This is a genomic window from Pantoea sp. KPR_PJ, from assembly GCF_041386365.1.
GTDB lineage: Bacteria > Pseudomonadota > Gammaproteobacteria > Enterobacterales > Enterobacteriaceae > Pantoea.
In genome coordinates this window covers 56806-172148 of the sequence record NZ_JABMIK010000003.1, presented here as the reverse complement: position 1 = coordinate 172148, position 115343 = coordinate 56806, and the positions used below count along the sequence as shown (strand labels likewise).

107 protein-coding genes, 4 tRNA genes and 2 pseudogenes (2 of these 113 only partly in view) are annotated in these 115343 nt (G+C 54.6%); 37 read left to right on the top strand and 76 right to left on the bottom strand.

What is annotated here, in order from left to right:
- The 6 genes from proY to phoB all read right to left on the bottom strand — a co-directional run.
- Positions 1 to 194, bottom strand: partial view of a proline-specific permease ProY gene (gene proY / locus HP564_RS09255; RefSeq protein ID WP_371242311.1) — the beginning only. It extends 1156 nt beyond the left edge of the window; 194 of the gene's 1350 nt are visible here — the first part of the coding sequence; its start codon is at positions 192 to 194; its stop codon lies off the left edge, out of view.
- Positions 195 to 262: 68 nt separating this feature from the next.
- Positions 263 to 1582 (bottom strand): branched-chain amino acid transporter carrier protein BrnQ, encoded by a 1320-nt coding sequence (brnQ, locus tag HP564_RS09250; RefSeq protein WP_371242309.1) that lies wholly within the window; start codon positions 1580 to 1582, stop codon positions 263 to 265.
- Between the two features lie 401 nt (positions 1583 to 1983).
- A complete protein-coding gene (locus HP564_RS09245; RefSeq protein ID WP_371242307.1) occupies positions 1984 to 3087 on the bottom strand; it encodes a cobalamin-independent methionine synthase II family protein in 1104 nt (367 codons plus the stop codon).
- A 163-nt stretch (positions 3088 to 3250) separates the two neighbouring features.
- On the bottom strand, positions 3251 to 4186 hold the full coding sequence (locus HP564_RS09240; RefSeq protein ID WP_371242305.1) for a PstS family phosphate ABC transporter substrate-binding protein: 936 nt from the start codon (positions 4184 to 4186) through the stop codon (positions 3251 to 3253).
- Between the two features lie 18 nt (positions 4187 to 4204).
- Positions 4205 to 5518, bottom strand: coding sequence for a phosphate regulon sensor histidine kinase PhoR (gene phoR, locus HP564_RS09235; protein ID WP_371242303.1), 1314 nt, complete (start codon positions 5516 to 5518; stop codon positions 4205 to 4207).
- 14 nt (positions 5519 to 5532) lie between these two features.
- Entirely contained in the window at positions 5533 to 6222 is a 690-nt protein-coding gene (gene phoB, locus HP564_RS09230; protein ID WP_371242301.1) for a phosphate response regulator transcription factor PhoB, read from the bottom strand.
- Between the two features lie 195 nt (positions 6223 to 6417).
- Between phoB and sbcD the strand changes: the two genes are divergently transcribed.
- Genes sbcD through HP564_RS09215 form a run of 3 tightly spaced genes read left to right on the top strand, consistent with a single transcriptional unit; the run spans position 6418 to position 11656 of the window.
- Positions 6418 to 7617 (top strand): exonuclease subunit SbcD, encoded by a 1200-nt coding sequence (gene sbcD / locus HP564_RS09225; RefSeq protein WP_371242299.1) that lies wholly within the window; start codon positions 6418 to 6420, stop codon positions 7615 to 7617.
- Positions 7614 to 11297 carry an SbcC/MukB-like Walker B domain-containing protein gene (locus tag HP564_RS09220; protein WP_371242298.1) on the top strand — a complete coding sequence of 1228 codons (3684 nt, stop codon included), beginning with the start codon at positions 7614 to 7616 and terminating at the stop codon, positions 11295 to 11297. Before sbcD ends, HP564_RS09220 begins: the two co-directional genes overlap by 4 nt.
- Positions 11297 to 11656 (top strand): cell envelope integrity protein TolA, encoded by a 360-nt coding sequence (locus HP564_RS09215; protein ID WP_371242296.1) that lies wholly within the window; start codon positions 11297 to 11299, stop codon positions 11654 to 11656. Before HP564_RS09220 ends, HP564_RS09215 begins: the two co-directional genes overlap by 1 nt.
- A 1-nt stretch (position 11657) precedes the next feature.
- Here HP564_RS09215 and mak read toward each other — a convergent pair whose 3' ends face one another.
- Positions 11658 to 12569, bottom strand: coding sequence for a fructokinase (gene mak, locus HP564_RS09210; RefSeq protein WP_371242294.1), 912 nt, complete (start codon positions 12567 to 12569; stop codon positions 11658 to 11660).
- 146 nt (positions 12570 to 12715) lie between these two features.
- Here mak and rdgC point away from each other — a divergent pair, with 146 nt between their 5' ends.
- Positions 12716 to 13627 carry a recombination-associated protein RdgC gene (rdgC, locus tag HP564_RS09205; RefSeq protein ID WP_371242292.1) on the top strand — a complete coding sequence of 304 codons (912 nt, stop codon included), beginning with the start codon at positions 12716 to 12718 and terminating at the stop codon, positions 13625 to 13627.
- 185 nt (positions 13628 to 13812) lie between these two features.
- Here the strand turns inward: rdgC and ppnP are convergent, their stop codons facing one another.
- From ppnP to aroL, 7 genes are all read right to left on the bottom strand, one after another.
- Positions 13813 to 14103, bottom strand: coding sequence for a pyrimidine/purine nucleoside phosphorylase (ppnP, locus tag HP564_RS09200; protein ID WP_371242290.1), 291 nt, complete (start codon positions 14101 to 14103; stop codon positions 13813 to 13815).
- 106 nt (positions 14104 to 14209) lie between these two features.
- The gene (locus tag HP564_RS09195) at positions 14210 to 14887 is read right to left on the bottom strand and encodes an AroM family protein (RefSeq protein ID WP_371242288.1); all 678 of its coding nucleotides are present in this window, start codon (positions 14885 to 14887) and stop codon (positions 14210 to 14212) included.
- Positions 14887 to 15819: a DUF1177 domain-containing protein gene (locus tag HP564_RS09190; RefSeq protein ID WP_371242286.1), complete on the bottom strand. Its 933-nt coding sequence runs from the start codon at positions 15817 to 15819 to the stop codon at positions 14887 to 14889. Before HP564_RS09190 ends, HP564_RS09195 begins: the two co-directional genes overlap by 1 nt.
- Before the next feature lie 12 nt (positions 15820 to 15831).
- A complete protein-coding gene (locus HP564_RS09185; RefSeq protein ID WP_371242284.1) occupies positions 15832 to 17388 on the bottom strand; it encodes an OPT/YSL family transporter in 1557 nt (518 codons plus the stop codon).
- A gap of 161 nt (positions 17389 to 17549) precedes the next feature.
- Positions 17550 to 18311, bottom strand: a complete 762-nt coding sequence (locus tag HP564_RS09180) for an IclR family transcriptional regulator (RefSeq protein WP_371242282.1) — start codon at positions 18309 to 18311, stop codon at positions 17550 to 17552.
- Positions 18312 to 18584: 273 nt separating this feature from the next.
- Positions 18585 to 18776, bottom strand: a complete 192-nt coding sequence (locus HP564_RS09175; protein ID WP_371242280.1) for a YaiA family protein — start codon at positions 18774 to 18776, stop codon at positions 18585 to 18587.
- A gap of 121 nt (positions 18777 to 18897) precedes the next feature.
- On the bottom strand, positions 18898 to 19422 hold the full coding sequence (gene aroL, locus HP564_RS09170; protein WP_371242278.1) for a shikimate kinase AroL: 525 nt from the start codon (positions 19420 to 19422) through the stop codon (positions 18898 to 18900).
- Positions 19423 to 19703: 281 nt separating this feature from the next.
- Here aroL and HP564_RS09165 point away from each other — a divergent pair, with 281 nt between their 5' ends.
- The gene (locus HP564_RS09165; RefSeq protein ID WP_371242276.1) at positions 19704 to 20396 is read left to right on the top strand and encodes a DUF2076 domain-containing protein; all 693 of its coding nucleotides are present in this window, start codon (positions 19704 to 19706) and stop codon (positions 20394 to 20396) included.
- Between the two features lie 2 nt (positions 20397 to 20398).
- On the opposite strand, the gene HP564_RS09160 is transcribed toward HP564_RS09165, so the two are convergent.
- Genes HP564_RS09160 through HP564_RS09150 form a run of 3 tightly spaced genes read right to left on the bottom strand, consistent with a single transcriptional unit; the run spans position 20399 to position 21820 of the window.
- Positions 20399 to 20848, bottom strand: a complete 450-nt coding sequence (locus tag HP564_RS09160) for a YaiI/YqxD family protein (RefSeq protein WP_371242274.1) — start codon at positions 20846 to 20848, stop codon at positions 20399 to 20401.
- A 9-nt stretch (positions 20849 to 20857) separates the two neighbouring features.
- Positions 20858 to 21301 carry a DUF421 domain-containing protein gene (locus tag HP564_RS09155; protein ID WP_371242272.1) on the bottom strand — a complete coding sequence of 148 codons (444 nt, stop codon included), beginning with the start codon at positions 21299 to 21301 and terminating at the stop codon, positions 20858 to 20860.
- A gap of 9 nt (positions 21302 to 21310) precedes the next feature.
- On the bottom strand, positions 21311 to 21820 hold the full coding sequence (locus HP564_RS09150) for a hypothetical protein (protein ID WP_371242270.1): 510 nt from the start codon (positions 21818 to 21820) through the stop codon (positions 21311 to 21313).
- 87 nt (positions 21821 to 21907) lie between these two features.
- On the opposite strand from HP564_RS09150, the gene proC reads away from it, so the two are divergent.
- Positions 21908 to 22720: a pyrroline-5-carboxylate reductase gene (gene proC, locus HP564_RS09145; protein WP_371242738.1), complete on the top strand. Its 813-nt coding sequence runs from the start codon at positions 21908 to 21910 to the stop codon at positions 22718 to 22720.
- 35 nt (positions 22721 to 22755) lie between these two features.
- Here proC and HP564_RS09140 read toward each other — a convergent pair whose 3' ends face one another.
- The 4 genes from HP564_RS09140 to iraP form a co-directional block, all read right to left on the bottom strand.
- Positions 22756 to 24282, bottom strand: coding sequence for an FAD-dependent oxidoreductase (locus HP564_RS09140; protein ID WP_371242268.1), 1527 nt, complete (start codon positions 24280 to 24282; stop codon positions 22756 to 22758).
- Between the two features lie 165 nt (positions 24283 to 24447).
- A complete protein-coding gene (lpxO, locus tag HP564_RS09135) occupies positions 24448 to 25359 on the bottom strand; it encodes a lipid A hydroxylase LpxO (protein WP_371242266.1) in 912 nt (303 codons plus the stop codon).
- Positions 25360 to 25555: 196 nt separating this feature from the next.
- Positions 25556 to 25864, bottom strand: coding sequence for a PsiF family protein (locus HP564_RS09130; protein WP_371242264.1), 309 nt, complete (start codon positions 25862 to 25864; stop codon positions 25556 to 25558).
- A 108-nt stretch (positions 25865 to 25972) separates the two neighbouring features.
- Positions 25973 to 26227, bottom strand: coding sequence for an anti-adapter protein IraP (iraP, locus tag HP564_RS09125; RefSeq protein ID WP_371242262.1), 255 nt, complete (start codon positions 26225 to 26227; stop codon positions 25973 to 25975).
- Positions 26228 to 26836: 609 nt separating this feature from the next.
- On the opposite strand from iraP, the gene HP564_RS09120 reads away from it, so the two are divergent.
- Entirely contained in the window at positions 26837 to 29962 is a 3126-nt protein-coding gene (locus HP564_RS09120) for a beta-galactosidase (protein ID WP_371242260.1), read from the top strand.
- Here the strand turns inward: HP564_RS09120 and HP564_RS09115 are convergent.
- Positions 29847 to 31118, bottom strand: coding sequence for a multidrug efflux MFS transporter (locus tag HP564_RS09115; RefSeq protein ID WP_371242258.1), 1272 nt, complete (start codon positions 31116 to 31118; stop codon positions 29847 to 29849). The genes HP564_RS09120 and HP564_RS09115 overlap by 116 nt on opposite strands.
- Positions 31119 to 31545: 427 nt before the next feature.
- Here HP564_RS09115 and HP564_RS09110 point away from each other — a divergent pair, with 427 nt between their 5' ends.
- Positions 31546 to 31794, top strand: coding sequence for a biofilm development regulator YmgB/AriR family protein (locus tag HP564_RS09110; protein ID WP_371242256.1), 249 nt, complete (start codon positions 31546 to 31548; stop codon positions 31792 to 31794).
- Positions 31795 to 31936: 142 nt separating this feature from the next.
- Here HP564_RS09110 and HP564_RS09105 read toward each other — a convergent pair whose 3' ends face one another.
- Complete coding sequence (locus HP564_RS09105; protein ID WP_371242254.1) at positions 31937 to 32233, bottom strand: I78 family peptidase inhibitor; 297 nt, start codon at positions 32231 to 32233, stop codon at positions 31937 to 31939.
- 264 nt (positions 32234 to 32497) lie between these two features.
- Positions 32498 to 35101: an EAL domain-containing protein gene (locus HP564_RS09100; RefSeq protein WP_371242252.1), complete on the bottom strand. Its 2604-nt coding sequence runs from the start codon at positions 35099 to 35101 to the stop codon at positions 32498 to 32500.
- A gap of 217 nt (positions 35102 to 35318) precedes the next feature.
- On the opposite strand from HP564_RS09100, the gene HP564_RS09095 reads away from it, so the two are divergent.
- From HP564_RS09095 to HP564_RS09085, 3 genes are all read left to right on the top strand, one after another.
- A complete protein-coding gene (locus HP564_RS09095) occupies positions 35319 to 35966 on the top strand; it encodes a lysostaphin resistance A-like protein (protein ID WP_371242250.1) in 648 nt (215 codons plus the stop codon).
- 109 nt (positions 35967 to 36075) lie between these two features.
- Complete coding sequence (locus tag HP564_RS09090; protein WP_371242246.1) at positions 36076 to 36246, top strand: hypothetical protein; 171 nt, start codon at positions 36076 to 36078, stop codon at positions 36244 to 36246.
- A gap of 107 nt (positions 36247 to 36353) precedes the next feature.
- The gene (locus HP564_RS09085; protein WP_371242244.1) at positions 36354 to 36590 is read left to right on the top strand and encodes a hypothetical protein; all 237 of its coding nucleotides are present in this window, start codon (positions 36354 to 36356) and stop codon (positions 36588 to 36590) included.
- Positions 36591 to 36706: 116 nt separating this feature from the next.
- On the opposite strand, the gene yniD is transcribed toward HP564_RS09085, so the two are convergent.
- The 5 genes from yniD to HP564_RS09060 form a co-directional block, all read right to left on the bottom strand.
- Complete coding sequence (gene yniD / locus HP564_RS09080) at positions 36707 to 36814, bottom strand: small membrane protein YniD (protein ID WP_371242242.1); 108 nt, start codon at positions 36812 to 36814, stop codon at positions 36707 to 36709.
- A gap of 113 nt (positions 36815 to 36927) precedes the next feature.
- Positions 36928 to 37356 (bottom strand): OsmC family protein, encoded by a 429-nt coding sequence (locus tag HP564_RS09075; RefSeq protein ID WP_371242240.1) that lies wholly within the window; start codon positions 37354 to 37356, stop codon positions 36928 to 36930.
- 44 nt (positions 37357 to 37400) lie between these two features.
- Complete coding sequence (gene lldD, locus HP564_RS09070; RefSeq protein WP_371242238.1) at positions 37401 to 38588, bottom strand: FMN-dependent L-lactate dehydrogenase LldD; 1188 nt, start codon at positions 38586 to 38588, stop codon at positions 37401 to 37403.
- A 16-nt stretch (positions 38589 to 38604) separates the two neighbouring features.
- A complete protein-coding gene (gene lldR, locus HP564_RS09065) occupies positions 38605 to 39372 on the bottom strand; it encodes a transcriptional regulator LldR (protein ID WP_371242236.1) in 768 nt (255 codons plus the stop codon).
- A 252-nt stretch (positions 39373 to 39624) separates the two neighbouring features.
- Positions 39625 to 39837 carry a hypothetical protein gene (locus HP564_RS09060; protein ID WP_371242234.1) on the bottom strand — a complete coding sequence of 71 codons (213 nt, stop codon included), beginning with the start codon at positions 39835 to 39837 and terminating at the stop codon, positions 39625 to 39627.
- Positions 39838 to 40245: 408 nt separating this feature from the next.
- Here HP564_RS09060 and dbpA point away from each other — a divergent pair, with 408 nt between their 5' ends.
- Positions 40246 to 41628 (top strand): ATP-dependent RNA helicase DbpA, encoded by a 1383-nt coding sequence (gene dbpA / locus HP564_RS09055; protein WP_371242232.1) that lies wholly within the window; start codon positions 40246 to 40248, stop codon positions 41626 to 41628.
- Positions 41629 to 41667: 39 nt separating this feature from the next.
- Here dbpA and HP564_RS09050 read toward each other — a convergent pair whose 3' ends face one another.
- Complete coding sequence (locus tag HP564_RS09050) at positions 41668 to 42060, bottom strand: YgiW/YdeI family stress tolerance OB fold protein (protein ID WP_371242231.1); 393 nt, start codon at positions 42058 to 42060, stop codon at positions 41668 to 41670.
- Positions 42061 to 42239: 179 nt separating this feature from the next.
- On the opposite strand from HP564_RS09050, the gene HP564_RS09045 reads away from it, so the two are divergent.
- Both HP564_RS09045 and HP564_RS09040 read left to right on the top strand, forming a co-directional pair.
- Positions 42240 to 43202, top strand: a complete 963-nt coding sequence (locus HP564_RS09045) for a chemotaxis protein (RefSeq protein WP_371242229.1) — start codon at positions 42240 to 42242, stop codon at positions 43200 to 43202.
- Positions 43203 to 43600: 398 nt separating this feature from the next.
- Positions 43601 to 45169 (top strand): methyl-accepting chemotaxis protein, encoded by a 1569-nt coding sequence (locus HP564_RS09040; RefSeq protein ID WP_371242227.1) that lies wholly within the window; start codon positions 43601 to 43603, stop codon positions 45167 to 45169.
- 103 nt (positions 45170 to 45272) lie between these two features.
- Here the strand turns inward: HP564_RS09040 and HP564_RS09035 are convergent, their stop codons facing one another.
- From HP564_RS09035 to HP564_RS09015, 5 genes and pseudogenes are all read right to left on the bottom strand, one after another.
- Positions 45273 to 46268, bottom strand: coding sequence for a glycosyltransferase family 2 protein (locus HP564_RS09035; protein WP_371242225.1), 996 nt, complete (start codon positions 46266 to 46268; stop codon positions 45273 to 45275).
- Between the two features lie 16 nt (positions 46269 to 46284).
- Positions 46285 to 47574 (bottom strand): oligosaccharide flippase family protein, encoded by a 1290-nt coding sequence (locus HP564_RS09030; protein ID WP_371242223.1) that lies wholly within the window; start codon positions 47572 to 47574, stop codon positions 46285 to 46287.
- Positions 47571 to 48560: a glycosyltransferase family 2 protein gene (locus HP564_RS09025; RefSeq protein ID WP_371242221.1), complete on the bottom strand. Its 990-nt coding sequence runs from the start codon at positions 48558 to 48560 to the stop codon at positions 47571 to 47573. Before HP564_RS09025 ends, HP564_RS09030 begins: the two co-directional genes overlap by 4 nt.
- A 707-nt stretch (positions 48561 to 49267) precedes the next feature.
- Positions 49268 to 49657 (bottom strand): acyl-CoA thioesterase, encoded by a 390-nt coding sequence (locus HP564_RS09020; protein WP_371242219.1) that lies wholly within the window; start codon positions 49655 to 49657, stop codon positions 49268 to 49270.
- Between the two features lie 130 nt (positions 49658 to 49787).
- Positions 49788 to 50788: pseudogene (locus HP564_RS09015) on the bottom strand (alpha/beta hydrolase).
- A gap of 579 nt (positions 50789 to 51367) precedes the next feature.
- Between HP564_RS09015 and HP564_RS09010 the strand changes: the two are divergent.
- The 3 genes from HP564_RS09010 to HP564_RS09000 are packed head-to-tail and all read left to right on the top strand — an operon-like array spanning position 51368 to position 53568.
- Positions 51368 to 52396 carry a site-specific integrase gene (locus HP564_RS09010; RefSeq protein WP_371242736.1) on the top strand — a complete coding sequence of 343 codons (1029 nt, stop codon included), beginning with the start codon at positions 51368 to 51370 and terminating at the stop codon, positions 52394 to 52396.
- A gap of 10 nt (positions 52397 to 52406) precedes the next feature.
- Positions 52407 to 53354, top strand: coding sequence for a hypothetical protein (locus HP564_RS09005; protein ID WP_371242217.1), 948 nt, complete (start codon positions 52407 to 52409; stop codon positions 53352 to 53354).
- A 13-nt stretch (positions 53355 to 53367) separates the two neighbouring features.
- On the top strand, positions 53368 to 53568 hold the full coding sequence (locus HP564_RS09000) for an antitoxin VbhA family protein (protein WP_023338108.1): 201 nt from the start codon (positions 53368 to 53370) through the stop codon (positions 53566 to 53568).
- 14 nt (positions 53569 to 53582) lie between these two features.
- On the opposite strand, the gene HP564_RS08995 is transcribed toward HP564_RS09000, so the two are convergent.
- Positions 53583 to 53774, bottom strand: a complete 192-nt coding sequence (locus HP564_RS08995; RefSeq protein WP_371242734.1) for a hypothetical protein — start codon at positions 53772 to 53774, stop codon at positions 53583 to 53585.
- Between the two features lie 108 nt (positions 53775 to 53882).
- Complete coding sequence (gene trbL / locus HP564_RS08990) at positions 53883 to 55277, bottom strand: P-type conjugative transfer protein TrbL (protein WP_371242215.1); 1395 nt, start codon at positions 55275 to 55277, stop codon at positions 53883 to 53885.
- 89 nt (positions 55278 to 55366) lie between these two features.
- Between trbL and HP564_RS08985 the strand changes: the two genes are divergently transcribed.
- Both HP564_RS08985 and HP564_RS08980 read left to right on the top strand, forming a co-directional pair.
- A complete protein-coding gene (locus HP564_RS08985) occupies positions 55367 to 55783 on the top strand; it encodes a hypothetical protein (protein WP_371242213.1) in 417 nt (138 codons plus the stop codon).
- Positions 55784 to 56282: 499 nt separating this feature from the next.
- Positions 56283 to 57521 carry a deoxyguanosinetriphosphate triphosphohydrolase family protein gene (locus HP564_RS08980; RefSeq protein WP_371242211.1) on the top strand — a complete coding sequence of 413 codons (1239 nt, stop codon included), beginning with the start codon at positions 56283 to 56285 and terminating at the stop codon, positions 57519 to 57521.
- Positions 57522 to 57904: 383 nt separating this feature from the next.
- Here HP564_RS08980 and HP564_RS08975 read toward each other — a convergent pair whose 3' ends face one another.
- From HP564_RS08975 to HP564_RS08965, 3 genes are all read right to left on the bottom strand, one after another.
- On the bottom strand, positions 57905 to 58153 hold the full coding sequence (locus HP564_RS08975) for a hypothetical protein (protein ID WP_080625682.1): 249 nt from the start codon (positions 58151 to 58153) through the stop codon (positions 57905 to 57907).
- A 1248-nt stretch (positions 58154 to 59401) separates the two neighbouring features.
- Positions 59402 to 61171 carry a hypothetical protein gene (locus HP564_RS08970; RefSeq protein ID WP_371242209.1) on the bottom strand — a complete coding sequence of 590 codons (1770 nt, stop codon included), beginning with the start codon at positions 61169 to 61171 and terminating at the stop codon, positions 59402 to 59404.
- Positions 61172 to 61435: 264 nt separating this feature from the next.
- The gene (locus HP564_RS08965; protein ID WP_032260995.1) at positions 61436 to 61900 is read right to left on the bottom strand and encodes a helix-turn-helix domain-containing protein; all 465 of its coding nucleotides are present in this window, start codon (positions 61898 to 61900) and stop codon (positions 61436 to 61438) included.
- Between the two features lie 239 nt (positions 61901 to 62139).
- Here HP564_RS08965 and HP564_RS08960 point away from each other — a divergent pair, with 239 nt between their 5' ends.
- On the top strand, positions 62140 to 62637 hold the full coding sequence (locus HP564_RS08960) for a membrane protein (protein WP_032260981.1): 498 nt from the start codon (positions 62140 to 62142) through the stop codon (positions 62635 to 62637).
- Between the two features lie 50 nt (positions 62638 to 62687).
- Here the strand turns inward: HP564_RS08960 and HP564_RS08955 are convergent, their stop codons facing one another.
- From HP564_RS08955 to HP564_RS08945, 3 genes are all read right to left on the bottom strand, one after another.
- Complete coding sequence (locus HP564_RS08955) at positions 62688 to 63536, bottom strand: hypothetical protein (RefSeq protein ID WP_032260982.1); 849 nt, start codon at positions 63534 to 63536, stop codon at positions 62688 to 62690.
- A 13-nt stretch (positions 63537 to 63549) separates the two neighbouring features.
- On the bottom strand, positions 63550 to 64110 hold the full coding sequence (locus tag HP564_RS08950) for a recombinase family protein (protein ID WP_032260983.1): 561 nt from the start codon (positions 64108 to 64110) through the stop codon (positions 63550 to 63552).
- Positions 64111 to 65583: 1473 nt separating this feature from the next.
- On the bottom strand, positions 65584 to 65877 hold the full coding sequence (locus HP564_RS08945) for a hypothetical protein (protein WP_371242206.1): 294 nt from the start codon (positions 65875 to 65877) through the stop codon (positions 65584 to 65586).
- A 360-nt stretch (positions 65878 to 66237) separates the two neighbouring features.
- Between HP564_RS08945 and HP564_RS08940 the strand changes: the two genes are divergently transcribed.
- Complete coding sequence (locus tag HP564_RS08940) at positions 66238 to 66570, top strand: NIPSNAP family protein (RefSeq protein ID WP_369137842.1); 333 nt, start codon at positions 66238 to 66240, stop codon at positions 66568 to 66570.
- 257 nt (positions 66571 to 66827) lie between these two features.
- Complete coding sequence (locus HP564_RS08935; protein WP_371242204.1) at positions 66828 to 68003, top strand: HNH endonuclease; 1176 nt, start codon at positions 66828 to 66830, stop codon at positions 68001 to 68003.
- Between the two features lie 327 nt (positions 68004 to 68330).
- On the opposite strand, the pseudogene HP564_RS08930 reads toward HP564_RS08935, so the two are convergent.
- The 11 genes and pseudogenes from HP564_RS08930 to proB all read right to left on the bottom strand — a co-directional run bounded on the left by HP564_RS08930 (position 68331) and on the right by proB (position 78038).
- A pseudogene (locus tag HP564_RS08930) lies at positions 68331 to 70271 on the bottom strand (tyrosine-type recombinase/integrase).
- Positions 70272 to 70358: 87 nt separating this feature from the next.
- A tRNA-Thr gene (locus HP564_RS08925) sits at positions 70359 to 70434 on the bottom strand.
- A gap of 191 nt (positions 70435 to 70625) precedes the next feature.
- The gene (locus HP564_RS08920) at positions 70626 to 72374 is read right to left on the bottom strand and encodes an amylovoran biosynthesis protein AmsF (RefSeq protein ID WP_371242202.1); all 1749 of its coding nucleotides are present in this window, start codon (positions 72372 to 72374) and stop codon (positions 70626 to 70628) included.
- Positions 72375 to 72416: 42 nt separating this feature from the next.
- Positions 72417 to 72566, bottom strand: a complete 150-nt coding sequence (locus HP564_RS08915; protein WP_371242200.1) for a hypothetical protein — start codon at positions 72564 to 72566, stop codon at positions 72417 to 72419.
- Positions 72567 to 72570: 4 nt separating this feature from the next.
- The gene (locus tag HP564_RS08910; protein WP_371242198.1) at positions 72571 to 72864 is read right to left on the bottom strand and encodes a hypothetical protein; all 294 of its coding nucleotides are present in this window, start codon (positions 72862 to 72864) and stop codon (positions 72571 to 72573) included.
- Positions 72861 to 73208: a hypothetical protein gene (locus HP564_RS08905; protein ID WP_371242196.1), complete on the bottom strand. Its 348-nt coding sequence runs from the start codon at positions 73206 to 73208 to the stop codon at positions 72861 to 72863. The genes HP564_RS08910 and HP564_RS08905 overlap by 4 nt, the downstream gene beginning before the upstream one ends.
- Positions 73205 to 73672, bottom strand: a complete 468-nt coding sequence (locus HP564_RS08900) for a hypothetical protein (RefSeq protein WP_371242194.1) — start codon at positions 73670 to 73672, stop codon at positions 73205 to 73207. The genes HP564_RS08905 and HP564_RS08900 overlap by 4 nt, the downstream gene beginning before the upstream one ends.
- 202 nt (positions 73673 to 73874) lie before the next feature.
- Positions 73875 to 74153, bottom strand: coding sequence for a hypothetical protein (locus HP564_RS08895; RefSeq protein WP_371242192.1), 279 nt, complete (start codon positions 74151 to 74153; stop codon positions 73875 to 73877).
- A 423-nt stretch (positions 74154 to 74576) separates the two neighbouring features.
- Positions 74577 to 75308, bottom strand: coding sequence for a S24 family peptidase (locus tag HP564_RS08890; protein ID WP_371242190.1), 732 nt, complete (start codon positions 75306 to 75308; stop codon positions 74577 to 74579).
- A gap of 361 nt (positions 75309 to 75669) precedes the next feature.
- The gene (gene proA / locus HP564_RS08885) at positions 75670 to 76923 is read right to left on the bottom strand and encodes a glutamate-5-semialdehyde dehydrogenase (protein ID WP_371242188.1); all 1254 of its coding nucleotides are present in this window, start codon (positions 76921 to 76923) and stop codon (positions 75670 to 75672) included.
- Positions 76924 to 76934: 11 nt separating this feature from the next.
- The gene (gene proB / locus HP564_RS08880) at positions 76935 to 78038 is read right to left on the bottom strand and encodes a glutamate 5-kinase (RefSeq protein WP_371242186.1); all 1104 of its coding nucleotides are present in this window, start codon (positions 78036 to 78038) and stop codon (positions 76935 to 76937) included.
- A 253-nt stretch (positions 78039 to 78291) separates the two neighbouring features.
- Here proB and ompC point away from each other — a divergent pair, with 253 nt between their 5' ends.
- Entirely contained in the window at positions 78292 to 79404 is a 1113-nt protein-coding gene (gene ompC / locus HP564_RS08875; RefSeq protein WP_371242184.1) for a porin OmpC, read from the top strand.
- Positions 79405 to 79870: 466 nt separating this feature from the next.
- On the opposite strand, the gene crl is transcribed toward ompC, so the two are convergent.
- The 3 genes from crl to gpt form a co-directional block, all read right to left on the bottom strand.
- Positions 79871 to 80272, bottom strand: a complete 402-nt coding sequence (crl, locus tag HP564_RS08870; protein WP_371242182.1) for a sigma factor-binding protein Crl — start codon at positions 80270 to 80272, stop codon at positions 79871 to 79873.
- 58 nt (positions 80273 to 80330) lie between these two features.
- On the bottom strand, positions 80331 to 81578 hold the full coding sequence (gene frsA / locus HP564_RS08865) for an esterase FrsA (RefSeq protein WP_371242180.1): 1248 nt from the start codon (positions 81576 to 81578) through the stop codon (positions 80331 to 80333).
- A 105-nt stretch (positions 81579 to 81683) separates the two neighbouring features.
- Positions 81684 to 82145 carry a xanthine phosphoribosyltransferase gene (gene gpt / locus HP564_RS08860; protein WP_371242178.1) on the bottom strand — a complete coding sequence of 154 codons (462 nt, stop codon included), beginning with the start codon at positions 82143 to 82145 and terminating at the stop codon, positions 81684 to 81686.
- 255 nt (positions 82146 to 82400) lie between these two features.
- Here gpt and pepD point away from each other — a divergent pair, with 255 nt between their 5' ends.
- The 4 genes from pepD (at position 82401) to HP564_RS08840 (ending at position 87711) form a co-directional block, all read left to right on the top strand.
- Positions 82401 to 83858: a beta-Ala-His dipeptidase gene (pepD, locus tag HP564_RS08855; RefSeq protein ID WP_371242177.1), complete on the top strand. Its 1458-nt coding sequence runs from the start codon at positions 82401 to 82403 to the stop codon at positions 83856 to 83858.
- Between the two features lie 259 nt (positions 83859 to 84117).
- The gene (locus HP564_RS08850; protein WP_371242175.1) at positions 84118 to 85623 is read left to right on the top strand and encodes a sugar ABC transporter ATP-binding protein; all 1506 of its coding nucleotides are present in this window, start codon (positions 84118 to 84120) and stop codon (positions 85621 to 85623) included.
- Entirely contained in the window at positions 85620 to 86621 is a 1002-nt protein-coding gene (locus tag HP564_RS08845; protein WP_371242173.1) for an ABC transporter permease, read from the top strand. The genes HP564_RS08850 and HP564_RS08845 overlap by 4 nt, the downstream gene beginning before the upstream one ends.
- A gap of 25 nt (positions 86622 to 86646) precedes the next feature.
- A complete protein-coding gene (locus HP564_RS08840) occupies positions 86647 to 87711 on the top strand; it encodes a sugar ABC transporter substrate-binding protein (protein WP_371242171.1) in 1065 nt (354 codons plus the stop codon).
- Positions 87712 to 87738: 27 nt separating this feature from the next.
- On the opposite strand, the gene HP564_RS08835 is transcribed toward HP564_RS08840, so the two are convergent.
- The 6 genes from HP564_RS08835 to HP564_RS08810 all read right to left on the bottom strand — a co-directional run bounded on the left by HP564_RS08835 (position 87739) and on the right by HP564_RS08810 (position 94727).
- Complete coding sequence (locus tag HP564_RS08835) at positions 87739 to 88881, bottom strand: glycerate kinase (protein WP_371242169.1); 1143 nt, start codon at positions 88879 to 88881, stop codon at positions 87739 to 87741.
- 81 nt (positions 88882 to 88962) lie between these two features.
- The gene (gene garR, locus HP564_RS08830) at positions 88963 to 89847 is read right to left on the bottom strand and encodes a 2-hydroxy-3-oxopropionate reductase (protein ID WP_371242167.1); all 885 of its coding nucleotides are present in this window, start codon (positions 89845 to 89847) and stop codon (positions 88963 to 88965) included.
- A gap of 19 nt (positions 89848 to 89866) precedes the next feature.
- Entirely contained in the window at positions 89867 to 90637 is a 771-nt protein-coding gene (gene garL / locus HP564_RS08825) for a 2-dehydro-3-deoxyglucarate aldolase (RefSeq protein WP_371242165.1), read from the bottom strand.
- A 45-nt stretch (positions 90638 to 90682) separates the two neighbouring features.
- Complete coding sequence (gene gudD / locus HP564_RS08820; RefSeq protein WP_371242163.1) at positions 90683 to 92014, bottom strand: glucarate dehydratase; 1332 nt, start codon at positions 92012 to 92014, stop codon at positions 90683 to 90685.
- 10 nt (positions 92015 to 92024) lie between these two features.
- A complete protein-coding gene (locus tag HP564_RS08815) occupies positions 92025 to 93371 on the bottom strand; it encodes an enolase C-terminal domain-like protein (protein ID WP_371242161.1) in 1347 nt (448 codons plus the stop codon).
- A gap of 9 nt (positions 93372 to 93380) precedes the next feature.
- Positions 93381 to 94727, bottom strand: a complete 1347-nt coding sequence (locus HP564_RS08810) for an MFS transporter (protein ID WP_371242159.1) — start codon at positions 94725 to 94727, stop codon at positions 93381 to 93383.
- 506 nt (positions 94728 to 95233) lie between these two features.
- On the opposite strand from HP564_RS08810, the gene garD reads away from it, so the two are divergent.
- Positions 95234 to 96793, top strand: a complete 1560-nt coding sequence (garD, locus tag HP564_RS08805; protein WP_371242157.1) for a galactarate dehydratase — start codon at positions 95234 to 95236, stop codon at positions 96791 to 96793.
- 41 nt (positions 96794 to 96834) lie between these two features.
- On the opposite strand, the gene HP564_RS08800 is transcribed toward garD, so the two are convergent.
- The 4 genes from HP564_RS08800 to syd all read right to left on the bottom strand — a co-directional run bounded on the left by HP564_RS08800 (position 96835) and on the right by syd (position 99524).
- Positions 96835 to 97281, bottom strand: coding sequence for a flavodoxin (locus HP564_RS08800; RefSeq protein ID WP_371242155.1), 447 nt, complete (start codon positions 97279 to 97281; stop codon positions 96835 to 96837).
- Positions 97282 to 97292: 11 nt separating this feature from the next.
- Positions 97293 to 98069 carry a tRNA pseudouridine(65) synthase TruC gene (gene truC / locus HP564_RS08795; RefSeq protein ID WP_371242153.1) on the bottom strand — a complete coding sequence of 259 codons (777 nt, stop codon included), beginning with the start codon at positions 98067 to 98069 and terminating at the stop codon, positions 97293 to 97295.
- On the bottom strand, positions 98069 to 98392 hold the full coding sequence (locus tag HP564_RS08790) for a YqcC family protein (protein WP_371242151.1): 324 nt from the start codon (positions 98390 to 98392) through the stop codon (positions 98069 to 98071). The genes truC and HP564_RS08790 overlap by 1 nt, the downstream gene beginning before the upstream one ends.
- A gap of 568 nt (positions 98393 to 98960) precedes the next feature.
- The gene (gene syd / locus HP564_RS08785) at positions 98961 to 99524 is read right to left on the bottom strand and encodes a SecY-interacting protein (protein ID WP_371242149.1); all 564 of its coding nucleotides are present in this window, start codon (positions 99522 to 99524) and stop codon (positions 98961 to 98963) included.
- Between the two features lie 64 nt (positions 99525 to 99588).
- Between syd and queF the strand changes: the two genes are divergently transcribed.
- The 3 genes from queF (at position 99589) to xni (ending at position 102783) form a co-directional block, all read left to right on the top strand.
- Positions 99589 to 100434: an NADPH-dependent 7-cyano-7-deazaguanine reductase QueF gene (gene queF / locus HP564_RS08780; RefSeq protein WP_371242147.1), complete on the top strand. Its 846-nt coding sequence runs from the start codon at positions 99589 to 99591 to the stop codon at positions 100432 to 100434.
- A 170-nt stretch (positions 100435 to 100604) separates the two neighbouring features.
- On the top strand, positions 100605 to 101966 hold the full coding sequence (gene ppnN, locus HP564_RS08775) for a nucleotide 5'-monophosphate nucleosidase PpnN (RefSeq protein ID WP_371242145.1): 1362 nt from the start codon (positions 100605 to 100607) through the stop codon (positions 101964 to 101966).
- 40 nt (positions 101967 to 102006) lie between these two features.
- Complete coding sequence (gene xni / locus HP564_RS08770; RefSeq protein ID WP_371242143.1) at positions 102007 to 102783, top strand: flap endonuclease Xni; 777 nt, start codon at positions 102007 to 102009, stop codon at positions 102781 to 102783.
- Between the two features lie 3 nt (positions 102784 to 102786).
- On the opposite strand, the gene rlmM is transcribed toward xni, so the two are convergent.
- From rlmM to HP564_RS08750, 4 genes are all read right to left on the bottom strand, one after another.
- On the bottom strand, positions 102787 to 103887 hold the full coding sequence (gene rlmM, locus HP564_RS08765; RefSeq protein ID WP_371242141.1) for a 23S rRNA (cytidine(2498)-2'-O)-methyltransferase RlmM: 1101 nt from the start codon (positions 103885 to 103887) through the stop codon (positions 102787 to 102789).
- The gene (locus tag HP564_RS08760) at positions 103880 to 104275 is read right to left on the bottom strand and encodes a DUF423 domain-containing protein (RefSeq protein WP_371242139.1); all 396 of its coding nucleotides are present in this window, start codon (positions 104273 to 104275) and stop codon (positions 103880 to 103882) included. Before HP564_RS08760 ends, rlmM begins: the two co-directional genes overlap by 8 nt.
- A gap of 50 nt (positions 104276 to 104325) precedes the next feature.
- The gene (locus tag HP564_RS08755) at positions 104326 to 105243 is read right to left on the bottom strand and encodes a transcriptional regulator GcvA (RefSeq protein WP_371242137.1); all 918 of its coding nucleotides are present in this window, start codon (positions 105241 to 105243) and stop codon (positions 104326 to 104328) included.
- Positions 105244 to 105593: 350 nt separating this feature from the next.
- Entirely contained in the window at positions 105594 to 105815 is a 222-nt protein-coding gene (locus HP564_RS08750) for a YgdI/YgdR family lipoprotein (RefSeq protein WP_371242135.1), read from the bottom strand.
- Between the two features lie 197 nt (positions 105816 to 106012).
- Here HP564_RS08750 and csdA point away from each other — a divergent pair, with 197 nt between their 5' ends.
- Positions 106013 to 107224, top strand: a complete 1212-nt coding sequence (gene csdA, locus HP564_RS08745) for a cysteine desulfurase CsdA (RefSeq protein WP_371242133.1) — start codon at positions 106013 to 106015, stop codon at positions 107222 to 107224.
- On the top strand, positions 107224 to 107676 hold the full coding sequence (csdE, locus tag HP564_RS08740) for a cysteine desulfurase sulfur acceptor subunit CsdE (RefSeq protein WP_371242131.1): 453 nt from the start codon (positions 107224 to 107226) through the stop codon (positions 107674 to 107676). The genes csdA and csdE overlap by 1 nt, the downstream gene beginning before the upstream one ends.
- 2 nt (positions 107677 to 107678) lie before the next feature.
- On the opposite strand, the gene tcdA is transcribed toward csdE, so the two are convergent.
- The gene (gene tcdA / locus HP564_RS08735; protein ID WP_371242129.1) at positions 107679 to 108482 is read right to left on the bottom strand and encodes a tRNA cyclic N6-threonylcarbamoyladenosine(37) synthase TcdA; all 804 of its coding nucleotides are present in this window, start codon (positions 108480 to 108482) and stop codon (positions 107679 to 107681) included.
- Between the two features lie 47 nt (positions 108483 to 108529).
- Positions 108530 to 109681: a murein transglycosylase A gene (gene mltA, locus HP564_RS08730; protein ID WP_371242732.1), complete on the bottom strand. Its 1152-nt coding sequence runs from the start codon at positions 109679 to 109681 to the stop codon at positions 108530 to 108532.
- Positions 109682 to 109887: 206 nt separating this feature from the next.
- On the opposite strand from mltA, the gene HP564_RS08725 reads away from it, so the two are divergent.
- The 3 genes from HP564_RS08725 to HP564_RS08715 all read left to right on the top strand — a co-directional run bounded on the left by HP564_RS08725 (position 109888) and on the right by HP564_RS08715 (position 110214).
- A tRNA-Met gene (locus HP564_RS08725) sits at positions 109888 to 109964 on the top strand.
- 50 nt (positions 109965 to 110014) lie between these two features.
- A tRNA-Met gene (locus HP564_RS08720) sits at positions 110015 to 110091 on the top strand.
- 46 nt (positions 110092 to 110137) lie between these two features.
- A tRNA-Met gene (locus HP564_RS08715) sits at positions 110138 to 110214 on the top strand.
- Positions 110215 to 110293: 79 nt separating this feature from the next.
- Here HP564_RS08715 and amiC read toward each other — a convergent pair.
- Positions 110294 to 111538: an N-acetylmuramoyl-L-alanine amidase AmiC gene (amiC, locus tag HP564_RS08710; RefSeq protein ID WP_371242127.1), complete on the bottom strand. Its 1245-nt coding sequence runs from the start codon at positions 111536 to 111538 to the stop codon at positions 110294 to 110296.
- A gap of 237 nt (positions 111539 to 111775) precedes the next feature.
- Between amiC and argA the strand changes: the two genes are divergently transcribed.
- Positions 111776 to 113104: an amino-acid N-acetyltransferase gene (gene argA / locus HP564_RS08705; RefSeq protein WP_371242125.1), complete on the top strand. Its 1329-nt coding sequence runs from the start codon at positions 111776 to 111778 to the stop codon at positions 113102 to 113104.
- 26 nt (positions 113105 to 113130) lie between these two features.
- On the opposite strand, the gene recD is transcribed toward argA, so the two are convergent.
- Both recD and recB read right to left on the bottom strand, forming a co-directional pair.
- The gene (gene recD, locus HP564_RS08700) at positions 113131 to 114969 is read right to left on the bottom strand and encodes an exodeoxyribonuclease V subunit alpha (protein ID WP_371242123.1); all 1839 of its coding nucleotides are present in this window, start codon (positions 114967 to 114969) and stop codon (positions 113131 to 113133) included.
- Positions 114966 to 115343, bottom strand: partial view of an exodeoxyribonuclease V subunit beta gene (gene recB / locus HP564_RS08695; RefSeq protein ID WP_371242121.1) — the final stretch only. It continues 3159 nt past the right edge of the window; only the last 378 of its 3537 coding nucleotides appear in the window; its start codon lies beyond the right edge, outside the window; the stop codon is at positions 114966 to 114968. Before recB ends, recD begins: the two co-directional genes overlap by 4 nt.

The following is a 115343-nucleotide window of genomic DNA, read 5'->3' as shown; positions in this document are numbered from 1 at the left end:
ATTTCACCCAGCGCGCGCATGATAATGTAGGCCACTGCGCCGCCGATGATATAGGCGAGCAGCACGCTTGGTCCCGCCATCCTGATGGCATCCGCTGACCCGTAAAACAGCCCGGTGCCAATCGCCGATCCCAGCGCCATAAAACGGATGTGGCGCGTGCTCAGTCCGCGTTTGAGCTTATTGGTTTCTTGCATAACAACCTGTACCTGTGAAAAGAAAAACCACGGGCAAGCCCGTGGTCAGAGAAAAACAGCCGTGGTGATCAGGAGTGAACCGTAACCTGCTCGCGTCCTTTAACGCGATCCACAATCGCCGCGACCAGCAGCATCACCAGCGCAGGCGGTAGCCAGGCAAGCCCCTGATCCGCCAGCGGCAGATGCTGGCTGAACGCCGGCAGCATATCTTTAAAACCTGTGGTTTTCACACCGTCAATGATGCCAAAAATCAGGCTGACCAGCATCGCAGGCGCAATAATGCGGCTGCTCTTATTCCACCAGTTCAGGGTAAAGCTCAGCACGACCAGCACAATGCACGGTGGATAGATTGCCGTCAGCACCGGAATTGAAATCTGGATCAGATGGCTCAGGCCGAGATTCGACACCACCATGGAGAACAGCCCCAGGATAAAGACCAGTGCTTTATACGACAACGGCAGGTATTGCGCAAAAAATTCCGCACAGGCGCAGGTCAGGCCCACCGCCGTCACCATACAGGCGACAAAAATCAGCGCGGCCAGGAAGAAGCTGCCCGTTGCGCCAAAGGTCTGCTGAACATAGGCGTGCAGGATCGCCGCGCCGTTTGCACCTTGCTCAACCAGCGCGCCACTGCCGTTACCCAGCTTAAACAGGCTCAGATAGACCAGCGTCAGGCCAATACCGGCAATCAGACCGGCCAGTACCGTATAGCGCGTCAGCAGGCTGGCGCTCTCAACGCCGCGCGAACGCGCCGCATTGACGATAACGATGCCGAACACCAGCGCGCCAAGGGTATCCATGGTGAGATAGCCGTTGATGAAACCGCTGGAGAACGCCGCGCGCTGATAATCTGCGGTCGCAGGCGCGACCGTGCCCGCTGGCCAGAGCAGCGCGGCCACGCCCAGCACCGTCAGCGCAATGATTTTCAGCGGAGCCAGAAAATGGCCCACGGTATCCAGCAACTTGCCTGGATAGAGGGAAATGCCGATCACCAGCGCAAAGTAGATCACGCTGTAGACCAGCAGCGGCAGCGCGCCGTCACCCGTCAGCGGTGCAATGCCGACTTCAAAGGATACGGTCGCGGTACGCGGGGTAGCAAACAGCGGTCCCACGGCCAGATAGCAGACGGTCGCCAGTACCAGCCCCGCCGCTTTGCCGATTGGCGAGCTGAGCGCGTCAATACCGCCGCCTACGCGCGCCAGCGCAACAACGGTGATAACCGGCAGACCCACAGCGGTAATCAGGAAGCCCATAGCGGCAGTCCAGACGTGCTCGCCTGACTGAATACCGACCATCGGCGGGAAAATAATGTTACCCGCGCCAACAAACAGGGCAAACGTCATGAAGCCCAGCGCGAGAATGTCCTTCGAGGTTAAACGGTGTGTCATACAACTGTATAGCCTGTAACGAATGTTGCGGTGGAAGTTGGGTTTACGTTGTCCCCAAACCGCGCGTTGACAACGACTTAGCCTGCAATGCCAGAGCATTATGCTTGCTGTAATCGTGTCGCGCAGGTGATTTGAGCTGATTTTGTTCTGTTCACAAGTGGGATGATGCGACAACGGCCGTAAGTAGAACGTTTATAGCGAAGAAAGGCAATACGGGATCGGAAAACCGGAAGGATATGACGCAAAACCGGGCAAAAGCAGTGAAAACCACGGTTATATCAACGCAGGACATCAGATGATGTGCTTATTTTTCATCCATAGCATAAGAAATTTCAGCATTGAAACCCTTTTTCATGCACAAAAGGCGCGTTTTACGCGCCTGTTTGCATAAGTTTACAGCTTTACCACACCTGGCCAGCGATATCGACCACCAGACGGATCTTCGCCCACTGCTGCTCTTCGGTCAGGCTGTTGCCCTCTTCGGTAGAGGCAAAACCACACTGCGGGCTGAGGCAGATCTGATCCAGGCTGACAAACTTCGCCGCTTCCTGCAGACGGGCTTTCACCTGCGCCGGATCTTCCAGCTCGCCGTTCTTGGTGGTGACCAGGCCGAGCACCACTTTTTGATGGCCAGGCTTGATAAAGCGCAGAGGTTCAAAACCGCCGGAGCGCTCGTTGTCATACTCCAGGAAGAAAGCATCGATATTCACTCCGCCAAACAGGATTTCTGCCACCGGCTCATAGCCGCCTTCAGAGATCCAGGTAGAGCGGAAATTGCCGCGACAAACGTGCAGGCCCACGGTGAGATCGGCCGGTTTGCCTTCCAGCGCTTTATTCAGCACGCGGGCATAGGTTTGCGCCAGCTGCTGAGGATCGTCGCCGCGCTCGCGGATCTGACGCTTTTGATCTTCTGAGCAGAGGTAGGCCCAGACGGTATCATCCAGCTGCAGATAGCGGCAGCCCGCCTCATAAAAGGCGTTAATTGCCGTTTTATAGGTTTCAGCCAGATCGTCAAAATAGTCGGCCAGATCGGGATAGACCGTCTCATCAATTACCTTACGGCCACCGCGAAAATGCAGCACGCTCGGGCTGGGAATGGTCATTTTTGGCACCGCGTCGCCCGCAATACTTTTCAGAAAGCGGAAGTGTTCCAGCATCGGATGGTCGCTGAATCCCAGCTTGCCCACCACGCGCACGCCGTGTGCTTTGGTCTGCACGCCGTTAAACTGGATGCCCTGCTCCGCTTCAAACAGCTCAACGCCGTCCAGCCCGCCAAAGAAGTCAAAGTGCCACCATGCGCGACGAAACTCCCCGTCAGTAACAACCTGAAGGCCACTGGCGATCTGTTTGCTCACCACATCGCGAATCGCTTCATCTTCGATGCGGGTCAGCTGAGTCTTATCGATCGCGCCGGCAGCGTACTGCTCGCGTGCGCTTTTAATGGCGGTGGGACGGAGAAAACTGCCGACGGTATCGGCGCGGAACGGGGCAATTTGTGTGGTCATCTCTACTCCTGGCACCCTGGAGACTAATCACCTCAGGGAATAATTTCGCAAAGTTATGTACAGCCATCTGGATGGCTAAACGTCTGAATGCAGAGTGACATGAGTCGGCCCGATGTGCAACAGAAGAAATTTCAGCGATGATGAAAAAAATTCATGATGCCTCCTAGCGAGCGTCAATGGCGGCCAGCGCCTGCTCGCGCTGCGCTGCGGAGAGCGGCAGATAACCCGCCTCGCTTACACGCTGCTGTCCCTGAGGTGAGAGCACCTGATGTAAAAATGCATTTACCAGCGGGGGCAAGGGTTTGCCGGGCGGCTTGTTCACGTAGATAAAGAGCGGGCGCGCCCAGGGATAGCGGCCGCTGCGGATAGAGTCAGCATCGGGCGCAACGGCTCTGCCCTGCCCCTCCGCCACCGACAGCATCTTCACGCCGCTAAGGTGAAAGCCAAAGCTGGCGTAGCCGATGCTGCGCGGGTTGGCGGCAACGGCCTGCACCACCGCGGCTGAGCCGGGAAACTCAGCCACGTCAGCGCGAAAGTCGCCGTTGCACAACGCCTGCTGCTTAAAGAAGCCCCAGGTGCCCGACGCCGAGTTGCGCCCGTAGCGCTGAATCGGTCGCAACGCCCAGTCAGTCTGCTTCCCTCCTACATCGCCCCAGCGCGCGGGCACCTGCGTCGCGCCACACAGGCGCGTCACTGAGAAAATACTATCCAGCTGGCGCGCGTCGATCTGCGTCAGCGGGTTGCGCTGATTTACCACCACCACCAGCGCATCGAGCGCAACCGGCACGGCAAGCGGCGCATAGCCGTAGCGTGCCTGAAAGGTTTGCCGCTCTTCTGCCTGCATCGGGCGGCTCATCGGGCCGAGCTGGGCGGCACCGGCGGCCAGCGCTGTCGGTGCCGTCGAAGAGCCTGACGCCTGCACCTGAAGGTTAACGCCCGGTGCCAGCGTGCTGAAATCCTCGCTCCACAGCATCATTAGCGTGCCCAGCGTGTCAGAACCCACGCTGCTGAGGTTACCGGTGAGCATTTCAGGCGAAGGCGCAGTCGCCAGCACCACGGCGGGCATAAACAGGGAGAGCAACAGCAGCCTGGGGTGCATAAAAAATTCCATTAACGGTTAATGGAGAGCATTCTCCTGCAACCCCGCGCTGGCGATCAACCTTGACGGCAGCGTGAAGCTAAAACAGGTCTCTTTGTCAGGAAGACTGGTGATCTCCAGCCGCGCGTTATGGTGGCTGAGCGCATGCTTGACGATGGCCAGTCCCAGCCCGCTGCCGCCGGTCGCGCGCGAGCGCGCCTTATCGACGCGATAGAAGCGTTCCGTCAGGCGCGGCAGATGCTCAGCAGCGATCCCCGGTCCGTTATCGCAGACGCTAAACTGTGCGCCCTGACGGTTACGAAGCCAGCTGATGTCGATGCGCGTCCCCTCTGGCGTGTGGTTAACGGCGTTATACACCAGGTTGGAGATAGCACTGCGCAGCTGATCATCGTCACCGCGAACTTTAAGGTGGGGATCGGTGTGGAAATGGATCTCGTGTCGCCCGCCGCTCAGCGTCTCCGCTTCGCGCTGAAGCAGGTGCAGCATCATCGGCACATCGACCGTCTCTTTCATATCGATGGCGGGTGCCGCCTCAATGCGTGACAGCGTCAGCAGCTGGCGCACCAGACTGTCCATGCGCCGCGTCTGCTCCTGCATGGTCTGCAACGCCTTACCGCGTGAACGCTCATTCATCACCGAATCGTTCATCATCTCCAGATACCCCTGGAGCACCGTCAGGGGCGTACGCAGCTCATGGCTGACGTTGGCAAAGAAATTACGGCGTGCCCCCTCCAGCTGATGCATCTGCGTGACGTCGCGCGCCACCATCAGCCACTGCCCTTCGCTGTAGGGCATGACGCGGAACTCCATATGGTGCTGGTTATTGAGGATCAGCGTAAGCGGCTTATTGAAATCGCGCTGGCGGATATAGCGGGAAAACTCGGGATAGCGCAGCAGGTTAAGGATGTTCTGCCCGTTATCTTCTGGCCAGCGCAGGCCAAGGTGCTGCTGCGCCAGCCCGTTGCACCAGAAAATGGTGCCTTCTTCGGTGGTCAGCACCACCGCATCGGGCAGGGTTTCGGCACCGCTGCGAAAGCGCTTAATCAGGTTGCCCAGTTCGCGCCGCCGCCGCCGGTTGCGCATCTGCATCTGGTAGAGACCATAAAACAGCGGTTCCCAGCTCGCCCGTCCGGCAGGCGGGGTCATGGTGCGATCCAGCCATAGCCAGTGCGACAGCCGCATTAAATTATGGAAATGCCAGAACATAATGCCGAGCACGCTGGCCAGCAGCAGCCAGGGCAGATAGCCAATAATCAGGCCGATAATCAGCGCGGGCAGGCAGGCCAGCGCCAGCTCAGAGAGTAGCCTCTTCCAGGAGAGTCGTTCCAGCACGGTAAAGACTCCGTTTAATAGCGGGCGGAGAAACGATACCCCGTTCCGCGCACGGTTTGAACCATGCGATCGTGGCCGGAAACTTCCAGCGCCTTGCGCAGGCGACGGATATGAACGTCAACGGTGCGATCCTCAACATAAACATTGGTGCCCCAGACGTGGTTCAGCAGTTGCTCGCGGCTGTAAACGCGCTCCGGGTGGGTCATAAAAAAGTGCAGCAGTTTGTATTCCGTTGGCCCCATCTCCAGCGGCGTTGAATCTGACATCACGCGGTGTGACGACGGATCCAGGCTCAGTCCCTGCATCTCGATCACCTCTTCCACCGCCATCGGCGAAATGCGGCGCATGACCGCCTTGATGCGCGCCATCAGCTCTTTAGGTGAGAACGGCTTGGTAATGTAATCATCCGCGCCCACTTCCAGACCGCGCACGCGATCTTCCTCTTCACCGCGAGCTGTCAGCATCATAACCGGAATATCGCGGGTCAGCGCTTCCCGCTTGAGATGTTTGATAAACTGAATGCCGCTACCGCCCGGCAGCATCCAGTCCAGCAGAATCAGATCTGGCCAGGGTTCGATCAGTTTCCCTATCGCGCTGTCATAATCTTCGGCCTCAATGGGCTGGTAGTCATTCTGCTCCAGAACGAAACACAGCATTTCTCGGATAGGGGCTTCATCTTCCACAACCAAAATGCGCTTAGCCATTGTAACTCCTGCTGATGTAACCACTGTCACCGTTATATGCGGCGTCATTATGCGTCAGATTTATGACACTTTTATGAAAAACATAGCGGCTTAATCAGCGCTTTAATATCGCGGTATGCGCGCAACAGCGGCTTTTTTTGCTTTTGTGGCATAGCCGTTATAATCGTCCGGCAAACCGTTACGGCAGGGAGTTTTATGCGCATCATTCACACCGCGGACTGGCATCTCGGTCAGTTTTTCTATAACAAAAGCCGGGCGGCCGAGCATCAGGCCTTTCTTGACTGGCTGCTGGCGCGCATTGAAGAGCATCAGGTTGATGCCCTGATCGTGGCGGGCGATCTTTTTGATAGCGGCACGCCGCCAAGCTATGCCCGCGAGCTGTTTAACCGGTTCGTCGTGGCGCTACAGCCCACCGGCTGCCAGCTGGTGGTGCTGGCGGGCAACCACGATTCGGTGGCAACGCTTAACGAGTCGCGGGCGCTGCTCGCCTGTCTTAACACGCAGGTTATCACCACGCCGCAGGCGGACCATAACCTGCTGCTGCTCAACACGCGTCAGGGCGAGCCCGGCGCGCTGCTGTGCGCCATCCCCTATCTGCGGCCGCGCGATATTCTGCGTAGCCGCGCGGGCCAGTCAGGACGCGAAAAACAGCTCAGCCTGATGGAGGCGATAGCCGCGCACTACCAGCACAGCGTCGAAGCGGCACGCGCGCATCCGCTGGCGCTACCGGTGATCGCCACCGGCCACCTCACGACCGTCGGCGTCAGCAAAAGCGACTCGGTGCGCGATATTTATATCGGCACGCTGGACGCCTTTCCCGCGTCAGCGTTTCCCGACGTTGACTATGTGGCGCTCGGCCATATCCACCGTGCGCAGCGCGTCGCCAACAGCGATCATATTCGCTACAGCGGCTCGCCCATTCCACTCAGTTTTGATGAGCTGGGCAGTGAAAAAAGCGTATTTCTGCTGGAGCTGGACCGGTCTGGCCTGCGGGCCGTCACGCCGCTACCCGTTCCGCTGTTCCAGCCGATGAAAATGCTAAAAGGCTCGCTGGCGCAGATTGAAGATCAGCTTGCGCCCTTTGCCGCGCACCAGGGTGAAAAAGCAGTCTGGCTCGATATTGAAGTCACCACCCAGGAGTTCCTCAGTGATTTGCAGCGCCGCGTCGAGGCGCTGACCGCCGATCTGCCGGTCGAGGTGCTGCTGCTGCGTCGCAGTCGAGAGCAGCGACAGCACAGCCTGGCGCAGCTAAAAAATGAAACCCTGAGCGAGCTGAAGGTGGAAGAGGTTTTCGCCCGCCGCGTCGCGCTGGCAGAGGATATGGATGAATCGCAGCAGGCACGGCTCAGCGCGCTGTTTCGCGCGACGCTGGCATCCCTCGAGGAGAGCGAATGAAAATCCTGACGCTACGTTTTAAGAACCTCAATGCGCTGAAGGGCGAATGGTTTATCGACTTTCGCACCGAACCCTTTGCCAGCAATGGTCTGTTCGCGATTACCGGCGCGACCGGCGCGGGCAAAACGACCCTGCTCGATGCCATCTGCCTGGCACTCTACCACCAGACGCCGCGTCTCGGCGTTCTGTCGCAGACGCAAAACGGGCTGATGACGCGCGACACTGCGGAATGCCTTGCTGAAGTGGAGTTTGAGATCAAGGGCGAGGCCTGGCGCGCCTTCTGGAGCCAGAACCGCGCACGTGGTGCGGCCGATGGCAAACTCCAGGCACCGCGCGTTGAGCTGGCGCGCTGCGCGGACGACAAGATTTTTGCCGACAAGGTCAACGACAAGCTCAGGCTGATTGAGTCGCTGTCGGGACTCGACTTCGAGCGCTTTACCCGCTCCATGATGCTGTCGCAGGGGCAGTTTGCCGCCTTTCTCAACGCGAAGCCCGGCGAACGTGCCGAGCTGCTGGAAGAGCTGACCGGCACTGAAATTTACGGTCAAATTTCGGTGGCGATTTATGAGCAGCACAAGACGGCACGGCAGGCGCTGGAAAATCTGCGCAGCCGTGCCGGGACAATGGCGCTTCTCGATTCCGAGGCGCGTGCCGCGCTGCAACAGCAGCTGACCGCGCTAACCGAAGCGGAGCAGGTACTTACTCAGCAGAGTGAACAACTGCGCCACCAGCATCAGTGGCTAAACCAGGCCGCGCAGCTGGAGAGCGATATTCAGGCCGCGCAAACAGCGCTTGAGGCGGCGGAGCAGGCGTGGACCGCCGCCGAGACAGATCGTCAGCGCCTGGCGCGCAGCGAGCCGGCAGAAAAGCTACGCGACAAGCTGCAGCAGCGTGACGGCCTGCTGCAGCAACAGCAACAGCTGCAGCAGGCGCAACAGCAGCTCAGTGCGCAGCGCCAGGTGGCTGAGCAGCAGATGCAGAGCGCCCGGCAGCATCGGGATAAGGCACAGGCCGCACGCGAGGCTGCACTGCGCCAGCAGCAACAGCAGGAAACGCTGCTGACAGAGCAGATCATCCCGCTGGATCAGCAGATTGCCGCGCTGCATGCGCAGTCGGTCCAGCAGCAGCGCGAAGCTGACCAGCAGCAGCAGAGCCTGAGGCAGAGCCAGATCGCGCAACAAAATGAGGTAGCGCAGCGCGACGAGCTATACGCCACGCTGGCAGAACAGCAGCAATGGCGCGCGGCACAGGGCACTCTGCCGCAGTGGGGAGCGTCGCTGGCGCTGTGGCAGGAGCGCTTTGCCCAGCTCGCACAGCAGGAAAGCGTGCTGGAGAGCCTCAACGCGCAGCAACGTCAGCAGCAGCAGGCGCTGATCCGGCAGCAGGCGGAGATCGCCAGGCTCACTCAGCAGGCAGAGCCGCTCAGCCAGGCGGAGCGCCGCGCGGCCAGCGCGCTTCAGGCAGCGGAGCAGGCGCTCGCCGGGCTGGAGCAGGCACATCCGGCGCAGACATTACAGGCGCATCTGGCCAGATTTGAGGCGAGCCGTCCACTGCGCCAGCAGCTGGCGGTCCTCGCTTCGCAGTGGGCACCGCTGCAACAACAGCTTACCGCAAAGCAGCAGCGCCTCGCCGCGCTGGAAACATCGCGTCAGCAGGATGAAGAAGCGCTCAATACGCTGCGTACCACCTTTGCGCGGGAAAAGAGCGCGCTGGCGGACATCAGCAAGATCTGCGAACTGGAGCAGCATATCGCTGATCTTTCAGCCTATCGCGCCCGTCTTGAGCCAGAGCAGCCCTGCCCGCTCTGCGGCTCCTGCCAGCATCCGGCGGTAGAGCGCTATGCCACGCTGGAGCTAAGTGACAATCAGCGGCGGCGAGCGGAGCAGGAGCAGCGGGTGGAGGCACTGCGCGAACAGGGAATTAAGAAAGGCGAAGCCGTTAAGCTGGCGAAGGCTGAAGAGCAGCGGCTGCGCGATGAGCTGGCGGCTGAAAACCAGCAAATCGACAGAGTAAATCAGCAGTGGCAAGCGTTACAGAGTGAGTTATCACTTACATTTTCTGCTGGTGACAGCGCTGCGCTCGACGCCTGGCAACAGCAGCAGAGTCGTGAAGAGCAGTCGCTTCAGCAGCTTGCCCGCCAGCAGGAAGCTGCCGCTCGCCTGCGCCAGCAGGTAAAAGATGAATACCTGCAACATCAGCAGGCGCTCCAGCAGCATCAGCAGCAGCATCTGCTGGCCCAGCAAACACTTACTAACCTGCAAGAGAGCGCGGCTACGCTGGCGCAGCGTATTGAGCAGGAGAGGCGCGGCGGGCAGCAGCGCAGCGAGGCCCTGCATCAGGCGCTGACCGAGGCCGGTCTCGCCCTGCCCGAGGCATCAGCGCGTGACGGCTGGCTACAGCAGCAGCAGCAGCGCTGGCAGCGCTGGAATGAGAGTGAGCAGCTGCTTACCACGCTCCAGCCGCAGCTGGCGCGCGCTGACGCGCAGTGCAGCAGCCTGCAACAGCGCGTGGCAAGCGAACAGCAGCGGCTCGACGCCCTGCTCCAGCTGCATGCACAAACCGAAACCGCTCTGGCGCAGCAGCGTGCACAGCGTCAGGCGCTGTTCGGCAATCGCGAGGTCGCCGACGCGCGGCGGCAGATGCAGGCGCAGCTGCAGCAGCAGGAGAGCACGCTCGCCGCGGCACTGGAGGCGCTGCAGCAGAGCCAGAGTCAGCTCAGCCTGCTGGGTGGCCGCGCGGCGGAGCTGGAGGCGCAGCAGGATGCTCTTAGCCAGGCATTGAGCACGGCACAGCAGCGGCTGGTCACCGCACTGGCTGCGGCATCCTTTCGCGATGAGGCCAGCCTGCGCGCCGCACTGCTTGAAGAAGAAGAGGCACGAACGCTGCGCACGCGGCTACAGCAGCTTGATCAGCAGCGCCAGACGTGGCTGAGTCAGCGAGAGCAACTGACGCAGCGCCGTGCCGCGCATCAGCAGAGTCAGCCCGATAACCAGGCGCAAAGCCTCGCCACGCTGGAAGTGCAGCTGGAGCAGCTACGCCTTGCGCTGCGTGACAATGCGCGCCAGCAGGGCGAAGCGCAGCAGCAGCTTCAGAGCGATGCTCACCTGCGCGCGCAGCAGCAGAGCCTGATGACGCAGATCGAAGAGGATGAGGCGGCGCTGGTGCACTGGAGCCAGCTGAACGATCTTATTGGCTCGGCCAGCGGCGATAAGTTCCGCCGCTTCGCGCAGGGACTGACGCTGGATCACCTGGTCGCGCTGGCCAATCGACAGCTCGATCGGCTTCACGGCCGCTACCTGCTGCAACGCCGCGCCAGCGACGCGCTGGAGCTGGACGTAGTGGATACCTGGCAGGCGGACGCGGCGCGCGATACGCGCACCCTCTCCGGTGGCGAAAGTTTTCTGGTCAGTCTGGCGCTGGCGCTGGCGCTTTCAGATTTAGTCAGCGTGAAAACCCGTATAGAGTCTTTGTTTCTCGATGAGGGCTTCGGTACGCTGGACGCCGAAACGCTCGACACCGCGCTGGATGCGCTCGACGCGCTTAACGCCAGCGGCAAAACCATTGGCGTTATCAGTCACGTCGAGGCGATGAAAGAGCGCATTCCGGTGCAGATCCGGGTGCGCAAAATTAACGGGCTGGGCTACAGCAAGCTGGAACTGCCCCGCGCTCAGGAGGCGTAATGAAAACAGGCATAGTGCTGCTGCTCGCCAGCGCGCTGCTGGCAGGATGCAGCAGCAAAACCCCAGGCAATCAGACCTGCAACAGCCACTATACGGCCGCGCAGTGCCGCTATCTGCACGCTGTACAGCGGCAGCTGGTCGACAACTTTAATGCAACCGTTGCGCCACGCTATGCAGGCCAGTCCTGCCTGGTGTCGGCGCACCGCCGCGCCGACGGCGGCTACAGCGTACTGCGCACCGAAGGTGACGAGGCGCTCTGCCTGCGCGCCTGGCAGCAGGTAAGCAGCGCGCGTAATCTGCCGCTGCCCCCGGTCGGCGTGCCAGAAGACTGGCAGTTCGCCTTTGGCTCAACGCCGTAACTTACCCTTTCAGCGGCCAGAGCCAGGCCGCGCCGCGTACCCCGCTCGAATCGCCGTGTTTTGCCTTCAGCACCGGCGTTTCGCATTCGCCACCAAACACCCACTGCTTCATCAGCGTCGGCACCGTCTGGTAGAGGCGATCGTTATTGCTCATGCCGCCACCGAGCACGATCACATCGGGATCCAGCAGGTTCACCACCTGCGCCAGCGACTTCGCCAGTCGGGTTTCGTAGTGGCGCATCGCCTGCTCTGCGATCGGATCCTGCTGGGCAATCAGCTTCACGATCTCCGCGCCCTTCAGGGCCTGGCCGCTCAGCCGGCGATAGTCGATACCGAATCCGGTGCCGGAGACAAAAGTCTCAATACAGCCCTTCTGACCGCAGTAGCACGGCACCTCCTCACGATAGCGCAGCTCCTCTTCATCCATCCACGGCAGCGGGTTATGGCCCCACTCGCCTGCATTTCCGTTGCCACCGATACGCGCCTCGCCATTGATCGCTATGCCCGCGCCCGATCCGGTGCCGATGATCACCGCGAACACCAGCGGCTGGCCGGCGCCCGCGCCGTCTATGGCTTCAGAGACTGCCAGACAGTTGGCATCGTTAGCGATGCGCACCTCGCGCTGTAGCGCCTGCGCCAGATCGCGATCCAGTGGCTGGCCGTTAAGCCAGGTGGAGTTGGCGTTTTTGACCCGATGCGAATAGGGCGACAGGGTACCGGGAATGCCCACCCCTACGCTCCCCTTCTGCCCGGTCTCTGTCTCAGCAAGATGCACCAGATCGGCAATGGCCTTCACCGTGGCGGCATAATCGTCGCGCGGCGTATCTACGCGATGACGAAACAGCGCATTTCCCTCGTCAGACAGAGCGATCACTTCCACTTTGGTGCCGCCTAAATCAATACCTATACGCACGTCTTATTCCTCATTCTTCGTCGGGGTGAGAGATACAGTAGGAGCGACGTCGGGGAAAGGCAATGAAACCCTTCTGATGTTTCGCTATCATGCGCGCTGACCTCTCGACTTGTGCGCCCGATCGCGCGCCCCGGTAAGGAATTGTGATGTTGTGGTTTAAAAATATGATGGTTTATCGTCTGAATCGTGAGATCCCGCTCTCCGCAGACGAGATGGAAAAACAGTTAGCGGCTTACACCTTTTCGCCGTGCGGCAGTCAGGATATGAGCAAAACCGGCTGGGTATCGCCGATGGGCAACCGTAGCGAGGCGCTGACCCACATAAACAACGGCCAGATCGTGATTTGCGCCCGTAAAGAAGAGAAGATCCTGCCGTCACCGGTGGTTAAACAGGCGCTGGAAGCGAAGATTAGCAAGCTGGAAGCGGAACAGAGCCGCAAGCTGAAAAAGACCGAAAAAGACGCACTGAAAGATGAAGTACTGCACAGCCTGCTGCCCCGCGCCTTCAGCCGACTCAGCCAGACCTTTATCTGGGTCGACACCGTTAATCACCTGATTATGGTCGACTGTGCCAGCGCGAAGAAGGCTGAAGATACGCTGGCGCTGCTGCGTAAAAGCCTTGGCTCGCTGCCGGTGGTGCCGCTGACGCTGGAAAGTCCGATCGAACTGACGCTGACCGAATGGGTACGCTCTGGCGACCTGCCTGCCGGCTTTGCCCTGATGGATGAGGCCGAACTGAAAGCGATCCTGGAAGACGGCGGCGTCATCCGTTGTAAAAAGCAGGATCTGGTGTGCGACGAGATCGCCAACCATATTGAAGCAGGCAAGCTGGTGACAAAACTGGCGCTCGACTGGCAGGAACGCATTCAGTTCGTGCTGGCGGATGATGGCTCGGTGAAGCGTCTGAAGTTCAGCGACACGCTGCGCGAGCAGAACGACGACATCGACCGCGAGGATTTTGCTCAGCGCTTTGACGCCGACTTTATTCTGATGACCAGCGAGCTTGCTGCACTCATCAGCAGCCTGACAGACGCGCTGGGTGGCGAAGCTAAACGCTGAGACGGCCTGAAACCAGCGCGGTGCGGTGGAAGGATCCCCCTCTGCTGCGCGCGTCCACGCGTAGCCGCGCGCCACGGCCGGGCAGGCCACCGCGCATCCAGATGTTCAGGCAAAACGACGCGTGGCCGGGCGTCATCGTGACCCTCAACCATAATAAAAACGGGCCGCTAACCGGCCCGTTTTTATTACTCTTTCAGATAGCGGCAGAGATAGGCGCTCGGCTCGCCCACCTGGAGATGAAACTCGCTGTGGCCCGGCACGTTAAACACCGATCCCGCCTCAAACCATTGCCACTCGGTTTCACCCGGCAGCAGCACCTTCAGCGATCCGCTCACTACGGTCATCTCTTCGGGCTGCGCAGTGCCAAAGGTGTATTCACCTTCCGCCATTACGCCAACGCTGGCACGGCCGGTGCTCGCACTGTCGAAACCAATTGATTTCACTTTTCCGTCAAAATACTCACTGATATTGAGCATGTTACTTCCTCGCAGCACATTAAAGGTGTCTGGCAGTGTAGAGTGGAACTCGCTGATCTGTCACGTGAATTGCAGAGCCACCTCCGGGTTTGTGATCCTGCCCGTCTCAGACAATCAGTTCGGCGGCCAGTTTTGCCACCAGCACGTTAGAGAGCAACACCGGGATGCCCAGCAGCTTCTGCAAAAATTCGCGATGCGTCTGGTTGTAGCCGATACAGTCGAGAACCACGACGTCTGCTCCCTGCTCCTGTAACGAGAGCGCCGCGTCGGTAAGCGCTTCGTTATCGGCAACATAGGGGCTGGCAACAGCGAAACAGGGCCGACGCTGGAGATTACGCCACTTGTTCGCCTGCTCGCGGATCTGCTCCGCCACCGGTACCACAATGCCAACCTGATGGTCGTGCACAATCGCAGAGACCAGCGGCGGAATAATACGATTCGGCTCCAGCAATAGCGCGCTCTGGCTGGTCAGTGCGTTAAATTCGCCGGTGCACAGCAGCAGAATCGTGCTGTAACCCTCCGCTTCCAGCGCGCTGATTTTTGCCTGTAATCCCTGCTCGACCCTGGCTGTAGCCAGCCGCACCTGAGTGCCATTTTGCAAGCGCGATACCAGCACGCTGTCGCCCTCACCGGGCGCAAACTGCGCGGCAATCTCCGCCTCGCTCAGCCCGTCCAGCAGACCCACGTGATCGGTCTCATCAACCGGCAAACAGGCGAGCAGCAGCGGCATAATATCGCTACGCGGCGACTGACCTATGGTCAGGGTAACCAGGGATTTAGTCATTATTCCTCACGTTTACGCAGATGGCTCAGGCTGCCATAGAGTGCCAGCAGACGATCGTATTCATCTGCATCGTAGAAATGGCAGGTCTCACGGCCAAACTCTTTTGCTACTTCTACCGCAAACTTTGCCGCCGCCGCAATATCCACTTCGTGGCTTGCCCCCGTGCCACAGCCCGGTACCACCGATTCAGCCGTGATTGCCACGCCAACGACCGGCACATCCGTCGCCGTTGAGGGCTGCAAAATACTGTTGAGGTGGTAAATGCCGTTGCCGTAAGGGGTAATGTCCTGTGTGGTAATCGGGAAGGTCACCGCCGGGCGGCCGGTGGTCATCTCCATGATGCGCAGCAAATCCTCCGACACGCGCAGGATGTAGCCCTCTTTAACCGTGGGCGACAGCGCAAATCCCTTGTGGTTAATAATGCGGTTCCCTTTGGTGGTATCGATTGACAGGATAGCGTCCACCTCCTGCACCACCTCATTGTCGTTCATGGTGACGTCATCAATCGGCGAATCCATAAAATCGACCGGCTCATGCGGGCGCGTCGGTGCGTCAGGGCAAATGTGCGTAGTCACGATAACGTCACCCGCCAGCCTGTCGCCCTTGACCTGCATGATGGCCAGCTTCAATGCGCTGCTTACCGCCGCCACGGCACCATCAGCGTCAGAGACCATGCCGATGCGCGTCGGGCGCGCGCCGATGCCGCCGAGACGACCAATTATGCCGAGCGTCGGCGCACTGCCGCCGCTGGCTTTGCCTTGTGCGCCTGGAATATCAATACGGACAAAATCGGTACGTCCCTTCGGGCCGCTGACGCGCTTACTGCTGGCCGTGACGCCGGGAAAATCAGCAAACAGATCGACCACCTGCTGCCCGTCGATAAAGGCGCTGTCAAACAATTCAAATACCTGTAACGTCTGTTGCAGACTCATGGGAACCCTTAATTATTTTTTGCCGCTGGCAAACAGCGAATGGAAGAAACTGTAAAGCGCATCGCCCGCAATAAAGCCTGCCGCCATCACCTCCATTGGCGAACGGCCGCGCTCACCCCAGATGCGGATAATCACGATGCGTAGCGCAATACCCACCATGACCGCCCAGCCCGCCATGGCGTTATTGATCAACAGGCCGGTGGCCAGCAGCACGCCGAGCTGACGTTTAGGCCCGCCGATCAGCTGAATAATGGCACCCGGAATCGCCCATATCAGCAGGCTGCCTGCAATGCCTGGCTCGGCACCTGCCTGAATCGTTTTGGCATAGACGCGCGCTACCGGCGGCAGCAGGTTGTCAGCAAAGAAGAGATTATGGGCGTACCACACCACCGGAATCGCCACCACAAACGCAATCAGAGCGGCAATTAACTGGATGCGTCGTCCCCACAGCTCCTGCTGCAAATCTGCGCCATTGCCGCGCAGGATAAAGCCCGCTTTCAAATCGTAGCCCATGTCAGCAAAGGCCGGCCCGGTGGCGGCCGTGAAACCGCACAGCAGGCAGAGCGCCAGCGGCGGAAAGCCGAGCAGGATGCCGACAATCAGGGTAATCAGCGCAACGGCAAAGGCCGGGAACCAGCCGGAGTGCATGGCGGCGATGCCCACAATCAGCTCATGCACAAAAGCAGCAAAAGCGGCATAGAGCACAAACAGCAGCAGCATTGGCAGGCTCATCTCGCTCCACAATCCGCCCACCAGTGCCAGCAGCGCCGAGATAGCCAGGTAGCCGACACCGCCGAGGCTAAGCGCCCGCTTCACTTCGCTGCCGCCACGGGTGACCAGTTGGTCGCTGGTGCGACGGCTGCGGATCACCATGACAACCTGAATCAGCGCAACCAGTCCCGCCCCTACCATGACACCATGCGGCAGATAGAGCGCATTGATGTCGATATCTGCCACCGGCTGGGCATAGGCGCGCACCAGAAAGCCGATGCCAAGCATGGTCAGCGCCCAGATATTGCCGATAAAAGCGGTGCCAAAAGCGGACATGGGGATCGCCAGCATCGAACCGGCGATACCGCCTGCGATCCCAGCCACCAGCAGCCAGGCCTGGCGTCCCCCTTTATCGCCCGCCTTGATCGCCTCAGCCGCGGCCACGCCAGGCGGCCAGGCATTGCTGGCGGGAAATACCCGGGTGTCGAACAGGCGATAGAGCAGATACGCATCCAGCAGCATGGCAGCGCTGACGCCACAGAACATTGGCAGCACCAGCTGCGGCTCTCCCAGCGCCCAGGGCACGGCGATCGGCATCAGTAAGCTGTTTGCTGCTCCAAAGGTCGCAGAAGAGATCGCGGTCTGAGCAAGGTTCTGAATTTCAACAGATCGATAGCGGCGAAAGGCCTGGAGCGGAATACGTGCCAGTAGCATGGCAAACAGTGCGCCGATAATAGAGGTGTTCGGCGTAACGCCGATAGTGGTAATAAGCTGCACGCCAATAATTGCGCCTGCAATCGACAAGGCAATTAATACAATCGCCACGCCAGCCTGCTTCAGTGGATTAACCTTCTCCATACTGTCCCCGTCAGGAATACCGGTAGAAATGAAATGACGCTTCACGAGCCTGAATAAGGCTCGCTTACGTCGTTTTTTTATTTCGTCCGTGAGTGTGAATAAACAGGCCCGAAGGCCTGGTGTTTTCCCGGTGTGGCGAAAGTATTACGCCGATAAAAAAATCAGAGTGGCATTGCGCCATATTTTTCGGCCACGTCACGGGCCGTATTCCGTAATTCATCCAGCAGTGCGGCAGGATAATTTTGCGCCCCCTCCTGTGATAAAAAGGAGAGGCAAAGCGCCGCCGTGTCACCGTGATATTTATTATGGAGTGCCACGGAAATAGAACTGATACCCGGCAGCGTTTCATTTTGTGCCAGCGACCAGCCCTGCTGCCGAATCTCCTCCAACTGCGCACAGAGAGCGTCAAGCGTTTGCGGCGAATTTGGCGGCAATGTCTGCCAGCGGCTTGCGAAGCGCTGGCGCACCTCTTCGTTACTCAGCTGCGCCAGTAGCACCCGCCCGGTTGAGGTGGCGGCGGCAGGCATCCGGCTGCCCGGCGGCGTAACCAGCTGCGTAAAGTGGCGGCCGTGAAACATGCGCAGCACAATCAAATCACAGCCGTCGAGCTGCGAGATATAGCCTATACAGCCGGTTTTATCGGCCAGCCGTGCCATCGCGGGCGAGGCGTTATCCACCAGCGGAGTAGAGAGATAGTGTCCGGCTACCGACAGCAGTACGCGACCAATATGAAAACAGCGGCTGTCTGTATCGCGCTCCAGCATTCCCTGACCTTCCATCGTCGCCAGCAGGCGCGATACGGTACTTTTCGGCAGGCGCAGTGCCTCCACAACGTCGGTAAAGGTCAGTCCCGGGTGCCCCTGCATGACGCCTTTTTGCTGAAACAGCTTTAATACCGCTGCGGCATTTTCGAGTGTGGTCATAATGGAAGTTTCATTATATGGAACTGAGTTCCTGCTTCGATGCATTAAAACTAAAGCGCAGGGAATCTGTGGTCAAGCAGCAATTTGTGAGAGGCAAAAAAGGGCGTAGTCAAATAACAGGAAGAACCGTACAGAGGGATAATTTTATATTGCCGCAAGAGGTAATAGCAGAATGGATATGTCTCCTGCGGCGCAGAAACAGGGTATAACAGCAAACAGAATTAACGGAAAAATAAGCCAGACGTTGCTGGCGTCCTTGCCAGAGAGATTGCCTTACTCTTTTTCCACATCTTCATAACGGACTTTGGCATCCTGCGCTTCCGATTCCGTTTCGTGCTCGCTAATTAAGGTATTGGGCGAGGGGTGGTCAGCACGTAATTCCCATGAGGTAACGGTGCTACCCTGCGGTCCTTTTTCAACGGCGACAACGCGGGCTTCGCGTGGATAGGGTGGTCTGGTTGGCATAGTAATCCCTCCTGGCTAGCGGTATTCCACTTGACGAGACGATTCCCGTCTGAGAACAAGTATAGCCAGGCTTAGCGCCCCAGGACGTAAAGCGGGAAGAATCTGAGAAAAAGCGCGACGGTTAGCTGGCGCGCGCCAGCGAAAGCGACTGCATAATCTGGTCTACCACGCAGTCTGGCGTCTGCATGGCGTTAATTTCATGATGTGCGGCGTCGCGATAGAGATGCGCACGTTCGCGCAGAATATCGTCCATCTCCTCCGCAATCGGGCGGCCGGTTAATGTGGGCCGCTGCGCCGCTTCCGGCTGACTTTCCAGCCGCTGCGCCAGAATATGCGACGGCGCGCTGAGCCAGATGACCTGCCCATGCTCACGCATAAAACGTCGGTTCGGCTCAGCCAGCACCATCCCTCCGCCCGTTGCAATGACCGTGGCAGGTGCCGTCACTGCCCGCAATGATTCCGTTTCGCGGGCGCGGAAGCCGTCCCATCCCTCTTCTGCCACAATCTGGGCCACGCTGCGCTGCGTGCTGCGTTGCAGATGATGATCGGTATCGCAAAAGGTATAGCCCAGCGCGCGCGCTAAGGCTTCGCCTACGGTAGTTTTGCCGCAGCCGCGTGCGCCGATCAGATAAATAGGTCGAGACATCAGGGCAGTTCCTCCGCCGTTGCAGGGCTTAAAACGCGGTGTAGCGCTGGATAATGCGAGGCATGATAGCCGGAAACCGCCAGCGCCTCTACCCGCGAAGCAAGAAATGCGCATGCTTTTCCCGCTTTCCCAGGCAATTCTTTGTTTTTTAAACGCTTAACCCTGCGCGTTTCGTGCAGATCGCGTATTGTTAACCGGCAGCAACATTTGCTTACCTGGCAGATTTTACTTTGTTGTCCGCCGCCCCCATATACTTATGAAGTCGTAACAGGAGAGCCATCATGTATAGCCAGGAACACCAATTGATTGAAGGTCTGTTCAGCCGTCTGAAACAGGCCGAAAGCCAGACCGGACCGCGTGATGCAGCGGCGGAGCAGCTGATTAAAGAGCACCTGCAACAGCAGCCCGGCGCGCCTTACTATATGGCGCAGGCGATCCTGATTCAGGAAGCCGCAATGAAGAAACTTAACGATCGCATCACCGAGCTGGAAAGCCGCCTGGCGCAGCAGCAGCAGCCCCAGCAGCCCCAGCAGAGCAGCGGCGGGTTTCTGTCGAGCCTGTTCGGTGGAGGTTCGCGTCAGCAATCCGTTCAGCAGCAGCAGCAGCCAGTATGGAACAGTGCGCCGCCGCAGCAGCAGCCGCAGTACAGCAATGCGCCGGCTGCCCCGGCGCGCGGTACCGGCTTTCTGGGCGGTGCACTGCAAACCGCCGTTGGCGTAGCGGGAGGTGTGGTGATGGCGGACATGCTGACCAGCCTGTTCCACCATTCGCAGCCGGAAGAGATTGTGAATATCATTAACGAGCCACCGTTGCCGCAGGTCGATGATAATCTCGATACCTTTAACAGCGGCGGCAGTGGTTTTCTTGACCAGAACAACGGCTGGGATAACAACTACGCGGACAATAACGACTTCAACGATCTGGGCAATGACGGCTTCGACGACTTTAATAACGATGACGACAGCTTTGTCTGATTTCAGCGCTGTCGACGCGTCAGCCAGCTATCCAGCGCGTTAGCAAACTGCTGGCGGTCACGCGGACTCATGGCCGCTGGGCCGCCCGTTTGCACGCCACTGGCGCGCAGGGTATCCATAAAGTCGCGCAGGGTAAGTTTTTCGCGAATGGTGGCGGGTGAATAGCGCTCACCACGCGGGTTTAACGCCTCCCCCCCTTTCTCCAGCACCTCGGCCGCCAGCGGAATATCGGCGGTGATCACCAGGTCTCCCGCTTCGACACGCTTCACAATCTCATTATCCGCCACGTCAAACCCGGCCGGTACGCGCAGTGTTTTTAACCAGGGCGACGGCGGTACGCGCAGTGACTGATTGGCGACAAAGGTCACCTGCGTTTTCGTGCGATCCGCTGCACGGTAGAGCACCTCTTTAATAACGTTGGGGCAGGCGTCGGCATCAACCCAGATAACCATTTTCTTTCCTTACTCTTTGGGAATAATAGAGATCTTGCCGGTCTTCTCCAGAATGGCAAACTTTATTTGGTCCAGCCGCTCCAGCCCCTGCGTACTGCGTGCGCTTTGCAGAATGTCCTCTTCGTCGATGCCAGCCCGCCTCGCCCGCTGGCGCAGCAGTTTGCCTTCCTCCACCAGAATCAGCGATGAGCCATCAATCAGCCGCTCCACACGAGGAAAGTGCGTTTTCAGCGTGCCAAACAGCATATCGATCACGACGAGCGTGATGATGGTTAAGCCGGCACCGGTAACAGAGAAATCATCACCCAGCAGCGCCTGCTGCGTTGCTTCGCTGATGATCAGGAGCAAAATCAGGTCGAAAGAGGTCATCTCCATCAGCGTACGACGCCCGGCGATTTTAAACACCACCATCAACAGCAGATACATACTGACTGCGCGCAAAACGGTTTCCATAGTGAGCTCCTAGGGGTAAACAAACTGGCTGAACTGCACGCGCGAAGTATCATCCAGCGTGACGATAATATCGTAACGACCAAAATCCTGCGGCTGCGTGCCGATCCAGACCGTCGCCTCCTGCTGATCCGCGCGGCGATGCCAGCGCAGCACCAGGCTGTCGCTGGTACTCCAGGCTTCATCCGGCTGCGGCTGGAGCGTCTGCAACTGTATCGCGTCCAGCTGCGGGCCGCGCAGCCGGATTTCGTAGCGGTTACCGCGCAGCTGTTTCAGGCGCAGCGTCATATCCATGTTGCTTTCCCGCCGCCCAAAGCGCTCATAGTCCACCTCCAGGCGGCTATCCGCGCTGGCTGCACGCTGATTGCTCAGCCATCCTTTGGAGAAAAGGCCCACTGCACCCGCCAGCACTAACAGCAGTAGCAGTACAAAACCGACGCGCTGAATGTGCCACTCCAGCCGCTGCCACGGCATGTTCTCTTTAACCGGGTAGTGCCGGCTCTGATTTTCGTTATCTGCCATCCAGCCTCTCCTTTACTGACTTGTTATTAATCCTGGCTGAAGTAAGCTAACGCGTTAAGATTTTCGAACATGCTTAAGGAAACGGCGATGCTGGAGAAGAAAATTGGATTTATTGGCGGCGGCAATATGGCCAAAGCCATTATTGGCGGAATGGTTAAAAGTGGCCAGGTGGCACCGTCCAACATCTGGGTTTTTGATCGTAAAGCCGAAACCAACCAGGCGCTGGCGCGCGAGCACGGCATTCACGCCGCTGAAAGCGCAGAGGCGCTGGCGCGCGAGGTGGATATCCTGTTCGGCGCGGTCAAACCAAACGTTATCCTGAAAGTGCTGAAAGATCTGGCGGGCCAGCTGAAAAAAGAGGCGCTGGTGGTCTCGATTGCCGCTGGCGTGACGCTTGATTCCCTGGCAACGGTGCTGGGCCACGACCGGAAGATCGTGCGCGTTATGCCAAACACCCCGTCACTGGTCAATGAAGGCATGACCTCAGTAACGCCCAACGTGCTGGTTGAGCAGCCAGAGGTGGACGATGTGGTCGCCATATTTGAAAGCTTCGGCAAGGCAGCGGTAGTCAGCGAATACCTTATCCACTCGGTGGTCGGCGTCAGCGGCTCAGCCCCCGCCTATGTATTTATGTTTATTGAAGCGATGGCTGACGCCGCAGTGCTTGGCGGTATGCCGCGCGCCCAGGCCTACCAGTTTGCGGCACAGGCGGTGAAAGGCTCGGCGCAAATGGTGCTGGAAACCGGCAAACATCCCGGCGAGCTGAAAGATATGGTCTGCTCGCCCGGCGGCACCACCATTGAGGCAGTGAAGGTGCTGGAAGAGAAGGGCTTCCGGGCGGCAGTAATGGAAGCGATGCAGCAGTGCATGGCGAAGTCTGAAGCGCTGAGCAAAAAGTAGTGCGCAGGCGGAGCCGCTTTTGGCTCCGCCCTCAGCTACGCCTGCGAGCTCTCCACCCGCGCCAGCGCCTGTTCCATCGTCATCGGCTGCTGCATCTCCTCTGTCAGCGACGCCGTCAGGGTATATTTACCGCAGGAGAAGATGGCAGCCAGCTTGCCCTGCTGCCCATAAAGCGCAATAAAGTTTTTTTCCTCCAGCGAGCCAATAAGCCGGTATTCATCCCACTTTTCCGCATGGCCAAGATACTCGTAGCGCGTACCGAAATGCGTGGTCCAGAAAAACGGCACGCGGTCATACACCATGCGCTTGTCCAGCATGTTGAAAGCGGCGATGCGCCCCTGCTGATGGGCGACGCGATAGTGTTCAACACGCAGTGGTCCCTGCGGCGTCAGATAGCTGGCAATATCGCCCGCCACCCAGACGTTCTCAGTGACCCGCAGCTGGCTGTCAGCGAGCAGGCTGCCATCCTCACGCAGCGGCAGATCGTGAATAAACCCGGTAGCCGGCTTAATGCCGGTAGCCAGTAGCACCACATCGGCCTTAATGCGCTGGCCATCCTGCATCCGCAGCGCGGTAACATGATGCTCGCCTTCCAGCGCGGCCGGATCGCCATCAACAAACTGAACGCCGTTGCCCCGATGCAAATCACGAAAGTAGTGGCCAATCTGTTCACCAAACTGCTGTGCGAACGGCAGCGGATGACGTGCGACCACCGTGACCTCGACGTCGCGGTCACGCAGCGCTGAGGCCATTTCCATGCCAATGAAGCTGTTGCCAATAATGACCAGCTGCTGGCTTTTATCCACCTCTTTCAACAGTTCATCAGCCTGATGCCGCGAGCGCAGCAGATGCACGCCTGCCAGGTCGCTGCCGGGCAGCTCAGGCCGCTGCGGAGCCCCTCCAGAAGCGATAAGCAGTTTGTCGTAAAACAGCGACGCACCGTCAGCAAAATGGAGACGCTGCTCGCGCGTATCCAGCCGCGTCACCTCACCCTGTACGCGATCAACGTGCTGCAATATATCCTCTTTCAGGATGCGCGGTACTTCACTGATATCCATCTTGCCGGAGGGGACAAATTTGGTCAGCGCCGTGCGGTCGTAAGGCGCATCCGATTCGCGCTCTACCAGCACAATCTTTCCTTTAAACCCGTCACGACGCAGCGTCCAGACAGCCGCGCTGCCCGCCGCGCCGCCGCCGAGCACCGCATAGACTGGCGCATCAGCGCCGCTGCCGATGGGCGTCGCAGAGGACATCGCTTTGGGATTCACCTGTACAATGCCGTTTTCAACGCGCAGCGGATACTGTTTCAGATCAGCCAGGGCCAGCGGTTCACACATGTGCCCCTCTTCCAGCGAAAACACCGCCTTGTGCCACGGGCAGACCAGCTTGTCATCGCAGACAGCGCCCTGCTCCAGCGGTGCGCCCGCATGAGGACAGGTGGCCTGAAAGGCGCGCACCTTCTCGCCATCGCGGATCAGCACGATATCGGTGTCGGCGACGTTGACTTTCACAGGCTGGCGCTCAGGCAGATCGTTTAATGCCGTAACGGGCTGATAATTCATGACGTGGCTCCTTCGTTGTTATGGATACGCACGGCATCAGGCCGGCGCGTTTACCCCTGTAAAAAGTAAGTGTGGCAAAGGAAAACGAAAGGCTGGGTCCGAAAATAAAAAAAGCGGCTAACCTGTTGTTTAGCCGCCTGTTTAAATTCTTAACAAGTATGAATATCAAAGAAAAAGGCTGGGAATAATAATCAGCGCAAAGATCGCGGCGATTAAGCCATGCTTGACCCAGTAATAGAGTTTACGGTTGCGTTTTTTCAGTCTCTGCCCGGCATCGCGCAGCGCATAAACATATTTGAAAATGCGGTTGATAAAGCCGGTGCGGTCATTCTCATCATTAGGTGAAGCGGCGGCTGACATCAGAGCGCTGCCGACCCAGTGATTGACCGACTGCGCCCAGCGCCACTTCATCGGGCGTTCAATGTCACAAAACAGAATAATACGCGTCTGCTCGCTCTGATTCTGCGCCCAGTGCACGTAAGTTTCATCAAAGATCACCGCCTCGCCGTCGCGCCAGCTATGGCGCTGGCGATCAACTTCAATAAAGCAGCGATCGTCATTAGGCGTATGCAGTCCAAGATGATAGCGAACCGATCCGGCATAGGGATCGCGATGTTTGCCCAGGTGACTACCGGCTGGCAGCTCCGCGAACATCGCCGCCTTAACAGAAGGAATGCGGCTGACCAGCTCGGTTGTTATCGGGCACAGTTCGCGCGCGGAGGGATGTGCATCGCTATACCATTTCAGGTAAAAGCGCTTCCATCCGCGCTTAAAGAAGGTGTTAAAACCGGCGTCGTTATTGGTTTGTGCCGCTTTGATATGATCCTGCAGGCGCAGCGCCTCTTCCCGAATGACCTGCCAGTTATCCGTCAGCTGACGCAGCTCAGGAAAATCTTCCGTGGGAAAATAGGGTTGTTTACGCGGCAACGTTGAGAGCCCGGTCATAAACATGTTGATCGGTGCCATGAAGGTCGAATGATCGAAAAGCTGGCGCGAAAACTTCTGTTTTTCTACGCCGCGGGAGTGAGCATAGCAAACGCTGATAATAAAGATACCGATAATAATTATCGCAACCATACAACGGGTTCCTGTGTTGCATTAGAGAAATCGCCGCTGCGCGAAGCGTAGCGGAGAGAGAGACGATAATCATTAGACAGGTTTTCGCTTCTTTTTTGGCAACGCGTGCGGCCATATTTATATGTTTAAACGCAGGTTAACCAGGGAAAGTGCAAGAAGAGAACACGGCCGCTGTGCGACCGTGCCAGATAAAGGATCAGGCTTTTTTCAGGCAGGTGCTCATAAAGGTTTTCCGTGCATCTCCGCTCAGCTTTTTATCGCCCGCTTCGGTATTGCAACTTTTCATTTTCATCTGCTGTGGTGTCATGCCCGACATTTTACTCTCTTTTTTCAGGCACTCGCTCATAAAGGATTTGCGCGCGTCGCCTTTCAGGTTTTGCGACGTGGCATGCTGGTTACACTGGGTCATTTTTTGCTGCTGGGCGGTTTTCTCGGCGGCTTGTGCCACGCCGACACTACTGACCAGAATGGCGGAAACCATTGCTACGGTTAAACACACTTTCATGGCGGAAACTCCCTTAATAAGTCACGCGTTAATTTTGGCACGAGGTAAATGAAGCGGTAAAGATTTGTAGAAATCTGCAGCCCCGATCGCACTACAACGGCGGTCTGTTCAGACGCGTGGATGATTGAGTAATTTATCCAGATAATTGCGCAGCAAAAGGGCATCTTCGCTGTGGGTGTCAGTATTTGCATTATGCATGGCATCATCAATGCCTGCCGCAATCGCCTGCTGTTGTTCTGGCTCAAGCTTACGCAGCATCGCGGTAACAATAATTTCCAGCGCCTCGACCTGAGCAACCAGCTCTTTTGACTCTTCTTCTTTAGCCGCCAGTTTCACCAGCAATTCTGCGATAAGGTTTTTCATGCCCTTGTCCCATGGGTAAACAAAAGCAGAAGTTATCATCGGCCAAAATAAAAAAACAGCCTTTTTCAACAGATTTAAGCCCACTGTTTTATTTCACTTTTTATTAAAACAGCGGACAAGAAGCATATTTAAGAAAAGCGAAACGTTTTGCCGTTAATTAAGCGAAACGTAAATCGTTTCAGCCTGAGTAATAGTGACGCTTTATAGATATTAGCGTGGGCCATTGAAACCGTGGCCGTGCCCTCCTCCACCAGGACCACCCCAGCCACCACCCGGCGGAGGAAACATACAGCCGCTCAGCGCAGCAATCAGTGCAGTAACAGCGGCCAGTTTGACGATTCGTACCATAATCACCTCAGATTCACCTAAAACGGCCTGAGTGTATGAGCGAGAAAATCGGGCGACAAGAGAGAATACTCTTACTCCACGCGGTATTAATCCTTGCATACCATGCTTAACTGTTCCCTGGCACAAAAGTGACAAAAAAGTGTGTGCCAGACGAATGGTTGTCCTGCTCAGAAAAAAATAGTGCCGTTTGCGTCACAGCAAGCCTTTACAGATGACGTAAAAAACACCATTGTGAGCGCAATACATTCAGAGGGTTTCGCTATGCCAGCATCAGAGGTTTCACTGAGCACTATTCTTGCCCGACGCGACTGGGAAAATCCGGTCATCACCAGCCTTAATCGCCTTGATGCTCATCCTCCCTTTGCCAGCTGGCGTAGCGAAACGGCGGCACGTGACGAGACCGTTTCGCCCTCGCTGCGCAGCCTGAACGGTCAGTGGACTTTCAGCTATTTTACCCGGCCTGAGGTTGTGCCCCAAAGCTGGCTGCTTCAGGATCTGCCCGACGCTGATACCCTTCCGGTGCCTGCCAACTGGCAAATGCATGGCTATGACGCGCCCATTTATACCAACGTGCAATATCCTGTCCCGGTTAATCCACCTTACGTGCCCTGCGACAACCCGACAGGATGTTACTCGCTCACATTCGAAGCCGATCAGAGCTGGCTTGCGTCAGGTCAGACACGCATTATTTTTGATGGAGTCAACTCGGCTTTTTATCTCTGGTGCAATGGTCAGTGGATAGGCTATTCGCAGGACAGCCGTCTGCCTGCTGAATTCGACCTCAGCGCGGCACTGGTCAGCGGCACGAACCGCCTGGCGGTGATGGTGCTGCGCTGGTGCGACGGCAGCTACCTTGAGGATCAGGATATGTGGCGCATGAGCGGTATCTTCCGTGATGTCTCGCTGCTGCATAAGCCTGCGGTGCACCTCGCCGATATCCAGCTTGAAACGCTGCTTAGTCCGGAGTACCGCAGCGCACAGCTACTGGCGCGAGTGCGCGTGACGGCGCAAGATGCCGCCCTGAAACTGCGGCTGACGCTATGGCGTGATGGAACGAAAACCGGTGTAACAGAGCAGTCGACAGGCAGCGCCATTATTGATGAGCGTGGCCATTATGCGGATCGCGCTGAGGTGTGCCTGCATGTTGAGGCACCGGAACTCTGGAGTGCCGAAGTCCCTGCCCTCTATCGAGTCACCCTGGCGCTGCTTGATGCACAGGGAGAGGTGCTGGAGGTGGAGGCATATGATATTGGCTTTCGTCGCGTCGCCATTGAGAATGGCCTGCTCTGCCTGAACGGTAAACCGCTGCTGATACGTGGCGTAAACCGCCATGAGCATCATCCGGAAAAAGGCCAGGTGGTGGATGAAGCGACCATGCGTCGTGATATTGAACTGATGAAGCAGCATAATTTCAACGCGGTGCGCTGTTCCCATTACCCTAACCATCCGCTCTGGTATCGCCTGTGTGATCGGTACGGCCTGTATGTGGTAGATGAGGCCAATATCGAAACGCACGGCATGCAGCCGATGAGTCGCCTGGCGGACGATCCACGCTGGTTTGCCGCCTTCAGTGAACGGGTCACGCGTATGGTGCAGCGTGACCGCAACCATTGCAGCATCATTATCTGGTCGCTGGGCAATGAATCGGGACACGGCAGTACCCATGACGCGCTCTACCGCTGGGTGAAAAGTGCAGACTCAACGCGTCCGGTTCAGTATGAAGGGGGCGGCGCGAACAGTCTGGCGACGGATATTGTTTGCCCGATGTATGCCCGCGTCGATGAGGATCAGCCTTTTCCCGCCGTACCAAAATGGTCGTTGAAAAAGTGGCTCAGCCTGCCTGGTGAAAATCGTCCGCTGATCCTGTGTGAATATGCACATGCCATGGGCAACAGCCTGGGGGGATTTGCCAAATACTGGGCGGCATTTCGCCAGTTTCCTCGCCTGCAGGGCGGCTTTGTCTGGGACTGGGTTGACCAGAGCCTGACGCGTTATGACGCGGCAGGTCATCCCTGGCAGGCTTACGGTGGCGACTTTGGCGACACGCCCAACGACCGACAGTTTTGCATGAACGGGCTGGTCTTTTCTGACCGCACGCCTCATCCCGCGCTCTATGAAGCACAGCGCGCGCAGCAGTTCTTTCACTTCTCGCCAGACGCGCGCGATCCCTGGCAGTTTAGCGTCAGCAGCGACTATCTGTTTCGCCACAGTGATAATGAGGTGCTGCGCTGGCGCATCGAGCAACAGGGTGAGGTCGTGGCGCAAGGTGACGTTGCCCTGGAGCTTGCCCCGCAGGGCACTCAGCTTATCCGCCTTACACCGGTTAACAATCTGTCAGGTGAATGCTGGCTGAACGTGGCCGTACATCAGCGCAACGCGACCGCCTGGTCAGAAGCCGACTGCCTTGTCGCCTGGCATCAGTGGCGGCTGCCCGCCGCGCTGCACCTGCCCGCCACGGCGGCAAGCGGCGAGCCACCGACGTTGACGGTCGGCGACGATCTGATTGCCGTCGCGCACCGCCGTCAGCGCTGGCATTTTTCCCGCCATAGCGGCGAGCTGGTGCAGTGGATTATTGATGAGCAGGAGATGCTGCTGTCACCGCTGCAAGACTGTTTTATTCGCGCGCCGCTGGATAACGACATCGGCACCAGTGAGGCGGAGCGCATCGATCCTGATGCCTGGTCAGAACGCTGGAAGGCCGCCGGTTATGACACCCTGACCTGCCGCATTGAGCGGACAGAGACAGGGGCGCTGCCGGAGGCGGTTGAGCTGACCGTGCTGCACGGCTGGTATGCCAGAGAGAAGCTGGCGTTTATCAGCCACAAGCGTTACCGCATTGATGCACAGGGTGTGATGAAGGTGGAAGTTGAGGTTGAACAGGCTGCCGGATTGCCCGCACCCGCACGCATCGGTCTGCGCTGCCAGCTTGCCAGCCCCCCTCAGCAGGTAAGCTGGCTGGGACTTGGCCCGCATGAAAACTATCCTGACCGCCAGCTGGCGGCGCAGTTTTCGCGCTGGCAGCTGCCGTCAGAAGCGCTGCATACGCCCTATGTCTTCCCCAGTGAAAACGGCCTGCGCGGCGGCACGCGCCAGCTTGAGGCTGGCCACTGGCAGGTCAGCGGTGACTTCAGCTTTGCGTTAAGTCGCTACAGCCTGGAGCAACTGCGTGACACCTCGCATCGCCACCTGCTGCACGCGGAGCCCGGATGCTGGCTACATCTCGACGCTGCACATATGGGCGTGGGGGGCGACGACTCGTGGAGCCCGAGCGTCAGCGCAGAGTATCTGTTGACTCAGCAGCGCTGGCGTTATGCGCTTCTTTTTTCTCCGTCGACGCCAGGAGCGTGCGCGGACGACGATAAAAACGCGCCAGCAGCAGCACGTTAAGCAGCACCACCAGCGCCGTGGCAAAAAAGACCCAGCGGTAGCCGGTCAGCGCCGACACCGCCGCGCCAAGCAGTGGACCGGCGACGTTGCCAAGATACATAAACGACTGGTTGTAGCCGAAGATACGGCCGGTGATGTTATCGCGGGAGTGACGCACCAGCAGCGTTTGCACCGCCGGCATCATCGCGCCATCGGCAAAGCCGAGCAGAAAGCGCAGCACGCCAAGCTGGGTGACGCTGGTGACAAAAGACATGGCGAGCAGCAGCAGCAGCGACACGACCATGGTGGCCAACAGGATGCGCTGAGTACCGATGCGGTCGCCCAGGCGTCCAAGCCGCGGTGCGGCAATCAGCGCTGAAACACCCGGTAGCGCGGCCACCACCCCGCTCAGGAAAGCGATATTCTCCGCTGTCGGTGCCAGCTCGCGCACAAACAGCGTCAGGATGGGGTTGACCGAGCCGTTACACATCTGAATCACCAGGGTGGTGATAAACAGGCACAACATCAGCTTCGGGTTATCCAGCGAGGCAAACACCTCGCGGCCGCTTAGCTTCGCCTTTTTGCTAACCGGCGTGTAGCCCGTCTCTTTAATCAAAAACAGCGTCACCAGAAAACTGACAAGCAGCAGCGCGGCGGTCACGATAAAAACCATGCGCAGCCCCACCCAGTCAGCCAGCAAGCCGCCCAGCATCGGACCGAGGATCACGCCGCTAATCTGCCCGGTTGACACGCAGCTCAGCGCCCAGCCGCTGCGTTCACGCGGTACCTGTGCCGCCACCAGCGCCATGGCATTGGGGATATAGCCAGAGGTTAAGCCCATCAGCGCACGCAGCAGCAGCAGCTGCCACGCCTGCGTAACAAACGCCTGTAGCAGGATCACCACCCCCATACCGAAGGCGGCGCGCAGTAGCATCAACTTGCGCCCTTTCCGGTCGGCGAGACTGCCCCACAGCGGCGCGACAGCGGCCGAGACGATAAAGGTGATGCTAAACGTTAGTCCTGACCAGATGCTGAGCGCATCGCCGCCAGAGATGCCCAGTTGCTCAATATAAAGCGGCAAAAAGGGAATGATCTGGCTGATAGCCAGCCCGGTAAAAAAGCAGCCGAACCAGACCGAGATAAGATTAATTTTCCAGGATTCGATTGTGCGTGGCATGAGCGAGCAGACAATAGCGGAAGAAGAGGTGAGTCTAACAACGCCTTTAAAACAGCGAGCGGCAAATAATGGCACAAAATGAAAAAAACCATTTTTTACTGCACAGCGGCCTTTTTCACTGCGATAAATAGAGAGTTAACGTCGGTTTTCAGTGAATATCTGCCGCTTTTTAAGCGCAACCGCGTCGAATCTTCAGTCAGCGATAAAGGAGGATAAAAAAATATTTCATTCTGTTACTGACAAGAGCTGGCGTCAGTTCTATGTTTAAAAAAACGCCAGTTCTCACTGACGTCGGTGTGCTGTCCCGGCCACGCTAACGCCTCTGCCCGAGCCTGATGCGGCGAGGTCCACAATATCAAACCATGTTGGCCATCACGCTGCTTCGGCACGTCGTGACAGGCATGCTGTCGCCTTAGAAGAGGTGAATATGAGAGCTCAAAACAGTGCCAGCCGTGCGATTGTGGACTACTTCAACAGCCCTGCGTGGCATGCCCCACAGGAGTCAGATCTGCTGGCAGTTATCCTGCGCGAGCTGATGGAAGCAGGTCAGCCCGCCACTAACAAGGCGGTGATTGCGCGCGTGATACAGCGGCTCGAAGTCGAAGGCGATGCGCGCCGCCTGCATAATTACCGCCAGCTGCTGGCGCAGCTTATGGAAATGGGTCCGCAGGATTAAGGCAAAAAAATTCCCGCCGAAGCGGGAAAATAAAACGAGCAGTGCACAGTGAGAGTAACGGGGAAATCTCTGTTATCCACGCCTTATTCTCGTCGCTGTCGATGACAGCCGCATGACAATGCTGCGCCTCTTTTATGACGCGTCAGCCGCAGTAAACTTTGCTGATGGTGTCACTCTTGTCCGCCAGAAAATTTATCCGACGCAGATTGAAATCCATGGTGACCGCGCTGTTCCAGGGAATGGCGCGCACCGGCGTGTCGAAACGCAGACTGCTGACGGCGCTGAGCGGCTTGCCCACATAGCTCTGATACTGCGAAGCGCCGCAGATATCGTTTTCCGCGTCAGCTCCCGCCGCAGCGGTTTCTGTTTTACCGGAGGACTGACAGGCGGCCAGGACCAGCACACCCAGCGCCAGCAGCGCTTTTCCGTAATTTTTCACGTTTTCTCCTCATTGACGTGGTGAACACGAGCCAAAGAGTAGCAAAGCCTCGCTTCCGACTTAAGCTCATCGCACTGAAAAGGGCGACGCTGTAGCCGGGCGGTGTCGACCGCCTTCACATTTTTCAGATAATTCGCACTTCCTGTCCAACGCTTCTGCCTGGGATCGCTAGAATTATTAGGAGTAATCTGAGGAGAAAAGTATGGAACTGGCAATCTTTGTGGGCTTTGCCGTTCTGATGACCGCCGTGGCGGTTAAAGTCCGTTAAGCCCGAATCTGTGTAGTTTGAGATGTTGTTTCCAGAAGCGCAGTAAAGGCCACCAGCGGCATGGGCCGCCCTAAAAAGTAGCCCTGCCCCTCTTCACACGAGAGCCGCTTTAACTGGTCGAGCTGCGCTTCTGTCTCAATCCCTTCTGCCGTAATCGTCAGCGCAAATGCATGCGCCAGCGCGATAATGCCTGCCACCACCGATTCCGCCTGCTGCGACTCCGGGAAATCCTTCATCCACGAGCGGTCGATCTTGAGCCCATTGAACGGGAACGTTTTCAGATAGCCCAGCGCGGCATAACCGGTACCAAAATCATCCACCGTCAGCCGCACGCCAAGTGCACGCAGCCCCTGCATAACCTCCAGCGCCTGTTGAGGATGTTCAAAGGTGACGTTCTCCGTAATCTCCAGTTCTAGCCGCGTGGCGGGCAGCCCGCTGTGCTCCAGCGCACGTGCGACCCGCTGTACCAGGTCGGTGGTGCGAAATTCCACCGGAGAAATGTTGACCGAAACATATCGCTCTGCGCCCCATGCGCTGGCATCTCCGCAGGCACGCGCCAGCACCCAGTCACTGATGGCAACGATCAGTCCATTTTCCTCTGCAAGCGGAATAAAGCGATCGGGTGCCACTGGCGGCCCCGAGGCGGGTTGCCAGCGGATCAGCGCTTCCGCGCCCGCCAGACGGCCGTTTTGCAACTGGTAACGCGGCTGATAGTGCAGGATAAACTCATCATTATGCAGTGCCTGTTCAATGCGCTGCGCCATTTCGCGTTTGTGGTCGTGCTGGCTGGCCATATTACTGGCGTACCAGACCCAGCGGTTGCGCCCTGCGGCACGTGCTTCATTGAGGGCAATATCGGACAGTCGCAGCAGCGCCTCCGGCTGGCTGGCATCCTGCGGCGCGCGAGCAATACCGATGCTGGCAGTCAGATAATGGGCGTGCTGGCCGGTATAAACGGGCTGCTGCACCTCATGCAGCAGCCTTGTGCAGCGATGCGCGATGGCGTCAGCCTCCCCCTCTTGTAGCACCAGTACAAATTCATTGCCGCCCAGCCGCGCCGCCAGCTCATCTGCACCCACCTCGCGTTGCAGACGCTGCGCTATCTGGTTCAGCACCAGGTCGCCCACCGCATGACCCCAGGTGTCATTCAGCGGTTTAAACTGATCGATGTCGAGACTGACAATTGTCAGCGGGATAGCCTCATGGGCCGGTTCAAGATGTTGCGTAAGAAAGGCCCGCAGCTGGGCGCGGTTTGAGAGTCCGGTCAGTGGGTCATGGTGCGACAGGAACTCAATGCGCGCTTCCGCCTCCATGCTCTGGGTTATATCAGAGACCGTGCCGCGAAAACCGACGCGGCGGCCCTTATGCCAGACCGTTTTTGCCACCAGATAGCCAATGCGGCGTTCTCCCTGTGCGCTCATAAACTGACAGCGCAGCGGCGAAGAGGCGCTGTTTTCCTCCTGCCGCATCAGCCAGGCCACCAGGGAATGGCTGGGATGGGTTAACAGACGATCGATGTGCTGTCCGGTCCAGTCCCCAATAAGATGGCCGGTTACTCGCTGAAAGCGGGAGGAGAGATAGATGAGATGCCCCTGCTCATCTGTTTCCCAGATCCAGTCCGATGCAGCTTCGGCCAGATCGCGAAAGCGCGCTTCGCTGCTGGCGAGCTCCTGCTGGCTGAGGGCCAGCATGGCGAAACGGCGATCGGAGAGTGCGGCATTGTTGAGCGCGTGACGGCTGACGCGGCACGCAATCCAGCCCGTGATCAGCGCCAGTGCCGCCAGAATCGGCAGCAGCTGTAACAGCAGGCGTGTACCGGGCATTTTCGGCTGCCAGCGCAGCACCACAGGCGTGCCATCCCCCGTCTCCTGCCTCAGCCCCGGCTGCAAAGCCGCGTCCTGGCGGTCAGTTGCGTCGCGAAGTGCCCGGACGTCAAGCATTTTCCCCAGCGTCTGCAGTTTCTCTGGCGTAAACAGGTTAACGAAAACCATCACCGACGGCGCACCAGCGACCTCAGGCAGATGTGGCACTTTTCCCATGGTAACCGGCGCAGCCACCAGAATACCGGGCTGCTGACTGACCACCACGTTACGCGCCAGCGCCCTGTGGTTCAGTTTGCGCGCGTCATGCAGCAGCGCAGCGGCTGGCTGACCCAGCCACGCCTCCAGCGATACTTCCGCGAGTTTGCCATTCAGCATGGCGTAGCGCGTACGCCCCTGGCCGTCGATAATGAAAACACCTTCGTAGTGATACTGGTTATAGAGATCCGGCCCAAAGTTCGCCTCATCCCACGCCCAGGTTTTATTCACCGAGGCGTGCAGGTTGCGCCAGGCTTCACCCCAGAAGGCATAGTCGCGCACATCGGTCAGCATGGTTTCCTGGCGCGACTGCCACATCTGGCGTAGCAGCTGACGATCGCGATCGGTCGCGTCATGATTCTGCCGCTGAGCAATGATGATCACCATGACGACAGAGAGCATCAGCACGCCGGTGAGCAGCAGCGTCAAAATGCGCAGGCTACGACGCGTGTTACGCAGCGTGCGATCTTCAGCCGTCAGCGCCAACAGGCGCGACGGCAATTCCGGTGGAACAAAAGTCATCAGGGGCGCTCACAACAAAGCGGTAACATTCGTTGGGCTGACGCACGATCTTCTGCTGGCGCAGCTTTTACGAACAGGCTTAAGTCGTTATCGGCGCGCGGCGGCATGGTTTTAGCCTGAGGGCAGAATTTCCTGCCGGAAGTTTGTGCGCGTGCCTCCCTCGACAGGGATCGGGCGCATTGCTACTATGCGCTTTCCTTCAATGGCTGGGTCGCCTATGAACACCAATCCCGACAGAGTGACGTTGACGCTGTTCTACGTCGGCAGCTTTGTGGTCTATTACCTCGTGACGATGCTGATTACGCTGTTTCCCAATTACAGCGTGTTGCGCAATGACGGGTTACTGGTGCCGGTGCTCTGCCTGTTTGAATTTGCCGTGATCTATCCGCTTTATCGCTTTTACTGCCAGCGCCGCAACGATCTCCCCCTGGGTGAGTTGCGTATTCGTCAGACGCTGCTGTTTATCCTGGCGCTGTTTGGGCTGATGGCGGCGCAGACGCAGTTTTTGCAGCCGGAGGGCTGGCTGGTTGAGCAGGCGCAGCAGGGACGCAATTCAATGCTGATCCTGCTGCTGACTGCCGTGCTGCTGGCACCGGTGTTCGAAGAGGTTTTGTTCCGCGGCTTTTTACTACAGGGTTTTCTGCTGTGGGCACCGCGCAGCCGCTTTGCCTGTATGCTGTTGACGTCACTGCTGTTTGCCGCAATGCATACGCAGTATGTACACTGGGAAACGCTGGTCGCGCTGACGCTGTTCTCGCTGCTGCTTTGCTATGCCCGCCTGCGTAGCAATAGCCTGGCACTGCCCATCTTTCTGCATACGCTCAATAATCTTATTGCCCTGCTGCCTGCCTGGTTTTTTTCCTGATTGTTCAGGCTGATAGCGTCCTGCCGACACGTTTGTCTATACTGGATCGTAAAAAAGGATCAAATGCATCACAGTCCGTACCAACGAGACGGTGTAAAAGGAGTCGAGTATGTTGATTGGATTTGTGTTGTTAGTGAGCGCCTGCGGCCACGATGCCTGCGATGCCCTGCCGGTGTCGGAGCGCATCTATCCGGATAAAGCAGCCTGTGAAACCATGGCCGATCGTATTCATAAAGTTCGGCCTAATGTGGTCTTGCTGTGCGGTGAAGTGCACCGCTAATCCGTGCCAGCGTTAGGTAAGGATAAAAAATAAGCAGATTTCACATTGCAGCCTGCGCCATCAGCGTTCAAAATATAAGCTGCTTTGAACTTATCGTTGTGATCCCCATGAAAACAGTACGCCCCCGTCGTCCAACAGGACGCTGGGTTTATTACATTTTATATGATGGCATTCTCTGGCCCTGCCCGGTGCGCTGGGAATGGGAGAGCGGTTTCGGCGGCTGGCTGCCGTTTTACTATTCGCCGACCTTTGAGTTTGTGGCAGGCGATCCCGGCAAAGCATACCGTATTGCCCGAAGCGACGTGCGCGCTAAGCGCCGCGAACAGGCGCGGGAATATGTGTGATGCTGCTCAGTGGGCGACCCAGGGCAGCCATGATGACGTCAGCAGAAAGTGAGCCAGCTCCAGGACCAGCACGATCATCACCAGCAGGCCCAGCTTATGACGGCAAATCCACGCTTTTATGCCCATATCATCGCCGCCCATCGAATCAGCATTAACGCGCCACAAATACAGAGCAGCACCAGCACCATTTTCCAGTGTTTTTTCGCTGACAGAAAGTTTGCCACGCTTAGCCTCCTTCCGCAGAAAGAAAAGATGCGCCTCAGGGCGCATCCATTGCGGTTCGTCAGAACCCTTTAGCCAGCATAGCGTGGCCGCCCTGTCAGGGCGACCAGCTGGATCAATTATTCAGGGTATAGTCGAGCGTAATCTCAGCGTTTAACAGCTGAGAGACCGGGCAGCCCGCTTTTGCTTTCTGAATGATTTCATCAAAGGCTGCCTCTTCGATACCCGGCAGGCTGATGGTGCTGGTCAGCGCCACTTTGGTGATGGCAAACCCTTCACCCTTTTTATCGAGCGAGACGTCAGCGGTGGTATCGATGCTTTCTGGTTTGTGTCCTGCATTGCCCAGCATGAGCGACAGCGCCATGGAGAAACAGGCAGCATGTGCTGCGCCGATCAGCTCTTCCGGGTTAGTCCCTTTCTCGCCTTCAAAACGGGTATTGAAGCCGTAGGGAGACTGGCTCAGCACGCCGCTTTCCGTGCTGACGGTGCCTTTCCCTTTGATATCGCCTTCCCAATGCGCTGAGCCCTTCTTGTGGATAGTCATATCATTCCTCCAGTTGATGAACAGTGAGTAAGTATAGACAAGGCTCAGCTAACAGCACGGGGACGCGGTGTTTCTGCTGCGCAACTGAGCAGTGTGCCGGTCTCGACCAGTGCGCTGCGGGTGATATCACCGATGCGGTTAGCGCCGGTCAGCGTCATGGCCACGCGCATCTCTTTTTCAATCAGCGTCAGTAAATTTTCCACACCGCGCTGGCCGTGCGTGGCCAGCGCATAAAGATAGGCGCGTCCCAGCAGCACGCTATCTGCACCCAGCGCAATCATGCGGACGACGTCCAGCCCGTTGCGTACCCCGCTATCGGCAAGCAGCGTAATATCGCCTTTAACCGCATCAGCAATCGCCGGCAGCGCGCGCGCCGTGGAGAGCACGCCATCCAGCTGACGGCCACCGTGGTTTGATACCACGATGCCGTCAGCGCCGAAACGCACCGCATCGCGCGCATCCTCAGGATCAAGGATCCCTTTGATCACCATCGGCCCCTCCCAGAACTCACGGATCCATTCCAGATCGCGCCACGAGATAGACGGATCAAAATTCTTCGCCAGCCAGCCAATGTAATCTTCCAGCCCGGTCGGTTTGCCAAGATAGGTTGAGATATTGCCCAGATCGTGTGGACGGCCGTGTAATCCCACATCCCAGGCCCACTGAGGGTGCGTAGCTGCCTGCCAGTAGCGGCGCAGCGCAGCGTGCTGGCCACTCATACCGGAGTGGGCATCACGATAGCGTGCGCCGGGCGTAGGCATATCGACGGTAAAAACCAGCGTGGAGCAGCCTGCGGCTTTGGCGCGCTCCAGCGCATTGCGCATAAAGCCGCGGTCACGCAGTACGTAAAGCTGGAACCACATGGGTCGGTTAATCGCGGGCGCGACCTCTTCAATCGGGCAGACAGAGACCGTTGAGAGCGTGAAAGGAATTCCCTTCAGCGCCGCCGCGCGCGCCGCCTGCACTTCACCACGGCGCGCATACATGCCACAAAGCCCGACCGGTGCCAGCGCCACCGGCATTGACAGCGTTTCGTTAAACAGACGCGTTTCCAGGTTCAGCTCAGACATATTCTTTAGCACGCGCTGGCGCAGCGCCACGTCAGCAAGATCCTCAACGTTGCGCTGTAGCGTGCGCTCGCTGTAGGCGCCGCCGTCAATATAGTGGAAGAGAAACGGCGGCAGAATACGCTGAGCAGCGGCGCGATAGTCACTGGCGGCGGAGATAATCATAGACTTTTCCTTGTGGTTAAAGAGCGTTACTGCCCGGCAGACGCGTGCTGCGCGCCTGGCGCGCTTCGTCTTCATGCAGGCTTTTCAGGGTGGTATGAACAAAGCTGAGGTGATCCATAACGGCGCGCCGCGCCTCTTCAGCCTCTCCGCCGAGAAGGGCATCCAGCAGCCGCTGATGCTGTTGAGTAAGTTGCGTAAAGATTGGCGGCTGGCTGTACATGCGCTGGCGACTTTGCCGCACCGAGGAGTGCAGCAGCTCAAAAAAACCGCGCATCGTCTGTAACAGCACGACGTTATGCGACGCCTCAGCAATAGCCAGATGAAAGCGCACATCGGCCTGCGCCGCGAGATCGGGATTGTCACTCTCTTTCAGCTTCAGCGTTGCGTCAAACGCCAGCCGCAGTCGCTCTTTGTCCGCCTCGGTAGCACGCTGAGCGGCATACCAGGCAGTGCTCGCTTCTATGGCGTGGCGTGCTTCAAGAATGTCGTAACGGTAGTCGGGATCGTCCTGCAACAGCTCGCGAATCGGTGCGACGATGCGCTGCTCAGACCAGGGTTCGGGCGGTTGACAAAGCCAGGTGCCGCCACCGCGCCGACTGAACAGCATACCGCTGCTCACCAGCTGTTGCAGCGCTTCGCGCAGTGACGATCGCGACACGCCGAACTCGGCGGCGAGTTGACGCTCGGCGGGCAGCTTCATGCCCGGCTCCAGTTTCTGCTGCTGGATGTAGCGTCTCAGCCGCAGCACCAGGTGCTCAGTAACAGGCGGTGCAGAATCGGTCATGGTGGTATCTCACAGCAAAATGCGCGCTGTTGGTCGGACCAAACGCGCATAACGCACAAGTCAGGTGTGAAATAGTTAACCCTTTGTTAATTTCAGACAATATTTATGAGGGGGATTTTCCGTTTCTGTGACAGGAGCTAAAAATGCCAGCTGGATTGGTCTGACCAAAAAAGGGGCTGCATCCTCTTCCAGCGTCAGCAGCAATAAAAAAAGCCTCCATGCGGAGGCTTGGTTAAATCAGGGGGCTGGCTTTCAGGCACTCTGCGCCAGCGTTTCTGCGGCCATCATCTCCATCGCCAGTGCAAACAGCGGCTGCTGGTTCTGTTCCGCATTTTCGGCATAGCAACCGATCATTGAGACAACCTTGTCAGCTGATAAGCTTTCACCGTGTACATGCAGCGTAAGTACTGCACGTCCAACGATTTTTAGCACATCATCATGTGATCCCTGGGCAATATTACTCAATGAAAAACCCTCTAACTGTCGTTTTAATAGAAGTGTGGCGCGCTAAATATAAAGCAATTAGGCTGATTATTTTATCGGCTGGAAGGGTGAGTTTTTTTAATGATTAATTCTTTTTCTGGAGTTTAAAAAAAGGAATTGTCTGATACAAAAAGAGATTAACCTGAAAAATTCTGCATTTATAAAGTTAACACCGGCCTTATAAAAGTAAAGAAAATGCACAAAAAGTTCATCACGGTGTTGAAACATTAGAAGATAACACCCATTCTCATTCAACTTCAGTTTATTCCTAATGACCGTCCGGCTGATGCTTTTACAGCAATTACCTTTTCAAGCTGGTTGCCGCGCGCCGCGCATTCTGCCAGACTTGCCGCGCAATTTTTTGACCACCTTTTAGCCGCCGAGGCCGCCGTGACCGCATTCACTACTCTTAACGCCCTTCCCGACAGCCAAATCGCCAACCTGCGCGAAATGGGTTATACCGACATGACGCCCGTTCAGGCCGCCACGCTACCGGCTATTCTGGCGCGACGCGATGTGCGGGCGCAGGCGAAAACGGGCAGCGGCAAAACGGCAGCCTTTGGTATTGGCCTGTTACAACATATTGACGGCGCGCGTTTTGCTACCCAGGCGCTGGTACTCTGCCCGACGCGCGAGCTGGCGGATCAGGTCAGCAATGTGCTGCGTCAGCTGGCGCGTTTCACCCGCAATATTAAGATCCTTACGCTGTGCGGTGGCCAGCCGATCAGCGCGCAGCGCGACTCGCTGGTCCATGCGCCACATATTGTCGTGGGCACGCCCGGTCGTATTCTCGATCACCTGCAGCGCGAGACGCTTAAGCTCGATCAGTTGACAACGCTGGTGCTGGATGAGGCTGACCGTATGCTGGAGATGGGCTTCCGCGAAGATATGGAAGCCGTCGCTGCCCTTACGCCTCCCGATCGCCAGACGCTGCTCTTCTCTGCGACATGGCCGGAGAGCATTGCGACCCTCAGTGCCCGCTTTCAGCGCGATGCGCTGCACGTTGCGACCGAAGAGGTCAGCGAACTGCCCGCCATTGAACAAACCTTTTTCGAAGCCAGCCAGAGCGAAAAGCTGTCGCTGCTTCAGGCGCTGCTGGCGCAACGCCAGCCCGCTTCCTGCGTGGTGTTCTGTAATACCAAACGCGAATGCGATGACATTGCCGCCGCGCTTAATCAGTACGAGATCAGCGCGGTAGCGCTGCATGGCGATCTTGAACAGCGCGACCGCGAGCGCGTGCTGATCCGCTTCGCCAACGGCAGCACACGCGTGCTGGTAGCGACTGACGTGGCAGCACGCGGCCTGGATATTAAGGCGCTGGCCATGGTGGTGAACTACCAGCTGGCGTGGGATCCGGAAGTGCATGTACATCGCATTGGCCGCACCGGGCGCGCCGGTGAACAGGGCAGCGCGGTGAGTTTTGTTGCCGCAGAAGAGATGGCGCGCGCCCATGCGCTGGAAGATTTCCTGCAGCAGCCGCTTAACTGGCAGCCTGCTGGCACGTTGAAAAAAGGGGCGCGCCAGCCTTTACCGGCCGCCATGATGACCCTCTGCATCGACGGCGGACGTAAAGCGAAGATTCGCCCGGGCGATATTCTCGGTGCACTGACCGGTGACGCCGGCTTCCGCGCCGACCAGATTGGCAAAATTGATATGACGCCGACCCACGCCTACGTCGCGATTGTCGCCAGTGAGGCCAGGGCGGCGCTGGTGAAGCTGAAACAGGGAAAAATGAAGGGCAAAAGCGTGCGGGCCATTCTGCTGAAGGATTAATGCATGGCGGGCGAGGCCAGTGCCCTGCCCGCCCTCTCCTTATGGCTCGTCAATCCGCGTCACCTGCAGAACTGTTTTGTCGCCTTTGCCATGCACATGGCCGCTCACGCGCACCTGATCGTTTGCCTGGTAGGTTTTGCCGCCGAAGGTTTTCTCGGGTGCGATGATGGTGATGGTACCGGTGCGGTCGCGGAACTGATAGTTATCGCCCTGGAGTTTTTTCAGAATATAGCCTTCAAGCGTAACGTAACCGTTCTGACGAAAATCGCGGATCTGGTCGATGTGCGTCTGGCCGGTATCTTCTGACCCTTTATAGCCCGCATCCTGATTTTTCTGCGGCGGCGGCGCTTCGCCCGCTTCAAAGCCGCCCTTTTCTGCCAGCGCTGGTAAGCTCAATAAGGCTAACAGCGTAAACGTCATGACTTTTTTCATGGTGCGCTCCTTTAATAAATTTTTCCGTTGTTACCCGTTAATCCTGGCACAAGAATCGCTGTCCGCCTGGGCTGATCTATTTTGCACTCTGCCTCTCACCTTTTAGTGCCTCATGCCGATATATATCCCATAACCCACTTTTTTACCGTGCCCCTGGCGGCTTCAAGGCAGAGTCAACGATGGATAATTTTCAAAAAGAGATAGATGAAAGAGCAAATCTGGCGTTATCGAACCGTTTTGAGCTGCTGCTGTTCCGCCTGGGCACTGACCAGGTTAAAGGCAAATCAGAACTGTTTGGCATTAACGTTTTCAAACTGCGGGAAATTGTTCCGATGCAGCCCATTACCCGCGCAGCGGGTATGCGCTCCCCACTGCTCGGCATGACCAACATTCGCGGTCAGTTTATCCCGGTGATCGATCTGCCAGCGGTGGCAGGCTGTACGCCGGAAACTGGCCTTAACCTGCTACTGGTCACCGAATATGCCCGTAACACCCAGGCCTTTGCGGTAGAGTCTGTGGATAACATTGTGCGTCTTGACTGGAGCCAGGTGCACACCGCTGAAAAAGGCATTGGCGGTCAGAATATCACCAGCATCGCCTGCATTGATGACGACAAGGGCAGCAACAGCCTTGCCATGGTGCTCGACGTCGAACAGATCCTGTATGACGTGATCCCCTCGGTTCGCGGCGTTGAACCCACACCAGAGACGGTGCACAGCTTTAACATTAAACCCGGCGCGGTAGCGATTGTCGCGGAAGACTCCCGCGTCGCACGCCAGCTGCTGGAGCAAGGTCTGAAGAGCATGGGTATTCCCGCGCTGATACACAATACCGGGCTCGAGGCCTGGCTAAAAATTAAAGAGATGAGCGACGCCGCGCAGGCGGCGGGCGAATCGATCCACGACAAGATTGCGCTGGTGCTGACCGATCTTGAAATGCCAGAAATGGATGGTTTTACCCTGACGCGTAACATCAAGCGCGATGAGGCGCTGAAGCGTATTCCGGTGGTGATCCACTCCTCGCTTTCCGGCAGCGCCAACGAAGATCACGTTCGGAAGGTCGGCGCAGATGGCTACGTAGCAAAATTCGAAATTAACGAACTCTCTTCCGTCATTCACAGCGTGCTGGAAAAAGCGCGCTGATCGCGGTTTAACACGCGACCCCCGTCGCGTGTTCCTCTCTTTTTTTTCTTCTTCGCCCGCTCACGCCCGATTCTCTTATCGTACATCGCGTTCACCTGCCTGCGGTTTACACACGCTGATTTAACTACTTAATCCGTGGCCTGAGGGCGCTGCACCGCCGCGGGTACAGGTGCTGGCGACTAATGTTTCCTGTTCTCTTTTTCATGGTGCTCCTCAGTTCACTGACTAAAGGCCGGAAAAAATTAAAGTCAAAACATAAACATCCGATAACCTGTGCGTCAGCTCTCATTTTAGCCGTTACATATCGCCTTGAGGGTTTGGCACAAGCCAGTCACAGGCAAGCGTTAAAAACTTAACTATTGAAGTGAACGTTCTATGTAATCGCGGAGAAAACAGAGATGTGGAGTTTAAAAAATATGAAGGTCGGAGCCCGACTGGCTATCGCCTTCGGTATTGTCGTGGCACTGATGGTGATAATTGGCGTTACCACCGTCAGTAAGATTCAGAGCATTAACAGCGGCATTTCTGCCATTGTCGACGATCGTTATGTCAAAGTGCGCCTCGCCTTTGACGTGCGCGATGGCGTTAACGATCAGATTAAATATCTGCGTGGTCTGGTCATCGATACCGCTCATCCAGACCGCAATGAAAAGCGCTACGGTCAGCTTGAGGAAGCAACCCAGCGCACTAACAACGCGATGCACCGCATTGCCGACATCCAGGTGACGGCAGTAGGTAAAAAGAAAATTCAGGGTCTGATTGAAGCGGGAAAAAACTTTGAAACGGCCAAAAGCGCGCTGATTGCGCTGATTAAAGCGGGCGACTTTGAGAACGCCGGCGTCTACGCCCTGAAAACCATGACCCCCACCCAGACCGCCTTTTTAGAGGGGGCCGAGAAGTTCGCCAACTCACAGGATTCACAGCTGCGCGGTGAAGGTCAGGCCATCGTCAATGCGGCCAGCACCGCTATTATGATTACGCTGGTCTGCGCTGCGCTGGCCATTATCGCCTCGGTACTGCTGGGGGTTTACCTCACCCGCTCTATTGTCCGTCCTCTGACTGAAGCCGTTGGTGTGGCCGAACGCGTCGCGGCAGGCGATCTCAGCTCTAAAATTACCGTCGACAGCCGTGATGAAACGGGCGTGCTGATGCGCGCGCTCCAGCAGATGAATGACAATTTACTCAGCATCGTCACCGAAGTGCGTACCGGCTCTGATACCATTGCCGTTGCCTCAAACCAGATCTCCAGCGGCAACCTCGATCTCTCCACCCGCACGGAACAACAGGCCAGCTCACTGGAAGAGACCGCGTCGGCGATGGAGCAGATGACCTCTACCGTAAAACATAACGCCGACAATGCGCGCGAAGCGAATCAACTGGTGGCGAACACCTCCGCTGTGGCGCGTGAAGGTGGCGAGGTCATGGAACAGGTAATTGAGAAGATGGAGGCGATTGCGCTTTCGTCGAAAAAGATTGTCGATATTATCAGCGTGATCGACTCTATCGCTTTCCAGACCAACATTCTGTCGCTTAACGCTGCCGTTGAAGCTGCGCGCGCAGGCGAACAGGGTCGCGGCTTTGCGGTGGTTGCCAGCGAGGTGCGCAATCTGGCACAGCGCTCGGCGTCAGCCGCCAAAGAGATTAAGTCGCTGATTGAAGATTCCGTCGCAAAAGTGGATGAAGGCAGCCGCCTGGTTTCCCATGCGGGTTCGACGATTGGTGAGGTGGTAAACAGCGTGAAGAGCGTCGCCGGCATCATGAGTGAAATCACCATTGCCAGCAGCGAACAGAGCACCGGCATCAGTGAGATTAATATGGCGATTACGCAGATGGAAGCAGTAACGCAGCAGAATGCCGCGCTGGTGCAGGAGGCGTCGGCGGCCTCCCAGGCGTTGCAGGATCAGGCGGAGCGCATGGCACAGGCCATGAGCGTATTTAAAACCGGCGCGCTGAGCCCGGCGCAGTAACCCGATAAGCAACGGGCGGCCACTGCTGGCCGCCCAATGTGTTCAACAATGTCATTCCCAGAAACCTGAAACCCGGTCGTGTGTAGCGGATAAAGCACATCCGTTAAAAAGCACGCGCCTTATAAAGGGCGTAAAGGCAGTAATAAGCCGCAAAGCTGTTGAAATTCATGATAATGTATTTGAGCTTTTCATTGCGGTTTAGCAGGGTAAGAATATCTTTTGAATATTTGCCGCGTTTAATTTCGCTGATTTCGCGTGAAATTTCATTAGGGCTAAATGACGCGTGATACATTGAGGTCACGATCTGCATATCCAGCGTCAGCACACGTTTCGACACCCCTTTCAGAAAGTAGTCGAGATCGCGCGGCGTATATTTACTCATGAAGGTGTCATAGAGCCCTGTCAGAAACTGTTTCCTCTCTTTTAGCTCGTTGTACTGAACGCGCTTTTTTGACAGTGAATCCATCACGTTTTCATAATGATACGCGGCACTGTTAATCACCAGGCAGCTACTGACGTTATAGAAATATTTAAGGTTGAACAGCAAATCCTCGCTCATGGAAATCCCTTCGAGAAAATGCAGGTCGTTCGCTTCCATCACGCGTCGGCTGTAGCATTTGTTGTGCAGATAGCCGATGTTATCGCTTATTTCCAGTTCGCCGAGCAGACCGGGCATCTCCTGCGCGGCAAAGTACCCATACTGGCTGATACGACCAATGCGCTCGTCAACCAGATTGCCCACGATTAAGTCAACCGGTTTATCGCAGTGGCTCTCCAGTGAGTGCTGGAAGCTGGCAAGAAAGTGATCGTCTACCCAGTCGTCCGCATCCAGAAAGATAATATACTCCCCTTCGGCCTGCGATAACGCATGGTTGCGCGCGGCGCTGACGCCCGCGTTTTGCTGATGGATTACGCGAATATTTTCCTGATAGCTAAACTCATCCAGCAGCGCGGCTGTGCCGTCAGTACTGCCGTCATTCACAACAATCACTTCATAGTCGTCACAGGTTTGCTGCAGAACGCTGATTAAGGTTCTTCTCAGTGTTTTCTGCGCATTCCACGCAGGAATAATAATGCTGAACTTTGGTGTTGGACTCATTTTTCATTCCTCTTAACTATCTGAGGGTTTTGGCGTCGTTTAATAAAAACCATATTTTTTTAGGGCTGAGAAAAGACCGATGAATGCTTAACATCGGCTGGGCGGCGAAAAAGTAATTCAGCAGCGTGAAAGAGAGCAGTTCAGTCAAAATAACGCTAAAGGCGGCACCGGTGAGGCCATACAACGGCACCAGAACAGCAGAAGAAACCAGGCAAATCAGCAATACGAAAAAGGTTTTTTTTACCAGATAGCCGTAGCCGTTGTACTTGATAATGAAACGATCCATCACGCTGCTCAGCAGGCCAAACATCGCCCCAAGGCAGAGCCAGACCGTAGGAGCCACCGCATCCTGATAGGCCGCGCCATAAAAGTAATGGATGAACGGCGGTGCCAGCAGCGCAACGGCGGCAATCACTACCGCTGACACGATCACCACTAACAGGTGGAGTTGCTGAATCTTAACGATGGCCCGTTTCGGATCGCGTTCCGAGAAAAAAGAGGGATAGAAAGAGGCCAGCAGAGCGTTCGGTAAAAAGACCCATGCGCCAGACAGCGTCAGGGCGACGGAAAAGACCCCCGCCTCTTTGACGCCAAGAAAGTAGCTCACGCTGAACTGATTCAGTCGCGTATAGAGCGCGACGGCAATAACCGAAAAGATCAGCGTACCGCCCGAAGCCAGCATATAGCGTGAATAGGCTTTGAGCTGCTTCGTGTTCGGCCGGTGCATTCTGCCCTCGTAACGACGAAACAGCGCCAGCTTGATGACAAAAGGGATAAAAGTTGCCAGCACAATCGGCAGCGCCAGCCAGGACGGGTCGAGCCTGAAATAGGAAATAATAAAGCGTATCGAGAGGCTGATGGTCAGGCCGATGGCGTTGGCGATCACATTCAGCTTTGCATTCAGCATCGCCTCATTGAAGACGTTGACCAGATCGATGGCCGAAAACAGGCAGGCTATGGCGGCGGCAACAATAAAAATCTGCGCCTGTGACGTCATCTCTTCATGCATGACTACCATGCCTGCGGAGGCCAGCACGACATAGAGCGTAAAAATAAGCACCGCTGCGGAGATCATCAGCCGGATGCCGGAGTGTTTATTTTGCGACAGCCGTTTCAGCAAGATGACATCGCTGCCCATATAGGCAACGGTCTGCAAAAACTGAAAGACCAGCAGTGAAATGGAAATAATGCCAAAGGTCGTTGGCCCGACATATTTCGCCACAAAGGAGGTGACAAAAATCAGGCCAAAGACCGCGATGATTTTTTCAGCAATCATCCACATGGAGTTTTTGAGTTTATCTTTCATACTGCACGCCCTCTGTTTTGTGCCAGCCGACGTAGCTGTGAGACCAAACGCGGCGAGCAAAAAAAGAGCATAAAGTAGAGGCTCCAGCCATTAACAATGACGCCAGACGAGAGATAAGCTTTAAAAGCCTGTCGATAGCGGCGAATATGATCGTTAATAAAGGCGGGGTTAAATTCTCCGGAAACGATCGCTTTATATAAATAGGCGGAGGAGACCTTTAGCAGCAGAAAATAAAAAAACTTATCATTGCTACGGCTCAGCAGCTTATGCATTTCGTTAAATGAACGAGCAAAGGAGAAATGCTTTTCACGCACCGACGATCGGGTCGCGGAGTTTTCCGACTCAACGTAGTGGTATATCACATTACTGATACAGATGACCTGCTGCGTGTCCAGCAGGCTGAGATACTGCATCACAAACAGCAGATCTTCAAAATTGGTAATCTGCTCATTAAAACGCAGCTGATGGGCACGAATCAGCTCGCCGTTAAAGAACTTGTCACAGATACCGTGACGCGGATGAAAATAGAGCAAATCGTTAACCGCATCGCCCGCGCTCAACACGCGCTGAGACTCAGCCGAGAATTGCCGCGCAATCGGTTCTCCCGCAGGCGTAAAGTGTTGTGACTCGCCAACAATCATTCCTACGTCTTCATTCATCAAGGCCAGGCAAAGGCCCAGCACGTCAGCAGGCAAAAAATCATCGGCATCAACAAAACGCAAATAGGTGCCCCGCGAGGCGACAATGCCAGCGTTGCGCGCGGCGGATACCCCACTGTTACGCTGGGAAATAATGCGTACCTGCGGATGGTTTCGCCAGTTCTCCAGTATCAGCGGTGAATTATCGGTTGACCCGTCATCAATCAGGATCAGTTCAACGCGCGGCTCCCGTTGCGCCAGCACGCTTTCAACACAGCGCATAATCGAATGCTCGGCGTTATACACCGGCACAATTACGCTAATTAAAGGGTTGTTAAGCGTTACCATAGTTCCTCTGGAAATAAGTCGTTGCACGCACGCGATACATTTTTAGTGCCAGATTCATTTCAGCACGTTCTCTTTTTTTTCCGGATGGCTATTGCGCGACTAAAGAAAAAAACAGGATTGATTAGAGAGATATTACGTGTCGCTTTTATTCCGTCAATGGTAACGCCAGGAAACCGGATTTTCCGCACCCGCGCACGGCTTATCCATCAGAATTAATGGATAAGCGGCCATTACAAATATTTTTAAGATTATCCTTGCATGCAGGAAAAATGATTAAACAGCTTAAATTTAAGCAAGGAAAGTCTTAGCCTGGATCGCTTAACAAGCCGCCCATCACTCGGATTAATCTCACCCTGACTAAAACAAAAACGCTTTAAATTCAGCACGCGATCCCTTATCTCGCACAAAGGGTAAACTCTGCTTAATCATCCCTGTTTTTTCCTGTCATTAAATATTTATAAGCCCGAAGTACGCTTTTTCTAAAATTGATGAGATTTTCTCCCGTACCGGTCGCATCAGATTTATCAAATTCGGCGTCTGGTGCAGTATCAAAAACGCGAAAAAATAACAGACATTAATGTGATGCATGTCTCGTAAATGCTGGGTGGGGGTTTAGGAATTGGCCGAGTCGACAGGTCACTGAGAAACAAGGCTTTTCTGAGGGAGCATGGCGGTGAAGGGCAAAATATTGCCCTTCCGGTTATCGGTTACAGCGGATTCAACGCACTAAGGACAGCATCAGGCATACAGGGTCTGCCGTTGCTCAGACAGGTGGCAATAAAGGTCGCTTCGGCATAAATAACGCCGTCGACTTTTATTTGCTGGACAAAATTCACCCGGTTACGCTTGTCATTCCTCTCCAGTGCACAGGTCACCTCCAGCCTGTCCCCCTTTTGGAGGCTTTTGCGGAAACGCAGCGAGTATTCAAGCACCATATAGAGGCGTCCCTGTTTAAATTCCTCTTCAATATCAATGCCCAAGGCTTCACGCATATAGGCATGGCGCGTCCACTCCATATAAAAGGGATAATAGAGGCCATCCACGATGCCCTGAAAATCAATGTGGTTTTCATCTACTTCATAATACTTTGCAAACATATCCATATCTCGCAGTGGTCGGTAAAGGATCAGAATGATTTGTGTTATCTATCCCGGTGCTGAACGGGATGCATCGGCTCTGGTGATGACGAGGATAAAGAAAAAACCAGGCGATACGCCTGGCTCTGGATCAATGGAGGTGCGTTTTCAGCTCGTTAGCTGCCTGATGCAGTGCCGGGCGTACCGCCGACACCCTGCTTAAACCATTAAGCAGACCGTAGTCATGAATCAGGCCATTGTAGCGCGTGACCGCTACGCCGGCTTCGTCCAGTTTTCGGCCAAAGGCTTCCCCCTCGTCGCGCAAGATGTTCAGTTCGGCAGTCTGAATAAGCGTTGGCGGCAGCCCCTGCAACTGCTCTCGGGTGGCGCGCCGCGGCGAAGCCAGGCTGTTACGGCGATCGCTTGCGCTGATGGTATAGTTATCCCAGAACCATTTCATCATGTTGCGCGTCAGAAAATAGCCCTTCTGAGACTGATGACTGGAGCCGGTATCGAAACGGGCGTCCGTCACGGGCCAGAGCATCACCTCATAGCGGATGGCGGGCGTGCGCTGCTGTTTCGCCTGTAGCGCTACCGCCGCGCCCCTATTGCCGCCCACGCTGTTACCCACCAGCGCCAGCCGTTTTCCGTCTATGCCAGTCTCACTGCCCTGCTCCGCCACCCAGCGGGTTGCCGCATAGGCCTGGTTTATGGCGACCGGATAGTGCGCTTCGGGCGACGGCGTGTAGTTAACAAACACCGCAGCGGCACCTGACTCCGTCACCAGATCGCGCACCGGGCGTTCATGCGTCTGGAAATCTCCCAACACCCAGCTACCGCCGTGGAAAAACATAAACACCGGCAGCGTGCCCTGCGCCCCTTTCGGCTTGACGATAGTGAGCGTGAGGGGTTGACCTTCGACCTCAATTATTTTCTCTGTAACCCCGGCATCGGGCAACGTCGCTCCTTTTTGCGCATCCACCAGCACCGCGCGTGCCGCCTGCGGCGTCAACTGCTCAAGGGGTTTATCCCCGCTGCTGTTCAGCGCGTTTAAAAAGTCCTGTACTGTTTTACCGGCTGCGGCGCATCGGCGAAGCTGTTTGCAGAAGCGGCGGCCAGCATCAGTGCTAAAGTAGTCTGTTTAATTTTCACAGGGTTACCCATTTCACCTTTTCCACTATTAAGTCGTGCGCTACTTATATTGGCGCAATCAATGACGAAAACGGGAATTGAAATGGATTTACATAGCGCACTACTTAATAGCAAGTTAATTTACTGCGCTTTTCTTCACCATTTTTTAACGCTCTGATAAATAACAGGTTAAGGCAAATGATAACGCATACTGTGTTAAATTTTGGGATAAAGCGTCTCTGAGAAAGGTAAATATCAGCACGAATAGCGGCGATTTCAGCCTGCTGGCGTAGCGCCAAACCAGAGCGAGCGAGGCAGCGTCGGAATCGGGCACAGGGCCTGAGGCATTATCTTTATCTGTCGAAGCGTGTGTTAACGGGGAAAGCGTAGAACGTCAGAACGGAGAGCATTAAAACAGTGGTGCCGGAAACAGGAGTCGAACCTGCGACCTTCGCATTACGAATGCGTAAATTGGTCCTTTGAAATCAATACCTATCGAATTTAAATAGATTTTTTGCCACAAAATTGCCACAGTTCGTTAGGAATCAGACAGAAATGGCGACTATACGCAAACGTGGTAACTACCAATGGGAAGCTTAAATCCGTAAACGTGGTTTTCCCTCTCAAACCAAAACCTTTAACACCAAAGTAGAAGCAGATGCTTGGGCCAAAATGATCGAGTCAGAAATGGCGAGAGGAGTTTGGCTTAGCCGCAGCGAAGCGGAATCTACGACATTGTATGAAGCCCTAACGCGCTATGAAAAAGAGATTGTTCCCGACAAAAAAGGAGCAGTGCAAGACCGATCATTGGTGCGGATACTAAAAGGCACTCAGCTGGCAAAAAACTATATGGCCAGCATCAGGAGTGCCGATGTCGCCAAGCTAAGAGATGAATGGTTGAAAATTTATGCTCCTGCAACCGTTTTAAGGCGTTTGGCCTTACTTTCTCATGTATTCAATGTTTCGCGGAAAGAATGGGGCATGGAGAGCCTGCTGAACCCCGCAGAGGCCATTCGCAAACCCCAACCCAAGAACTCAAGGACCAGACGCCTGGAAGCGCTGCCTTTAGTTTCTGAGCAAACCGGTGTTACGTCAGGAAAGGAATTAGCCAACGAGATCGAACATATCATTGCCGCAACACATTCATTAGTATTGCCAGCAATCATTCTTCTGGCGTTAGAGACAGCCATGCGCCGTAGCGAAATTGCAGAACTTCGATGGCGCTTTATCGATCTTGATAGGCGAGTTGCACATCTGCCGGATACTAAGAATGGTAATGCTCGCGATGTCCCCTTATCCACAAAGGCTGTTATGGTACTATCCAATTCAAAGGAGCGTTCTAAACAAGCTGATGACAAGGTTTTTGGAATGCGTGCCGATGCGATCACCCGCGCTTTTGATCGAGCTGTAAAGCGCGCCAGAGAAAGATATGAACAAGCTAAACCTCAATGTGATGACACCTTCCTCAAAGATTTAAGATTTCACGATCTCCGGCATGAAGCGACCTCTCGCTTGGCTGAGATTTTCCCCATGCACGAGCTGACAAAAATCACGGGGCATAAAGACCCGAGAATGCTAATGCGGTATTATCATCCAAAAGCTGAGGATTTAGCGTTAAAGTTGAAATAAAGGATATCTTATGCGTTACATTAGAAAACACATTGCAAATTTTGATTTCAATATTGTATCCGTTATATATTTGCTGATTGCTTGCATTGTAATCATGAAGTTCCCATTATTACTTCAAGATAAAACCTTCTTAGTTTGTGGATTATTCCTCTCGGTAGCATTCATTTTTTGTGCCTATAACAACAAAAAAACAATCGTCAATAAAATGATTGAGCACAGCATCATTAAATGGATTGGAACAGTATTGATTTTTTCAATTTGTATGTGGTATGCAAAACATAAAATTAATTTTGATTACGATATTCAACCGGAATACTTAATATACTCATCTTATGGTTATGCTTTCGCAATGGCCATTCCTCTATCTCTATCCATTTATGGCCTTAGCATTTTCATATACTTATACTTTGGAAGAATTACTGCTTATCAATGCTTTTACGCGGCAATTTTGACCATCCCTTTTTCTGCAATGCTAAGAGAGTCGATTGAAAAAAACCAAGAGGTTGATTTCAAAGTTATTATGTTGTTAGTTTTCGGGTTAGCTTTCGGTATCGTAACCATGTTCAAAGCAATGCAAAAAACAAATAAAGAATCAACTTCATCCAATAAAAAGAATCTATTATACATTGCAAAAACAATGGCACAAGATATTAATAGAGCAAAACTAATTTTAATGACATGGTTTAAAAAAATACTTATATGTTCGAATAGCTACTTAAGAGTTGCAGATCTATTATCGACAGCAATTGCATTATTATTCATTGGTGTTTTTTCAATAAAGATAATACCAGAGCATCAGAAGTCTTTTCTTTTATTTGATGCTTTTTCTAAGACAGATTGCAATACAAAAAAAGATTCATTTTCATACATCAGGAAATCGAAAAACGAATGCTACAGAATTAATTCTAAAGGAATAGAAGTTATCGAAATGATATCATTTACCTCATCAGCTGACTAAAACATAGGTAGTAATGAAAATGGATGAGACCACGAAGAGAAAAAGGATTGAGGCATTTAGGAAAGCAGAGGCTAGCTTATATTTATCAGGTAAAGATCCTCGCGGGTCAGAATTTTATCAGAAAATAAAGGATGAAGTTATAAGAGGTAAGCTAACTTATGAAGAGGCAAAAGCAGAGATTTTAAATCACCATATAGAGAAATCGAAAAAATAAGAAAAAGGCTAACATTATGTTAGCCTATCTTCCCAATGATTATTCCTATAACTAAAAATTGCTTTTTTCAATAACTCCGTTTGCTCATCAGCATCATCATAATTATAAATTCCCGTAGCAGAATAATACTCTTCGATGCATAGAATATTTATCAATGGTTCACAAATCTCTTTAATAAACTCCTTGTTGTTATCGGCAAAAATAATTTATATTCCCTCCAAAACAAAGCTATTATAATCAGCCATTATCCACCTCCTTACAGGTGTTTAGTGGAAGCGTCAGTTAACGTTACCGCGCTAACTGACGCGCCTAAATCAAGATTTTTTACTGCCAGTTAAACTATCACCCTCAAACTCATCCTGTTCGTGGTTAGTCTGACGATCGGCTGTGTGTTTACGTATTTGATTCGCTATTTCCCCACCAACGGTCTGTTGTCTTCGGATAGAATTAGTACTTCCCTCCATCATCTGATACTCCGAAGCTCCGTTAGACAGCCCGCTCGCCATGTGAGAAGCCATGCGGCCAGCTCGTGAGAATGATGAAGCAAACCCTTGGCTTCCTCCGCTGACGCTACCTGTATTACTCCCTGCAGAAGAACCACCGGAACCGCCTGATGGTTGTCCTCCAGAAGTATCTACGGAACCGGTATCTTCCCCTCCGCCAAATCCTCCACCTGAACCACCTTTATCACCAGAACCAGATTCTTCTGCCATCGCCGCTTGTGCAGATTCAAATGCTGCTTTTAGAGCGGAAGCACCACCACTGACTTGAGCTGTAGCACTCATTGCCATTGCCCCAGCGCCACTGATTGCAGTAGTAGCAGCGCCAGTAATCATACCTGCTCCAAAACCACCGATCCCTTGTAAGGACGCTCCTCCAACAACGCCTGATAACAACAACGGTAATTTATTCGTCAATACTAAAAGAATAATTGACGCCAGAAGTAAAACAATAAGACTATTAAGATCAGGAATATCATTTTTAATAATAGAAAAATACTGATCTATAAATGATTGCCCAATCCCAATGATTAATGTCATCGTAAATAACTGAATACCAATCGATAATACTGTGCGTAAGTAATTCATTGCTATATCAGAAGTCCATTTCGAGCCACCAAATCCAAGCAAAATAACTCCTGCATAACACAACACCCATGCAGAAACTAATATTATTAGCATATTTATCGCGATAAGCGCCATTACTACTAATACTATTATCGCGACGGTTATCATAATGGTCGAAATCATTGGAGACCAAATTGATGCTGCTGAATTGACCTTTGTTAATATCACAAATGCCATATCCACTATGCTGGAGGGTGAAATACCAGTACTTGTTCCTAAAGCATTTGCTGCAAGTTGTCTCATTGAGTTAATTATAGATTGTGATATGGCTGGGCCATTGATTAAAAGATAATAAAAAAAACCAATCACGGCAAAAAAACGAACTATTTCTGCAAGTGCACTGATTAAACCTTCCCCTTGCATCGCCAACATACCAAATGTCCAAACCATACTTATTAATACCAGCCCCCAGAAGAGCCAATTTGCATAATCACCAATTACTAATGACCATGTGCTGGCTACTTGCTGAAACTTATCTAATAACGTATCAAGTAATCCGCTACTATCTAATTGACCAGCATAAGCATTTACAGAAAACAAAAAAACCATTCCTAAAAAAGTGAGCTTGCTTACTATTCTCATAATTACCATTCTCGCTTAGGGCTAGGATTGTTATTGCCACGTAGGACACATTTATCGTAGTTATGTTCGTTCTTCAACGGCTTGACAAATTGGGTGCATCCTATACCTATGGTGCGAACCAAAGAAAATTTGATCTTGATGTGGTTGTAGACCTGTGTGAACAAACATTTGGCTTTGAGTTTGCGCTGTTGCTCGCAGCGGTAAAAGAATCCTTTCTCGCGTTCTCTTCAGAACAGGCGGGTGAGGTTTTTAGAGAATATGTTGATCTTCTTCATAAGCGATTGAAATATGGACTACCGAATCAGAGTTGCATTGCCTTTTTTGAAGCGGGATTTGCTGAACGCGTAATTGCCCAGTGTCTTGCAGAGGGGATGACTCAAGGTGCTATTCAAGTCAGTTTTGACGCCCAACACATGATTCGACAAAACCCAGAGAGATATGAAGTAATGCTACAAGGCTTCCCATCTTATTTTTTTGATGTATTTGAAACAATCACTGCACCTTGATAATATTATCTTCATTGAGACTACCCGAGCCAGGAGCGCACAGATTCTTTTAACTTAGAGCAATGACATATTGACCATTACCAGCTATCCGTTGATTAGGGTCTTCGTCTGTTGCAGAACACTGGAACTTCCGCTCCTCGCTCCCAGCAGACCTTTGGCCCAGTGAGCTTGTCCGCTCTGTGCCAAAAGCGGCACTCGTTATTTCAACGTAAATTCATTATTGAGGAAGTTCAGCAGAACATTATAAAATTTCTCAAATCCAGCTCTACACTGAGGTATCAGGCAATCGTATGCGCAGAACATGGCGATAAAAAACTTATTTTTAGGTCTAATTGCTATGTTTTTGGTGGACATCATCCAAAAGAGCAAAAAGCGTAGTTGAAAAAAGCATGAAGAATTATGTAAAACATGCATTATGCATTTCAACTTCACCCGATCCCCTTTTCAATAGAGAGGGGAAATTCTTTGTTGAAATTAACAAATACTGCAAGGATGTCATATGTACAATGATCAAACAAAAGCTTTTGCGAAGAAGCAAGAACAAAAGCTGATTGACGCGCTGGGACATAGCCGTGAGCATACTAGTGCCAGCACTGGAGCCCGAATGAGAGATGATTACCAGAGAGACTATGCAAGAATTCTTTACTCATCCTCATTTCGACGGCTTCAGGGGAAAATGCAGCTTTTTGAAGTTGATCCTGAAAAATTTAACCGAAACCGCTTAACCCACAGCCTTGAGGTTGCCCAGATAGCACGTAGTATTGCATCAGATCTTGAACTGCAATATCCAGTGGTTGTTGAACTAGCAGCCCTAGCCCATGACATAGGGAACCCTCCTTTCGGGCACTCAGGTGAAAAAATGCTTAACAGTTTATCCGCTAAAATCGGCGGATATGAAGGAAACGCCCAAGCGCTTCGTATCTTGAGAAAACTCGAGAAAAAATATGCCCGCTGTGCAGGTTTAGATCTCACTTACCGTAGTTTACTGTCTGTCATCAAGTATCCAAATACTAAATCCACTTCAAATAAATTCATTTATGATGATGATTATGCGTTCTATCAGAAGTTGCTAGAAGATAATCAACTAGACATGAAGGCAGGTGAAAAAACTATTGATGCGCAGATTATGGATCTCGCCGATGAAATTGCATATGCAGCGCATGACTTGGAAGATGCATTGAGCAGGAATATGGTGACTATCGAAGATATTGAGTATGAGTTCCTCAATTCACCAGACTACAACGGTGCTCTTGAACACTTCAATGAAATTGTCAATACGTCTAAAAAAACTGCATCTGAGGCAAAACTACTGAAATCATCAGAAGAATTTGCCATAATTTTTCGTAAAGAGCTGACGTCCAATATCGTTAACCGTCTGGTCATGGATATTGGAGTTGTTGAAAGTGACAGTGGGTATGAAGAGCTTGGATACAATACGTTACAGGAACTTGCTGAAGGCCTCAAAAAACTGCTATTCAACGTCATTATGCGTAAAAGGAACATACTGTCTTACGAGTTTAAAGGAAATAAGATCATCAGCGATTTATATGAGTTTTATAATGCCGATGATAACTATAAGTTTCTGTCACCTGAGCTTAAGTCTTCATTATCTGGCATAGATCCGTCTCAGCTCGAAAATAAAAAAGCTCGGGCTGTGGTTGATTACATTTCAGGCATGATGGATACATTCGCCGTCAAGGAATGGGAAACTCATTGTAAGAAATCACACTCACTCTAGCCGCGTGTAAGCGTGCCTGCATTTAATGAATCGCTTTCATCTCAAATGCAGCTATCTGTTATAACACCGTTTGAGGGTCTGCTGGGGCTGCAGCGTTGCTGCCTCAGTAGGGTTTTCAATATGTTTGGTAACAGTTTATATATTAAAACATCCTGAATTTCGATCTTACAGCCGCTAAGCTAGAAATCTATGCTCTTAATGTATGGCATACACAATAGGTAATGCATTAAGTCAAAAGAGCTGGTCTGCCGGGGCAGCTTAAGAAGATCTGCAAGGATTAGAGTAGTTACTGCTGTGTGCCAGGAGCAGATATTGTCTTGAAGGTTATTATGATAAATGAACTTGAAGGATGCTAGCTGGCGCTAGGCCAGCTATTTAAGTGCTCAATGGGCGGCTTCTAGCGCTTCAATCAATTTAGTTTGATTCGTAATCTCATTCTGAACTTCATTAATTTTCATGTACACATCGCGAGCCCTTTCGTCTCTGGCATTTTCTATTCTCTCATCAGATCCATGATACCTTGCAGCATGTTCAAGTGCTTCGTCGTATTCAAGCTTTAGCAAGTGCAAATTTTCAATCAGTTTAGCCAGTCTTTCTTTGGCAGCATTCAGCTCAACATTCTTACTATTCATTTGAATTCCTACATGCAGTAAATTTTCCTTACTAAGGAAAATAAGGTTTGTACCAAAACTTAGCTGATTAATTTATCACACTTTTGTGTAGTGGAGCTACTTGTCATCATGAATGTAATATCTGCAGTTCTCTCGCGTGGATCTTCATCTCAGTTTCCTGTTCCGTTTCGTACCAGGTACGGACTCAATGTTATGCTATCTATTAAATCCTTACTCGATGCGTTCCACATTTGGATTACGTTCGGTTGCAGCTTCATGGAAAATATCACCCAGCCAGCAATCTCGCTTTCTGTCGTATCGCCTGGAATAAAGATGTCATAGAGTTAAGAAAACTTTCTCTCTTCCAAATCTACACGAAATACCAGCTACCAATCATGCTGATGGGTTAATGAATGTATGATATATACGTTACGTTAGGCCAGCGAGTAAATCGAACATATATGAAGATCCTCCGTCTGCTTCTCGTTCAAAGCTACCTTCCAATTTAACTGGGTATTGGATGCATTTTTGTTAGAGATGTCTAAGTAAAATGCGAATGGGTAGCCAAGTGAATGCAAATTCCCAAATGGACGACTAAACGCGTATGAATGCCTGTGTATGTTGTTGTAGTAACATCCTTTCAACCTAACTGTGCAGGCCTGACAACGTCCGTAACAAGAAGTAGAAATATTGCTCAAAAGGCAAGATAGGCGGGAGCTACAAGGTAACACGTGCTGTTAGCATACCCTTGCATTGAGCCACAAATAATCTCACTGTACTTGCCACAATTTTGCCACACCTACAACGCGCAAAATTGCACATTAGTGTTGAACAAAGCAAAACACTGCAATAGTAACTTTATGATTTTACGAGAAAATATGGTGCCGATAATAGGAGTCGAGCCTACGACCTTCGCATTACCGAAACTCGCGTAACCACATGAGTTTGTGAAGTTAGATTGTAGGATGTATTTGTAGTAGATGTTATATGTTGAAGCATGTCCTGCCTCGAAAAACTACGACTAAAAACTATACAAGTTCTGCGGAGAAACGATCCATCAGAACCTTGTCCTAATGCAGCATATGTAGGCATCACTAACATTCAGTTATGTTAAATCAATAGGATGTTGGTCAATGCCTTTTACCCAAATCAAAGCCAACCGTTGCTATCCCACTCAAGTTTCATACGAAAGATGAGCCATGACTAAGACTCATCCCATTAAGCTAATATACTTAGAATATCCAAGCTTTGATTTCAAACGTCGCTAATTCAATCGCTCGGCTGATTGTGCCATTTTCTGAAAAGCTCAAAAATCGTGAAAAGGCTTTTTACAACATAGTGGAGCATTTGCTCTCCCTGGATCACAAATGGGGAATTGCGATCAATATCAATTAATGAAAATGCCTCTTCAATTTGAGAACCAGGTAGATGAGCATCGGCATGCCTCAATTCATAGACTCCCACTAGTGGAGCCATTATCTTTCTAACAAAGTCACTATCATATTTTGAACTTAAAAGCTTCTCCAAAGATTTAATAGATCCCCAACGCTCCCCCTTTCCCGGGCTTATGATCTTTTGCATAGAAGCTGCATCTAAGTTATCAACAATTACCCGAGCTAAATCCTTTGCCAAACCATAGAATGTTTCCTGTGTGACTGATCTAAATCTATGAATACTTTTCACTATATCAGGAATCGACTCATGATCTCTAAATAGACAAAACCCAAATAATTCTAATGTTGATTTATTTATATAATCTAATGAAATAGGCAGGTATTTCTCAGGGGCTTTAGTATCAGCTGGCTCTGCAAGAACTTGAGAGGCATGAAGTTCTTTTGATATGCCACCCTCTGGTGAACAATTGAATCCAGCCCATATCTGCTGCTGCCATGTTGGAAGAAGGCCAATGTCTTTAGCATAGACATTAACTAAACCTAAATCATTAACCCCAAAATGAATATTATATCCCTCATAGCAAGATACAGAACCTGTAGTTCGAGAATAAAACCTTAACCCTCCACCTCTTCTGCTGCTTAAAATGTTTATTACATCCGGTTTAAACCAAAGCCACTTACCTGAATCGATGAGTTCTTTTCCGGATATTTTATTCCCTTCAAGATCAATAATAAAATAAGAGCTTGAATCTACTTCATCACCTCGAACAATTGGGCTCGCTAAAGAAGGATTAACAACAAAATTACGCCATAGCTCCCCCATAACTCTATATAATTTACGCCCCTCAAATCCTCTCTCCCAATGACTACTTTTTGTATTTTCATCGGTAGGAAACTGAGATATATCAGGAAGTTCGTCATCTTCATCTATGTCAGTTCTGGACATATGGAAAACAGCCATCTTGCTTCCATAGGTCTCGCCCCCCTCATGAATAGGAGTAATTCTTACTTCCCATTCGGAAAATTCATCATCCTTACATTTTAGCTCTTTTTCATCCCATTTAAGATGTTCTACATTCTCAAGTATGCAATCCCGGCTATAATAGCTAGTCACATACAGAAACATGCCACGAGCACATAAATAATCTTTCAAATACTTACTTTTAATCTCAAGAGAAACTGGCTCATTATCTTCATACTCAATTCTAGCTACTTCATCATACCCTTCCTTTGGACAAACCCAAACATTCCCATCCTGAAATAATCCTAAGGTCAGAATAATATCTGGATTCAAAAACCATCGTCTTGGATATCCCCCTTCAGACCTTTGCTCCAAAACAAGGTTTACTCCATCGACTTCTCGCCAAGTGTCTCTGAAAACTTCGGCTGGAATATATTCACTATCATCAACATAACCGGCATGTTGTTGGCCAATGCCTATATCTGACCAACCAAGATTTTTGACCTTATCTAATTGCTCTAAAGAAAATGCAATTGTTCCCGCCCCAAAGAAATCAGCTTTATATCCGAGGAAACCATACCTCCCAACTTCTTCAATATTTTTGATGGCCCTCAGAACTATCCATACTGATTTATTCCAGTCTTTACGTCTTGCATCTTTAAGTTCAAACCATTGCTGTTCCATCATCTCTCCAAATTTTATTTTTAATTGATTTAGCTTTGGACAGGTGTGTATCGGCTGTATTAAGATAATAATTTTCAATTACTTAAGAATTAAAAACCGTCAATCATGTTTATAAAATGCAACCGTAACGCCTACGTAACGCACCTGTATTTTGATGTTTTACTGACTGCTATAAAAAAACACGCTGATTCAATGGGGATTCCCCTCTGCTAAAGAAACCTGTTCATTCATACAGCCCCTAGAATTTACAAACTTACACTTGCACTACTTTTTCAGTTTGTCCCAACGCACCGCTGACACAATGCCCCAATTGCCGCTGGCATTGGGCCTACGCCATTTTGCTGTCTCCATGCTACGTAGATATTCAAGAGCTTCATAAAACGTGCCAAAACGCTTCTGAGCCGTTTTATCACCGACACCAAACGAACCATCGCGGGTGCTCGCCAGTCCAGGATTAAAGCACGAGCCATCGGCCGCGTATGGAACCAACAGTTCCTGGTCGTCATCTTTAGATGAGTCAGACACTAATAACTGCCACGGCTCAACACTCAAAGCGTTAGCCAGCACCTCAATCGCATCAAGAGACGCGTTGGAGCCACCACGTTCAATACGACTCATGTAACTACGAGCAAACCCACACCGATCAGCAAACGCTTCTTGGCTCATTCCGGTGGCAATGCGCAGTTCTTTTACCCGCTCGCCAAACTGTATTCTCAAGGTCTTTTTCATGCACTGAATGTGCAGCTTTGACCACTGTAAGGCCACGCTCCATATGAGACATTTTGAATCTGAAAGCTCTATTTGTGAGCACACTCTCCCTCGCAAGAAGCCTGTATCACTACAATCAATAGATTCAAAATGAACACCAATAGTGACAAATAAAATCATGACTGTATGATGGTCATCACTGGTTATGTGTCTCCAGCACTCACTACAAGACGTGATGTTGTTTGGCAAATGAGGAAATCATGACGGGATCAGACTTTATATTACCGATGGCAGCGGGAGCCGTGCTTAGCTGGGCCAGCTACAACATAGTTGCTCACGTTTCAATAAAACGGCAGATCAGCAGCCTAAGAGCAATATCATGGGGTATTTTGGGAACTCTCTCTTTGGTGCTTGGAGTGTGTGCGTTTTCTGCTGTGAGTGCAGAACGCATAACAGAAAAGCAAGGTGCTGTTTGCGCAGTTAATACACCGGAATGCTATGCAAAAGCGCACCACAACCCCGTCAGAGAGTGCAAGCAGGTAATGGACAAGAAAGCGACGTTTCGCCATGTGTGGCAGGAAAGTGAAGTGCAGCCGGTTTTCGAAACTTACTTGTGGCATAATGAGAAAAAGAAAACGATTCAAGCGTTTGGACATCAGGCTAACGCCATTAACAGTCAGGGAATGCTCACACCGCTTCAATATTTTTGTGTTTTCGACGCCAACACCGGGGAAGTTATCGCGGCTTCGTTTGAGTGAAATGAAGCGGGGAAAGTAAGTTTCCCCGCCTTCAAATAGGTAAAGCAGAATTACTTGTTCTTCAATGATTCAAAAAGAGTCCACCCTTTATGAGTGACTTCGAATTGAACGCCTTTATAATCCCGAGAAGATATTAATTCATTGGATTTCAATTCATCTAAAGCAGATTTCCATTTAGCAACCTCTCTAGCATTTTCTCCACCGAGACTTTGGCCGCCAACATGAATATCTGTTCCATCCAGATGCTCTAATATTAATATCCCACCGCTTTCGTCCTCGCATGCCATCTTCAAGACAAAAATTGCATCTTCAGATAGAAGCATCTTAGGAGATTCTTGTTTTAAATTATCAGTTCCTTCTGAACGATAAGAGTTTATGATATTTTTCAGATATGAATTATTTGTGAGTGTCAGCGTCAATTGTTTATATAATTTATGTTTAAAATCAGTTGACTCATTAAAGGTCTCAATCAAGCCTTGTTGCATGCATTCTTGTTTGAATGCTTTTAGGGCATCATATTGCCCCATATCCACGGTATCAAGCACTACGGGTTTAGATGAAAAATATATCATTGCAGGTTTGCCCGCGTCTAAATGCTTGTGAATTTCTTCAACAGTCCCACTTGCTTCATCACCTGTCGGAGAGCCAAGTCGTGTCCAGAAAGCACCAATCAATAGATCGCAATCAACTAGCAGTCTCTGATTAATTAACTCCTGAGGTCTCATGCCAAGCTCCGGTGATGTGTGGGTTTCCCACCCAACAGGAATTAGCATAACTTTCGAGAGGGCAGAATTAATATCATTCCATTCGTGGATTACTTCCCGGATAATTCTTCTTTCTTCAGTAACATCACCAGGGGATGCGATCATTACAGGGATAACCGTTGCTGTGTAAGCCATAAACTCTCCATATTCAATCGACAATAGCCGCTATAGTCGCTCTGGAAACGCCATATTCGCGCGCTAACGCGCTGACACTGGTTCCGCTATTCTTTTTCGCTACAATCGCTCCACGAGCTTCTGGTGCAATTTTAAAGGGTCTTCCCAACTTCCTGCCTTCAGCTTTAGCCCGCGTTAACCCCGCCTGAGTGCGCTCAATCAGCAAATCTCGCTCCATCTCAGCTACAGCCGCCAGCATTGACAATAACAGCTTCCCGGCAGCGGAGGTGAGATCAGTATTCCCAAGCTGGTGGACTATCACCCTGATGCCGCGATCAGATAGCACCCGGACCGTTTGAAGCACATCAATAGCATCACGCCCCAAACGGTCAAGTTTGGCTACAACCAGCGTTTCATCGTCCCTGATTTTGCCCAGCAACTCTGAGAATGCTTTGCGCTGCATAGCAGGGGTTTTACCGCTAACGACATCAGTAAACCAAAAGTCAAACGTCCAACCAGCTTGCTCAAGCTCCAACCTCTGGTTCTCCGTATCCTGCTGAGCAGTAGAGACACGCCCGTAGCCGAAAATCGCCATTTTCAACACCTCTCAATACCTGTCAGAAAACGGTGTCAACAATAGGACGCCTGCCAACAATTGCCAAGGCTAATTTTTCAACATCTCGGAAGATACCTGCGAAGCGGTGCCAAAAAACAGTCGTTTGTTGGCATGGTGTTGAACGCAATGCCTAGCGGTGAAGACCTAACTCTCGTGCTGCTGGGTGCCAAGTCGAATCAAAATCATGTTGAACCATAGATTCAAAATGTTACTATTGGAATACATTCTCGGGGTTTTGGTATACAGACGCTTACCCGAAATGGCGCATCAACAAGGCTCTGCCGCTAGTGTAGCGGAGCCGGGGTGAAAAGAGGGGTCGCACTATTACCCACTGGTCTAGTTCCGAAAGGCGGCGTATGCCAGAGTGCGTGAGGTTATGTGAGGTGCTGAGTCTTGGACTTGCATAACCAATACCCAATAGTGAGTTATCATGTTTTGCAAAAGGCTTATGTGGTGAGCCTTTTTTAAAGCAGAGTAGCTCACATCGCCGATCCAAGCAGGGACCCAGAGAAGAGGTTACAACTCCGGAAGCCTGATTAGCCAAGGATCTCACTGCAAAACATCGCATTGATCCCTTGGGCTAGTTTTGCTCCCCAGAGAAGAGGTTTAATAAAACATATAAAACAAAACAAGAAGTTAAGAAGAAAACACAACCCAAGAACTAAGTTCTTGTTGTCTTGAAGTTTCAGCTTAGAACCCACCAGAACCCCCAACCCACACGACAAAAGCTACCGGAAAAATTGTCGCGCCGAAAAGTGGATCTCCTAGGTTTGGAAGCGCCCCTCTCAGGCATTGCGTCCGAAATTTTCCGCAGCGGCAGGCTTCTCCTTATAGAGCCAAACAGACTCAAAAGTTAAGAGGCGCGGTAAAGCTTAAAGCTCGCCCAGATTTCTCATTGATTGCTCGATCTCCGCTACCCATATATCAGGGCAAGGATAAACCCGGCTTTCGGTGCTGATCCGGTTCGGAGATACGCGACTGGTTAGCCCATGCAATGACTTAACATGCGCTATCCAGCATGTTTTGACTGTTCTCCCCGTTCGGGATTTAACATCATCGGCTATCTGCCGGTAAGTCGCCATAAACGTCCCTGCTCCTCAGGTTGTTAAAATATTCGGAAGGTGGCTACTTGTTGAAGGTTACATCTGATTCATCTAGCTGCACCAGTGGAGCTACGAAAGAGCTGAGAATTCTGCACCATGATTTCCACTACCCTTGATAAAAAACTCGCCACAGCGCGTTGAATAAGCATGTCACCGCATCTGTATCACTATGTGGTTCACTTTCTCAAACAGTGTTCTTAGTGTAAATGTAGCGGGATAAACTGGGCGCTGAAAAATAGAAATTTTTGATTTGGAAGCATCCCTTTCTGGCATTGCGCCCGAAAACTTCTGCGGCGGCGCAACAGTCCTTACAGAAGCGAGAGGCAATCACCATATCGCCTCTAATGCTCTAAAGAGAACGACCACTTTTCGCTGAATCCTGCGGACCGGGATTGCATTGTTCTTTTGTTCCAGGTAGATAAAAACTGCCGTTCTCATCGGGATCCGTTCCACCAAGACATCCTGCTCGCCCCGGTGAGTTATCTGAACTGCCGCTGTCAGAGCCATTCCCACCATCAGCTCCGGGTTTACCAGACTGGCCCATATATCCACCATTTCCGCCATTTCCGCCAGCGCCACCATTTCCGGCAATGGCAGAAAAAGCAAACAATGCCAAAATACAGACAAGAAAGTGTTTACCCATGTGTGAATCGCCTTTAATTGACCAGCCGTAGCACTATGTCATGTCTATGTATAATAGCTCGGATACATTTCAACAAAGCGTCAATAGCGGTGTGAAAACGTTATGTCAGGCCTAACAACGTAGATAACAAATTAGTGTGCGGCTTCGCCAGCCACTCTATGAGAGCGCCGCAAATTCTGCACCATGATTTCGACTACCTTCTTTAAAACACTCGCCAGGGAGCCTTATAGCGCGTTTAAACCGCATATCGCAGCTTCTGCTTACGGATGACTGTCTGATTAGCAGTAGCTTCATGGCCAAGTCCGGTTTACTTTATTGCTATCAACCAGGAGCCGCCCAAGGGCAACACGGAGATAACGCTTGAGAACCGTCGAAATACTGCAATACACCTTACGCAAAGGCAGCGGTGCCGCTTTTCACGCCATAATGCAGGAAATCAGTGTTCCCCTACACCAAAGCCACGGGATCGATGTTGTTTCGTTTGGCAACTCGCTTCATGACCTGGATTGCTACTACTTGATTCGCGCCTTTGACAGCGCTGAAAGCATGACTGCGGTTCTCGATGCTTTTTACGCAAGCGCAGACTGGCGCAGCGGCCCACGCGAAGACATCGTTGGCAGCATAGAGAACTGCATTAAAACAGTGATTAGCCTACCATCAGAAAGCGTGAAAGGGCTGCGATTAAAACAGTGATTAGCCTACCATCAGAAAGCGTGAAAGGGCTGCGGGTGCAATCGTAGGTAATCAAGTGTATTAGCTTAGAGTTGACCTAAAACAGCTAAGGCAGATAGCCAAACCTAATCTGACAGGCAGCTTTGTGCCAAGAACGGTCCTTCATGTATCAAGTTGTGTTGCTAGGATTAACGACAAAAAATGATGCAAATTAGTTCAATGATGGTAAGTTAAAACATGCTTAAACATTCTTATTTTAATATAAAAGTTAAATAAACATGCAAACAAACCCAGAGAAGTGTATTTTTTGTGATACTCCCTTTGATAAAGGTAGCCTAGAGCATGTATTCCCTAGTGCGTTAGGTGGAAGAATTACCACAACACATGCGACATGCAAAAGTTGCAACAATTTATTTTCTGAAGCGAGTTCAGATGCGGTTGAGATCGCTCTGGCTGATAACTTCATTTATATCAGGAATGCTTTGAATGTTTGGTCTGGAAGAGGAAACCCACCACCAACAATAAAGGAAGCAGGTCAGTTTGATGATGGAATCAAGTATGATCTCGCACCAAACTTGACACCTATTGTGTCTAAGTCAAGAATACCCTCAAAAGATGAAACTGATAGCAATACAGCCTTTGATTTCGTTGCTCAAGATGTAGATGATGCTAATAGGATTGTAGGAATTCTTAAGAAGCGCGGCCTTAATATAGGGGATATTAATGCAAAGTATGTTACAACTAAGGCTCCTGTTATAAGAGCTAGCATTAAGTTTGAAGGAAATAAGATTTTTCGTGCTATAGCGAAAATTGCTGTAGTCTCCTATGTTGTTTTGTATGGCAATTCTCGAGCAAGAACCGATATCTATCAGAGCCTTAGGGAATCCATACGAAGTGGAGAACCTGACATTACAAAATATTGCGGATGGGACTATGCAAATGATTTTCCTGTCATTACAAATTTACACCCACACGAAAAGACCCCAGACGCCGTTCAATGTGGTTTTGAACACACTGTATTTATAACTAATGTAAATCACCAATTGGTTGCTTATATAAAACTTTTTGGTGCATTTAATTTCTCTATTATTTTAGGTAATCATTCGAGTATATCACCCAAATGCTTGTGCTTAAATCCTACAACAGGAAAATCTTCAAGATTTAATGTTTTATTTAACCCGCCATTAAGTTACATACCTAAAAATATTGACTCATTCAAAATTGAACATGAATCCGTTTGGGAAAATGTTCAGTTAGCAATGAATTCTATAGTAGAGCACTGTCAAAGTTTATCGACCGAAGAGTATATTAGAAGCCTCAGCCAAGAGTTAATGATTTCTGTTCAAACTGCATCCGTTGACTCTGACATATCTGAAATAATAAGATCATTTTCAGAGAAGCTTGCTCATATAGAAAATGGATTGGCGTGGGAAGAAGAAATTAATATTGAATAATATTGGCTCCTTCGAAGTAAAATTTATTCAGTTATTGTTGCTGAGAAAGAATGCTTGATAGATTCTTTCTGTAAAGCAGCTTTCTCCTTCATAACATGCTACGGCCCTATCGAAGCGCTTAGTTTCCGCTCCTCGCTCAAGGCGGACTGATAGACTTGATTGTGTGCTGTAAGTGAAAACCGTCAGATCAAGTCTGAGCTAATACAAATCAAGTCTCACCAAACGCGTTTTGAGCGTCTCCAAATTCAGCACTATGAAATCCACCACCCTTAATAAAAAACGCGCCAGAACCATTCTGAGCGCGTTAGAGTAAGAGAAAAAGTCAGGCTATTGCGGTTCTTTCCGCGATTTATTGCTCTGCTTAATCCGTAGCGCATCAGCTACCGCATCGACACCATCTTCGCAAACGAATGGTGCAACTTCCGGTAGCCCTAACGTAACGCTCTCAAGCACAGTATAAAGAGCCGCTGGTGGATGATCTTTGCTATATCAGTTCTCTGTCTCGCCAGAACCGCGGATATGTCCAACAAACTGCGCACGCGTCTCGCTGTCGATTCCTGCTTGTTTGAGCCTGGTAGAAAACGTGTGACGGAATGAATGGAAAGATTTCTTGCTATCCTTTTCAAATCCTAATTGCACTTTCAGCAACGAACGGTTAAACCAGTCCGAAGCCTTATCGCCGTATCCTTTTACAGAGTGGTAAGGAAGCTCAGGAAATAAACGCGCATGACCTGCTTTCTTCAATGCTTCGCAATAGCGGATTAATCCAAGTTTGATCAATGTCGGGTGCAACGGTATTTTTCTTCGTGAATTAATCGTTTTCAGTGACTGATCGACACGCTCGTTGCTGATTTCTAAGAAATAAAAACCGACTGCATCCTGCTTAATATCATCTAGATAAAGCTGGCATAACTCATTAATCCTTGCTCCGGTAAAGAATCCGATGAGTGGCAACCAGTAATGAAATGCACGATAATGATGGAAGCGTCCCTCGCTATTTCTATCCACAGTTCCACGTTTAAACCAAGGGCGGTTAAAAATAGCGTGTAAATCCTCATCAGTGAAATCAGCTTTGAAGTCCTGATCCATCTTTTCATTTTCTACAGGTGCGAAGAATTGATTCGCTGGGGACTTAATAAAAATACCTTCTCCATCAGCCCACCTGAAAGCTTCGAAGATAACCCGCATATATTTACGAACGGTGTTATCAGTCATTAGAGGGTCGCCATTCTCTTTTGCTTTAACCATCAGCTCATGAATATCATTGATTTTATATCGGATTTTAGCTAAATCACGGCGTGCAGGTATCGACCTTAGTAAGCTCTCATACTCACGGAGATAGTCACGATCTACTTTTACAAGCTTTGGATCACCCATGACTTCAGCCAGTAGGCTAAAACCTTCCCGAACTCGATTCTCTGCCTTTTCGGTGAATTTCCCTCCGCGCTTGTAGCGAATATATTTTTCACATAACTCGCTCATTTTCACTGAGTAGTATTTACGATTTACATATTCATTATCCGGTATTAATGAAGGCAATAATACAGGGGTAATTGCTTTTGGTCTCTCAGGCATGATTGGAGAAACTGCGGTGCTATGTGACAGCCAAAATAATCGTAAGCGCTCGGCTTGCACACGATGAATCATTAGTGAACCAGGCGAGATTTCGACACCGGGAAAATCAACGAACCATGCAGCTTTTGATGAAATCTCCGAGGATTTAAACGCGGTTTCTGCTTCCAACGGCTCACCAGCTATCATCTGACGTAATATACGTGAGGCAACCAAGGGCTGGATATAACCGTTCAGAGGACCTCTGATCCCGATGTTAATGGCACTATCGATAATAAATCCAGAAGCCTCAGGATCATCCTTATCAACGAGTGAAAGGTCTTCCACATAGTAAGCAGGACGCCCATCAGCAAGCCAAAACAGCGGGATATTCGTATCAAGCAGGCGCTGAGCAACTTGTTGCAGGGAAGCACTCGTTAAACCGCAAAATTCAGCAAGGCTGATCATTCCTTCGCCCGCCAAAGCAGGCGCACTGCTCACCAACTTTTCTCTATCCAATTTTTGATACTCACCCAAACATCGCTGCCAGACAGCCAATAGGACTGCGGCAATCGCTCGCGCTTTTCTGATGTCGTTTGTTTCTGTTGAAGCGTGAATCTCACGCTGTCCCGTGTAGAGACGGTATCGGGCGGGAACTGCAATACGGACAACATAAATACCGCTGCTACGGCGATACAGATTATCACGTTGAGCCATCGGCTGTATGACCTCTATGTAGTAGAGGCTACGCGATTTCACTCTGAATGAATTTAATGTTAATTAAATCAATAAGATATAAGTGAATGGTGCCGATAATAGGAGTCGAACCTACGACCTTCGCATTACGAATGCGCTGCTCTACCAACTGAGCTACACCGGCATTGAGGCGAGAACTACGGGGCAATAAGTTAGAAAAAAGCGGAACTTCCGTCAAGAGGCGGCACGCGCGGATGCTGGTTTTCTCGTCATTTGACACGGAAAATCGCCAGCCAGCCTGCTCCCCTCTTCTTCTGACCGAAGCCAGAAACAAAAAAAGGCGAGGCCGCAGCCTCGCCAAAGACGTGCTCATCATCAATCGTAATAAGGAACCTTGCGGTCCGTACCATTGATATTGATCAGCACAAAGCCCGAAGGCGTGGTTTTGTTTGTCGGCGTACCGGCGGTCGTCGCGAGCGTCACTACGCCTTTCTCATTGGCACCAATACCTGCTACGCCGTTGTGCAGGCCAAAGCGTGCAGCCGGTTTTAGCGTGCCCATTTTGGTGGTATCCGTCACCACCGACATATCGGACTGGAACAGCGAACAGGAGCCGGTATCGAAACGCGTTGGACCGGTGTTTTTCAGGTTGAACATGGTATCGCCACTGTTGGCGGCCAGCTTGACCCACACCACCGCATAGGTGGTCCCGACGCGGCTGTAGCGAATATCCAGCACCGCAGGCTGCCCCATATGGCAGGCATCGGCCCAGACCGTTTCCAGTCGCTGAAGGTTAATCCAGGTTTTACCGGTCCCCACCATATTCACCGGCGACGCTGCGGTGGTCGACGGTGAGGTAGCATCAGCCTTACCGATCAGCTCAATCACCCACTGCTGGTTGGCATTGGGGAAAAAGAGCTGACCGAGGCGATACCAGTTATCGGTGCTGGTATTGTTCGTGACCTTATAGCCGCTGTAGTAGCCTGCCCGCAGCGAACCGGTCATGAAGGTACCGTGGTTTTCATCACGGCGATAACCATACTCGAAAGTAGAGAGCCAGCGGCCGCTGGCTGCATCCTGTGAAATTTTCGCACCGGATTGCAGGCCAATCTGACGCATCACGACACGCGCGTTGTTAAGATTGAACGGATTGCCGCAGTCTTCAATATTGAGCGTATCGATGGTCCAGCCGCCGTCTGAGAGATCGCCAGGGTTACGCGTATGCTCAATCCAGACGTTACGCAAAATCCCCTGCGTCACGCGCGGCATGTAGAGCGTGGCATCGCCGTAGCCGGTCTGGAAGTTGGCGTTGCTCAGCTCGATTGCCGTTGAGTGGTCCCACACGCCTTTCGGCGAGTTTGACCAGCCCACATCAAACACGCGCGAATAGGTGTAGAGCGTATAGATCTGGTCAAACTTGCTGTCGAGCGTATCCAGCAGTTTAAACACCGTCCCGCCAGTGTTTTGCGCACGGAAACAGTAAATATTGACCGTTTCCCCCTCAATGCAGGTGTTCTCAAAAAACGGCTGATTGTTGCTCACCAGATCGGCCGTAATGGTGCCGGTATTTTTCACGGTATCGGCGCTGGCCTGACCGTTCCACGCCATGCCTCTGATCGCCGTACGACGCGCTTTCACCTTGAAGACCGGGGTAGCGCTTTTATCAGAGATGATGGTGGTACGCGGCAGCGAACCCAGCTCTGAGTCATCACCGAGCAGTCCAAAAAAGGTCGATTCTGTGGCGCTGAGATCGATAGGCTTAATCAGGAATTTCCCCCCGGGAAAACGCACCGGCAGCGCGACACAGTTGGCGTTCCAGGTTTTGGTCCAGTTATACATACGCATAAAGGCGTCGGTATCATCGGTGTAGCCGTCCCCTTTTGCGCCGAAGTGCAGCACGTTCAGTTCGGCGGGATCGTTGATGGTACGTTTCCAGTAAAAACCGTCGCCAACCGCAATTGTCCCGCCGTCATCTTTCAGCGTGGTGGTGCCGAGGTAACCCACAAAATCGCCGCCGCCACGGAAGGTTGAATCCTTATCGTAGTAGCGGTTCAGGCTGGCAACTTCACCGGCTTTGCTGGGTTTGGTCAGGCGCAGTTCAGCATAAGAGTTTACTTCGATCATGGTATCCTCCTCAGGATTTAAGCAGACATTGTCAAACGGTAATCAGGGTCTGGCCGGATGGCCGCAAAGCGCATCCCACATGTCGTTGTGGGTGTTGATGGCGCGAACGGTGCGAACGTCGAGGCGCTGCGCGTCATCGCCGTGGGTATAAATGGGGGAAAAAAGGATGCAGGCCGAATCGGTTACGGCCACGGGTTCAGGGCTGGTGATATTTCGACTGCTGCAGCTTGTCGCGAGCAGCAGCGTCATCAATATTGCTGTTCTCGGTCGCCACACGGGTCGCCTCCTCACGATGCAGTTGTTGCTGATGCGCGACAGCGGCGGTTTGTGCCGCCTCTTTCTTCGCGCTCTCCGTATCGGCTTTAGCCTGCTGCTGCACCTTACCGATCTTTTTGCCGCCGAAGTAGCTGGCACCCAGCGCCGCAATTAGCGCACCTGCCGCGGCAATCCACTGCCAGCCGCCCGAAAGCAACGTCGTAAAAAGACTCATGGTTTCGGCTCCTCCAGCTGCTGTCGCTTAATCGCCAGATTCTTCTGCCGCACAAACTGCGCGATCACGCCCATCGCCACCATAAAGGCACCAATAAGACCGAGGTAGTTATGAGGAAGAATGGCTTTAACGTCTTCCGGCAGGGTGTTCCAGGCGTCGAGCGCAGATGAGGGAAAAGACTGTACCCAGGCGCTGAGCATCGATCCCAGTGAGGCGAGCCAGACCGACCAGGTTCTAAACAGCAGGCGGGCATGTGCCACAAACTCCAGCGTGGTGAAGCGCTGCATAATCAGCAGCACGATGATGACGGACAGCACGGCGATGATAAAAAATAACCACTTCATAGCAGCCCCCTGTAAACGTCATAAGTGCCACTGCGCATCACTTCGGCATGGCGCCTGGCCCGACCCGGCGTCTGCCGCGCCCAGAGGCTGTTGAGCATGGCATTGGCTGCGCTGTCATAATCCCCTGACGCCACAGAGGTCAGCATGTTTTTAAACAGCGACAGGCCATCCACACCCAGCTGATAAGCCATGCTGTAGAGCACATCACTACGTGCCTCGTTGCACTTTGCCAGTGCCTGTTGCAGCAGCGGACGGCTCTGCATCTGCTGGGCTTTGCTCTCAATAATGCACTTCTTCCAGACGTCGCCAGCCTGACGCGGCACGCGGAAAACGTAGTTACTGAGTGATGCGCCTTTCGGTCCAATACGAATACCGCCCGCTACGGTAGGGAATCCCTGCGTGTCAAGATAAGGCGCTTCGACGTAACCCTCTTCAAAGTTGAGAATCTCAATTATTTGACTCATAGCCATTCCTCTTTTCCAGGCACGGGAAAGGCTTCCCGATGCGACAGCAACAGTTAAATCACACTGATCAGTGCCAGAGATAACCCCAGCACTGACCCCATAAAATTCAGCAGCCGGGCTGAACAGTGTGATGACAATTCCCGTCCAGACAAAACGGGAGAAAAGGTGAAGTAAAGCGGTACAGGCAAGAAACAAAGCAGGCTCAGCGCACGGCGTAGAGATGCACATGCGGCAGACAGCAATTATCAAAACTGGCAGTTTCAATGCGGGTGACGTGCGTGGTCGTTATCGCTCGCTCAACGCGCGACAGTGTCGGACGCTGTGCAATACGTTCAGCGCGACGTAACGGGGGGGTTTCGGGTTCGCAGCCCAGCGCCTGATCGATACTGAGCTTGAGTCGACTGAGCGGCTGACGCCGCCGATGCCTGCGGGTACGGGCATTACCTACAAATACGCTTTTGCCATAGTTTATTATCGCCATAACTCCTCCTGTGAATGAGTCTTTGGCGATGGGGTGGCAGGCGCGGGTTTTCGGCAAGCCGAACCGTCCCGGACGCCGTGTTTTCCGCTCACAGCGCAGTGCCCCGGCTGTAATAACAGCCAGGCTAAGCGCGAGTAAGAAGAAAAAGGCGGCATCTGACGACGCTGCATGTGCGCATCCACCCCATCCCAAAGTTCACTGACTTTGGATGGTTTGATTCGCGCTTGTGCAGCGCCTCGATTGTTTAAGAGCGGCTCATTCCCTGAGGAAGATGTTTCGTTGGTCCACGCTCAAATTATTAACATGTTCTTATGGTTTATCAAACACTGACAGTTAATTTTTTATTTACTATTGGTTAAATTTTTGAATTTTGCTGAATTATTTTTTTCTGCGGTCTGGTAGAGACCGGATGTTGACCGGCCTTTATCCCAGAATTTGATAGTGGCGTGCCTGGCTGAGGATCACTTTTGCCAGCACCTGCATACTGTCAACGTCCTCCCGATTGAGATACCAGGTTTCATAGCGCTTATTATCTGAAATAACAGCAATTTTTTTGTGCTGGAGCTGTAAACGCTTCAGGTAAAGCTGATTATCCAGGGTGAAAATGTAGATGCCATCCCCATCAAACACCCTGACGCTGATATCCACGAACAGCTGATCGCGGGGTGCAAAGGTCTCCACCATCGAATCGCTGTTGATAGCAATAAGCCGGATGTTTTCTGCTGGCCGTCCGTTAAACAGCACGCGCGCCTCATCGACGCCATACTCGACGGCGTGGATCGTTTCGACAAATTCATCACGGGTATGCAGCCCCGAGGCGGACTTCTGGCCGATATCCAGGCTCTCAATACGGAAGACGTTGCGCGGCACGTTCAGGCTGTCGACCGACAGCGATGCGGCTGGCTTTTCCATTCCGTACTGTAACCACTCCACCCGAACGCCCAGCAGACGGCTTAACGCCAGCAAATTATGGTCATCGGGAATGGACTGTGCGTTAAACCACTTCCATACGCCCGGTGTCGAAATTTTGCACCCCTGCTGCTGTAACGCTTTAGCAACCTGTTTGTTTCGTCCATGTCCGACAATTCCCGCACTTTCGCATGCGGCAATCAGCCTGGCAGTGAAAGCTTGTCTCGTACTCTCTTTTTTAACCATTAGTTAATAATCTGCCATAGAGGAGGTACTGAATGTTATTTTCATTATTGCTACCAGTTCATTTTATATTACCGCCCGTTTACTACCCAATTGCTTTTGTAAAGCGACGCTAATTATCATTATCCCTTTCACGCGCTGCGCAGCCAGTATCAATCGCCCCGCGTGCTAAAGCGCCCCTGCTTTCAGGAATGTTCCGTAAAAAAACGCGTAAAAAATATGCGCTCGCCGCGTAGCGCCAATATTGATTGCCCGATGTATGACAGGCCATGGCTGAAAACTCCAAAATTAGCTGGATCGAAAAAATGGCATGAAAAAAAAGGGCGTCCGCGATGGACACCCTTATTGTTAAAAAAAATCGCAATCAGGGGCGCAGCGTATCATCACCCCACGCCACCCATTTGTACGTCGTCAGCGCCTCCAGGCCCATCGGGCCGCGCGCATGCAGCTTCTGCGTGCTGACGGCCACTTCCGCGCCCAGACCAAACTGGCCGCCGTCGGTAAAGCGCGTGCTGGCGTTGACGTAAACCGCCGAGGAGTCAACCTGATTGACGAAGCGGCTGGCGTTTTGCGTGCTGCGCGTCAGGATCGCGTCGGAATGCTGGGTGCCGTGCCTGCGGATATGATCGATCGCCGCATCCATGTCATCCACCAGCTTCACGTTGAGATCCAGTGACAGCCACTCATCGTCGTAATCGCCGCTTTTGATCGGCGTTACGCTGGCATCGCAGCCCTGTAACAGGTCCAGTACATTCTCATCCGCATGCAGAGGGATGCCTTCCTGCGCCATACGTGCCGTGAAGGGGGGCAGAAAGCGCCCGGCAATGCTGCGATGGATCAGCAGCGTTTCCAGTGAGTTACAGGCGCTGGGACGCTGTTTTTTCGCATTAACGATAACCTCAAGCGCAGGTGCAATCTCCATGGTCTCATCCAGGTAAATATGACAAACGCCGATGCCGCCCGTGATCACCGGAATCGTTGAGTTTTCGCGACAGAGCTTGTGCAGGCCCGCCCCGCCGCGCGGGATCAGCATGTCGACATAGCGATCCAGCTTCAGCAGCTGATTCACCAGTTCGCGATCCGGATTTTCAATCGCCTGCACCGCGGCCGCAGGCAGGCCATACTGCCGCAGCGCGTTCTGAATAACGCGCACCGTAGCGGCGTTAGTCCGCCACGTCTCTTTACCGCCGCGCAGGATCGCTGCATTGCCGGTTTTCAGACACAGGCTGGCGACATCCACCGTTACGTTCGGGCGCGCCTCATAAATCACGCCAACCACACCGAGCGGTACGCGGCGGCGTTCAATACGCAACCCGCTGTCAAGCTGGCCGCCGTCAATCAGCTGGCCGACCGGATCGGCAAGCTGGCAGACCTTACGCACGTCATCGGCAATGGCACTCAGGCGCTGAGGAGTGAGCGTCAGGCGATCGAGCAGCGCGGCGCTCATGCCGCTGGCGCGCGCCTCGGCGAGATCCTCTTCATTAGCTGCCAGAATGAGCTCGCGCTCCTCATCGAGGCGGTTGGCGATGGCGAGCAGGACCTGATTTTTCTCAGTGGTTGACAGTTCCGCCAGCTTATATGCAGCGGCACGCGCCGCTTTACCCATTTCTTCAAGCATTTGACCGCTCCTTAACTGACGATCATATCGTCGCGATGCACGGCTACCGGACCGTATTCATAACCGAGGATCTCCCCGATCTGCTGGCTGTGATGGCCGGCAATCATACGCAGCGCATCGCTGTTATAGCGTGAGACACCGTGGGCGATATCACGCCCTTGCAGGCTGCGAATGCGGATCACCTCGCCGCGTGAAAAGTTGCCGCGCACGTCGCGGATGCCTTTGGGAAGCAGCGAGCTGCCGCGCTCCAGCACCGCGGTCAGCGCGCCGTCGTCGATGGTGATTTCACCCGCAGGCGGCGCGCCAAAGATCCAGCGCTTGCGGTTCTCCAGCGGCGTCTGCATAGCGTGAAAACGGGTACCAACCGGCTTGCCGTCGATCACGTCAGCAATGACGCCCGGACGGCTGCCCGCGGCAATGATGGTGTCGATACCGGCGCGGCAGGCGACGTCCGCGGCCTGGAGCTTGGTCGACATTCCCCCGGTGCCGAGGCCGGAGACGCTGTCACCCGCCAGGGCGCGCAGCGCGTCGTCAATTTCATGCACGTCACCAATCAGCTCAGCCTGCGGGTTGCTGCGCGGATCGGCGGTAAACAGCCCCTGCTGATCGGTGAGCAGCAGCAGCTTGTCAGCGCCGCCCAGCATCGCCGCCAGCGCCGACAGATTATCGTTGTCACCGACTTTGATCTCCGCCGTCGCCACCGCATCGTTTTCATTGATGACCGGCACAATGTGGTTATCGAGCAGCGCACGCAGCGTGTCGCGCGCGTTAAGGAAACGCTCGCGATCTTCCATATCCGCTCGCGTCAGCAGCATCTGGCCAATGTGGATGCCGTAAATCGAGAACAGCTGTTCCCACAGCTGAATTAAACGGCTCTGCCCCACCGCAGCCAGCAGCTGCTTTGAGGCGATGGTAGGCGGCAGTTCCGGGTAGCCCAGGTGTTCGCGTCCGGCCGCCATTGCGCCAGAGGTAACGATCACAATGCGATGGCCCGCCGCGTGCTGCTGTGCACACTGACGAACCAGCTCTACCATATGCGCCCGATTTAACCGACGTGAACCGCCGGTAAGGACGCTGGTCCCCAACTTGACCACCAGGGTCTGACTGCCGCTCATATTTCCTGCCGTTTAAGTAAAAAAGAAAAAATTTCTGCGAAGGGACGTTTTATCAGGAGTGGGAAGCGAAGCCAACTCTCCACCGGGGAAAAGTACGAAAATCCGTGGACAATTCGCCAGAGCTGACCTTCGCCTATAACAAGAAACCCGAAAAAACGTCATAAATCTTTCATCTCAACCCGGTAAAAAGGCCCCTGATTTATAAGCCCTTCTCAGGGGCATTACACATTTTACTCATTGGGATTGATAGCAAATGAAGAAAAGTCTACTGGCTCTGCTCGTCTCTGCTCTGACGCTGACTTCGGCTGCCCACGCGGCGGAAGTGTATAACAAAGACGGCAATAAGCTGGACTTCTACGGCAAAGTTAAAGCGATGCACTACCTGAGCGATGCGGATAATCAGGATGGGGATAAGTCTTACGTGCGTATCGGCTTTAAAGGCCAGACGCAGATTAACGACCTGATGACCGGCTACGGTCAGTGGGAATATCAGTACAACGTCAATAACTCTGAAGGCGCCGATGCCAGTAATGGCAACAAGACCCGCCTGGGCTTTGCCGGCCTGAAATTTGGTCAGTATGGCTCGGTCGACTATGGCCGCAACTACGGCGTGCTGTATGACGTCGAGGCCTGGACCGACGTCTTCCCGGAATTTGGCGGCGACGGCACCGCGCGCGCCGATAACTTTATGACGCAGCGCACCACGGGCGTGGCCACTTACCGTAACACCAACTTCTTTGGTCTGGTCGACGGTCTGCGCTTTGCCTTGCAGTATCAGGGCCGCAACGATGCAAACGGCAGCAATTCACGTAGCGATATTAACCGCCAGAACGGCGACGGCTACGGCGCGTCACTGGGCTATACCCTGGGCGATAGCGGCATCAGCGTCATGTCAGCCATTACCTCCTCTGACCGCACCAGCCAGCAGCAGGCACGCGCCTACGGTCAGGGCGATCGTGCGGATTCCTGGGGGGCGGGCGTGAAGTATGACGCTAACAGCCTTTACCTTGCGGCGATCTATACGCAAACGCGCAACATGACGCCGTTTAGCGGGACCAACCGCGCCACGGGCCTGGCGGCCGCCGGTGCAGCGAACAAAGCGCAAAACATCGAGCTGGTGGCGCAGTATCAGTTTGATTTCGGCCTGCGTCCGTCGCTGGGCTACGTGCAGACCAAAGGCAAAGATATTGAAAACGGTATTGGCGATGCAGATCTGGTGAAATATATCGACGTGGGCGCGACCTACTACTTCAACAAAAATATGTCGGCGTTTGTGGATTACAAAATTAACCAGCTGGACGACGACAATCGCCTTAGCCTGAACAACGACGACGTGGTTGCTGTGGGTATGACCTATCAGTTCTGAACAGCGGATGCCGCTGCGACGCGCGGTGGCATCAGGAAATCTTCACTGTCTCTGATTAACTGTCCACCGCGTGCGGCCAGATACGCATGTTACCGTGCGTCGGTGGCCGTGGCGCGTCTCGCCTTGAGGCGGGCAGCGCGCGCCTTATCACAGATGTAGCGGCTGGCGAGCCGGTCATTTCAGCCCTGCCCGCGCATTTCAGGCGCAATGCTGTAAAGCCGGTGTTAATTACGCCGGTTTTATCACTGCTGTTCAGTTAACAGCCATAACCCAATAGGCCACAGCAATATTTCGCTGATGTCCGCGTCCGGTGAGCGCGTAAATTACCGGCAGAGGGTGAGACTATGTTGACAGAAAAGGAAGCAGCCCGGCAGGTAACAGATATGCGTAGCGGGAGAAGAGAAAGCGTATCGAAGCAGACACAGCCCATCTAAGCCACTGTGTCTGCTGTTCACACCCAGGCGCGTTACGCGCTCAGTTTAACCGGCTGCTCATCGAAACCGCTGGCGGGCGTCAGCCCCAGATTCAGCTCCTCCAGCATCGCTTTCAGACGAGTGTGGAAGTTACGCAGCGTATCTTCAACCTTCTGATTATTCTCTTTCCCTTTGATGTTCGCGACGGACCAGTCACCCTCTTTATCGAACAAGCCGATATGATAGACATAGGTAAAATGATCTTCGTGCGCTTCCAGCTCCATCCACCAGCCCCAGAACTCACGGCTTTCCGGCGCGGGCTTAACGTTGACGCAGGCGGCCAGGCAGTCGAAAAAGAACCGCGTTTGCTCACACTTTCCTTCGCGGATATACGGTCCCAGCTCGGTGAAGCGCTTAAGCAGGCGACTACGGGGATGACCACTCGGTAACGTCATGCTAATTCTCCATAAGTTTGACCGTTAGTATTAAAGCAAACCACTGTGATTTTGCCAGCTACTGTTGTAACCGCTTTGCCAGCCAGTCGCAAACCTGATTCAGGGCGCGCTCGAAACTCGCCAGCGCCGGGCGCGGCGCAATCGACAACAGTTTACCTTCGGCGGATGAATGAACAATCAGTCGCGCATCCTCTTCCGTACCAAAGGGATCGCCCGGCCAGTAGCCCGCCAGCATCGGCGTTGGCGTGCGACGGCCCAGCAGACCCTGCACTTTGAGCGAGTAGCGATTAAGCTCGGTGCGCAGCGCGCTGTCGCTGGCATAATCCATACCCAGACGGCTGGCGAGCATATCCATATACATATCGGGAATCGCATCCTGCTGCTGGACGCTGGTGAGCAGGCTGTGCACCATCGGGCCCAGCGTCGCGACTGCCCGCAGCCGTGGCGCTTCGAGATAGGCCAGGCGTACCGCAACGTTGGCCCCAAAACGGTAGCCAAACGCCGCCACGCGCTGGTGATCAATCCAGGGCACGCTCGCCAGATCGCGCAGCACCTGCTGATGAATAAAGCTGGTGTCCTGGCTGAGGCGACACTTCACCGAAAAGCCGACCGACGGCATATCCAGCGTCAGCATGGCGATGCCACGCGGGGCCAGGTAGTCATGGAACAGGCGGTAGTGGTCGCTTTGCAGCGAATCAAGGCCACCGCAAAACAGCACGGTAGGGTAAGGTGCGCGGGCGTTGGGCGGCATATGCAGGAAGCCGGTCACCGCGTTGCCGCCTTCCATTTTAAAGCTCAACGCTTTCAGCTCACCAGGCAGACGCTGCGTCGCCTCTTCATAGGCGCGGTTCGCCAGCGTCTGCGCCTGATCCGCCAGCTCGTCCCCTTTTATATAAGGATAGGCGGCCAGACTGAAGAGATGAGAGGCGCGCAGCCAGTGTTCACCCGCCAGCTGGTCCTCCTCCTCCTGCTGCGCGCGCGCCTGCCAGTACCCCGCCTGCTTAGACCATTCAAACGCCCAGTTACCGCTGCGAAAACCAATAACCGTATCCAGCAGCGCATCATTGGTGTGCCGTTGATCGCTGACGGCGATACGCGCCAGCACTTCGCTGATCTCCTGAGGCGGCACGCCACGCCATGTCCACATCAGCTTGTTCAGCATACGATACCAGCCGTGCTGGCTGCTGCCGTCGAGGGTGGCTTCAACGTCAACGCTGGCGTGGTGCTGGCGGCGAACCAGCGACGAGGTTTCAGGATAGTTATAGTGTGGCTTGAAGAGCTCTTCGCTGAGATTTTTACTCGACATACTCTGTTCTCCTGGCAAGAAGCTAAGTGTACTGCACGGCAACAGAGGGTGCGAGGCGTAAAAAGCACAACGCCCGGCAAGCCGGGCGTTGTGAGAAGAACCAGATCAGGCGCCTTTGACGATAGGCGGAATGTACATCACGCCCATGTCCCATGGCTGCTCAATCCAGGTGTTCTGCGGAATGTCGACCACATAGTCGTCTACCAGCGGACGCCCCGCCGGTTTAGCGAAAATAGTGACGAAGTGCGCTTTAGGGTACATTTCACGGATCGCCTGTGCGGTGCCGCCGGTATCAACCAGATCGTCGATCACGACAAAGCCTTCACCGTCGCCTTCTGCGCGCTTCAGGACTTTCATTTCGCGCTGGTGATCGTGGTCGTAGCTGGAGATGCAAACGGTGTCGACATAGCGAATGCCCAGTTCACGCGCCAGCAGCGAGGCAGGCACCAGACCGCCGCGGCTCACTGCGATAATGCCTTTCCACTGTTCAACAGGAAGCAGGCGCTGAGCCAGTTTGCGGGCATGAATTTGTAGCATGTCCCAGGTAACGACGTATTTTTCACTCATGAATCGCGATCCCAGCCAACTTAATCGGCTTAAATAATGTGCAACGGGAAAAAGGTTGCGCGAGATTATAAGGATCCTCAGCGCTAAAAACCAGCATCCGAGCGACTGGTTGCGGCTTTTTAGCGCGCCTGAGTACGCACCGGCCATTAAAGAGTGATATTCTCAGCCCCATCACGTCAGTTTCGCTGACGGCGACCCTTTACTGGAAACTCGCGCATCCCGGCTTCGCCGGCGCACTGACACAGGAGACCTGTCGTGTCTGAATTGTCTCAGCTTTCTCCCCAACCGCTGTGGGATATTTTCGCCAAAATCTGCTCCATTCCGCACCCCTCTTTTCATGAAGAAGCGCTGGCCACCTATATTGTGGGCTGGGCAAAAGAACAGGGATTCTGGGTCGAGCGCGACGCAGTCGGCAATATCCTGATCCGTAAACCGGCCACCGCCGGGATGGAGAACCGCACGCCGGTCGCGCTGCAGGCTCACCTTGATATGGTGCCGCAGAAGAATAACGACACCGTGCATGACTTCACCAAAGATCCGATTCAGCCTTACATCGACGGCGAATGGGTTAAGGCGCGCGGCACCACGCTGGGCGCTGACAACGGTATCGGCATGGCCTCTGCGCTGGCGGTGCTGGCCGACAGCAGCCTGACGCACGGCCCGCTGGAGGTACTGCTCACCATGACGGAAGAAACCGGCATGGATGGCGCATTTGGCCTGCAACCTGACTGGCTACAGGCGGAGATCCTGATCAACACCGACTCAGAAGAGGAAGGTGAGATCTATATGGGCTGCGCCGGCGGCATCGACTTTATCACCACGCTGCCGCTGACGCGCGAAGCTGTGCCGGCTGGCTTTGAAACCCTGAAGCTGACGCTGAAAGGCCTGCGTGGCGGTCATTCCGGCGCGGATATCCATATGGGCCTTGGCAACGCCAACAAACTGCTGGCGCGTTTTCTTGCCGCACACGCCGCCGAGCTTGACCTGCGTCTGATCGATTTCACCGGCGGTACGCTGCGCAATGCCATCCCGCGTGAAGCTTTCGCGACGCTGGCGGTTGAGAGCCATAAGGTCGATGCACTGAAAGCGGCGGCCGCGCACTTCCTGCTGGCGCTGCAAAATGAGCACGGCGTGAAAGAGAAGAACATTAACGTGGTCACCGAGCCGCTGGCCCATCAGGGCGAGGCGCTGAACGCCGAGAGTCGAGACCGCTTCCTGAATTTGCTGAACAGCACGCCGAACGGCGTTATTCGCAACTCGGACGTGGCGCAAGGCGTGGTAGAAACTTCGCTGAACGTTGGCGTGGTGACGATGGAGAACGATAAAGCAGAGATTAACTGCCTGATCCGCTCGCTGATCGACACAGGCCGCGACTATGTGGTGCAGATGCTGACCTCGCTTGGCCAGCTGGCGGGGGCGCAGACCAAACCGAAAGGGGGCTATCCGGGCTGGCAGCCTGACGCAAACTCGCCGATTATGGCGCTGACCCGTCAGACCTATATCGCGCTGTTTGATAAGACACCCAACATTCAGGTGATCCATGCGGGTCTGGAGTGCGGCCTGTTCAAAAAACCTTACCCGAATATGGACATGGTCTCTATTGGCCCCACCATCACCGGCCCGCACTCGCCGGATGAGCAGGTTCATATTGAGAGCGTCGGCCTTTACTGGAAACTGCTCACCACCTTGCTGAATGTGATTCCAGAAAAGTAAGCGCATCCTGATGTCATCAACCAGGCTTCGGCCTGGTTTTTTTATGCCTGCGCCCTGCCCCAGAATAATCCACTGCTTTATTTCCGTTTCCTGTTGTAAAACGCCAGCGTTAACCGGCCCGCCAGCTTTAGCCGCCAAAGTATCCAGATGTCTGGATGGCTAATAAGAATTCGTGCTAGCTTATGCGCTTTCGGCTGTTGCCGCGCCTGAAACTTCAGGAAAAAATTGCGGCCACAGATTGATTAGGGAGCTTCGCTTAATGAGCGCGATAAATCGCCTTGAGATGCGCAATATTTCGATCGCATTCGGCGGATTTGCTGCCCTGACGCAGGTGAATTTCGTCGCTGACGGCCACTCCGTGCATGCGCTGACCGGGGCGAACGGCGCGGGTAAATCGACGCTGATGGCAGTGCTGTCGGGCGCGCACAGCCACTACAGTGGCGAGATCTGGCTGGACGGCGTGCCGGTCTCGATTCGCAGCCCGCGTGATGCTAAAAAACTTGGTATCCACCTGGTACAGCAGGAGGTCGACGTAGCGCTGGTGCCTCAGCTGAGCGTGGCGGAAAACATCCTGCTGGATCGGCTGGCGGAGCCGGGTCACGGCTTTCGCTGGCGTGCGATCCGTCGCCAGGCGCGCGCGCTGCTGGCCGAGCTCGACGTCAGCCTCGACGTCAATCGTCTGGTGGAGCGCTGCACCCTGGCAGAGAAGCAGCAAATTTTACTGGCGCGCGCGCTGTCGCATCACTGCCGTTTTCTCATCCTTGACGAACCCACCGCGCCGCTCGATCAGCATGAGAGCGAGCGGCTGTTTGCCGTGGTACGTCGCCTGCAAACAAGCGGTATCGGCGTGGTGTTTATCTCTCATCGTATCCACGAGTTAAAGGCAATCTGCGATCGGCTGACGGTGCTGCGCGACGGCCGCCTGATTGAGAGCGGGCCCATGGCGGCGCTGAGCGGCGAACAGATTGTGGAGAAGATGCTCGGCCATGAGCTGACCGATATTTATCCGCCGCGCCGCCCTGTCCGCGCACAGCCGCTGCTGCTGGCGGTAGAGGGTCTGCACGACGATCGGCTGTTGCAGGATATCTCGCTGCGGCTGCATCAGGGTGAAATCCTCGGCATTGCCGGGCTGGCAGGCGCGGGCAAAACCGAGCTGTGCAAAGCCTTGTTCGGTGCCAGCAAAAGCCGGGTTGCGCGTGGCGAACTGCACGGCAGGCCGTGGCGACCGCAATCGCCTCACGACTCGGTCACCCGGCGCATGGCGCTGGTGCCTGAAGAGCGGCGCAAAGAAGGCATTTTTATCGATGAACCGGTAACGATGAACCTCAGCGTCAGCGCGGATAACAGCTTTTCGCGCTGGAGTCTGTTTGGCCATCGCCGGGCGTGGCGCTGGGCTGAAGAGGTTATTCAGCGGCTTAACGTGCGGACCACCGGCCCGGCGCAGTCGCTGCGCCGTCTCTCCGGCGGCAACCAGCAAAAGGTGGCGATCGGCAAGTGGCTGCGCAACGATGCCGACGTGCTGATTTTTGATGAACCGACAAAAGGCGTCGACATCAAGGCAAAGACTGAACTGTTCCACTTAATCAGCGGGCTGGCGCAGGAGGGTAAAGGCATTATCTACGCCTCCGGCGAGTTTTCTGAACTGGTCGGGCTATGCGACCGAATTTGTGTGCTCTGGGACGGGCGCATTGTGGCCGAGCTGGACGCGCATGCGGTCACCGAAGAAACGCTTCTGCTTTATTCCACTGGAGGAACCCCTGCGTGAGCAGTAAAGAGATAACCCTGAAGGCAGCCTCCCCGTTGCTGCGCCACCAGCTTTTCGACTTTCTCTACAAGTGGGGCATGCTGATTACGGTCGCCATCCTGATTGTGGGCTTTGGTCTGGCGTCCGACAGCTTTCTGCAACCCAATAACATTATCAATATCTTGCGCGCTATCGCTATCGTTACGGTGATCGCTGTGGGCGTATCCGTCTCGCTGACCGTGGGCGGCTTTGACCTGTCAGTGGGATCAACCGCCTCGCTGGCCAATGCGCTGGTGATTTCGCTGTTTGTCTGGTACGGCATGAACACCACCGAAGCAATGCTGATTACGCTGGCGCTCTGCACGCTGATCGGCCTGTTTAACGCCTTTCTTATCGTTATCCTGCGCATTCCCGACATGCTGGCGACGCTCGCCACGCTGTTTATTATCCAGGGGGTGGCGATGACCTATAGCTTTGGCGGATCTATTACTGAAAACATGGTGATGCCGAACGGCGATATGGCGGAAGGCACCATTCCGGCGAACTTTGGCCTGCTGGGTCAGGTGCCGGTGATCGTCATTATTATGCTGGTCGTCACCCTGGTGGCGCAGCTGGCGCTGTCACTGACTACCCATGGCCGTCGTATGTATGCGCTGGGCGGCAACCCCGAAGCGGCGCGCCTCTCAGGCATCCGCACCACAGGCTACCGCGTGCTCGCCTACGTGATCGCCTCACTGCTGGCGGGACTGGGCGGCATTCTGCTCGCGTCGCGCATCGGTTCGTCGCAGGTCAATGCGGGCGGTGGCTATCTGATGGACGCCGTCGCTGCGGCCTGGATCGGTTTATCGCTGGCCGGTTCCGGCAAGCCCAACGCGCTGGGCACGCTGGTGGGCGCGGTGCTGCTTGGCGTGCTGCAAAACGGGCTGGTGATGCTCTCTGTGCCCTATTACGCCATGGATATCATTAAGGGACTGGTGCTGGCTCTGGCACTGGCAATGACCTACGTTCAGCGTCGCTAACGCTGACTCACCTGGAAAAAAGAAAATGAAAAACCTGCCGTTTTCCCTGCTGGCCGTGAGCCTGCTCTCCGCCAGCGCCTTTGCCGATACAGTGGCCCCCGTGCCTGCTCCCATCGCCAGTCATGAAGGGCCGGTGCGCATCGCCGTGATCCGCAACTTAGGCTCCGATGACAATACCACGCAGTTTGTGGCGGGGGCGATTCAGGAAGGCCGCAAGCTGGGCTTTAAGGTCAGTACCTTCCTCAGCAACGGCGACGATGCGCGCTTCCAGGATTTCGTTAATCAGGCGATCAGCCAGAAGTATGACGGCATTATTCTCTCGCATGGTAAAGCGCCTTACGCCAGCGGTCTGGTGAAGCGCGTGGCTGACGCGGGCATCAAGGTGTCGGTGTTTGATACGCCGGTCGATACGCCGCTGCCTGGCGTGACCGTGACGGCTCAGGATGACGCCTCGCTGGCGCAGTCGTCACTCGGCCAGCTGATCAAAGACTTCAACGGCAAGGCCAGCATCGTCAAGCTGTGGGTTGCCGGCTTCCCGGCGATGGAGCGCCGTCAGGTGGTGTATGAAAAACTGCTGAAAGAGAACCCCGGCATCCATCAGCTGGAGTCTATCGGTGCCGTCTCGTCTGATGTTCAGGGCGATACCGCCAACAAGATTGGCGCGATTCTGGCGAAGTATCCGAAAGGCAAAATTGACGCTATCTGGGGGGCATGGGATGCGTTCAGCCAGGGCGCGTACAAAGCGCTACAGGAGAACGGCCGCACCGAAATCAAGCTCTACAGCATTGACGTCTCCAATCAGGATTTGCAGCTGATGCGTGAGAAGAACAGCCCGTGGGTGCAGACCGTGGCGGTCGATCCGAAGACCATCGGCGCAGTGAACATGCGGCTGGTGGCGAATAAGATCGCAGGCGAAACCACACCGGCAACCTATGACTTTAAGGGGGCATCCATCTCCCAGCAGCAGCTGAACAGCCAGCAAGGAGCGGTTAACGTGGCGTCACTGAACAAGATCGTGCCCGGCTGGGGCGGCAATAATGACTTCGTTGCTCCGTGGTTTGCGACGCTGGAAGCCAGAAACAAGAAGTAACCCATAAAGCGGCCAGCCGGTCGCTTTTTACTGCATTGAACCACCCATTTTGAGCGTCGCGGCGATATTCCTCGCCGCCAGCCGCAGATTCATCTCTGCGTTTGCCAGCGCCTCCTCCAGCGTACAAATGCTGTAAAGCACGCTGAATACCGCGTCGAGGCCGTGCTGATGCACCACGCCGACGTCCGCCGTCAGGCTGCCCGCAATGCCGATCACCGGTTTGTTGAACCGTCTGGCAACCCGGGCGACGCCAATCGGTACCTTGCCGTTGATGCTCTGGCTGTCGATGCGCCCCTCGCCGGTAATCACCAGCGTGGCGTCTTTAACCTGCTCCGCCAGCCCCAGCGCCTCGGTAACGATCTCAATACCGCGTCGCAGATCCGCCTGGCAGAAGGCGTGCAGCGCCGCGCCCATCCCGCCCGCCGCGCCGCCGCCGGGAATATGCAGCACGTCGATATCGAGATCGCGCTGAATAATCGACGCATAGTGCGCCAGCGCATTATCGAGCTGCGTGACCAGCTCCGGCGTTGCCCCTTTCTGCGGACCGAAAATGGCTGACGCGCCGTCACTGCCGGTTAAGGGATTGGTCACGTCACAGGCAACTTCAAAGCGACACTGACGTACGCGCGCATCCAGCCCCCCGATATCAATTCTGGCCAGTGCGGGCAGTGCGCCGCCGCCAAAGCCAATCTCGTTGCCCTGCGCATTCAACAGCTGTGCGCCGAGCGCCTGCATCATGCCCGCGCCGCCGTCGTTGGTAGCGCTGCCGCCGATGCCGATAATAATGTGCCCGACACCTTTATCCAGCGCGCTTTTAATCAGCTCACCGGTGCCATAGGAGGTGGTGATCAGCGGATCGCGCCGGGCAGCGGGCACCCGCTCCAGCCCGCTGGCGGCCGCCATTTCGATAAAGGCGGTGCGCGCGTCGCCGGAAAGGCCGTAAAAGGCCTCAACCGGCTCGCCGAGCGGTCCGGTCACGCGCAGATTGACAATCGTTCCCTCTGTTGCCGCCACCATCGCCTCTACCGTGCCTTCGCCACCGTCGGCAACCGGTATCTTCACATAGGTGGCATGCGGAAAAATTTCGCGGAATCCCGCTTCAATCGCCGATGCGACGCCCTGGGCGGATAAACTCTCTTTGTATGAATCCGGTGCGATTACGATTTTCATAGGCTGTCCGGGCGCTGTTAGTGAACGATTCATCATCCATGATGACGCCGTGCAGCGGCCGCAGCGGGCCGCCGCCAGACGTTAACGAGTTATCTCAACTTTCGCTAATTTTTCATAATAGCAGGCCAGGGCACTATGGTCGGCGTTACCCTGTCCGTCGTTGCGCAGCGCCTGCATCATCTCCATTACCGCAGCGGTCAGCGGAAGATGTGCGCCAATGCCGTGTGACGTGTCCAGCGCGTTCGCCAGATCCTTGATGTGCAGATCAATGCGGAAGCCTGGCCTGAAGTTGCGATCCAGCACCATTGGCGCTTTGGCATCCAGCACGGTACTGCCAGCCAGCCCGCCGCGGATCGCCTGATAAACCAGCTCCGGATTAACGCCCGCTTTGGTCGCCAGCGACAGCGCCTCTGACATCGCTGCGATATTAAGCGCCACGATCACCTGGTTCGCCAGCTTGGTGACGTTGCCCGCGCCAATATCGCCGGTGTGCACCACCGATCCCGCCATCGCCTTCATGATGTCGTAGCAGCGATCAAAAGTCTCTTTGTCGCCGCCCACCATCACGGAAAGCGTACCTTCAATCGCTTTCGGCTCGCCGCCGCTCACCGGCGCATCAAGCATTTTGATGCCCTTCTCTGCCAGCGCGTCATGCACCTCCCGGCTGGCGAGCGGCGCGATAGAACTCATATCAATGACGATCAGACCCGGCTTCGCGCCGTCGATAATGCCGTTTTCACCCAGGCAAACCTCTTTCACCTGCGGCGAGTTGGGCACCATGGTGATCACCACATCAACCTGCTCGGCCACCTCTTTCGGCGATTTTGCCACGGTGGCGCCCAGCGCGCTTAATTCCGCTTCGTTACTGGTGTTGTGATCGCGCACAACCAGAGAATAACCGGCTTTTACCAGGTTTTTACTCATCGGTTTGCCCATGATGCCGAGGCCGATAAATCCAATTTTCATTGCCTTTCTCCTTCGTCAGTTACTTCTTAAATTTGTCGCACAGCGCCTGAGTCGCGTTGCGGAAAACCCCCAGGTCGCTGCCCACGGCCACAAAGCTGGCGCCCCATTCGAGATAGCGGCGCGCGTCCGCTTCGACCGGCGCGAGAATGCCGCTCGGCTTGCCCGCCGCTTTGGCGCGATCGAAGACATGCCTGATTACCTTCAGCACCTCAGGGTGCGCAGGCTGGCCGAGATAGTCGAGCGCGGCGGAGAGATCGCCCGGCCCAACGAAGATGCCGTCGACGCCCTCTACCGCGGCGATGGCGTCGATATTGTCGACCGCCTGCTGGGTTTCAATCTGCACCAGCACCGTAATGTTGTCGTTCACCGTGCTGTTGTAGTCCGGTAGCGTGCCGTACATATTGCTGCGGTGCGACACTGAGACGCCGCGAATGCCCGCTGGTGGATAGCGCGTTGAGGCAACGGCGCGCATCGCCTCCTCTTCCGTCTCCACAAAGGGGATCAGAAAATGGTAAAAACCGATATCCAGCAGGCGTTTGATAATGACCGGCTCGTTGCAGGGGGGGCGCACCACCGGCGCGCTGGCGCTGCCCTTCAGCGCCATCAGCTGCGGCACAAAGGTGGTGATATCGTTGGGTGCATGTTCTCCGTCCAGCACCAGCCAGTCGAAACCGGCCAGGCCGAGCACTTCGGTAGTAATAGGGTTAGCCAGCGCACACCAGCTACCAATCAGGGTCTCACCTGCCAGCAGGCGACGGCGAAACGTGTTCGGCCAGGCTGTGTTACTCATTCTCTCTTCTCCTGTTACAACCGCTCCCCGCAGGGAGCCAAAAGGTTAGCGCACCAGGCACGGGCGTTTATTGTCGAAGGTCCAGTTCGGCACGAGGTACTGCATCGCCTGCGCATCGTCGCGCGCGCCCAGTCCATGTTTTTGATAGAGCGCGTTGGCCTGCATCACCTGGTCCATATCCAGTTCAACGCCCAGCCCCGGCTTTTGCGGCACCTGCACCATGCCGCCTTTGATTTGCAGCGGCTCTTTCGTCAGGCGCTGGTTGCCTTCCTGCCAGATCCAGTGGGTATCAATCGCGGTGATGGCACCCGGAGCCGCAGCGGCTACGTGGGTGAACATCGCCAGCGAGACGTCGAAATGGTTGTTGGAGTGTGAGCCCCAGGTCAGGCCAAAGTCGTGACACATCTGCGCCACGCGCACCGAGCCCTGCATGGTCCAGAAGTGCGGGTCGGCCAGCGGGATATCCACTGACTGAAGAGAGAGCGTATGGCCCATCTGACGCCAGTCGGTGGCGATCATATTGGTGGCGGTCGGTAAGCCGGTGGCGCGGCGGAACTCCGCCATCACCTCGCGGCCCGAGTAGCCCTGCTCAGCTCCGCACGGATCTTCCGCATAGGCCAGCACGCCCTTCAGCTGCTTGCCGAGCAGGATCGCCTCGTTAAGTGACCAGGCACCGTTGGGATCGAGCGTGATGCGCGCTTCAGGAAAGCGCTTCGCCAGCGCCGTCACCGCTTCCGCTTCTTCACCGCCGCGCAGTACGCCTCCCTTTAACTTGAAGTCGTTAAAGCCATATTTGTCGTAAGCCGCCTCGGCCAGGCGCACCACCGCCTCTGGCGTCAGCGCCTCTTCGTGGCGCAGGCGGTACCAGTCGCAGGCCTCATGCTCCTGGCTCTGATAAGGCAGCGCGGTTTTTTTACGGTCGCCCACGTAGAACAGGTAGCCCAGCATCTCGACGCGATCGCGCTGCTGGCCGTCACCCAGCAGCGTGGCGACGTTGACCTGCAAATGCTGCCCCAGCAGGTCAAGCAGCGCCGCTTCGATCCCGGTGACGACGTGAATGGTGGTGCGCAGGTCAAAGGTCTGGCTGCCGCGCCCCGATGAATCACGATCGGCGAAGGTGCTGCGTACCAGGCTGAGCACGTTTTTATACTCGCCCACCGTTTTACCGACCACCAGCGACGCCGCATCCTCCAGCGTCTGGCGAATCCGCTCACCGCCGGGAATTTCACCCACGCCGGTATGCCCCGCGTTGTCCTTGATAATCACAATATTGCGGGTAAAAAACGGCGCATGTGCGCCACTCAGGTTGAGCAACATGCTGTCGTAACCGGCAACCGGAATGACCTGCATTGCTGTGACTTTCGGTGTCGAACTCATTTCCTGCTCCTTACACTGTGGCGCGGCCAAATGCCGGGCGCTTGCGGTCAAATGTCCAACCGGGAATCAGATACTGCATCGCGGTAGCGTCATTACGCGCCCCTGCCGGCAGCGATTTAAAAAGATCGTGAGCCTGATGCACGCGCTCCCAGTCCAGCTCAACGCCAAGGCCGGGCGCATCAGGAACGGCAATTTTACCGTTGCGGATCTGCAGCGGTTCTCTGGTCAGGCGCTGGTTGCCCTCTTGCCAGATCCAGTGGGTATCGATGGCGGTCGGGTTGCCCGGTGCGGCAGCACCGACGTGGGTAAACATTGCCAGCGAGATATCGAAGTGGTTATTGGAGTGACAGCCCCAGGTGAGGCCCCAGTCGTCGCACAGCTGGGCCACACGCACTGCGCCGCTCAGCGTCCAGAAGTGCGGATCGGCCAGCGGAATATCGACCGCGTTAAGCATGACTGCATGGTTCATCTCGCGCCAGTTGGTGGCGATCATATTGGTCGCCACCGGCAGTCCGGTCGCGCGGCGAAACTCCGCCATCACTTCACGCCCGGAATAGCCTTGCTCCGCCCCGCAGGGATCTTCGGCATAGGTCAGCACCTCGCCCATGCCTTTACACAGGCGAATCGCCTCGTCCAGATGCCAGGCTCCGTTGGGATCGACGGTGATACGCGCCTCGGGGAAACGTCGCTTCAGCGCCACGGCAGACTCGATCTCCTGCTCGCCCGGCAGCACGCCGCCTTTAAGCTTAAAGTCCTTAAAGCCATATTTGTCCTGCGCCGCCTCAGCCAGGCGCACCACCGCTTCTGGCGTCAGCGCCTCCTGATGGCGCAGGTAATACCAGTCGTGACCGCCCTTTTCGCCACTCAGGTAGGGCAGATCGGTTTTGCGCCTGTCGCCTGTATAGAAGAGATAGCCCAGCACCGTGACTTCATCGCGCTGCTGGCCAGGGCCAAGCAGCTCCGCTACCGGTACGCCGAGACACTGACCGAGCAGGTCGAGCAGCGCCGCCTCCAGCGCCGCGACCGCGTTGACGCGCAGTTCAAAGGTCCATGCCCCGTTGCCGAAGGTCTCAAAATCAGCGCGCTGATTGCCCCTGTGCACCTGCTGCACCAGCCGGTTCATACGCGCCACCTGCTGGCCTTTCACCTGAGGAATCGCCTCAATCAGCGTCTGACAGATGGTGTCACCGCCCGGCGCTTCGCCTACGCCGGTATGGCCTGCGCTGTCGGTCAGCACCACAATATTGCGGGTAAAGCAGGCGTTATGTGCGCCGCCAATATTCAGCAGCATGCTGTCGTAGCCGGCAACCGGGATCACCTGCATATCGGTAATAACGGGCGTGCTTTGCGTGCTCATATTCTCTCCTTATGGCCGGTGCTTCAGTTCGACACGTTTGATATCGCCTGTAATCACCAGGAAGCTAAAGGCGGCGACAAACGCATGGATGCCGACATAAATGAGCGCGCCCTCAAATGAGCCGCTGGTGGCGATGATGTAGCCGATAGCGATAGGCGTCACAATGCCGGAGAAGTTGCCAAACATATTGAACAGGCCGCCACTGAGTCCGCTAATCTCTTTCGGCGCAGTATCCGCCATCACCGCCCAGCCCAGTGCGCCAATGCCTTTACCAAAGAAGGCGAGCGCCATGAACAGCACCACCACCCATTCGGTTTCGGTGTAGTTGCACATCACCATGCTAATCGAGAGCAACATACCGATGACGATAGGCGTTTTACGCGCAATATTGAGTGAGCCCGTTTTACGCATCAGGTAGTCAGAAATCACGCCACCCAACACGCCGCCCAGGAAGCCGCACACCGCTGGAACAGAGGCAATAAAGCCCGCTTTCAGAATCGACATGCCGCGCGCCTGCACCAGATAGACCGGGAACCAGGTTATAAAGAAGTAGGTCAAGGCATTTACACAGTACTGCCCGAGGTAGACGCCCCACATCATGCGCGTGGAGAGCAGCTGTTTGATCTGATACCACTTTTCATCCCAGCTTACTTTGCGCTCGGCTTTTTTTGCATCCATGTTGATTAGCGCGCCACCCTGCTCCATATACTCCAGTTCGGCCTTGTTGACGCCCGGATGGTCACTGGGATCGTGAATCACTTTCAGCCAGATAAAGCTCAGGATGATGCCAAGGCCCCCCATAAACCAGAACACATGTGCCCAGCCCACTTCCGACACCAGCCAGCCCATAATCGGCGCGAAGATCACCGTGGCGAAGTACTGTGCCGAGTTAAAGATGGCAACGGCGGTTCCGCGTTCCTGCGCCGGGAACCAGGCCGCCACAATGCGACTGTTACCGGGAAACGACGGGGCTTCAGCCAGGCCGACCATAAAGCGCAGGATAAACAGCGATACCACGATGCCATAGCCGCTGAATACATCGACAAAGCCTTGCAGCAGGGTAAAAAGCGACCAGAGAAAAATACTCCAGAAATAGACGCGTTTTGATCCAAAGCGGTCGAGCAGCCAGCCACCTGGGATCTGGCCGATAACATAGGCCCATGAAAATGCCGAGAAGATATAGCCCAGTCCGACGGCGTCGAGGCCAATGTCTTTTGACATAGCGGAGCCGGCAATCGAGATGGTGGCGCGGTCGCCGTAGTTGAACGAGGTGACGATAAACAGCATCACCACGATCCAGTAGCGGGCATTGGTGCGCTTCTGCACTGCTTCCGCTGTCTGGCTGTAACTATTCATGATGCACTCCTGAAATATAGCGTTCGCTACATTCGCTCTGACTGCATACACATCGCGTTGGGTATCAGAGAGAAGTTGGGTTAAACACGGCGATTTTTTATAGGGGCAAAGCGATAGTGCGTCGTGACGAATAACCTAACGTCGTATTACGGAAGCCAGTATAGGAATGCCGACAGGCGGTGACACTGGAAGAACGCCCGACAATTCTGACTGTTTAACGGCAATTATCTGGCAATTGCACACTCCACTGCGGCACGCTTCACGGAACCTGTTTTTTCAGGCGACAGGTGGTGGTTTATTGAGCAGAAAAAGGCGCGTTTGTGAGTCTCTTCACTTGCTTTTGGTAAAGCGAACCAAAAACCGATGATTTGAGCTCACAATGCCGGACAGTTGCACAATGTGGCAGGCGATCTGTCTTTATATACTGAGGCTGGCAAATCCGAAGTGCGTAAAGAACTCATGATAACGCGCCGCCATGTACGGTGCGCCTGACTGAAAGGTGAGCGATGAACAGAACCCTTAATGAGCCGCCGCTCTGTATCAAAGTCCATGAAGACGACAACGTCGCTATCGTGGTGAATAACCAGGGACTTCCGGCGGGCACCACGTTTCCAGATGGCCTGACGCTAACGGAACATGTTCCTCAGGGCCATAAAGTCGCGCTGTCGTCTATTGCGCAGGGTGAAGCCATTCGCCGCTACGGTGAAGTGATCGGCTATGCGCTGCGCGATGTTGCGCAGGGAAGCTGGATTGAAGAGTCGCTGGTGGGCCTGCCTGAGGCACCGCCGCTCGCCAGCCTGCCGCTCGCCACTCATGTCCCGCCCGCGCTGCCGCCACTGGAGGGCTACACCTTTGAAGGCTATCGCAACGCCGACGGCAGCGTCGGCACGCGCAATCTGCTTGGCATTACCACCAGCGTCCACTGCGTGGCGGGCGTAGTGGATTACGTGGTGCAGATGATCGAGCGCGATCTGCTGCCTCATTACCCCAACGTCGATGGCGTCGTGGCGCTAAACCATCTTTACGGCTGCGGCGTGGCGATTAACGCCCCGGCGGCGGTAGTGCCGATTCGCACCATCCATAATCTGGCGCTCAATCCTAACTTTGGCGGCGAGATTATGGTCGTCAGCCTGGGCTGTGAAAAGCTTCAGCCCGAGCGGTTACTGACCGGCACCGATGACGTGCAGGCGATCTCGCTGGATGAGCACGACATTGTGCGCCTGCAGGATGAACGCCACGTCGGCTTTGGCGCAATGGTAGCCGAGATTCTCAGCGTGGCGAAAAGACATCTTGAGCGCCTGAATCAGCGCCAGCGGGAAATCTGCCCCGCTTCCGATTTAGTTGTCGGCATGCAGTGCGGCGGCAGCGATGCCTTTTCCGGCGTGACCGCGAATCCCGCCGTAGGCTTCGCCTCCGACTTGCTGGTGCGCTGCGGGGCAACGGTGATGTTTTCAGAAGTGACCGAAGTCCGCGATGCCGTTCATCTGCTGACCCCACGCGTGATCGATGAAGAGGTGGGCAAGCGCTTGCTGGAAGAGATGGCGTGGTATGACGACTACCTTAATCAGGGCAAAACCGACCGCAGCGCCAACCCCTCGCCCGGTAATAAAAAAGGCGGCCTGGCAAACGTAGTGGAGAAAGCACTGGGATCGATCGCCAAGTCGGGCCGAAGCCCAATCGTCGAAGTATTGTCGCCAGGCCAGCGCCCAACGCGGCGTGGGTTGATTTATGCCGCCACGCCGGCCAGCGATTTTGTCTGCGGCACGCAGCAGATGGCGTCGGGAATTACGCTACAGGTTTTCACTACCGGGCGCGGCACGCCCTACGGTCTGGCGGCTATTCCGGTGATCAAAATGGCAACGCGTAATGCGCTGGCCGAGCGCTGGCACGACCTGATGGATATCAATGCCGGAACCATCGCTACGGGAGAAGAGACCATTGAGCAGGTGGGCTGGCGGCTTTTTGAGCTGATTCTGGCTATCGCCAGCGGGCGCCAGCAAACCTGGTCAGATCGCTGGGGTATTCGCAATCAGCTGGCGGTGTTTAACCCTGCGCCAGTGACCTGAACAGCCTGCGCTGCGCAGATAGTCGGCGCAGCGCAATGGCTTCAGAGCTGTTTGCCCCAGGCTTCCACCCAGGGCGAAGTCACCGACTCCGGTTCAGGATCCTCAGTCGCATCCACCAGCAGCACTTCGCCAACGCGCGTTGCATGCTGTTCCTGCAGCAGCGCGTCAAAACGCTTACCCGCTCCGCAAAAGTGGTCGTAGCTACTGTCGCCCAGCGCAATGACGCCGTAACGCAGTCCAGGCTGATAGCCTGCCTTATCGTTTATATCGCGATAAAGAGCCGCGATACTGTCCGGTAAATCACCCTGCCCGGTGGTCGAGGTAACGACCAGCACCACCTCGCTGCTGTAGCCTTGCCACTGCGCGAAGGTCGCATCGTCAAATACCGCAACCTCATGCCCCTGCGCCTGCAAAATCGGCTGCGCCTCTTCTGCAACTAACAGGGCGTTACCGTAAACCGTGCCTACAAAAATGCCAATCTTTGCCATGTGCCTGCTCCTTAAACGATAACGCTATCCTCGCCCGCCACGTCGGTAAACTCAAGCCCTGCGGCATCGAGCGCCTCCTGCCAGCCAAACGACTGCGCCAGCTGATGCCATACGCTGTCCAGCCCGGCACGGATCACCAGCGGCTCACCCGTAACCGGATGCGTCAGCGACAGGCTGCTGGCGTGCAGCATCAGGCGGTCGGCACCGAAATGCTGTGCTGCGCCACGGTTCTGACGGAGATCGCCATGCGTGGTATCCCCAATAATCGGATGACGCAGATGGGCCATATGACGCCGCAGCTGGTGCTTGCGTCCGGTATGGGGAGAGAGCTGCATCAGGCTATAGCGTGCACTCGGATAGCGACCAATCGCCACCGGCATTTCCGCCCAGGCCAGCGCCTGATAATCCGTTACTGCTGGCTGCGCCGTGCGCGCCTGAGTGGCAAACTTGTCAGCAATCTTGTCCAGCTCCTCTACCAGCGGATAGTCCAGCGTGCCGCTCTCCTGCAGCCAGCCACGCACCACAGCATGGTAGGTTTTTTTTATCTGATGGTTTTCAAACTGCTGCGCCAGAAGCCGTCCTGCCTCGCTGGATAATCCCATTAGCAGCACGCCAGACGTAGGTCGGTCGAGGCGGTGTGCGGTAAAAACGTGCTGGCCAATCTGGTCGCGCACGGTTTGCATTACCACCACTTTCTCTTTGCGGTCCAGCCAGCTGCGATGCACCAGCCAGCCAGCCGGTTTGTTAACGGCTACCAGCCATTCATCCTGATAGATAATCTCGAGCATCAGGCTGGATCGTCCATAAACAACGCGTCGAGCTGCGCCAGGCTGAGAAGGATCAGCGCATGGCCGGGCGTGCTAGAGGCGAGCGCCACTTCAAAATAGGGCGCGACGGCAAATTTTTGCGGCAGCGGCTGCCGGGCGGCGACTAGCTCCCGCATGCGCGGGATCAACACCCACTGAAGCCACTCAAGCGGTTCCAGCGTATCCAGGCAGAAAGGCTGGCTGCTGGCGAGCGCGCTGGCAGACGGCGGCGTCTCTTGCCAGTGATGATGGTCACGCAGCAGGGCTTCAAGCTGCTCCAGACGTTGTAAGAGTAAAGGCGTCATACGCTACCTCCAGCGAGCGGAAAATCGGGCGGCAAGCATATACCATCGCCAGACGCGCGCGCAAAAAAAGGGAGCACTGTGTTAACAGTGCTCCCGGTTCGTTTGCAGCTTTCCCGCTACGATGATGCTCCCTGCTCTTCCTTGACAACTTTTCCTGTGCGCCATCCTGCGCTTATCATCCTGATAACTCCATGGCTTCCAGGCCCGCCACACATCATGCGTGACTCTCATTCTCCTTCCTGGAGGTGTCCCTGTCTCGTTCCTGAGTGTCCTGCTTCTTCCTGAAGCCTTCCCTGTGACGTAAACTCCGTTACGTTCCTGCCTCCTGGCATGACGTCTCCGACGCTATCTTCAATCCTGAGGCTTCCTGCCAGTGCTTTTATTCTGGCAGAGACCGATGAATAAACAAGGTACTAAAAGATCTTACGCTCTTTTTTTACAGTCCAAAATTAGGATTAACGCCATTAAGTTAATGATTCACAATATCTTTACATTGCAGCCTTCTGGATGTCTTTTCGCAGAGATGCCAATCTCTTACACACTGTGTGAGAGATATCTCACAAACATGCTAGCCATTATCTGCAAGCGAGCCAGTAACCGGTTGTAAATTAGTAAGAAAAATCTCAAGGTTTTCCGCCAGAACCGTACGACTTTTCGTACCAGGCTGTTCAAGAATAATTTCGCCCGTCAGGTTACAGAGCGAAATAATTTCCTGCTCTGAGGCCGTGGCGGCAATAAACAGCGTTGGCGTCTGCTTCAGGCGTCGCTTCATAACCAGGTGCCCTATCAGGTTCTCCTGCAACCGCAGAAAATCCTCTTCGCTCCAGACCTGCAGTAGCGTGAGTTCCTGCTGTTCAAAGCGCGCCGTCATATCGCCCGCAAACTGCGTGGTGTAGAGCGCCGTTAACGCCTCCTGTAGCGTAATATCCAGCGCGCGCTCTACGGCTTCCAGCGTGGCGGGCAGCGTAAAAGGCTGCGGCTGCCACCAGACCTCATCAGGCTGAGTCGCCACGATACAGGGAGAGGGCACTCCTGCCAGCGCCTGGCTGGCTGGTGCATGTCCCGTGCGCCGCTGCCAGCTATCGCAATATCGGGTAGTAAAATCGTGCAGGGCATCCCTGGTCTGTTGCATCACTCTTTTTCTCACGTCTGATGGGTTACACTTATCCACTTTGTCTTGTCTCACGGTAACCGTTATGTCTTTATATGAAAAGAATCAGGCGCTGAGTAACCTGACTCTGGGCAAACCCACAGCCTACCACGATCGCTACGATGCTGGCCTGTTACAGGCCGTACCGCGTAGCCTGAACCGCACGCCGCTGGGACTGATGCCAGAGTCGCTGCCGTTCATCGGCGCAGACATCTGGACGCTGTATGAGCTCTCCTGGCTTAACAGCAAAGGGGTTCCGCAGGTTGCTCTGGGTGAAGTCGTACTCAATGCCACCAGCGAGCATCTTATCGAGTCGAAGAGCTTTAAGCTCTACCTTAACAGCTTCAACCAGACCCGCTTTGCCGACTGGGGCGACGTTCGCCAGACGCTGGAGCGCGATCTCAGCGCCTGTGCGCAGGGTGAGGTCAGCGTGGCGCTGTTTCGCCTGAGTGAGATTGAAGGCCAGCCGATCGGTCAGTTTAGCGGTTACTGCATTGACGAGCAGGATATTGAGATTACCGACTACAGCTTTAACGCTGACTATCTGAGAGGGGCGGCAGGCAACGAGGTTGTTGAAGAGACGCTGGTCAGCCATCTGCTGAAATCTAACTGTCTGATCACCAACCAGCCTGACTGGGGATCGGTGATGATCCGCTATAAAGGCCCACGCATCGATCGCGAGGCGCTGCTGCGCTACCTGATCTCCTTCCGCCAGCACAATGAGTTTCACGAGCAGTGCGTCGAACGCATTTTTAATGACGTTCTGCGCTTCTGCCAGCCAGAGCAGCTTACGGTTTATGCGCGCTATACACGCCGCGGCGGCCTGGATATTAACCCATGGCGCAGCAACGTTGCCTATACGCCAGGGTTTTCTCGTCTGGTGCGCCAGTAGCTTTGCGAGGCTTCTCGCAGCCTGCACGCCAGGCGCCGTGTTTCGCTTGAGCATTCCCGGTCGACAAGGCTAATCTGGTGGCGGCGGTAATCAGAGGATTGTCGACCAGGGATTTTCGCCACCGCAGTTGCGGTGTCATTAGCCACCCAGGCGGGTGTAACGGAGTTCATTTGATTACGCATATCAGCCCACTCGGCTCGATGGATCTGTTGTCTCAGCTGGAAGTCGACATGCTGAAGCGCACGGCAAGCAGCGATCTCTACCAGTTGTTCCGTAACTGCTCGCTCGCCGTGCTTAATTCGGGCAGCCAGACTGACAGTAGTCACGAACTACTTTCCCGCTTTGAAGATTTTGACATTAACGTTTTGCGTCGCGAACGCGGCGTAAAGCTGGAACTTATTAATCCGCCAGAAGAGGCGTTTGTCGACGGCAGGATTATTCGCTCGCTACAGGCCAACCTGTTTGCCGTACTGCGCGATATCCTTTTCGTTAACGGCCAGCTGTCAATTGCAGGCATGCAGGAGGCCGCACCGGAAGATTCGGCGCACATCACTAATCAGGTTTTCTCTATTTTGCGCAACGCTCGCGCGCTGCATATTGGCGAATACCCTAACACCGTGGTCTGCTGGGGTGGACACTCCATCAATGCAGTGGAGTACCAGTATTGCCGCAACGTCGGAACGCAGCTTGGCCTGCGTGAGCTGAACATCTGCACCGGCTGTGGGCCCGGCGTGATGGAAGCGCCAATGAAAGGCGCAGCGGTAGGTCATGCGCAGCAGCGCTACCGCGACAGCCGCTTTATCGGCCTGACTGAACCGTCGATTATCGCTGCGGAGCCGCCGAATCCGTTAGTGAATGAGCTGATCATCATGCCGGATATCGAAAAACGTCTTGAAGCTTTTGTGCGTATCGCACACGGCATCATTATTTTCCCCGGTGGCGTCGGCACGGCAGAAGAGTTGCTCTATCTGCTGGGCATTATGATGAACCCGCAGAACCAGGACCAGGTGCTGCCGCTGATCCTGACCGGCCCGCAAGAGAGCGCTGACTATTTTCACGTGCTGGATGACTTTATCGTCAATACGCTGGGCGAAGCAGCGCGTAAGCACTATAAAATCATCATCGACGATGCGGCAGAAGTGGCGCGCCTGATGAAGAAAGCGATGCCCCAGGTGAAAGAGTACCGCCGCGAAACGGGCGACGCCTACAGCTTTAACTGGTCGATCCGCATCTCGTCAGACCTGCAGAAGCCCTTCCATCCGACCCATGAAAACATGGCGAACCTCAATCTGTACACCAGTCAGCCTGCGGAGCAGCTGGCGGCCGATCTGCGCCGTGCCTTCTCCGGCATCGTGGCGGGTAACGTTAAAGAGGTAGGTATTCGTGAGATTCGCGAAAAGGGGCCCTATAAGCTGCATGGTGAACCCGAGATCATGCGCCGCATGGATGAGCTGCTACAGGGATTTGTTGCCCAGCACCGTATGAAACTGCCGGGCACCGCCTATATTCCCTGCTACGAAATTATCAAATAACCTGCAAGGAAGGCAGCCCGCGTGGGCTGCCGTTTAGCTTATGTCATTTCACCTTCTTATCGTCGACGCCCTTAATCTGATACGCCGTCTGCACGCCGTCCAGGGTTCCCCTTGCGTCGAAGGTTGCGTGTCTGCGCTGCGCCAGCTGTTGGGGCATACTCAACCGACGCATGTCGTCGCGGTCTTCGACAGCGAGCAGCGTCATCAGGGCTGGCGTCACCAGCTGCTGCCAGACTATAAAAGTGGTCGCCCGCCAATGCCTGATGAATTGCACGCGGAGATGCCTCTGCTTCAGGAGGCGTTTCGCCAGGCGGGGGTCAGCTGCTGGATTGCCGACACTGACGAGGCGGACGATCTGGCTGCCACGCTGGCGGTAAAAATGGCGCAGGCGGGCCATCAGGCAACGATTGTCTCAACGGACAAAGGCTACTGCCAGCTGCTCGCGCCGCAGATCCGCATCCGCGACTATTTTCAGAAGCGCTGGCTGGACCTGCCTTTTATCGAGAGCGAATTCGGTGTGCCGCCGGAGCGACTGCCCGATTACTGGGGATTATGCGGCATCAGCAGCAGTAAAATTCCCGGCGTCGCGGGCATCGGCCCGAAAAGTGCGAAAACGCTGCTGCAAACCTTTGGCTCACTGGAGACGGTTTATCAGCAGCTCGATCGGGTGCCGGAAAAATGGCGGAAAAAACTGGCGGCTGGAGAGGTGTCGGCCCGCATTAGCCGACAGGTTGCCACGTTGAAGCAGGATCTGGAGTTAAGAGGAAATCTGAAAGCACTGCGCTATGAAGGTCAGGCGTCGCAACACCCGACCTGAAGCTTAGCGCTCGTCGCGGCGGCCAGGAATAGCGCCCCAGATGCGGCGAACGTGAACGGTAACCTCTTCACGATCGTGATAGAGCTGGCGGGCGCGGATCTGGGCATTGATGCCCTGCGCCTTCAGCGCCTCATCCATCATCGCCAGGTTTTGCGTCACCTCTTCGTAGCGCTTTTTCATTGGCAGTTTAAGGTTGAAGATCGCCTCGCGACACCAGCCGTTAACCAGCCATTCGGTCATCAGGTTAGCAACACGTACCGGCTTCTCTACCATGTCGCACACCAGCCAGTCGTTATTGTTGCGCGTCGGGCGGAACTTAAAACCGTCTTCGCGACAGTGCGTGACCTGCCCGGTCTCCATCAGACTCGGTGCCATTGGGCCGTTGTCTACCGCCGACACCCACATGCTGCGCTTCACCAGCTGATAGGTCCAGCCGCCAGGACAGGCACCCAAATCTACCGCATGCATCCCTCCCGCCAGACGCTCATCCCACTCATCAGCAGGGATAAAAACGTGAAACGCCTCTTCCAGCTTTAGCGTAGAGCGGCTCGGCGCATCGGCCGGGAACTTCAGGCGCGGAATGCCCATATAGAACGGTGAGTTGTTGCCAGTGAAAGAGTAACCCACGTAGCAGGCGCCGGGCGCGATAAAAAAGACGTGCACCACCGGGCGCTTTGGGCTTTCGTAATTAAGCAGGATGCCCGCCTCGCGCAGGCTGGCGCGCAGCGGCACGGTAAACTTGCGGCAGAACTTTGTCAGCTCTTTTGCTTCATTGGTATCCGGCACCTCGACGCGGAGTTCACCGCCCTTTTCTACCACGCCGGAGAGCATGCCAATAATCGGCTCAATGCGATTGTCCGGCGGCAGATCCTTCAGCAGCTCACCTACCACCAGCATCTGGCGGGCAAAAATCAGCGTATCAAACGGCAGTTCGCGCACGAGGCGATCCGCATCTTCATGCTGATAGCACTCAAACAACACGTAGCCGCTGTTCTCTTTCACCCGCGGAAAACCGTAAACCTCGCGCTCGGCGGCGCTGGCGGCGATTTCGGCCGCACACTCTTTTTCAAAACCAGGACGGCAATAGAGTAAAACTTTATTCATGGCGATCTGCCTTTCGTTTCAGACGCAGCGCGCCAATCAACATCAGAAACCAGCCGACCAGGAAACAGAGCCCGCCGACCGGCGTAACAAAAACCCAAAACCTCAGATGCGACAGCGCCAGACAATAGAGGCTGCCGCTAAACAGCACGATACCCAGGGCAAGAAACGCACTGCTCCAGTAAAACCAGAGATTAGCGCGGCGCAGCATCGCCGCGCCCAGCCCAATCACCGCCAGCGTGTGGTACGCCTGATACTCCAGCCCGGTATGTACCCAGGCCATTTCGGTCGGGCCAAGCGAGCCGCTTAAAACATGGGCACCAAAAGCGCCAAAGGCGACCAGCAAAAAGCCGCTGATGGCGGCAAAAATAAACATGGCACGACTGGACATCTCACTATCCTCAAGGTGCATCTGTACTTCACTCTACAGAAATCAATTAGTTAATGATCGTAGCGAAAGCGGAATTTTTCTTGTTCGCTGGCGGCTTTCGCGAGGATCCACTGCCGAAAGGCGGCTATTTTACCCAGTTCTGCCTGACTGTCATGACAAACCAGATAAAAAGCATTTTTACTGACTAACACATCGTTGAACGGACAGATTAACCGTCCCGCCTCAATCTCACTCTGCGCCATCACATTATTCGCCAGCGCCACGCCCTGGCCGTGGATCGCCGCCTGCAACACCATGGCGCTGTGGCTGAAGATCGGCCCCTGCTGCACATTAATGTGCTGCAAGCCTAGCTGACGAATGTAGGATTGCCAGTCACGCCGCGAAGCGTCGTGCAACAGCGTGAAGCGTGACAAATCCATTGGCGTTTTCAACGGGTTATCTCCAGTCATCAGCACAGGAGAGCAGACCGGGAGCAGATATTCGGCATAGAGTTTTTCAACGCGCAGGCCTGGCCAGTTGCCACGGCCATAGAAGATCGCCACATCAACATCATCAGCCAGCTTCTCTTCGTCGCGATCCACGGCCTGGATACGCACGTCAATGCCCGGATAAGCTGTATTAAAGCTGGAAAGACGGGGTACCAGCCACTGTATAGCAAAACTGGGCAGCAGGCTGACGGTTAAGGCGCCCTTAGCGCTCCGCGCCTGAAGCTTACGCGTGGCGTCATTGAGCGCGGTAAAAATCTCTTTAATATCGAGATAGTAACTTTGCCCCTCTTCCGTGAGCAAAAGCGAACGATTCCTCCGACGAAACAGCTTTAACCCGAGAAAATCTTCCAGAGATTTAATCTGATGGCTTACAGCTGCCTGGGTCACAAAAAGCTCTTCGGCGGCTTTGGTAAAGCTAAGATGGCGCGCCGCGGCGTCAAAGACGCGGAGGGCATTAAGTGGAGGAAGGCGTTTTGACATGTTTATCAGTGCTCGGATCGAGGGCAAAGCATGTAAGCTAATAACCACTGCTCACATATTAGTTTTAGTAATCCGAGGCATTATAAATTGTCCGTTGAGGAAGCTCCAGCAAATACCTATAGTTGCCGCACTTCCTGAGCCGGAACGAAAAGATTTCAGGATTTGTGAGTGAGTTCGCAGATTTCCGGAAAGCTTTTGGCTTGTGGTCGTGATGTTGTGTTTGCATTTTGATCTGCCGATTGCAGATCAGACTTTTAATTCCTGTAGATTTACCCTGTCTGTCCATAGTGATTTTGAATAGCACCGCAAATTGCGGTGCTTTTTTTTGCCTGCAATATGCGGTTTGCCGCTTACTGCATCTCTACCATCTCTTTGACGTCCGCGCGGTTGATCTGCTGCTTGTTGCCGTTAGCATCTTTATAGCTGATCATACCGGTATCACTGTCGACTGATGGCTTGCCTTCAGAAACAATGGTGCGACCATCGTTGGTATGCATGACATAATTGCTTGAACACGCGGCCAGGGTAAAAGCCATTGTGCAGATGGCCAGTACAGCTGAAAGTTTTTTCATTTTCTATCTCCTTGTAGAGTGATTGCATCAAACCACCCGCTTTCGCTGACCGGTAGTCAAATCGACTAAAGAAGGTTGCTCATTATGCGGGTTTTGGTTTAAACCTTGCCTTAATCAGCATAACGCGCTTTTACAGCTTTGCCAGGAGAGAGCCAGGCTTTTGATATGGACCTATTTATTTGTATGACGAGCCGCGCATGACCGCATTCAACCCCACGGCCTTCCGCCAGCAGTTTCCCGCACTGAGCGATGCCGGTGTCTATCTCGACAGCGCCGCCACGACGCTTAAACCCCGGATAGTGATTGATACGGCTGAACAGTTTTACAGCCTGAGCGCGGGCACGGTGCACCGTAGCCAGTATGGTGCGGCGCGTCAGCTGACGGAGCGTTACGAACAGGCGCGCCATCAGGTGGCGCGATTGCTGAATGCCGCCGATGACCACCAGATCGTCTGGACACGCGGCACCACGGAAGCGATTAATCTGGTCGCCAACAGCTGGCTGCTGCCGCGCCTGCGGGCCGGCGACGAAATTGTCGTCAGCGAGGCGGAACACCACGCGAATCTGGTGCCATGGCTGATGGCGGCGCAGGCGCGCGGAGCAAAAGTGGTGAAGTGGCCCATTGGTGCTGATTATCTGCCCGATATCAGCCTGCTGCCCACGCTGCTGAATGCCCGTACCCGGCTGCTGGCGATTGGCCAGATGTCCAATGTGACCGGCGGCTGTCCGGATCTGGCGCAGGCGATTGCACTGGCCCACGGCGTGGGCGCAAAGGTGATGGTTGACGGCGCGCAGGGTGTGGCGCACTGCCCGCCCGACGTGCAGGCGCTGAACATCGATTTTTACGCCTTCTCCGCGCATAAGCTGTATGGCCCGATGGGTATTGGTGCGCTCTATGGCAAAGCTGACCTGCTCGAGGAGATGGTTCCCTGGCAGGGCGGCGGCAAAATGGTGACGCAGGTCGACTTCACCGGCTATACCCCGCAGCCGGTGCCCTGGCGCTTTGAAGCCGGAACGCCCAACGTAGCGGGTGTCGTCGGACTCAGCGCCGCGCTCAGCTGGCTGGAACAGCATGACCAGTTGAAGGCAGAGATGTGGAGCCAGCAGCTTGCCAGCCTGGCGGAAGAACAGCTGGGCGAATTTCCTGGTTTCCGCAGCTATCGCGCAGGAAGATCGAGCGTGCTGGCGTTTGATTTTGAAGGCGTCCACCACAGCGACATCGTGACGCTGCTGGCTGAACAGGGTATTGCGCTACGCGCAGGTCAGCACTGTGCCCAGCCGCTGATGGCAGCACTGGGCGTGAGCGGCACGCTGCGCGTCTCTTTCGCCCCCTATAATAATTTGCAGGATGTCGATGCGCTGACGCGTGCCGTCTATACCGCGCTCGACCTGTTATCGGAGGAAGAATGATGAGTCAGACCCTGGCTGGCCCGCACCCTTTTGGCGACGTGATTACGCTGGATAGCCTGAAAGAGAAATTTTCCCACTTTCAGCAGTGGGAAGATCGTTACCGCCAGCTGATCCAGCTCAGCCGCCAGCTCCCTGCGCTGCCTGAGGATCTGAAAACCGCCAGCATTGAGCTGAGCGGCTGTGAAAACCGCGTCTGGCTCAGCAGTCAGATGCGCCACGACGGCACGCTGCATTTTTATGGTGACAGCGAGGGCCGTATCGTGCGCGGCCTGCTGGCGGTGCTGCTCACCGCCGTGGAAGGGCAAACGCCGCAGGCACTGCTGGCGAGCGATCCGCTCCGGCTGTTTGACGAACTGGGCCTGCGCGCGCAGCTCAGCGCCTCACGCAGCAGCGGGCTGAAAGCGCTGGCAGACGCGGTGCATCAGCAGGCTGCGCACGCGGCACAGCCCTGATCTCAGGCTGCCTGACGCGCGGCGCGCGCCAGAAACTTCTTCAGCGCATGGGAGACCGCCACAAAGCCAAAGGTGGCGGTCACCATCGTGGCCGCACCAAATCCCGCTTCACAATCCATTCTTTTTGGACCTTCAGCTGTGCTGCGTGCGGCGCAGACGCTGCCGTCTGGTTGCGGATACATCAGTGCTTCGGTTGAGAAAACGCAGTCGATGCCCAGCTTGCCTTTGCTGTTCTTCACCACGCCGAGCGACTTTAGCCGCTCGCGCAGTTTTGCCGCCAGCGGATCCTGGATGGTCCTGGCCAGATCGGCAACCTGGATCTGCGTGGGATCGATCTGACCGCCTGCGCCACCGGTCGTGATCAGTGGGATCTTGTTGCGGCGACACCAGGCAATCAGCGCCGCTTTAGGTCGTACGCTGTCAATAGCGTCAATTACATAGTCAAAGCCTGCGGCCATCAGCTCCGCCGTATTGTCTGGCGTGATGAAATCATCGATGCAGATGACTTCGCAGTCGGGGTTGATGGCGCGCAGGCGCTCAGCCATCACCTCGGTTTTTGCCTTACCAACGTTGCCGGTCAGCGCATGAATCTGACGATTGGTATTGGTGATGCAGACATCGTCCATATCAATCAGGGTAATCTTGCCGATGCCGGTGCGTACCAGCGCTTCAGCCGCCCAGGAGCCGACGCCGCCAATGCCAATCACGCAAAAATGTGCCGCGGCGAAACGCGCCAGTGCATCCTGCCCATAGAGGCGCGCCGTGCCGCCAAAACGCTGACGCCAGGCGTCGTTAACCACACTCATAAATAACCTTGTGACATCATGCGGGCCGTGCGGCCCGCAGAGAAAAATCAGTTTGAACCCAGTAACAGCGAACCATTATCGCCTTTTTGCGGATTACTGAACAGCGGCTGTCCGGCACCCGGTGCGGCTTTCAGCACCCAGACGCGGCCATAATGGTTATAAAAACCGGCCAGATGCGCGGCATCAGAACCAATGCCCTGATAAATATCGAAGTGCTGCCCTTTAATCGCGCCGCCGACATCCAGCGCGACCATCAGGCGCATCTCATATTTGCCGTTAAACTTGCCCTTGTCGTTTAGCTGCGGTACCTCAGCCAGCAGCGCGGTTCCCGCCGGTATGAGCGAGCGGTCTGACGCCACAGAGGCTTTTGCTACCAGCGGCACCGCGCTGGCACCGCGCACTGGCGTATAGGGCTCTGGCTTAAAAAAGACAAAGGACGGGTTCGTTTCCAGCAGCGCTCGCACTTCCTGCTCAGAGTGGGCCGCCGCCCAGTCGCGGATCGCCTGCATCGACATATCTTCACGCTTTACTTCGCCACGGTCGATCAGCTCTTTGCCAATGCTGTGGTAGGCCCAGCCGTTTTTGCCACCGTAGCCAAAGAAGGTCATGGGACGACCATCGCCAAAATCAACGTAGCCGCTGCCCTGGACATCCATAATAAAGTTATCGATCAGCGAATTGCTCCAGCCGATCACATAGCGCTCGTCCAGCGCACCGCTGTAAATAGAGGCGCGGCTTGGCAATTTCGATCCGCGCTGGCGCGGCGGCATACGGTAAATGGGATACTGGAACTCGCCCTGACGCGTATAGCGTGCCTGCACGACCGGCGTATAGTAGCCGGTGAACTGTACGTTGCCGTAGTTATCAGTCCCCTCCATCTGAAAAGCATTCAGGCCAAACTGGCGTAGCTGTCGCGTGTCAGCACCGGCCATTAGCCAGCTCTCAATGGCGCTGTAGGTCCCGGTGTGGCGGCCATAGAGCGCGGACGAGGTGGACTGTATTTGTCGCACCTGCTCGCCAAAGTCTCTGCCGTTAACGGGGCTGCCCTTGGCATTAGGCTGATTAACCAGCGCCAGCGGCTGCTCGAGCTTGCCGTCTTTATACTGCTGGCCGCGATCGGTGGGTTTGGAGCTACAACCCGCCAGCAGGGCAAAAATTGCCCCAGTAAGTGCGTACTTCGCCCAGTGTCCTTTATTCATCGCCATCTCTTATATTCATCAATGTTCGCACCGCGACGATAGCAAAGCGCCCGGCAGATTGAAATCCGTCCGCCCCTTCCTGGCTCACAGCTGTGTGATAAATAGCCATATGGAAAAAATATTCAGCAAACAGCCATCGATTTAGCGCTATATCGTAAAAAGGGGTTGCATCATCGGCGCTGCAAGGTATAGTGCGCATCCACGGACGCGGGATGGAGCAGCCTGGTAGCTCGTCGGGCTCATAACCCGAAGGTCGTCGGTTCAAATCCGGCTCCCGCAACCAACTCTTCCTGGTGAAGAGACAATGTGAAAAGTCGCAATGCGCACTACGGACGCGGGATGGAGCAGCCTGGTAGCTCGTCGGGCTCATAACCCGAAGGTCGTCGGTTCAAATCCGGCTCCCGCAACCACTCTTCTGATGAAGAGCACAGTGACAATCGCAAAGCGCAAGACGGACGCGGGGTGGAGCAGCCTGGTAGCTCGTCGGGCTCATAACCCGAAGGTCGTCGGTTCAAATCCGGCCCCCGCAACCAATCATTTAAGCACCTGAAAGGGTGCTTTTTTGTTTTTGTATCCGGTGAAACCGGGACAGCTCGCGCCATCCCCTCTGCTTTAGCGTCGCGCCAGCGCGCCACCCTTGTCAAAATACGCTTTTATACCGTGAAAAATTGCCTCGGCAACCTGCTGCTGGTAGCGGCTGGTGCGCAGCTTGCGCTCCTCTTCCACGTTGCTGATAAAGGCTGTCTCCACCAGAATCGACGGAATATCCGGCGCCTTTAGTACGGCAAAGCCCGCCTGATCGACCGTGCGCTTGTGCAGATGATTAATGCTGCCCATGCGATGTAGCACCTCTTTACCAAACTTCAGGCTGTCGTGAATCGTCTGGCGCTGCACCATATCGAACATCGTATGGTCAAGGTAGCGATCGCCACTCTTGCTGACGCCACCGATCAGATCGGATTCGTTCTGCGTCTGCGCCAGGAATCGCGCCGCCGCTGAGGTGGCCCCCCTGGTTGAGAGCGCAAAGACCGAGGAGCCACGGGCACTGCGGCTGGTAAACGCATCGGCATGTATTGAAACAAAGAGATCGGCGCGCTGCTTGCGTGCTTTGGCAACCCGCACCCGTAAGGGAATAAACACATCCTCATTGCGCGTCATATAAGCCTTCATGTTCGGCTCTTTTTCGATCAGCGCTTTGAGACGACGGCCTATTTTCAGCACGATATCTTTTTCACGGGTTTTATATTTGCCATGTGCACCAGGATCTTCGCCGCCGTGGCCAGGATCGATCATGATAATGATCGGTCTGTCACGTCCTGCCTTACCCGGCAGCGGCGCAGACGCCGGTTCATTTCGTTCTAGCTCGCCCTGGTTGTAATCTTTCAACAGTGCCAGTAGGGGATCGTCCTCGACCGTATCCTGGCCAGGAAAGAGATCGACCACCAGCCGGTGTCTGATACCGGCCACGGGTGCCAGCGTGAAGGTCTTTGGGGCCACATTGCGCTTCAGCTCCAGCACAATACGCACGGTGTTCGCGTCGAACTGCCCTACCCGTGCATTCCTGATAAAGGGATCGTTAACGCGTACCAGTTTGTCGACGCCCCTTAATACCGGGTTGAGATGCATATTTTGAATATCGATCACCAGCCGGTCAGGATGGCTGAGCGCAAACTGCTTATAGTGCAGCGGCACGTTCGATTCCAGCGTCATGCGGGAGTACGTTGATGAGGGCCAGATGCGTACGGCCACAATATGGTTTTTTGCTGCCATTCCTGCGCGGCTGACGCTCAGCAGCAATAACGCGCCCGTTCCCTGTAAAAATCGTCTGCGGGAAAAAAGGGGATTTGATTCTGACATGCCGCTCCAGCTACTCTGCTCTGCTCTGTCTAAAAAAACGCCACATCAATAAACGGCGGTGAAAACTTTAACCTGTCCCTTTGGCGAAGTCATCCTGGAAAAGCTAAATAATGCAGTCTCTTAGCGCATAGTGCATCTGAAAAAACGTAAATTTACGTCAGGTTTAGTCCTTGCAAAAGCGCCGCTAAAAGAATAAAAATACAGAAATTGCGAATAATAATTCATTGAGGGTTTGCCGTGAAGGAACGTAGTACTGAGCTGGTTCAGGGTTTTCGCCACACCGTTCCCTATATCAATGCCCACCGTGACAAGACTTTTGTCATTATGCTGGGCGGCGAAGCCATTGAGCATGAAAACTTTTCCAGCATCGTTAACGATATTGGCCTGCTGCACAGCCTCGGTATCCGCCTGGTCGTAGTGTACGGTGCCCGTCCGCAGATCGACGCCAGCCTGGCAGAACATCAGCTGGAGCCGGTATACCATAAGTACACCCGCGTCACCGACGCGCAGTCGCTGGAGCTGGTAAAGCAGGCGGCAGGACGGCTTCAGCTCGATATCACGGCACGCCTTTCAATGAGTCTGAACAACACGCCGCTCCAGGGCGCACATATCAACGTCGTGAGCGGCAACTTTATTATTGCGCAGCCGCTGGGCGTGGATGACGGTGTCGATTACTGCCACAGCGGACGCATCCGCCGCATTGACGAAGAGGCGATCCATCGTCAGCTGGACAACAATGCCATCGTGCTGCTTGGCCCGGTGGCGGTATCCGTTACGGGTGAGAGCTTTAACCTGACGTCGGAAGAGGTCGCCACCCAGCTGGCCATTAAACTGAAAGCGGAAAAAATGATTGGCTTCTGCTCTGAACAGGGCGTGACACGCCGCGACGGCGCCATTATTTCCGAACTGTTTCCAAACGACGCGCAGGCGCGTATTGATGAGATGGAGAGCGACGGCGACTATCTTTCCGGCACGGTGCGCTTCCTGCGCGGTGCAGTGAAAGCGTGCCGCAGCGGCGTGCGTCGCAGCCACCTCATCAGCTATCAGGAAGATGGCGCGCTGTTGCAGGAGCTCTTTTCCCGCGACGGTATCGGCACGCAGATTGTAATGGAGTCGAGTGAGCAGATTCGCCGCGCCACCATCAACGACATTGGCGGTATTCTGGAGCTTATCCGTCCGCTGGAGCAGCAGGGTATTCTGGTGCGTCGCTCGCGTGAGCAGCTGGAAATGGAGATCGACAAATTCACCATTATCATCCGCGACAACCTGACTATCGCCTGCGCTGCGCTCTATCCCTTTATGGATGAAAAGATTGGCGAGATGGCCTGCGTCGCGGTGCATCCGGACTATCGCAGCTCGTCGCGCGGCGAACTGCTGTTACAGCGCGTCGCCCTTCAGGCGCGACAGATGGGGCTGGAAAAGCTGTTTGTGCTGACCACACGCAGCATCCACTGGTTTCAGGAGCGCGGCTTTACGCCAGTGGATATTGAGTCACTGCCGGAGAGCAAAAAGCAGATGTATAACTATCAGCGACGCTCTAAGGTGCTGATGGCGGACCTGACCTAGGCCTGGCCCGCCGTCTGGCGGGCGCTTTACGCCAGACTCAGCCTTTCCACCAGCCCGCTACGGCGCTGGGTTTGCAGCTGAACCGCGCGCTGGAACACCGCCGGTTCGCTGTAGAGCGTCAGCCGACGGCGCGCGCGGGTAATCGCGGTATAGACCAGCTCACGCGTCAGCACCGGCGAAAACTGAGCCGGCATCACCAGCGCGGTATGTTCAAACTCCGATCCCTGCGACTTGTGCACCGTCATCGCCCAGGCGGTATCATGCGGCGGCAGTCGGCTCGGCTGTACCGCTTTTACGGAGCCGTCCGGCAGCGGGAAAAAGACCTTAAGCTGGTTCTCTGCATCGCGCAGCGTAATGCCGATGTCGCCGTTAAACAGGCCCAGCGCGCTGTCGTTACGCGTCACCATCACCGGCCTTCCCGCATACCAGCGGCTGCCTGCGACAGGACGGCGGATGCGCTGTAGCTGCACCAGACGCTGCTCAATACGCTGATTCAGCCCCTGTACGCCAAAGGGACCGTCACGCAGCGCGCACAGCAGCTGATAACGGCTGAACGCCAGCAGGACCTCCTCTACCGGCGCGCGCGACTGTACCAGTTTCAGGAAGGGCTGATACCCTTCCGCTACCGCATCGAGCATGCTCTGATAGGCTTCCCCACTCTGCAACGCCTGAAAATCAATATCCTCAAAGGCTGCGTTGATGACCGATTCCACCTCACTGGCATCGCCGAGATTGACCGCTCGCGCCAGCTGACCAATGCCCGACTTCGCATCAAAACGATAGCTGGTGCGCAGCAGGCAAATGCTGTCGCGTACCTCCGGTGCCCGTGCGTCATCGGTACCGTCGAGCGTGCACTGGGTCAGCGCCACCAACTGCTGCGCGCGCGCCAGGCTGTAGCCAGTTTCGGCGCAGCGGCAGATATCCCCCAGTACCGCACCGGCTTCTACCGACGCCAGCTGATCGCGATCGCCCAGAAAGATCACGCGCGCATGATCGGGCAGCGCCGAAATCAGCTTCGCCATCATCGACAGATCGACCATCGACGCCTCATCCACAACCAGCACGTCAAGATGCAGCCGGTTAGCGGCGTGATAACGCAGACGCTGTGTATCGGGCTGCGCACCCAACAGGCGGTGTAGCGTAGTAGCCTCGCTGGGGAAGCGCGCCCGCTCCTCTTCGCTGACCGACAGGGCCTGTAGCGCCTGACCGAGCGATTCAGTAAGACGCGCCGCCGCCTTACCGGTTGGTGCCGCCAGCTGAATACGCAGGTTGTTATGACTCAGGCGGATCATCGCCGCCAGCAGCCTGGCCACGGTTGTGGTTTTGCCGGTGCCTGGCCCGCCGGAGATCACTGCGGTTTTACGCGTCAGCGCCACGGCAGCCGCAATTTTTTGCCAGTCATCGGGGCGATCGCCAAACAGCGTGCTCAGCACGCGCTGTGCGGCGCTCACGTCCATATCAGTGAGATCGGCCTGAGCGGTAAAAAAGCGAGCCACCTGCCCTTCGCTTTGCCACAGACGGTGCAGATAGAGCCGCTCATGATTGAGCACCAGCGGCGTGGCAATTGCGCCATCACTCAGCGCCGACCAGCCAGACAAAGCCGTTTTCCAGCACGACGGTGCGCCGGCGGCGCGCCACAGCGCCTGCGCCAGTTCAGGATGGCGTCCGGCAAACAGCGTCTCCGCACGCAGATGCGCCAGCGGCAGGCAGACGTGCCCGTCGCCCGCCTCAGCACTGACGCAGGCCGCCGCCAGCAGCCGGGCTGGCTGCGAGGCATCAGCCAGCAGCCGCGCAAATTGTAGATCGAGCGGCCGCAGCAGACGTTTTTCCACCGCCTGCTCAAGCAGTGACAGGATCGCCGTCATACTTCCTCCTCTTCCTGGCGTCGAAACAGCGCATCCAGCCCGGCAACAAACGCCGCTGAAGGACGCGCAGTGAAAATCCCGTTTTGTGGCGAACGGCCATCGACCCCGCGTAGAAACAGATAAAACACGCCACCAAAATGGCGCTGGTAATCATAACCGGGCAGGCGATGCTGCAAATAGCGATGCAGCGCCAGCGTATAGAGCTGATATTGCAGATCGTAGCGGTGGTCGACCATCGCCTGCGCCATCGCCTCGGGCGTATAGGCCGTCTCGCTGTCGCCTAACCAGTTTGATTTATAATCCAGCAGATAATATTGACCGTTCCAGCGAAACACCAGATCGATAAAGCCTTTCAGCATGCCCTGAACCTGATG

Bases quoted from the DNA above. Each gene is read 5' to 3' on its own strand.
- proA (WP_371242188.1), bottom strand. From the start codon at position 76,923: ATGCTTGAAGAAATGGGTAAAGCGGCGCGTGCCGCTGCATATAAGCTG.
- proC (WP_371242738.1), top strand. From the start codon at position 21,908: ATGCTGGAGAAGAAAATTGGATTTATTGGCGGCGGCAATATGGCCAAA.
- csdA (WP_371242133.1), top strand. From the start codon at position 106,013: ATGACCGCATTCAACCCCACGGCCTTCCGCCAGCAGTTTCCCGCACTG.
- HP564_RS08850 (WP_371242175.1), top strand. From the start codon at position 84,118: ATGAGCGCGATAAATCGCCTTGAGATGCGCAATATTTCGATCGCATTC.
- HP564_RS09190 (WP_371242286.1), bottom strand. From the start codon at position 15,819: ATGAGTCTGCAACAGACGTTACAGGTATTTGAATTGTTTGACAGCGCC.
- HP564_RS08760 (WP_371242139.1), bottom strand. From the start codon at position 104,275: ATGTCCAGTCGTGCCATGTTTATTTTTGCCGCCATCAGCGGCTTTTTG.
- HP564_RS08750 (WP_371242135.1), bottom strand. From the start codon at position 105,815: ATGAAAAAACTTTCAGCTGTACTGGCCATCTGCACAATGGCTTTTACC.
- HP564_RS09095 (WP_371242250.1), top strand. From the start codon at position 35,319: ATGAACACCAATCCCGACAGAGTGACGTTGACGCTGTTCTACGTCGGC.
- HP564_RS08950 (WP_032260983.1), bottom strand. From the start codon at position 64,110: ATGGCGATTTTCGGCTACGGGCGTGTCTCTACTGCTCAGCAGGATACG.
- lldD (WP_371242238.1), bottom strand. From the start codon at position 38,588: ATGATTATCTCCGCCGCCAGTGACTATCGCGCCGCTGCTCAGCGTATT.
- gpt (WP_371242178.1), bottom strand. From the start codon at position 82,145: ATGAGTGAAAAATACGTCGTTACCTGGGACATGCTACAAATTCATGCC.
- HP564_RS09220 (WP_371242298.1), top strand. From the start codon at position 7,614: ATGAAAATCCTGACGCTACGTTTTAAGAACCTCAATGCGCTGAAGGGC.
- aroL (WP_371242278.1), bottom strand. From the start codon at position 19,422: ATGTCTCGACCTATTTATCTGATCGGCGCACGCGGCTGCGGCAAAACT.
- garR (WP_371242167.1), bottom strand. From the start codon at position 89,847: ATGAAAATTGGATTTATCGGCCTCGGCATCATGGGCAAACCGATGAGT.
- HP564_RS09110 (WP_371242256.1), top strand. From the start codon at position 31,546: ATGAGAGCTCAAAACAGTGCCAGCCGTGCGATTGTGGACTACTTCAAC.
- HP564_RS08790 (WP_371242151.1), bottom strand. From the start codon at position 98,392: ATGACGCCTTTACTCTTACAACGTCTGGAGCAGCTTGAAGCCCTGCTG.
- HP564_RS08905 (WP_371242196.1), bottom strand. From the start codon at position 73,208: ATGAAGTGGTTATTTTTTATCATCGCCGTGCTGTCCGTCATCATCGTG.
- HP564_RS09195 (WP_371242288.1), bottom strand. From the start codon at position 14,887: ATGACTAAATCCCTGGTTACCCTGACCATAGGTCAGTCGCCGCGTAGC.
- HP564_RS09050 (WP_371242231.1), bottom strand. From the start codon at position 42,060: ATGAAAAAAGTCATGACGTTTACGCTGTTAGCCTTATTGAGCTTACCA.
- frsA (WP_371242180.1), bottom strand. From the start codon at position 81,578: ATGTCGAGTAAAAATCTCAGCGAAGAGCTCTTCAAGCCACACTATAAC.
- HP564_RS08900 (WP_371242194.1), bottom strand. From the start codon at position 73,672: ATGAGTCAAATAATTGAGATTCTCAACTTTGAAGAGGGTTACGTCGAA.
- sbcD (WP_371242299.1), top strand. From the start codon at position 6,418: ATGCGCATCATTCACACCGCGGACTGGCATCTCGGTCAGTTTTTCTAT.
- HP564_RS09025 (WP_371242221.1), bottom strand. From the start codon at position 48,560: ATGGTAACGCTTAACAACCCTTTAATTAGCGTAATTGTGCCGGTGTAT.
- HP564_RS09040 (WP_371242227.1), top strand. From the start codon at position 43,601: ATGTGGAGTTTAAAAAATATGAAGGTCGGAGCCCGACTGGCTATCGCC.
- truC (WP_371242153.1), bottom strand. From the start codon at position 98,069: ATGCTCGAGATTATCTATCAGGATGAATGGCTGGTAGCCGTTAACAAA.
- syd (WP_371242149.1), bottom strand. From the start codon at position 99,524: ATGCAACAGACCAGGGATGCCCTGCACGATTTTACTACCCGATATTGC.
- HP564_RS08810 (WP_371242159.1), bottom strand. From the start codon at position 94,727: ATGAATAGTTACAGCCAGACAGCGGAAGCAGTGCAGAAGCGCACCAAT.
- xni (WP_371242143.1), top strand. From the start codon at position 102,007: ATGTCATTTCACCTTCTTATCGTCGACGCCCTTAATCTGATACGCCGT.
- HP564_RS09090 (WP_371242246.1), top strand. From the start codon at position 36,076: ATGTTGATTGGATTTGTGTTGTTAGTGAGCGCCTGCGGCCACGATGCC.
- gudD (WP_371242163.1), bottom strand. From the start codon at position 92,014: ATGAGTTCGACACCGAAAGTCACAGCAATGCAGGTCATTCCGGTTGCC.
- HP564_RS08800 (WP_371242155.1), bottom strand. From the start codon at position 97,281: ATGGCAAAGATTGGCATTTTTGTAGGCACGGTTTACGGTAACGCCCTG.
- HP564_RS08835 (WP_371242169.1), bottom strand. From the start codon at position 88,881: ATGAAAATCGTAATCGCACCGGATTCATACAAAGAGAGTTTATCCGCC.
- rdgC (WP_371242292.1), top strand. From the start codon at position 12,716: ATGTTGTGGTTTAAAAATATGATGGTTTATCGTCTGAATCGTGAGATC.
- brnQ (WP_371242309.1), bottom strand. From the start codon at position 1,582: ATGACACACCGTTTAACCTCGAAGGACATTCTCGCGCTGGGCTTCATG.
- tcdA (WP_371242129.1), bottom strand. From the start codon at position 108,482: ATGAGTGTGGTTAACGACGCCTGGCGTCAGCGTTTTGGCGGCACGGCG.
- HP564_RS09085 (WP_371242244.1), top strand. From the start codon at position 36,354: ATGAAAACAGTACGCCCCCGTCGTCCAACAGGACGCTGGGTTTATTAC.
- queF (WP_371242147.1), top strand. From the start codon at position 99,589: ATGTCTTTATATGAAAAGAATCAGGCGCTGAGTAACCTGACTCTGGGC.
- HP564_RS09100 (WP_371242252.1), bottom strand. From the start codon at position 35,101: ATGACTTTTGTTCCACCGGAATTGCCGTCGCGCCTGTTGGCGCTGACG.
- garD (WP_371242157.1), top strand. From the start codon at position 95,234: ATGAACAGAACCCTTAATGAGCCGCCGCTCTGTATCAAAGTCCATGAA.
- HP564_RS09075 (WP_371242240.1), bottom strand. From the start codon at position 37,356: ATGACTATCCACAAGAAGGGCTCAGCGCATTGGGAAGGCGATATCAAA.
- HP564_RS08890 (WP_371242190.1), bottom strand. From the start codon at position 75,308: ATGGTTAAAAAAGAGAGTACGAGACAAGCTTTCACTGCCAGGCTGATT.
- recD (WP_371242123.1), bottom strand. From the start codon at position 114,969: ATGACGGCGATCCTGTCACTGCTTGAGCAGGCGGTGGAAAAACGTCTG.
- HP564_RS08960 (WP_032260981.1), top strand. From the start codon at position 62,140: ATGACGGGATCAGACTTTATATTACCGATGGCAGCGGGAGCCGTGCTT.
- HP564_RS08755 (WP_371242137.1), bottom strand. From the start codon at position 105,243: ATGTCAAAACGCCTTCCTCCACTTAATGCCCTCCGCGTCTTTGACGCC.
- crl (WP_371242182.1), bottom strand. From the start codon at position 80,272: ATGACGTTACCGAGTGGTCATCCCCGTAGTCGCCTGCTTAAGCGCTTC.
- HP564_RS08965 (WP_032260995.1), bottom strand. From the start codon at position 61,900: ATGAAAAAGACCTTGAGAATACAGTTTGGCGAGCGGGTAAAAGAACTG.
- HP564_RS09130 (WP_371242264.1), bottom strand. From the start codon at position 25,864: ATGAAAGTGTGTTTAACCGTAGCAATGGTTTCCGCCATTCTGGTCAGT.
- HP564_RS09115 (WP_371242258.1), bottom strand. From the start codon at position 31,118: ATGCCACGCACAATCGAATCCTGGAAAATTAATCTTATCTCGGTCTGG.
- amiC (WP_371242127.1), bottom strand. From the start codon at position 111,538: ATGTCAGAATCAAATCCCCTTTTTTCCCGCAGACGATTTTTACAGGGA.
- HP564_RS09215 (WP_371242296.1), top strand. From the start codon at position 11,297: ATGAAAACAGGCATAGTGCTGCTGCTCGCCAGCGCGCTGCTGGCAGGA.
- lpxO (WP_371242266.1), bottom strand. From the start codon at position 25,359: ATGGTTGCGATAATTATTATCGGTATCTTTATTATCAGCGTTTGCTAT.
- HP564_RS09140 (WP_371242268.1), bottom strand. From the start codon at position 24,282: ATGAATTATCAGCCCGTTACGGCATTAAACGATCTGCCTGAGCGCCAG.
- csdE (WP_371242131.1), top strand. From the start codon at position 107,224: ATGAGTCAGACCCTGGCTGGCCCGCACCCTTTTGGCGACGTGATTACG.
- HP564_RS09005 (WP_371242217.1), top strand. From the start codon at position 52,407: ATGCGTTACATTAGAAAACACATTGCAAATTTTGATTTCAATATTGTA.
- HP564_RS08935 (WP_371242204.1), top strand. From the start codon at position 66,828: ATGCAAACAAACCCAGAGAAGTGTATTTTTTGTGATACTCCCTTTGAT.
- mltA (WP_371242732.1), bottom strand. From the start codon at position 109,681: ATGAATAAAGGACACTGGGCGAAGTACGCACTTACTGGGGCAATTTTT.
- HP564_RS08910 (WP_371242198.1), bottom strand. From the start codon at position 72,864: ATGAGTCTTTTTACGACGTTGCTTTCGGGCGGCTGGCAGTGGATTGCC.
- HP564_RS09000 (WP_023338108.1), top strand. From the start codon at position 53,368: ATGAAAATGGATGAGACCACGAAGAGAAAAAGGATTGAGGCATTTAGG.
- HP564_RS08970 (WP_371242209.1), bottom strand. From the start codon at position 61,171: ATGGAACAGCAATGGTTTGAACTTAAAGATGCAAGACGTAAAGACTGG.
- HP564_RS09160 (WP_371242274.1), bottom strand. From the start codon at position 20,848: ATGGTTATCTGGGTTGATGCCGACGCCTGCCCCAACGTTATTAAAGAG.
- HP564_RS08975 (WP_080625682.1), bottom strand. From the start codon at position 58,153: ATGAATAGTAAGAATGTTGAGCTGAATGCTGCCAAAGAAAGACTGGCT.
- HP564_RS09120 (WP_371242260.1), top strand. From the start codon at position 26,837: ATGCCAGCATCAGAGGTTTCACTGAGCACTATTCTTGCCCGACGCGAC.
- rlmM (WP_371242141.1), bottom strand. From the start codon at position 103,887: ATGAATAAAGTTTTACTCTATTGCCGTCCTGGTTTTGAAAAAGAGTGT.
- iraP (WP_371242262.1), bottom strand. From the start codon at position 26,227: ATGAAAAACCTTATCGCAGAATTGCTGGTGAAACTGGCGGCTAAAGAA.
- HP564_RS09035 (WP_371242225.1), bottom strand. From the start codon at position 46,268: ATGAGTCCAACACCAAAGTTCAGCATTATTATTCCTGCGTGGAATGCG.
- HP564_RS09045 (WP_371242229.1), top strand. From the start codon at position 42,240: ATGGATAATTTTCAAAAAGAGATAGATGAAAGAGCAAATCTGGCGTTA.
- HP564_RS09185 (WP_371242284.1), bottom strand. From the start codon at position 17,388: ATGGAGAAGGTTAATCCACTGAAGCAGGCTGGCGTGGCGATTGTATTA.
- HP564_RS08920 (WP_371242202.1), bottom strand. From the start codon at position 72,374: ATGATCGAAGTAAACTCTTATGCTGAACTGCGCCTGACCAAACCCAGC.
- HP564_RS09180 (WP_371242282.1), bottom strand. From the start codon at position 18,311: ATGACCACACTCGAAAATGCCGCAGCGGTATTAAAGCTGTTTCAGCAA.
- HP564_RS08895 (WP_371242192.1), bottom strand. From the start codon at position 74,153: ATGGCGATAATAAACTATGGCAAAAGCGTATTTGTAGGTAATGCCCGT.
- HP564_RS09020 (WP_371242219.1), bottom strand. From the start codon at position 49,657: ATGTTTGCAAAGTATTATGAAGTAGATGAAAACCACATTGATTTTCAG.
- ppnP (WP_371242290.1), bottom strand. From the start codon at position 14,103: ATGCTCAATATCAGTGAGTATTTTGACGGAAAAGTGAAATCAATTGGT.
- phoB (WP_371242301.1), bottom strand. From the start codon at position 6,222: ATGGCTAAGCGCATTTTGGTTGTGGAAGATGAAGCCCCTATCCGAGAA.
- HP564_RS09165 (WP_371242276.1), top strand. From the start codon at position 19,704: ATGTATAGCCAGGAACACCAATTGATTGAAGGTCTGTTCAGCCGTCTG.
- HP564_RS09245 (WP_371242307.1), bottom strand. From the start codon at position 3,087: ATGACCACACAAATTGCCCCGTTCCGCGCCGATACCGTCGGCAGTTTT.
- HP564_RS08815 (WP_371242161.1), bottom strand. From the start codon at position 93,371: ATGAGCACGCAAAGCACGCCCGTTATTACCGATATGCAGGTGATCCCG.
- garL (WP_371242165.1), bottom strand. From the start codon at position 90,637: ATGAGTAACACAGCCTGGCCGAACACGTTTCGCCGTCGCCTGCTGGCA.
- HP564_RS09155 (WP_371242272.1), bottom strand. From the start codon at position 21,301: ATGGAAACCGTTTTGCGCGCAGTCAGTATGTATCTGCTGTTGATGGTG.
- HP564_RS09150 (WP_371242270.1), bottom strand. From the start codon at position 21,820: ATGGCAGATAACGAAAATCAGAGCCGGCACTACCCGGTTAAAGAGAAC.
- HP564_RS09175 (WP_371242280.1), bottom strand. From the start codon at position 18,776: ATGCCAACCAGACCACCCTATCCACGCGAAGCCCGCGTTGTCGCCGTT.
- HP564_RS08840 (WP_371242171.1), top strand. From the start codon at position 86,647: ATGAAAAACCTGCCGTTTTCCCTGCTGGCCGTGAGCCTGCTCTCCGCC.
- trbL (WP_371242215.1), bottom strand. From the start codon at position 55,277: ATGAGAATAGTAAGCAAGCTCACTTTTTTAGGAATGGTTTTTTTGTTT.
- HP564_RS09240 (WP_371242305.1), bottom strand. From the start codon at position 4,186: ATGCACCCCAGGCTGCTGTTGCTCTCCCTGTTTATGCCCGCCGTGGTG.
- HP564_RS08955 (WP_032260982.1), bottom strand. From the start codon at position 63,536: ATGGCTTACACAGCAACGGTTATCCCTGTAATGATCGCATCCCCTGGT.
- ompC (WP_371242184.1), top strand. From the start codon at position 78,292: ATGAAGAAAAGTCTACTGGCTCTGCTCGTCTCTGCTCTGACGCTGACT.
- HP564_RS08980 (WP_371242211.1), top strand. From the start codon at position 56,283: ATGTACAATGATCAAACAAAAGCTTTTGCGAAGAAGCAAGAACAAAAG.
- HP564_RS08945 (WP_371242206.1), bottom strand. From the start codon at position 65,877: ATGGGTAAACACTTTCTTGTCTGTATTTTGGCATTGTTTGCTTTTTCT.
- HP564_RS09030 (WP_371242223.1), bottom strand. From the start codon at position 47,574: ATGAAAGATAAACTCAAAAACTCCATGTGGATGATTGCTGAAAAAATC.
- proB (WP_371242186.1), bottom strand. From the start codon at position 78,038: ATGAGCGGCAGTCAGACCCTGGTGGTCAAGTTGGGGACCAGCGTCCTT.
- lldR (WP_371242236.1), bottom strand. From the start codon at position 39,372: ATGACCGATTCTGCACCGCCTGTTACTGAGCACCTGGTGCTGCGGCTG.